The 83030-nt window shown below is 64.1% G+C and carries 70 protein-coding genes, 4 tRNA genes and 2 pseudogenes; 57 read left to right on the forward strand and 19 right to left on the reverse strand.

From position 1 onward, the window contains the following. A pseudogene (locus BMI01S_RS42015) lies at positions 1-189 on the forward strand (23S rRNA pseudouridylate synthase B); the annotation flags it as partial. Positions 190-254: 65 nt separating this feature from the next. On the opposite strand, the gene BMI01S_RS40970 reads toward BMI01S_RS42015, so the two are convergent. Next, positions 255-503 (reverse strand): hypothetical protein, encoded by a 249-nt coding sequence (locus BMI01S_RS40970; protein WP_154671221.1) that lies wholly within the window; start codon positions 501-503, stop codon positions 255-257. Between the two features lie 248 nt (positions 504-751). Here BMI01S_RS40970 and rimP point away from each other — a divergent pair, with 248 nt between their 5' ends. The 5 genes from rimP (at position 752) to truB (ending at position 7329) form a co-directional block, all read left to right on the forward strand. Then, complete coding sequence (gene rimP, locus BMI01S_RS22270; RefSeq protein ID WP_028212162.1) at positions 752-1210, forward strand: ribosome maturation factor RimP; 459 nt, start codon at positions 752-754, stop codon at positions 1208-1210. Beyond that, positions 1207-2682 (forward strand): transcription termination factor NusA, encoded by a 1476-nt coding sequence (gene nusA / locus BMI01S_RS22275; protein WP_028230752.1) that lies wholly within the window; start codon positions 1207-1209, stop codon positions 2680-2682. Before rimP ends, nusA begins: the two co-directional genes overlap by 4 nt. Positions 2683-2837: 155 nt before the next feature. Then, the gene (gene infB / locus BMI01S_RS22280; protein WP_028230751.1) at positions 2838-5795 is read left to right on the forward strand and encodes a translation initiation factor IF-2; all 2958 of its coding nucleotides are present in this window, start codon (positions 2838-2840) and stop codon (positions 5793-5795) included. A gap of 159 nt (positions 5796-5954) precedes the next feature. Then, positions 5955-6320 (forward strand): 30S ribosome-binding factor RbfA, encoded by a 366-nt coding sequence (rbfA, locus tag BMI01S_RS22285; RefSeq protein WP_028212165.1) that lies wholly within the window; start codon positions 5955-5957, stop codon positions 6318-6320. A gap of 10 nt (positions 6321-6330) precedes the next feature. Beyond that, positions 6331-7329 carry a tRNA pseudouridine(55) synthase TruB gene (truB, locus tag BMI01S_RS22290; protein WP_081723390.1) on the forward strand — a complete coding sequence of 333 codons (999 nt, stop codon included), beginning with the start codon at positions 6331-6333 and terminating at the stop codon, positions 7327-7329. Positions 7330-7460: 131 nt separating this feature from the next. Here truB and BMI01S_RS22295 read toward each other — a convergent pair whose 3' ends face one another. The 4 genes from BMI01S_RS22295 to BMI01S_RS22310 all read right to left on the reverse strand — a co-directional run bounded on the left by BMI01S_RS22295 (position 7461) and on the right by BMI01S_RS22310 (position 12684). Beyond that, on the reverse strand, positions 7461-9026 hold the full coding sequence (locus BMI01S_RS22295; protein ID WP_028230749.1) for a DHA2 family efflux MFS transporter permease subunit: 1566 nt from the start codon (positions 9024-9026) through the stop codon (positions 7461-7463). A 118-nt stretch (positions 9027-9144) separates the two neighbouring features. After that, positions 9145-10407 carry an EmrA/EmrK family multidrug efflux transporter periplasmic adaptor subunit gene (locus tag BMI01S_RS22300; RefSeq protein ID WP_042290612.1) on the reverse strand — a complete coding sequence of 421 codons (1263 nt, stop codon included), beginning with the start codon at positions 10405-10407 and terminating at the stop codon, positions 9145-9147. A 71-nt stretch (positions 10408-10478) separates the two neighbouring features. After that, positions 10479-12092: an efflux transporter outer membrane subunit gene (locus BMI01S_RS22305; RefSeq protein ID WP_081716013.1), complete on the reverse strand. Its 1614-nt coding sequence runs from the start codon at positions 12090-12092 to the stop codon at positions 10479-10481. Between the two features lie 88 nt (positions 12093-12180). After that, the gene (locus BMI01S_RS22310) at positions 12181-12684 is read right to left on the reverse strand and encodes a MarR family winged helix-turn-helix transcriptional regulator (protein WP_028230748.1); all 504 of its coding nucleotides are present in this window, start codon (positions 12682-12684) and stop codon (positions 12181-12183) included. 479 nt (positions 12685-13163) lie between these two features. Here BMI01S_RS22310 and typA point away from each other — a divergent pair, with 479 nt between their 5' ends. The 6 genes from typA (at position 13164) to BMI01S_RS22340 (ending at position 22995) form a co-directional block, all read left to right on the forward strand. Next, a complete protein-coding gene (gene typA, locus BMI01S_RS22315; RefSeq protein WP_028212170.1) occupies positions 13164-14990 on the forward strand; it encodes a translational GTPase TypA in 1827 nt (608 codons plus the stop codon). Positions 14991-15328: 338 nt separating this feature from the next. Further along, positions 15329-18193, forward strand: a complete 2865-nt coding sequence (locus BMI01S_RS22320) for a 2-oxoglutarate dehydrogenase E1 component (RefSeq protein ID WP_028212171.1) — start codon at positions 15329-15331, stop codon at positions 18191-18193. Positions 18194-18312: 119 nt separating this feature from the next. Next, positions 18313-19581 (forward strand): 2-oxoglutarate dehydrogenase complex dihydrolipoyllysine-residue succinyltransferase, encoded by a 1269-nt coding sequence (gene odhB, locus BMI01S_RS22325; protein ID WP_028230747.1) that lies wholly within the window; start codon positions 18313-18315, stop codon positions 19579-19581. 134 nt (positions 19582-19715) lie between these two features. Further along, complete coding sequence (gene lpdA / locus BMI01S_RS22330; protein ID WP_028230746.1) at positions 19716-21146, forward strand: dihydrolipoyl dehydrogenase; 1431 nt, start codon at positions 19716-19718, stop codon at positions 21144-21146. A gap of 122 nt (positions 21147-21268) precedes the next feature. After that, on the forward strand, positions 21269-22366 hold the full coding sequence (zapE, locus tag BMI01S_RS22335) for a cell division protein ZapE (RefSeq protein ID WP_028212174.1): 1098 nt from the start codon (positions 21269-21271) through the stop codon (positions 22364-22366). 164 nt (positions 22367-22530) lie between these two features. Continuing rightward, a complete protein-coding gene (locus tag BMI01S_RS22340) occupies positions 22531-22995 on the forward strand; it encodes a transposase (protein WP_028230745.1) in 465 nt (154 codons plus the stop codon). A 215-nt stretch (positions 22996-23210) separates the two neighbouring features. Here the strand turns inward: BMI01S_RS22340 and BMI01S_RS22345 are convergent, their stop codons facing one another. Beyond that, positions 23211-23675 (reverse strand): DUF2147 domain-containing protein, encoded by a 465-nt coding sequence (locus BMI01S_RS22345; protein ID WP_028230744.1) that lies wholly within the window; start codon positions 23673-23675, stop codon positions 23211-23213. 246 nt (positions 23676-23921) lie between these two features. Between BMI01S_RS22345 and BMI01S_RS40975 the strand changes: the two genes are divergently transcribed. Together BMI01S_RS40975 and BMI01S_RS22350 are read left to right on the forward strand one after the other, a co-directional pair. Then, positions 23922-24119, forward strand: a complete 198-nt coding sequence (locus BMI01S_RS40975) for a hypothetical protein (protein ID WP_154671219.1) — start codon at positions 23922-23924, stop codon at positions 24117-24119. A gap of 27 nt (positions 24120-24146) precedes the next feature. Then, positions 24147-24881, forward strand: coding sequence for a DUF2968 domain-containing protein (locus tag BMI01S_RS22350; protein ID WP_028230743.1), 735 nt, complete (start codon positions 24147-24149; stop codon positions 24879-24881). Between the two features lie 114 nt (positions 24882-24995). On the opposite strand, the gene BMI01S_RS39220 is transcribed toward BMI01S_RS22350, so the two are convergent. After that, complete coding sequence (locus tag BMI01S_RS39220) at positions 24996-25187, reverse strand: hypothetical protein (protein ID WP_081716014.1); 192 nt, start codon at positions 25185-25187, stop codon at positions 24996-24998. A gap of 200 nt (positions 25188-25387) precedes the next feature. Then, the gene (gene hfq / locus BMI01S_RS22355; protein WP_028230742.1) at positions 25388-25873 is read right to left on the reverse strand and encodes an RNA chaperone Hfq; all 486 of its coding nucleotides are present in this window, start codon (positions 25871-25873) and stop codon (positions 25388-25390) included. 700 nt (positions 25874-26573) lie between these two features. Here hfq and BMI01S_RS40980 point away from each other — a divergent pair. The 5 genes from BMI01S_RS40980 (at position 26574) to BMI01S_RS22375 (ending at position 30314) form a co-directional block, all read left to right on the forward strand. Then, positions 26574-26726, forward strand: a complete 153-nt coding sequence (locus tag BMI01S_RS40980; RefSeq protein WP_154671218.1) for a hypothetical protein — start codon at positions 26574-26576, stop codon at positions 26724-26726. A gap of 12 nt (positions 26727-26738) precedes the next feature. Next, positions 26739-27290, forward strand: coding sequence for a sigma-70 family RNA polymerase sigma factor (locus tag BMI01S_RS22360; protein WP_028230741.1), 552 nt, complete (start codon positions 26739-26741; stop codon positions 27288-27290). Next, positions 27287-28174 (forward strand): anti-sigma factor family protein, encoded by an 888-nt coding sequence (locus BMI01S_RS22365; RefSeq protein WP_028230740.1) that lies wholly within the window; start codon positions 27287-27289, stop codon positions 28172-28174. The genes BMI01S_RS22360 and BMI01S_RS22365 overlap by 4 nt, the downstream gene beginning before the upstream one ends. 55 nt (positions 28175-28229) lie before the next feature. After that, positions 28230-29831 carry an FAD-binding oxidoreductase gene (locus BMI01S_RS22370; RefSeq protein ID WP_028230739.1) on the forward strand — a complete coding sequence of 534 codons (1602 nt, stop codon included), beginning with the start codon at positions 28230-28232 and terminating at the stop codon, positions 29829-29831. A gap of 75 nt (positions 29832-29906) precedes the next feature. Next, complete coding sequence (locus tag BMI01S_RS22375) at positions 29907-30314, forward strand: hypothetical protein (protein ID WP_028212182.1); 408 nt, start codon at positions 29907-29909, stop codon at positions 30312-30314. Here BMI01S_RS22375 and BMI01S_RS22380 read toward each other — a convergent pair. The 4 genes from BMI01S_RS22380 to BMI01S_RS22395 form a co-directional block, all read right to left on the reverse strand. Next, entirely contained in the window at positions 30311-31282 is a 972-nt protein-coding gene (locus BMI01S_RS22380; protein WP_161635523.1) for a DUF1571 domain-containing protein, read from the reverse strand. The two genes, BMI01S_RS22375 and BMI01S_RS22380, sit on opposite strands and share 4 nt — an antisense overlap. A gap of 40 nt (positions 31283-31322) precedes the next feature. Then, the gene (locus BMI01S_RS22385) at positions 31323-33158 is read right to left on the reverse strand and encodes an AMP-binding protein (protein ID WP_028230738.1); all 1836 of its coding nucleotides are present in this window, start codon (positions 33156-33158) and stop codon (positions 31323-31325) included. A gap of 196 nt (positions 33159-33354) precedes the next feature. Continuing rightward, entirely contained in the window at positions 33355-34578 is a 1224-nt protein-coding gene (locus BMI01S_RS22390; RefSeq protein ID WP_028230737.1) for an MFS transporter, read from the reverse strand. Between the two features lie 394 nt (positions 34579-34972). After that, positions 34973-36079 (reverse strand): porin, encoded by a 1107-nt coding sequence (locus tag BMI01S_RS22395; RefSeq protein ID WP_028230736.1) that lies wholly within the window; start codon positions 36077-36079, stop codon positions 34973-34975. Between the two features lie 357 nt (positions 36080-36436). On the opposite strand from BMI01S_RS22395, the gene BMI01S_RS22400 reads away from it, so the two are divergent. Both BMI01S_RS22400 and BMI01S_RS22405 read left to right on the forward strand, forming a co-directional pair. Then, positions 36437-37210: an SDR family oxidoreductase gene (locus tag BMI01S_RS22400; protein WP_028230735.1), complete on the forward strand. Its 774-nt coding sequence runs from the start codon at positions 36437-36439 to the stop codon at positions 37208-37210. Between the two features lie 160 nt (positions 37211-37370). Continuing rightward, positions 37371-39089 carry a long-chain fatty acid--CoA ligase gene (locus tag BMI01S_RS22405; RefSeq protein WP_042290618.1) on the forward strand — a complete coding sequence of 573 codons (1719 nt, stop codon included), beginning with the start codon at positions 37371-37373 and terminating at the stop codon, positions 39087-39089. Between the two features lie 102 nt (positions 39090-39191). Here the strand turns inward: BMI01S_RS22405 and BMI01S_RS22410 are convergent, their stop codons facing one another. Beyond that, positions 39192-39557 carry a hypothetical protein gene (locus BMI01S_RS22410; protein WP_036044791.1) on the reverse strand — a complete coding sequence of 122 codons (366 nt, stop codon included), beginning with the start codon at positions 39555-39557 and terminating at the stop codon, positions 39192-39194. Between the two features lie 237 nt (positions 39558-39794). Between BMI01S_RS22410 and BMI01S_RS22415 the strand changes: the two genes are divergently transcribed. The 19 genes from BMI01S_RS22415 to BMI01S_RS22505 all read left to right on the forward strand — a co-directional run bounded on the left by BMI01S_RS22415 (position 39795) and on the right by BMI01S_RS22505 (position 61277). Continuing rightward, positions 39795-40514, forward strand: a complete 720-nt coding sequence (locus BMI01S_RS22415; protein ID WP_028212188.1) for a GntR family transcriptional regulator — start codon at positions 39795-39797, stop codon at positions 40512-40514. Between the two features lie 308 nt (positions 40515-40822). Beyond that, on the forward strand, positions 40823-42571 hold the full coding sequence (gene oxc / locus BMI01S_RS22420; RefSeq protein WP_028230733.1) for an oxalyl-CoA decarboxylase: 1749 nt from the start codon (positions 40823-40825) through the stop codon (positions 42569-42571). Between the two features lie 35 nt (positions 42572-42606). Beyond that, positions 42607-43857 carry a formyl-CoA transferase gene (gene frc / locus BMI01S_RS22425; protein WP_028212190.1) on the forward strand — a complete coding sequence of 417 codons (1251 nt, stop codon included), beginning with the start codon at positions 42607-42609 and terminating at the stop codon, positions 43855-43857. 164 nt (positions 43858-44021) lie between these two features. Next, positions 44022-44456 (forward strand): PAS domain-containing protein, encoded by a 435-nt coding sequence (locus tag BMI01S_RS22430; RefSeq protein ID WP_028212191.1) that lies wholly within the window; start codon positions 44022-44024, stop codon positions 44454-44456. 17 nt (positions 44457-44473) lie between these two features. Beyond that, on the forward strand, positions 44474-44728 hold the full coding sequence (locus BMI01S_RS22435; protein ID WP_028212192.1) for a hypothetical protein: 255 nt from the start codon (positions 44474-44476) through the stop codon (positions 44726-44728). Between the two features lie 201 nt (positions 44729-44929). Next, positions 44930-46501: a Re/Si-specific NAD(P)(+) transhydrogenase subunit alpha gene (locus tag BMI01S_RS22440; RefSeq protein ID WP_028230732.1), complete on the forward strand. Its 1572-nt coding sequence runs from the start codon at positions 44930-44932 to the stop codon at positions 46499-46501. Positions 46502-46510: 9 nt separating this feature from the next. Beyond that, a complete protein-coding gene (locus tag BMI01S_RS22445; RefSeq protein WP_028230731.1) occupies positions 46511-47905 on the forward strand; it encodes an NAD(P)(+) transhydrogenase (Re/Si-specific) subunit beta in 1395 nt (464 codons plus the stop codon). A 130-nt stretch (positions 47906-48035) separates the two neighbouring features. Next, positions 48036-49361: an oxalate/formate MFS antiporter gene (gene oxlT, locus BMI01S_RS22450; RefSeq protein WP_036044790.1), complete on the forward strand. Its 1326-nt coding sequence runs from the start codon at positions 48036-48038 to the stop codon at positions 49359-49361. Positions 49362-49559: 198 nt separating this feature from the next. Next, positions 49560-50930 carry an MFS transporter gene (locus BMI01S_RS22455; RefSeq protein ID WP_028212196.1) on the forward strand — a complete coding sequence of 457 codons (1371 nt, stop codon included), beginning with the start codon at positions 49560-49562 and terminating at the stop codon, positions 50928-50930. Between the two features lie 49 nt (positions 50931-50979). Then, positions 50980-51903 (forward strand): LysR family transcriptional regulator, encoded by a 924-nt coding sequence (locus BMI01S_RS22460; protein ID WP_028230729.1) that lies wholly within the window; start codon positions 50980-50982, stop codon positions 51901-51903. Positions 51904-52065: 162 nt separating this feature from the next. Further along, positions 52066-52920 carry an HTD2 family dehydratase gene (locus tag BMI01S_RS22465; protein WP_028230728.1) on the forward strand — a complete coding sequence of 285 codons (855 nt, stop codon included), beginning with the start codon at positions 52066-52068 and terminating at the stop codon, positions 52918-52920. Between the two features lie 55 nt (positions 52921-52975). After that, on the forward strand, positions 52976-54130 hold the full coding sequence (locus tag BMI01S_RS22470) for an acyl-CoA dehydrogenase family protein (RefSeq protein ID WP_036019096.1): 1155 nt from the start codon (positions 52976-52978) through the stop codon (positions 54128-54130). A 19-nt stretch (positions 54131-54149) separates the two neighbouring features. Then, positions 54150-55325: a CaiB/BaiF CoA transferase family protein gene (locus BMI01S_RS22475; RefSeq protein ID WP_028230727.1), complete on the forward strand. Its 1176-nt coding sequence runs from the start codon at positions 54150-54152 to the stop codon at positions 55323-55325. 29 nt (positions 55326-55354) lie between these two features. Further along, the gene (locus BMI01S_RS22480) at positions 55355-56719 is read left to right on the forward strand and encodes an MmgE/PrpD family protein (RefSeq protein WP_028230726.1); all 1365 of its coding nucleotides are present in this window, start codon (positions 55355-55357) and stop codon (positions 56717-56719) included. Continuing rightward, entirely contained in the window at positions 56712-57533 is an 822-nt protein-coding gene (locus BMI01S_RS22485) for an HpcH/HpaI aldolase/citrate lyase family protein (RefSeq protein WP_036019099.1), read from the forward strand. Before BMI01S_RS22480 ends, BMI01S_RS22485 begins: the two co-directional genes overlap by 8 nt. A gap of 24 nt (positions 57534-57557) precedes the next feature. Then, complete coding sequence (locus tag BMI01S_RS22490; protein WP_028230725.1) at positions 57558-58565, forward strand: TRAP transporter substrate-binding protein; 1008 nt, start codon at positions 57558-57560, stop codon at positions 58563-58565. Between the two features lie 109 nt (positions 58566-58674). After that, positions 58675-59259, forward strand: coding sequence for a TRAP transporter small permease (locus BMI01S_RS22495; protein WP_028212203.1), 585 nt, complete (start codon positions 58675-58677; stop codon positions 59257-59259). Next, positions 59256-60539 (forward strand): TRAP transporter large permease, encoded by a 1284-nt coding sequence (locus tag BMI01S_RS22500; RefSeq protein ID WP_028230723.1) that lies wholly within the window; start codon positions 59256-59258, stop codon positions 60537-60539. The genes BMI01S_RS22495 and BMI01S_RS22500 overlap by 4 nt, the downstream gene beginning before the upstream one ends. 48 nt (positions 60540-60587) lie before the next feature. Next, the gene (locus tag BMI01S_RS22505) at positions 60588-61277 is read left to right on the forward strand and encodes a class I SAM-dependent methyltransferase (RefSeq protein ID WP_051381391.1); all 690 of its coding nucleotides are present in this window, start codon (positions 60588-60590) and stop codon (positions 61275-61277) included. A gap of 190 nt (positions 61278-61467) precedes the next feature. Here the strand turns inward: BMI01S_RS22505 and BMI01S_RS22510 are convergent, their stop codons facing one another. Then, positions 61468-62376 (reverse strand): LysR family transcriptional regulator, encoded by a 909-nt coding sequence (locus tag BMI01S_RS22510; protein WP_028230722.1) that lies wholly within the window; start codon positions 62374-62376, stop codon positions 61468-61470. Between the two features lie 289 nt (positions 62377-62665). Here BMI01S_RS22510 and BMI01S_RS22515 point away from each other — a divergent pair, with 289 nt between their 5' ends. From BMI01S_RS22515 to BMI01S_RS22525, 4 genes and pseudogenes are all read left to right on the forward strand, one after another. Continuing rightward, positions 62666-63967, forward strand: a complete 1302-nt coding sequence (locus tag BMI01S_RS22515) for an MFS transporter (RefSeq protein WP_042290649.1) — start codon at positions 62666-62668, stop codon at positions 63965-63967. Positions 63968-63990: 23 nt separating this feature from the next. Then, positions 63991-64137, forward strand: a pseudogene (locus BMI01S_RS43120) (C4-dicarboxylate ABC transporter permease); the annotation flags it as partial. Positions 64138-64666: 529 nt separating this feature from the next. Next, entirely contained in the window at positions 64667-65314 is a 648-nt protein-coding gene (locus BMI01S_RS22520; protein WP_028230720.1) for a YqiJ family protein, read from the forward strand. 80 nt (positions 65315-65394) lie between these two features. Then, positions 65395-67083 (forward strand): flotillin family protein, encoded by a 1689-nt coding sequence (locus BMI01S_RS22525; protein ID WP_042290632.1) that lies wholly within the window; start codon positions 65395-65397, stop codon positions 67081-67083. A 111-nt stretch (positions 67084-67194) separates the two neighbouring features. Here the strand turns inward: BMI01S_RS22525 and BMI01S_RS22530 are convergent, their stop codons facing one another. From BMI01S_RS22530 to BMI01S_RS22540, 3 genes are all read right to left on the reverse strand, one after another. Then, positions 67195-67452 carry a hypothetical protein gene (locus BMI01S_RS22530; RefSeq protein WP_154671216.1) on the reverse strand — a complete coding sequence of 86 codons (258 nt, stop codon included), beginning with the start codon at positions 67450-67452 and terminating at the stop codon, positions 67195-67197. 82 nt (positions 67453-67534) lie between these two features. Continuing rightward, positions 67535-68725: an aromatic ring-hydroxylating oxygenase subunit alpha gene (locus tag BMI01S_RS22535; RefSeq protein WP_042290636.1), complete on the reverse strand. Its 1191-nt coding sequence runs from the start codon at positions 68723-68725 to the stop codon at positions 67535-67537. Between the two features lie 26 nt (positions 68726-68751). Then, a complete protein-coding gene (locus BMI01S_RS22540) occupies positions 68752-69177 on the reverse strand; it encodes a PaaI family thioesterase (protein ID WP_154671215.1) in 426 nt (141 codons plus the stop codon). A gap of 119 nt (positions 69178-69296) precedes the next feature. Between BMI01S_RS22540 and BMI01S_RS22545 the strand changes: the two genes are divergently transcribed. The 3 genes from BMI01S_RS22545 (at position 69297) to BMI01S_RS22555 (ending at position 71669) form a co-directional block, all read left to right on the forward strand. Beyond that, the gene (locus BMI01S_RS22545) at positions 69297-69971 is read left to right on the forward strand and encodes a TetR/AcrR family transcriptional regulator (protein ID WP_042290639.1); all 675 of its coding nucleotides are present in this window, start codon (positions 69297-69299) and stop codon (positions 69969-69971) included. Between the two features lie 441 nt (positions 69972-70412). Continuing rightward, on the forward strand, positions 70413-70910 hold the full coding sequence (locus BMI01S_RS22550; protein WP_154671214.1) for a hypothetical protein: 498 nt from the start codon (positions 70413-70415) through the stop codon (positions 70908-70910). A gap of 396 nt (positions 70911-71306) precedes the next feature. Beyond that, positions 71307-71669 carry a hypothetical protein gene (locus tag BMI01S_RS22555; RefSeq protein ID WP_028230717.1) on the forward strand — a complete coding sequence of 121 codons (363 nt, stop codon included), beginning with the start codon at positions 71307-71309 and terminating at the stop codon, positions 71667-71669. A gap of 157 nt (positions 71670-71826) precedes the next feature. Here the strand turns inward: BMI01S_RS22555 and fabI are convergent, their stop codons facing one another. Beyond that, positions 71827-72615: an enoyl-ACP reductase FabI gene (fabI, locus tag BMI01S_RS22560; RefSeq protein WP_028211371.1), complete on the reverse strand. Its 789-nt coding sequence runs from the start codon at positions 72613-72615 to the stop codon at positions 71827-71829. A gap of 108 nt (positions 72616-72723) precedes the next feature. On the opposite strand from fabI, the gene BMI01S_RS22565 reads away from it, so the two are divergent. From BMI01S_RS22565 to BMI01S_RS22585, 5 genes are all read left to right on the forward strand, one after another. Continuing rightward, on the forward strand, positions 72724-74646 hold the full coding sequence (locus BMI01S_RS22565; RefSeq protein WP_081723388.1) for an extracellular solute-binding protein: 1923 nt from the start codon (positions 72724-72726) through the stop codon (positions 74644-74646). A gap of 26 nt (positions 74647-74672) precedes the next feature. Further along, positions 74673-75710 carry a microcin C ABC transporter permease YejB gene (locus BMI01S_RS22570; protein ID WP_028211373.1) on the forward strand — a complete coding sequence of 346 codons (1038 nt, stop codon included), beginning with the start codon at positions 74673-74675 and terminating at the stop codon, positions 75708-75710. Position 75711: 1 nt separating this feature from the next. Further along, positions 75712-76818: an ABC transporter permease gene (locus BMI01S_RS22575; protein ID WP_028211374.1), complete on the forward strand. Its 1107-nt coding sequence runs from the start codon at positions 75712-75714 to the stop codon at positions 76816-76818. After that, positions 76815-78434 (forward strand): ABC transporter ATP-binding protein, encoded by a 1620-nt coding sequence (locus tag BMI01S_RS22580; RefSeq protein WP_028211375.1) that lies wholly within the window; start codon positions 76815-76817, stop codon positions 78432-78434. Before BMI01S_RS22575 ends, BMI01S_RS22580 begins: the two co-directional genes overlap by 4 nt. A gap of 160 nt (positions 78435-78594) precedes the next feature. Further along, the gene (locus tag BMI01S_RS22585; RefSeq protein WP_028211376.1) at positions 78595-79305 is read left to right on the forward strand and encodes a C40 family peptidase; all 711 of its coding nucleotides are present in this window, start codon (positions 78595-78597) and stop codon (positions 79303-79305) included. A 123-nt stretch (positions 79306-79428) separates the two neighbouring features. Here BMI01S_RS22585 and BMI01S_RS22590 read toward each other — a convergent pair whose 3' ends face one another. Next, positions 79429-80373, reverse strand: a complete 945-nt coding sequence (locus BMI01S_RS22590) for a patatin-like phospholipase family protein (RefSeq protein WP_028230715.1) — start codon at positions 80371-80373, stop codon at positions 79429-79431. A 482-nt stretch (positions 80374-80855) separates the two neighbouring features. Between BMI01S_RS22590 and gltX the strand changes: the two genes are divergently transcribed. The 5 genes from gltX (at position 80856) to BMI01S_RS22615 (ending at position 83009) form a co-directional block, all read left to right on the forward strand. Continuing rightward, complete coding sequence (gene gltX / locus BMI01S_RS22595) at positions 80856-82277, forward strand: glutamate--tRNA ligase (RefSeq protein ID WP_028211378.1); 1422 nt, start codon at positions 80856-80858, stop codon at positions 82275-82277. A gap of 234 nt (positions 82278-82511) precedes the next feature. Then, positions 82512-82587: transfer RNA gene (locus tag BMI01S_RS22600), tRNA-Ala, on the forward strand. 47 nt (positions 82588-82634) lie between these two features. Next, positions 82635-82710: transfer RNA gene (locus tag BMI01S_RS22605), tRNA-Glu, on the forward strand. A gap of 75 nt (positions 82711-82785) precedes the next feature. Beyond that, positions 82786-82862, forward strand: a tRNA-Asp gene (locus tag BMI01S_RS22610). 71 nt (positions 82863-82933) lie between these two features. Then, a tRNA-Glu gene (locus BMI01S_RS22615) sits at positions 82934-83009 on the forward strand. Positions 83010-83030: the final 21 nt, after the last annotated feature.

The following is an 83030-nucleotide window of genomic DNA, read 5'->3' on the forward strand; positions in this document are numbered from 1 at the left end:
GGGCGCGAGGTCGACGGCAACCGCGCCCCGAGCGCGGGCGCCGGCAAGCGCGCAGGCGGCAATGCCAATGGCAATCGCCGCAGCGGTCCCGGCACTGGCGGCAACGCCAACACCACCGGCAACCGCGCCGGCGGCAATAGCCGTGGCGGCCAGCGCGGGGCACCGCGCAACCGCACGCGTGGTCACTGACGAGGCGAGGCACGACGCCAGGCCGCACCATGCGGCGGGCGTCCGCTTGCGCGTCAGCGCGTGGGCTAGCGGCGCTGGATTCCACTCTCGGTCCTTCCACCGGCGCCGAAAAAACGGCTGATATGCGTGAAAATCGCGCTGCCAGGCCCGGAAATAACGGCAGAATGGCGCTCGGGCTTGACCGGCGGTTTGCGTAAATGGCGAAAAAAGGCTAGAATCACGAAGTCGCTGGGCGTGCGGCTGTTTGACTGCGCTGTAATACGCGTCCCAGGTGCGACCACCTGGCTAAGTGAGAAGATGGGCGTTTCGCCCATTTTTTTTTGGTTCGCCCCGAATCAATCCTTGCGCAATCCTGGCAGGGATGCCGACAAATGCCGACGTTTCACGTTCGGCATTGTCAATTTGGGGGCGGAGAATCAACGAGCCAGGTCGTTCGCCATCGTGGGGGCAGGTCGGTGAGCAGCGCGCGCTCACCTGGCGCGCGGCCCGCGAATCCCGAGCGAAGCAAGAACGAGAGCGAAGGAAGTTGCCGGCCCCCGCGCGAACATCTGGAGTGGGCATTGTGCAACTGACGGAACTGATTGAAACCACGGTCACCGGGCTCGGTTACGAGCTGGTCGACCTCGAGCGCACCGGGCGCGGCATGCTGACCATCTACATCGATCAGCCCGCGGGGATCGCGATCGAGGACTGCGAGAAGGTCACGCGTCAGCTGCAGCACGTTTTGACGGTCGAGAACATCGACTACGAGCGGCTCGAGGTTTCGTCGCCCGGGCTCGACCGTCCGCTGAAAAAGCTGGCGGACTTCGAACGCTTCGCAGGCTGCGAAGCGGTAATCACGTTGAAAAAGCCATTGGACGGACGGAAATCGTACCGGGGTATCGTGCATGCTCCCGAAGGCGAAACCATCGGTCTGGAATTCGAAGGGAAGGCGGGTCCTGCGATGCTCGATTTCACGCTCGCGGACATCGATAAAGCACGCCTTGTCCCAAAAGTTGACTTTAGGAGCCGCAAACAATGAGTCGCGAAGTGTTGATGCTGGTGGATGCGCTGGCACGCGAGAAGAATGTCGACAAGGACGTGGTGTTTGCCGCCCTTGAAGCGGCGCTTGCGTCGGCCTCCAAGAAACTCTTCGACGAGGATGCGGATATCCGCGTGCATATCGACCGCGAAAGCGGCGAGCACGAAACGTTTCGCCGCTGGCGTGTCGTGCCGGACGAGGCGGGCCTGCAGGAGCCGGACCAGGAAATCCTGCTGTTCGAAGCGCGCGAGCAAGACCCCGAAGCGCAGATCGACGGCTTCATCGAGCAGCCCGTGCCTTCGGTCGAGTTCGGCCGCATCGGCGCGCAGGCCGCCAAGCAGGTCATCCTGCAGAAAGTGCGCGATGCCGAGCGCGAGCAGATCCTGAACGACTTCCTCGAGCGCGGCGAAAGCATCATGACCGGCACGGTCAAGCGCATGGACAAGGGTAACTTCATCGTCGAGTCGGGCCGTGTCGAAGCGCTGCTGCGCCGCGATCAGCTGATTCCGAAGGAAAACCTGCGCGTGGGCGACCGCGTGCGCGCCTGGATCGGCAAGGTCGACCGCACCGCGCGCGGCCCGCAGATCGAGCTCTCGCGCACGGCGCCCGAGTTCCTGATGAAGCTGTTCGAAATGGAAGTGCCGGAAATCGAACAAGGCCTGCTCGAGATCAAGGCGGCGGCGCGGGATCCTGGCGTGCGCGCCAAGATCGGCGTGGTGGCTTACGACAAGCGCATCGACCCGATCGGCACCTGCGTCGGCATTCGCGGTTCGCGCGTGCAGGCGGTGCGCAATGAGCTCGGTGGCGAAAACGTCGACATCGTGCTATGGTCGGAAGATCCCGCCCAGTTCGTGATCGGCGCGCTCGCGCCGGCAGCCGTGCAGTCGATCGTCGTCGATGAAGAGAAGCATTCGATGGACGTGGTGGTCGACGAGAGCGAACTCGCGGTCGCGATCGGCCGTAGCGGCCAGAACGTGCGTCTTGCCAGCGAACTGACCGGCTGGCAAATCAATATCATGACGCCGGACGAATCCGCGCAGAAGCAGAACCAGGAGCGCACGGTATTGCGCGACCTGTTCATGGCGCGTCTCGATGTGGACGAGGAAGTCGCCGACATCCTGATCGACGAGGGCTTTACGAGCCTCGAAGAAATCGCCTACGTGCCGCTCAACGAAATGCTCGAAATCGAGGCGTTCGACGAGGACACCGTGCACGAGCTGCGCAACCGCGCGCGCGACGCGCTGCTCACGCAAGCGATCGCGAACGAGGAAAAGGTGGAAAGCGCCGCCCTGGATCTGAAGAGCCTGGACGGCATGGACCCGGATCTGCTCGCGAAACTCGCGGAGCACGAAGTTCACACCCGCGACGAGCTCGCCGAGCTGGCCGTGGACGAGCTTACCGAAATGACGGGAATGGAAGAGGACGCCGCCAAGGCGTTGATCATGAAGGCGCGTGAGCACTGGTTCGAGTGACCCGGCAACGGGAAACGACACCAGGGCGCGACGAGCAGGAAGCGACCATGACCCACTAATCTGATCGCGGCGGGGCCTTGCTGGATGCAGGGCACCCACGGCCGCATGAACCGATGTCAACCGCAAGGAATCGGTCCTTGCATTAAGAGGAATGAATGGCGAGTAACAACGTAGCCCAATTTGCCGCGGAACTGAAAATGCCTGCAGGCGTGCTGCTGGAGCAGCTGCAGGCGGCGGGCGTCACGAAAGCGAGCGAAGCTGACTCCTTGTCCGAAACGGACAAGGCGCGTCTGCTCGACCACTTGCGCAAGTCTCACGGCTCGACTGATGCGGACAAGCGCAAGATCACGCTGACGAAACGGCATACGTCGGAAATCAAGCAGTCCGATTCGACGGGTAAGGCTCGCACCATTCAGGTCGAGGTGCGCAAGAAGCGCACGTTCGTCCGCCGCGACGAGTCCGCCGGTGAGGCGGAGGCATCGAATCATGCAGCCGACGCAGCCGCAGCCGCCGAAGAGGCGGAACTGCAGCGCCGCGAGGAAGAAGCGCGCCGCGAGGCCGAACTGCTCGAGCGTCAGGCTCAGGAGCTCAAGGAGCGCCAGGAACTGCTCGCGCGTGAAGAGTCCGAGCGCCGTGCGCGCGAAGAGGCCGCCGAAGCCGAGCGTCGCCGCGCCGAGGAAGAGGTCGCAAAGAAGAAGGCCTCGGCCGATGCCGCCGCCCGCGAGCTCGCTGCCCAGGCCGTAGCCGCGCAGCGCAACGCCGAAGCGGAAGCGAAGGAAGTGAAGCAGGCGCAGGACCAGCAGGAAGAACAGCGCGCCGCCGCCGAGCGCGCGGCGCAGCGCGAAGCGGCCCAGAAGGCCGAGGCCGCCGCACGCGAAGCCGCCGAAAAGGCGCAGAAGGAACAGGACGAGATCGCCCGCCGCCGCGCGGCTGCCGAAGCCGAAGCGCGCGCGATTCGCGAAATGATGAACACGCCGCGCAAGGCGCAGGTGAAGGCGCCCGAGGCGCCCAAGCCCGCCGAGCTGCCGAAGCCCGCCGAAGCCAAGGGCACGCTGCACAAGCCGGCCCGTCCGGAAGGCGCAGCGGCACGGCCGGCCGCCGGTGCAGGCGCCGCGGCGAAGAAGCCTGCCACGACGGCAGCGCCCTCGACGAGCGCGCCGGGCGCGGGCGCTGGCGACCGCAACAAGAAGCCGGGCGCAGGCAAGGGCGGTTGGCAGGACGACGCAGCGAAGCGCCGTGGCATCAAGACGCGCGGCGACTCGTCGGGCGGCGTGGACCGCGGCTGGCGCGGCGGCCCGAAGGGCCGTGGCCGTCACCAGGACGCATCGACGTTCCAGGCACCGACCGAGCCGATCGTGCGTGAAGTGCACGTGCCGGAAACCATCACCGTGGCCGATCTCGCGCACAAGATGTCCGTGAAGGCGTCGGAAGTCATCAAGGTGATGATGAAGATGGGCCAGATGGTCACCATCAACCAGATGCTCGACCAGGAAACGGCGATGATCATCGTCGAGGAACTCGGCCACCGTGCGGTTGCCGCGAAGCTCGACGATCCGGAAGCGCTGCTGGTCGAAGGCCAGGCCACGGGCACGGACGCCGAGCAGTTGCCGCGTCCGCCGGTCGTGACCGTCATGGGTCACGTCGACCACGGCAAGACCTCGCTGCTCGACTACATCCGCCGCGCCAAGGTCGCAGCGGGCGAAGCGGGCGGCATCACGCAGCACATCGGCGCCTACCACGTCGAAACGCCGCGTGGCGTCATCACGTTCCTCGACACGCCGGGTCACGAGGCCTTCACGGCCATGCGTGCCCGCGGTGCGAAGGCAACGGACATCGTGATTCTCGTGGTCGCGGCCGACGACGGCGTGATGCCGCAGACGAAGGAAGCGATCTCGCACGCGAAGGCCGCGGGCGTGCCGCTCGTCGTGGCGATCAACAAGATCGACAAGCCCGATGCGAACCCCGAGCGGGTGAAGCAGGAACTCGTCGCGGAAGGCGTCGTGCCGGAAGAGTACGGCGGCGACTCGCCGTTCGTGCCGGTGTCGGCGAAGACCGGCGCGGGCATCGACGACCTGCTCGAAAACGTGCTGCTGCAGGCCGAAGTACTGGAACTCACGGCACCGGTCGAAGCGCCGGCCAAGGGTCTCGTGATCGAAGCGAAGCTCGACAAGGGTAAGGGTCCGGTTGCCACCGTGCTCGTGCAGTCGGGTACGCTGAACCGCGGCGACGTGGTGCTCGCAGGTACGGCTTATGGCCGCGTGCGCGCCATGCTCGACGAAACCGGCAAGCCCACGAAGGAAGCGGGCCCGTCGATTCCGGTCGAAATTCAGGGTCTGTCGGAAGTGCCGGGCGCAGGCGAAGAAGTCATCGTTCTGCCGGACGAGCGCAAGGCGCGCGAAATCGCCATGTTCCGTCAGGGCAAGTTCCGCGACGTCAAGCTCGCGAAGCAGCAGGCCGCGAAGCTCGAGAACATGCTCGAGCAAATGGGCGAAGGCGAAGTGCAAAACCTCCCGCTCATCGTCAAGGCCGACGTGCAGGGCTCGCAGGAAGCGCTGGTTCATGCGCTCCTCAAGCTCTCGACGAGCGAAGTGCGCGTGCAGATCGTGCACGCCGCAGTGGGTGGCATCAGCGAAAGCGACGTCAACCTCGCCACGGCTTCGAAGGCGGTCATCATCGGCTTCAACACGCGTGCCGACGCTCTGGCGCGCAAGCTGGCCGAGACCAACGGCGTGGACATCCGCTACTACAACATCATCTACGACGCTGTGGATGAGGTGAAGGCGGCGATGTCGGGCATGCTGGCGCCGGAGAAGCGCGAAGTCATTACCGGCATGGTCGAAGTGCGCCAGGTCTTCAAGGTGCCGAAGGTCGGCACGGTGGCGGGCTGTATGGTCACGGACGGTATCGTCAAGCGTTCGTCGTCGGTGCGTGTGCTGCGCAACAACGTGGTCATCCACACCGGCGAGCTCGATTCGCTCAAGCGCTTCAAGGACGACGTCAAGGAAGTCAAGCAAGGCTTCGAGTGCGGTATGTCGGTGAAGAACTTCAACGACATCGTCGAAGGCGACCAGTTCGAAGTGTTCGAGATCACCGAAGTCGCGCGTACGCTGTAACACGGCGGCGCCCGCGGGCAGACCTGGGGGTCGCCCGCTTGCCGATAACGGGCGGGGCAGGCGCTGGCCAGCCCCGCCCGTTTTGTTTTTGCGCGGCCGTGTGCGCCTCGACGACGCAACGCCGCCTGAATGCCTCGCAGATCAAGAGGTGGAATCATCATGCCGAAAAAACGTTCTACTCCGAATCGCAACGTCCAGATCGCCGATCAGATCCAGCGCGATCTGTCGGAGCTGATGCGCGAAGTGAAAGATCCGCGCGTGGGTCTCGTGACCATCCAGAGCGTGGAACTCACGCCCGACTACGCGCACGCGAAGGTCTACTTCACGACCCTCACGGGCGACCCGAAGACCACGCAGGAAGCGCTCAATCACGCCGCGGGCCACCTGCACAACCAGCTCTTCAAACGTCTGCACATTCACACGGTGCCGACGCTGCATTTCCACTACGACGAGTCGGTCGAAAAGGGTGTCGCGATGTCGCGCCTGATCGACGAGGCCAACGCCACGCGGGCGAAGGACGACTGACGCGGCCAGCATGACTGCATCATCGAAACAGAACCAGGACGCGGCCCGACCTGACGCGGCCCGACCTGACGCGGCCCGACCGAAGGTGCCCCGACGCCTGCTCGACGGCGTGCTGCTGCTCGACAAGCCCGTCGGCCTGTCCAGCAACGACGCGCTGATTCGCGCAAAGCGTCTCTATCGTGTGAAGAAGGCGGGCCATACCGGCACGCTCGATCCGCTCGCGTCGGGCTTGCTGCCGCTGTGCTTCGGCGAGGCGACCAAGTTTTCGCAGGATCTGCTCGAAGCCGACAAGACCTATGAGGCGACGATGCGTCTCGGCATTCGCACGGCCACCGGCGACGCCGAAGGCGAGGCGATCGAGACGCGCGAGGTCGCGTGCGACGAAGCCCGGGTGCGGGAAGCGATGACGCGTTTTCTCGGTGACATCGTGCAGGTGCCGCCGATGTATTCGGCGCTCAAGCGCGACGGCAAGCCGCTCTACGAATATGCGCGTGCGGGTCAGACGGTCGAGCGCGAAGGGCGCCAGGTGAAGATCCTTGCGCTGGAGATGATCGCGTGCGCGCTGCCTGAAGTGCCCGAGGTGACGTTTCGCGTGACCTGCAGCAAGGGCACGTACGTCCGTACGCTCGCCGAGGATATCGGCGAGGCGCTGGGCTGCGGCGCGCATCTGGCGATGCTGCGTCGTACCGGCGTGGGCGCGCTCACCCTCGAGCATGCGGTCACGCTCGACGCGCTCACCGCCGCCGACGAGCCCGCGCGCGATAGCTGGCTGAGGCCCGTGGACGCGTTGCTCTCGACGTTTCCCGCGGTGACGCTCGGTGCGGACGCTGCGCGCCGCTTCACCCACGGCCAGCGCTTGCCGCTCAACGAGCTGGTGCTCGACCGTGCGGTCTGCGAGGCGGCGGAGCGGGTCCGCGTGTATGCGGAAGACGGGCGTTTGCTCGGCGTCGCAAAGGCCGCGAACGGGGTGCTCGCGCCGGAGCGGCTGGTCGTGAGCGGCGCGGGCTGAGCACCGGCCACAACGCGCCCGAAGCGCCCCCCAAGCGCGCGGGGCCCACAAACAGTAACGGCACGCCGGAGAACAACCGGACGTGCCGTTTTGCTATCGGCGCCTTCTCCCGCTTGAGCAGCGCCGGAGCCTCAATGCGCCGCCGATGCCGCCGCGCCCGCATCGGCGCCGCCTGCGCGCTCGGGTCGCGTGATCCAGATGAGCGCGATCAGCACGATGAAGATCATCGAGGAGATCCAGAAGAGGTCGTTCACCCCGAGCTGCGCGGCCTGCTGCGAAAGCATACGCTCGAACAGCCCATGCGCCTGCGAGGGATCGAGACCCGCGCTCTGGAACTGCTGCATCGACTGATTGAAGACCGGGTTGGTCGGCGTCGCCACTTCGGTGAGGCGTGCGTGGTGAAACGTCGTGCGGTGATCCCACGCGGTTTCGAAGATCGAGGTGCCGATGCCGCCGCACATGATCCGCACGAAGTTCGAAAGGCCCGATGCCGCGGGAATGCGATGACCCGGCAGTCCCGAGAGCGTGATCGACACGAGCGGAATGAAGAGGCCCGCCATGCCGATGCCCTGAATGAGCGTCGGCAGCGTGAGCGCCCAGGTGTCCACGCCCGTGGTGTAGCGCGAGCGCATCCAGAAGCACAGCGCGAACACGAGGAACGCCGTTGTCGCGATATAGCGCGGATCGGTGCGCGGCAGGATCTTGCCGGTGACCGGCGAGAGCAGGATCGCGAAGAAGCCCACGGGCGCCATCACGAGGCCCGCATCGGTGGCCGTGTAGCCGATATCGGTCTGCAGCCACAGCGGCAGCAGCACGAGGTTGCCGAAGTAAAGGCCATAGCCCACCGAGAGCGCGACCGTGCCCCCCGTGAAATTGCGCCGTGCGAACAGCGACAGGTCGACCACGGGGTGATCGGCGGTCAGCTCCCACACCACGAAGAACGCGAACGCGATTACCGCGGTGAGCGCGAGCACAATGATCGTGGTGGACGAGAACCAGTCCAGATCCTTGCCCTTGTCGAGCATCACTTGCAGCGAACCGACCCAGATGATGAGGAGCGCGAGCCCCACGCCGTCGATCGGCGCCTTCTTCACGACCGAATCGCGGTTGCGGAAAATCGCCCAAGTGGCGAGCGCCGCGACGATGCCGACCGGAATGTTCACGTAGAAGATCCACGGCCACGAGATGTTGTCGGAGATCCAGCCGCCGAGAATCGGGCCGGCCACCGGCGCGATGAGCGTGGTCATCGACCACATCGAGAGCGCCATGGGCGCCTTCGCCCGCGGATAGCTGGCGAGCAGCAGCGTTTGCGAGAGCGGGATCATCGGACCGGCCACGGCGCCCTGCAGAACGCGCGAAGCGAGGAGGAAGGGCAGCGTGGGGGCGAGGCCGCACAGCCACGACGAGATCACGAACAGGATGATCGACGCCATGAACAGGCGCACCTGACCGATGCGGTCGGTGAGCCAGCCGGTCAGCGGCACCGAGATCGCGTTGGCAACCGCGAACGAAGTGATGACCCATGTGCCCTGGTCCGACGACACGCCGAGGTCGCCCGAAATCGACGGGATCGACACGTTCGCGATCGAGGTGTCGAGCACGTTCATGAACACCGCGAGCGACACCGCGATGGTGCCGATCACGAGTTGCGCGCCCTGCAGCGGCGCATGGGCGACGGGTGCTTGTGGTGCTGCCATGGAGTCCTTTCTGGTTGACCGGTTCGAGGCAACGCGAAGCGACGCTGGCGCGGGCTGAGGATCAGCCCGCGCCAGCGTTTGCGAGTGCTTTTGTCAGCGCTTCATTCAGCGGCTTCAATTAGCCCTTGGCGCCGGACTTCGCGGCGTGCGCGGACGAAACCTGCGCCTTGCTACCCGCGTTGCCGGCGGCATTGCTAACCGCCTTGTGCGCATTCGGGCCGGCGTTTTCAGCGATGATGCGAGCGATCTCCGCATCGGCCTCCGCGCCGTACTTTGCGAACACGTCGGTCTCGTACACCGTGTTCTGGGCGTTGCCGAGCTGGGTGCCGGAATCGTTGCGGATGCTCACGTCCACCTGCATCGACAGGCCGATGCGCAGTGGGTGCTTCTGCAGGTCTTCCGGATCGAGCGAGATACGCACCGGCAGACGCTGAACCACCTTGATCCAGTTACCCGTGGCGTTCTGCGCGGGCAGCAGCGAGAAGGCCGAGCCCGTGCCGGCCGAGAAACCCACCACCTTGCCGTGATAGACCACCGACGAGCCATACACGTCGGCCGTCATCTCGACCGGCTGGCCGATGCGCATGTGCTTCAGTTGCACTTCCTTGAAGTTGGCGTCGACCCACAGCGAGTTCAGCGGCACCACCGACATGAGCGGATTGCCCGGCGACACGCGCTGACCCACCTGCACCGAACGCTTCGCCACGTAGCCCGTGACCGGCGCGGGCAGCGTGTTGCGCGCATTCGCGAGATAGGCGTCGCGCACCTTCGCGGCGGCGGCCTCCACGTTCGGGTGATTGGCGATGGTCGTGTTCGCGGTCAGCGCGCGGTTCGCGGCGAGCTGCTGCTGAGCGGCTTCGAGCGCCGCTTCGGCGCTGCGCACGGCGTCGCGGGCATGCGAGATTTCTTCCTGCGAGACGGCGCCTGTTTGCGCGACCTGCATGCGGCGGCGCAGGTCGTCCTGCGCGCGAGAGAGATCGGACTGACGCTGCGCGACCTGCGCTTCGTATTGGCTGTCGTCGGCGAAGAGGCCGCGCACCTGGCGCACCGTCTGCGCGAGCTGTGCTTCCGTTTGCTCGAGCGTGACGCGCGCATCGGCCGGGTCGAGCAGCACGAGCGGGTCACCGACGTTGACGGTTTGCGTGTCGTCCGCTTTCAGTGCGATCACCGTGCCGGTGACTTGCGGCGTGATCTGGACGACGTTGCCGTTCACATAGGCGTCGTCCGTGCTCTCGGTGAAGCGCGCGACGAGGAAGTAATAGAGGCCGTAGGCAACGGCTGCAATCACGATCACGAGGACAAGCAGCGTCATCATGCGCTTGCGCTTGCCGCTGTTCGCGTTCGGCTGCGGGTTGGCGGCCGGCTGCTGGGGGGTGCTCATGGAAGGATCTCCGGGTTCTTGCGTGCTGTTCGTTCAGTTGTTTGTGTCCGGCTTGCTGCCAGGCCTCGCGCTCAGTTCGTTGCCGGCGCGGCGCCTGCCGATGCCGTCGCGCTCTGCGCCGGCGTTGCCGCCCGCGTGCCGCGCCAGGGCGCGCCGTTCACGTCGCTCTGGCCGCGAGTGTCGCTGGCCGCTTCGCTGCCGACCTCCGTCGGCGGCGCGATTTGCGCGTCGTGCGCATCGAAGCCGCCGCCGAGCGACTTGATGAGCGCCATCTGCTGGTCGCGGCGCTGCGCCTTCAGGTTCGCCACCGTCTGCTCCGCGGCGAGGCGGTTCTGGTCGGCGTTGAGCACCTGGAGCTGCTCGGAGAGCCCTGCCTTGTAGCGGATCACGGCGAGCTGCCAGGCGCTCGTCGAGGCATCGAGCGCGCGCTGGGCGTCCACGAGCTGCTTGTCCGCCGAGCGAATCGCCGACACGCCGGTGGCCACGTCCTGGAACGCGCCGATCAGCGTCTGGTTGTAATTCGCCACATCGAGCTCGAAGTCGGCGTAGCGCCCCTTGAGTTGCGCGCGCAGTGCGCCCGCGTCGAAGAGCGGCAGATGCACGGCCGGCCCGAAGTTCGCCTGGCGGCTCGTGAAGTTCAGGAATTTGCCCCAGCCGAACGCATCGAAGCCGAAGCCCGCCGCGAGGTTCACGTCGGGATAGAACTCGGCTTTCGCTTCCTTCACGTCGTGCATCGCGGCTTCCACCTGCCAGCGCGCCGCGACGATGTCGGGTCGGCGCGCGAGCAGGTCGGCGGGCAGGTTGTCGGGCAGGGCGACGTTCGCCGCCGGGTTGAGCACGGGCTTCGCGATCTGCAGCCCGCGATCGGGGCCCTTGCCGAGCAGCGCGCCCAACTGGTAGCGCACGGATTCGATCTGGCCGTCGATCTGCGAGAGGTTCGCCTGGCTCGACGCGATGTTGCCGTTCGCGGTCTGTTTCTCGACGTTGGTGTCGAGGCCCGCGACCACGCGGCCGTTCGTGATCGTGCCGATGGTCTTGCGGTTGTCGATCTCGTGCACGGCGATGTCGCGCAGCTCGTAGAGCTGGGCGAGCTGGTTATACGTGCGGGCTACCGATGAGGCGAGCGTGATGCGCGCCTGTTGCATGTCGGCTTCGGCCGCACGCTGGGAGGAGACGGCCTGCGCGAGGCGCTGGCGGTTCTTGCCCCAGAGGTCCAGATCCCACGAGGCGCTCGCGAGCACGTTGTTCTCGCTGTACCAGGTGCCGCCGTACGGCGGCGGGAACAGGGCGTTGGCCGAATACAGCTGGCGCGTCCAGGAGTAGCTGAGGTTAGCCTTCGGGAAAAGCGCCGAGCGGGAGGTTTCGATGTACGACGAAGCCTTCGCAAGGCGCGCCTGCGCCTGCGCGATGGTCGGGTTGCCATCGAGGGCCTCGTCGATCAGCCGCGGCAACTGCGGGTCGCCGAACTGGTTCGCCCAATCGAGCGTGGGCCACTGGCCGCCCTGTGCCGGAATGCTTTGGGAGGTTTCGAACTGCTGCGGCGCGTCGATGGTCTTGTCGCTCTTGATGCCGATGTAGTTCGCGCAACCCGAAAGGGCGAGCGCCGCCACCGCGGCGGCGACCGCCGCCCGGCAGGACAGTGCCCGCACGGCCGGGCCCGGCGCAAACTCGGTTTGGGATTTCATTGCTCGTCTCGATGCGTGAGGGGTGTAGTGATACTGGACGATGCAGCTATTTTCTCTTGCGGCGAGTTCAAATTTGCTTGCCTTGTCATCAATTCGCCGGCGGGTTCGGGTTCGAGCTCTGGCCAGCTTCGCAGCTATTCGCGAGGATCCGCCGCAACATGCTTTTCAGAAAGCCGACTTCCTCCGGCGTGAAGCCGGCGGAGAGATGCTGCGTCACGCTGCGGAAGATCGCCGGCATGCGCGCGGCGATCGCGAGGCCCTCCGGCGTGAGCGCGAGGTGCACCGCGCGGCGGTCCTCGGAGCTGCGCACGCGCTGCAGGAGCCCGCGCTTCTCGAGCCGGTCGACAAGCCGCGTGACCGCGCTCGCGTCGATGCCGTACTCGCGTGCCAGCTCGGCTGCGAGCGTACATTTGCCGGTCGCCACCATGAAGAGAATGCTGGCCTGCTGACTCGTCACGCCGAGTTCAGCAACGGCGCGCTGGGTGACCATGTTCGACATGGTCGATTTCACCCGCGAGATCAGGTAGCCGACGCTCTCTCCGAGGTCGTAGTCGCGGACTTCGGGCGGGGGCGGGGGAGTCGAAACTGTCATGATTCTGCTGCGACTGCAATGGTTGACCAGGCAGGAATTATAGGGGCGGTTAGTTGACGCGGCAAGGTTTATTCTGCCTTTGCCGAGAAACCTTTGCAGCGTAGGGGCTTAATCCGCCCCGCGGGACGTGAGAAAATTCGCAGAGAACCGCGCGCCGGTTAGGATATTTCTCGAGTTGCGCCGGTCTGCCCATCCTGGCGGAATCGCATTGCCCACGTTGCGCCGCAGCCACGCCGGCACCAGCCGATCCAGGGTGCTCCCTTATTTGCGCAGGATCATTTCATCCGCGCATGCTATAATTTCAGGTTCCCAAAAGTGCGCCATTGCAGCGCTGCTGAACCGAGCCGCCAGCACTAGGCAAAACCAGGCAAATGTAAAGTTGCCTGTAATGTGCCGGTGGGCTCGAGGCGGTGGCCGCGCGCCCGAGCCGGGCCTGCCAGCAGGGCATGCGCGGCGCACTCAACTGTACCCAGGTTCCTATGTCCCGCGCTCTTCGCAACATCGCCATCATTGCCCACGTCGACCACGGCAAGACCACGCTCGTCGACCAACTGCTGCGCCAGTCCGGCACCTTCCGCGACAACCAGCAGATCGCCGAACGCGTCATGGATTCGAACGACATCGAAAAAGAGCGCGGCATCACGATTCTCGCGAAGAATTGCGCGGTCGAGTACGAAGGCACCCACATCAACATCGTCGACACCCCGGGCCACGCCGACTTCGGCGGCGAAGTGGAGCGCGTGCTCTCGATGGTCGACTCGGTGCTGCTGCTCGTCGACGCCGTGGAAGGCCCGATGCCGCAAACGCGCTTCGTCACGAAGAAGGCGCTCGCGCTCGGCCTGAAGCCGATCGTCGTCGTCAACAAGATCGACCGCCCGGGTGCCCGCATCGACTGGGTGATCAACCAGACGTTCGATCTGTTCGACAAGCTCGGCGCGACCGAAGAGCAGCTCGACTTCCCGGTGGTGTACGCCTCGGGCCTGAACGGCTACGCCTCGCTCTCCCCGGATGCGCGCGAAGGCGATATGCGCCCGCTGTTCGAAGCGATCCTCGAGCACGTGCCCGTGCGCGACGCCGATCCGGAAGGCCCGCTGCAGCTCCAGATCACGTCACTCGACTATTCGACCTACGTCGGCCGCATCGGCGTGGGCCGGATCAAGCGCGGCCGCATCAAGCCCGGTCAACCCGTGGCGCTGCGCTTCGGCCCGGATGGCGAGGTGATGAACCGCAAGATCAACCAGGTGCTGTCGTTCAGCGGCTTAGAGCGCGTGCAGGTCGAATCGGCCGAAGCGGGCGACATCGTGCTGATCAACGGCATCGAAGACATCGGCATCGGCGCGACGATCTGCGCGATCGACAACCCCGAAGCCCTGCCGATGATCACGGTCGACGAGCCGACGCTCACGATGAACTTCCTCGTGAACTCGTCGCCGCTCGCGGGCAAGGAAGGCAAGTTCGTGACGAGCCGCCAGATCCGCGACCGTCTCACGAAGGAGCTGAACCACAACGTCGCGCTGCGCGTGAAGGACACCGGCGATGAAACCACGTTCGAAGTGTCGGGCCGTGGCGAACTGCACCTCACGATCCTGATCGAAAACATGCGCCGCGAAGGTTACGAGCTGGCCGTGTCGCGTCCGCGCGTGGTGCTGCACGAAGTCGACGGCGTGAAGCAGGAGCCGTACGAATTGCTGACCGTGGACGTCGAAGACAGCCACCAGGGCGGCGTGATGGAAGAACTCGGCCGCCGCAAGGGCGAAATGCTCGACATGGCGTCGGACAGCCGTGGCCGCACGCGTCTGGAGTACCGTATTCCGGCACGTGGCCTGATCGGCTTCCAGGGCGAGTTCATGACGCTCACGCGCGGCACGGGCCTGATGAGCCACGTGTTCGATGCATACGGCCCGATCAAGGAAGGGACGCTCGGCGAACGCCGCAACGGCGTGCTGATCTCGCAGGACGACGGCGCCGCCGTTGCCTACGCGCTGTGGAAGCTGCAGGATCGCGGCCGCATGTTCGTGAAGCCGGGCGACGCGCTGTACGAAGGCATGATCATCGGCATTCACAGCCGTGACAACGACCTCGTCGTGAACCCGATCAAGGGCAAGCAGCTCACGAACGTGCGCGCCTCGGGCACCGACGAAGCCGTGCGCCTCGTGCCGCCGATCCAGATGTCGCTCGAATACGCGGTGGAATTCATCGACGACGACGAACTCGTGGAAGTCACGCCGCAGTCGATCCGCCTGCGCAAGCGCCATCTCAAAGAGCACGAGCGTCGCCGCGCGAGCCGCGAAGCCGCTGCCGAGTAATTTGCAGTCACCGCTTTTTTCCGCACTGCAATGCAAACAGAAACACAGAAGAGCCGCCGCTTTACGGGCGGCTTTTTTGCGTCTGGCGGAGATTGTGTTGCGCTGCAGGAAAGGAGTATTGCGAACGGCGCAAAAGCCCGTATGCAAAGGCTTCCCGCGCGTTGTTCGGTCGCATTGCATCATGTGGAAAGATGCGCTTATGCGCTATACTTCCGCCGATGCATGATTTAGGTCCTTCCAAGCAGACTTGATTCGCAATCCGCTAAACGGTCAGGCCGTGGCGCGGAAGGTTGAGTAACCCGCTATTTCTCGAGAAACTCGAAGAAAGGTGAGCGTAAATGTCGGAAACGATGAAGCAATTCCAGCTGAACTCCTATTTGTTCGGCGGCAATGCTCCGTATGTCGAAGAGCTATACGAAGCATATCTTGACAACCCTGCGTCCGTTCCGGACACCTGGCGCGAATACTTCGACGCACTGCAAAACGTGCCGTCGTCGAGTGGCACTGCCGACAACGACATCGCCCACGGGCCGATCGTCGAGTCCTTCGCTCAACGCGCGAAGGCCAACGCATTCGTTGCACGCGGCGGCGGCGAAGATCTCGCCACGGCGCGCAAGCAGGTCTACGTTCAGTCCTTGATCGGCGCGTATCGATTCCTCGGCTCGCAATGGGCCAACCTCGATCCGCTCAAGCGTCGCGAACGTCCGAATATTCCCGAGCTCGAGCCCGCGTTCTACGACTTCACCGAAGCCGACATGGACGAGACGTTCAGCGCCACGAACCTGTATTTCGGGTTCGAGCGCGCGTCGTTGCGCGAGATCGTCAAGGCGCTGCGCGACACGTACTGCGGTACGATCGGCGCGGAATACATGTACATCAGCGATCCTGAACAGAAGCGCTGGTGGAAGGAGCGCCTCGAGTCGATCCGCTCGACGCCGAACTTCTCGAACGAGAAGAAGAAGCACATCCTGCAGCGCCTGACGGCCGCCGAAGGCCTCGAGCGCTTCCTGCACACCAAGTACGTCGGCCAGAAGCGCTTCTCGCTCGAAGGCGGCGAGTCCTTCATCGCCGCGATGGACGAAACCGTCCGTCACGCAGGCGCGAAGGGCGTGCAGGAAATCGTCATCGGCATGGCTCACCGTGGCCGCCTGAACGTGCTGGTCAACACGCTCGGCAAGATGCCGGCCGACCTCTTCGCCGAATTCGAAGGCAAGCACGTCGACGACCTGCCGGCAGGCGACGTGAAGTACCACAAGGGCTTCTCGTCGGACGTCACGACCGAAGGCGGCCCGGTCCACCTGTCGCTCGCGTTCAACCCGTCGCACCTCGAAATCGTCAACCCGGTGGTCGAGGGTTCGGCGAAGGCCCGTATGGATCGCCGCGGCGACGAAAACGGCCTGCAGGTGCTGCCGGTGCAGATCCACGGCGACGCGGCCTTCGCGGGCCAGGGCGTCGTGATGGAAACGCTGAACCTCGCGCAAACGCGCGGTTACGGCACGCACGGCACGCTGCACATCGTCATCAACAACCAGATCGGCTTCACGACCTCGGACCCGCGCGACGCGCGTTCGACGCTCTACTGCACCGACGTGGTCAAGATGATCGAGGCGCCGGTGCTGCACGTGAACGGCGACGATCCGGAAGCGGTCGTGCTGGCGATCCAGCTCGCGGTCGAATTCCGCATGCAGTTCCACAAGGACGTGGTCGTCGACATCGTCTGCTTCCGCAAGCTCGGCCACAACGAGCAGGACACGCCGGCTGTCACGCAGCCGCTCATGTACAAGAAGATCGCGCAGCACCCGGGCACCCGTGCGCTGTACGCCGAGAAGCTCGTGCAGCAGGGCGTCATCACGGCCGAAGACGGCGACAACTACGTCAAGGCCTACCGCGCCGCGATGGACGAAGGTCACCACACGGTCGACCCCGTGCTCTCGAACTACAAGAGCAAGTACGCGGTGGACTGGGTGCCGTTCCTGAACCGCAAGTGGACCGACGCCGCCGATACCGCAGTGCCGCTCGCCGAGCTCAAGCGCCTCGCTGAACGCATCACCACGATTCCCGAGAACTTCAAGGTTCACCCGCTGGTCGAGCGCGTCATCAACGACCGCCGCGCGATGGGCAAGGGCGAAGCGAAGCTCGACTGGGGCATGGGCGAACACCTCGCGTTCGCGTCGCTGGTCGCTTCGGGCTACGCAGTGCGCCTCACGGGCCAGGACTCGGGCCGCGGCACGTTCACGCACCGCCACGCCGTTCTGCACGACCAGAACCGCGAACGCTGGAACGACGGCACCTACATCCCGCTGCAGAACATCGGCGAGAACCAGGCGCAGTTCACGGTGATCGACTCGGTGCTCTCGGAAGAGGCGGTGCTGGGCTTCGAATACGGCTACTCGACCGCCGAGCCGAACACGCTCGTCGCGTGGGAAGGCCAGTTCGGCGACTTCGTCAACGGTGCGCAGGTCGTGATCGACCAGTTCATCTCGTCGGGCGAAGTGAAGTGGGGCCGCGTGTCGGGTCTCACGATGCTGCTGCCGCACGGCTACGAAGGCCAGGGTCCGGAGCACTCGTCGGCGCGTATCGAGCGTTTCCTGCAACTGTGCGCCGAGCACAACATGCAGGTCGTTCAGCCGACCACGCCGGCCCAGATCTTCCACGTGCTGCGCCGCCAGATGATCCGCCTGTTCCGCAAGCCGCTCATCATCTTCACGCCGAAGTCGCTGCTGCGTCACAAGGAAGCCGTGTCGGATCTGTCCGAACTCGCGAAGGGCACATTCCAGCCGGTCATCGGTGAAGTGGACGAAGCCATCGACGCGAAGAAGGTCAAGCGCGTGGTGGCCTGCTCGGGCCGCGTGTACTTCGACCTCGTCGCGCATCGCCGCGAAGCGAAGGCGAACGACGTCGCGATCATCCGTATCGAACAGCTCTATCCGTTCGCGCACAAGCAGTTCGAAGCGGAACTGAAGAAGTACGACAACGCGACGGAAGTGGTCTGGGTGCAGGACGAGCCGCAGAATCAGGGCCCGTGGTTCTACATCGAGCACCATCTGCGCGAAGGCATGAAGGAAGGCCAGAAGCTCGCGTACAGCGGCCGTCCGGCTTCCGCCTCGCCGGCCGTCGGCTACTACGCGAAGCACTACGAGCAGCAGAAGGCGCTGATCGAAGGTGCGTTCGGCCGCCTGAAGGGCGCGCAGGTCGCGAAGTAAGCACAAAGAGCAAACCGAACCGGGAAAGTGTGTGAACAAACGCGCACTTTCCCGCGCTCACGTGCGCGACCCGGTTCGTCATACGGGGATGTCCCCGATAAAGTATTCAGGAAAATCACATGGCTATCGTAGAAGTCAAGGTCCCTCAGTTTTCGGAGTCGGTGTCGGAAGGCACGATGCTGCAGTGGAAGAAGAAGCCGGGCGAAGCTGTCGCCCAGGACGAAGTCGTCATCGAGATCGAAACCGATAAGGTCGTGCTCGAAGTGCCCGCGCCCGCAGCCGGCGTGCTGAGCGAGATCGTGGTCGGCGACGGCTCGACCGTCACGAGCGAGCAAGTGATCGCGAAGATCGACACGGAAGCCAAGGCTGGCGCTGCTGCTGCTCCCGCAGTTGCTGCCGCTCCGGCTGCCGCCGCGCCTGCAGCCGCTCCGGCCGCTGCAGCCGCCGCTACGGATTCGAGCAGCACCATTGCCTCGCCCGCAGCGAACAAGCTGATGGCCGAGAAGGGCCTGTCGGGTGCCGACGTCGCCGGCACGGGCCGTGACGGCCGCATCACGAAGCAGGACGTCCTCGGCGCTGGCGCACCGAAGGCCGCTCCGGCAGCAGCACCGGCATCGAAGCCGGCTGCCGCCAAGCCGTCGCTGCCGCAAGTCAGCGCACCGGCATCGGCTGCGAACTGGCTCAACGACCGTCCGGAACAGCGCGTGCCGATGTCGCGTCTGCGTGCGCGTATCGCCGAGCGTCTGCTCGAGTCGCAGCAAACCAACGCCATCCTCACGACGTTCAACGAAGTGAACATGGCGCCGGTCATGGACCTGCGCAACAAGTACAAGGACAAGTTCGAGAAGGAACATGGCGTGAAGCTCGGCTTCATGTCGTTCTTCGTGAAGGCGGCCGTGCATGCGCTGAAGAAGTTCCCGCTCGTGAACGCGTCGATCGACGGCAACGACATCGTCTACCACGGCTACTTCGACATCGGTATCGCGGTCGGTTCGCCGCGCGGTCTGGTGGTGCCCATCCTGCGCAATGCAGACCAGATGAGCCTCGCCGACATCGAGAAGAAGATCGCCGAATTCGGCCAGAAGGCCAAGGACGGCAAACTCTCGATCGAGGAAATGACGGGCGGTACGTTCTCGATCTCGAACGGCGGCGTGTTCGGCTCGATGCTCTCGACCCCGATCATCAACCCGCCGCAGTCGGCGATCCTCGGCGTGCACGCCACGAAGGAGCGTGCGGTTGTGGAGAACGGCCAGATCGTGATCCGTCCGATGAACTACCTCGCGATGTCGTACGACCACCGCATCATCGACGGCCGCGAAGCCGTGCTGTCGCTCGTCGCGATGAAGGACGCGCTGGAAGATCCGGCTCGCCTGCTGCTCGACCTGTAAGCGCTGTTCGTCTCGCAGTTAGTCTCGCAGTTAGTCTCGCAGTTAGTCCAGTACCAGTCCCACACTGAGCGCTGCGCGCGCGGATTCCGGAAACCGGGGTCCGCGCGCCGCGCTCACGTATCGAAAGGATGACCATGTCCAAAGAATTTGACGTCGTCGTGATCGGCGCCGGCCCCGGCGGCTATATCGCGGCGATCCGCGCCGCGCAGCTCGGCAAGTCGGTTGCCTGTATCGAAAAATGGAAGAACCCGGCCGGCGCGCTGAAGCTCGGCGGCACCTGCCTGAACGTCGGCTGCATTCCGTCGAAGGCGCTGCTCGCCTCGTCGGAAGAGTTCGAGAACGCCCAGCACCACCTCGCCGACCACGGCATCAGCGTGGGTGACGTCAAGATCGACGTCGCGAAGATGATCGCCCGCAAGGAAGGCATCGTCGAGAAGATGACGAAGGGCATCGAGTTCCTGTTCCGCAAGAACAAGATCACCTGGCTCAAGGGCCATGGCAAGTTCACGGGCAAGACCGACGCCGGCGTGCAGATCGAAGTGAGCGGCGAAGGTGAAACTGAAGTCGTCACGGCGAAGAACGTCATCATCGCGACGGGCTCGAAGGCGCGTCACCTGCCTGGCATTCCGGTCGACAACAAGATCATCTCCGACAACGAAGGCGCGCTCACGTTCGACTCGGTGCCGAAGAAGCTGGCCGTGATCGGCGCAGGCGTGATCGGTCTGGAGCTCGGCTCGGTATGGCGCCGCCTCGGCGCCGACGTCACGATCCTCGAAGCGCTGCCGGAATTCCTCGGCGCGACTGACCAGGCGCTCGCGAAGGAAGCAGCCAAGCTCTTCAAGAAGCAGGGTCTCGACATTCACGTCGGCGTGAAGGTCGGTGAAGTGAAGGCGACGGAGAAGAACGTCACGATCAACTACACCGACAAGGACGGCAACGCGCAAGTGCTCGAAGCCGACCGCCTGATCGTGTCGGTCGGCCGCGTGCCGAACACCGACAACCTCGGTCTCGAAGCGATCGGCCTGAAGGCCAACGAGCGCGGCTTCATCGACGTCGACGATCACTGCGCGACGAGCGTGCCGAACGTCTACGCGATCGGCGACGTGGTGCGCGGCCCGATGCTCGCGCACAAGGCCGAGGACGAAGGCGTGCTGGTGGCCGAGATCATCGACGGCCAGAAGCCGCACATCGACTACAACTGCATTCCGTGGGTGATCTACACCGAGCCGGAAATCGCATGGGTCGGCAAGACGGAGCAGCAGCTCAAGGCCGAAGGCCGCGACATCAAGACGGGCCAGTTCCCGTTCATGGCGAACGGCCGCGCGCTCGGCATCAACAAGGCCGACGGCTTCGTGAAGATGATCGCCGACGCGAAGACCGACGAGCTGCTCGGCGTGCACATCATCTCGGCGAACGCATCGGACCTGGTCGCGGAAGCCGTGGTGGCGATGGAGTTCAAGGCGGCCGCCGAAGACATCGGCCGCATCTGCCATCCGCACCCGTCGCTGTCCGAAGTCATGCGCGAAGCGGCGCTCGCCACCGACAAGCGCGCGCTCAACATGTAATGCGCAAGGGCGGGGCGGCCGGCCTTTCGAAGAGATGGCGCCCCGCTTCGCAGTACCTCGCATCACGTACAGAGGCGGGTGGGCATTTGCCCTCCCGCCTTTCCTCGTTTGTGGTCCACAAAATGAACGTCACCGAATACTACGAAAACGAACTGCAGAAACGGGGATACAAGCCCGATACGGCGCAGCGCGCCGCGATCGACCGGCTGCAGCGGTGCTACGACGAGTGGGCCGAATACAAGTCGCGACGCTCCAACGCGTTCAAGAAGTTTTTGATCCACCCGGACCTGCCGCGCGGCGTCTACATGTGGGGCGGGGTGGGGCGCGGCAAGAGCTTCCTGATGGACAGCTTCTATGCGGTCGTGCCGCTGCAGCGCAAGACGCGCCTGCACTTTCACGAATTCATGCGCGAAGTGCATCGCGAGCTCGAAGAACTCAAGGGCACGGCCGATCCGCTCGACGAACTCGCGCGCCGCATTGCGAAGCGCTATCGCCTGATCTGCTTCGACGAATTCCACGTCTCGGACATTGCCGACGCGATGATCCTCTATCGCCTGCTCGACGGGCTCTTCAAAAACGGCGTGCAGTTCGTGATGACGTCCAACTACGATCCCGACCTGCTCTATCCGGACGGCCTGCATCGCGACCGCATGCTGCCCGCCATCGAGCTCATCAAGAGCAAGCTCGACGTGCTGAACGTGGATGCGGGCATCGACTACCGGCAGCGCACGCTTGCGCAGGTCGAGGTCTATCACACGCCGCTGGGCGCCGCCGCCGACAAGGCATTGCGCCACTCGTTCGCGCAGCTCGCCGCAGTGCCCGACGAGAGCCCGATCCTGCACATCGAAAAGCGTGAGCTGAAGGCCTTGCGCAAGGCGGACGGCGTCGTGTGGTTCGACTTCGCGACGCTGTGCGGCGGCCCGCGCTCGCAGAACGACTATCTGGAACTCGCGAGCCGCTTCCACGCCGTCATCCTCTCCAGCGTGCCGCAGATGACGCCGCGCATGCAGTCCGAGGCGCGCCGTTTCACCTGGCTCATCGACGTGTTCTATGACCACAAGGTGAAGCTTTTGATGTCGGCTGCCGTGCCGCCGGAGGAGCTCTACGTGGAAGGCCCGATGGCCAACGAGTTCACGCGCACGGTTTCGCGCATCGTCGAAATGCAGTCGAAGGAATATCTCGAAACGCCGCGCCGCGTTGTCGATACGGCACTGACCTGACGATGCGGCGCTGAACGCCTTGTGAGGGCAGGGCGCATCCAGCACGGAGCGTCTCTCGCCAAATCGCGTCGCGGCGGCTTTTTCAAGATTCGGAGTCGTCTGATATGGGCGGCCGGAGCGAGTGGATATCGTTTGTCAGCACGGTTTCTGACAAAGGACTCTCCATGACTCCGCACCGCGATATCACCGACGAAGAATGGCAGCGCGTGATGCTGCTCCTGCCCGAACTGCGCCCCCGTTCCGAACTACGCGGCCGGCCGCTCACCAATACGCGGTCGGTGCTCAATGGCGTGCTGTGGGTCATGTATAGCGGCGCAAACTGGTCGGCCATGCCGCGCCGCTACCCCTCGTATCAAACCTGCCACCGGCGCTTCAAGACCTGGCACGACGAAGGCGTGCTCGAGCGCGTGATGGCCGAGCTGTTCGGCGAGAAAGGGGTGAGGTTGTGCGACACCATCGAAACGCGCATGCGCAGGCACGCGAGCCGCGCCGACAAGGCTGCGCGCAGGCAGGAAGCCACGCGCAACACGCCGCGCAATTCTCCGTTCGTACCGGCGGCACCTGCAGCACCTGCAGCCGCACCGTCGCACTCGTTCAACTATCGCTCTGCGTATCGCCACACGGCGTAACGCAAGTGGTGCACGGCGCAAACGCGCCCGGAGGGACGCGTGGTCTTCCCGCGTAGGCGTTCGCGTGCTTGTCTGCGTGGTCCTCTGCGTCCTTGTCCACTAGTTCATTCGCATACCTCCGAAGCCCCGGCCGAAGCGGCTCACATGCCCGCTCCGGCCGGTTCGTCTCCCTCGTGGCACAGCGCAGCCTGCGCACGGGGTGCGTAGCCTCTATCTCACTGCTGGCGTACCCAGGTTTGCGAACGGCCCAGTAGTGCAATGCCCAGATAGCCGCGCACGACGAGCTTCTGGCCGCCGTCTTCGGTGTGCATCTTGCAGCGGTACACCTTGCCGTTTTCCGGATCGAGGATGTGGCCGCCATCCCAGCCGTCGTTGGTTTTCTTCATGCTGTCGATGATCGTCATGCCGAGGATCGGCTGATCCTTGCGCGAATCGGTGCAAGCCGTGCAGCGCCGGTCGGGTTGATCCTTGCCGCTGAGCCCCTTGATGACCTTGCCGCTCAGGTCACCGTTCGCGTCCGCGCTGATCTGCACGAGCGCCTTCGGCTGGCCAGTCTGGTCGTCGATGGTTTGCCATACGCCAACGGGCGTATCGGTCTGCGCATGCGCGGCGAGGGCCCCGCACAGCAGGACGCTCGCGAGCGCGACAGGGCGTGCGACGCGCCTCATGAATCGGTTCATGTCTTCCTCCACTGATGTTGTTTGTGACGCCGATGCTATCCGCGCGGCGCTGGGCCCCGCACGGTCAGGCGAGGATACTGGAAAGCCCCCTGCGCGTTTGAGAGAAGGCACTCTAGTTTCACCGCGCAGGGTGCGAACATCGACACCTGCACCGCGAATGCGGAATCCGGATGCAATAGGGAGCGAGACGGTCGAAAGTCAGCGTCCTGGCTCGCTTTGGCGGGTCGCATGCCCGCGCATGGGATCATGGCCGCCCACAAAGGCCATATCGCCGAGGGCGGCCGCACCCGTGCGCACTGGATCAAAACGGCTGGCGATGCAAGGGCACCGGGCAAATCCTGGGAATTTTTCACGACGTTTTGTGGGAAAACATACGTAATCGGCAAATTTTTTGTGAGCGGCCCGGAAATCGTGAAAGTGAGTAATAATTGTGCCGATTTGTAAAAATTAGAACTGTTCAGCAGGTACTACATGGACTACAAGTGGAGAGTTCGTCGCACCGCCCTGGCGGTGCTGGTCTTGATCGGGGGAATCGGTACGGGCTGCGCACAGACGCCGCCCGACAATTCGGCAGCAGCGGCGCCCGCGGCACAAACCACCGCCGTAACCGCCGTGCCGAACGACCAGGCGGTGACGCCCGCACAGGCGCTTGCGGCGAGCCAGTCGGCTGCGCTCACGCCTGAAGAGGCGACCCAGAACGCAGCGGGCAACGTGGCCGAGTTGCAGCAAATGCTGCGCGGCACCGAGCTCAGCGAACTGCGCACGACCTATAACGGGTCATACGGCGCGAGCCTGCTGTTCTACGGCAAGGAAATGACGTACTACGTCTCGCTGTTCCAGAACAAGACATTCTGGCGCGTGATCAAGACGAGCGACGAGACGCGCGCCGAAGCGATTTATCGTGACTTCGCGCAAAAATCGGCGCAGCTCGCGGAAGTGGAAATCCGCCGTACGCGCCTCGAGGCCCAGAAAGCGTTCACGAACCGCATGATCGCGCTCACGCAAGAGCACGCAAACCGGCTACAGGCAGATCTGGCCATCGCACGCGAGCAGCAGGCGCTCGTCGCTGACCAGCAGAAGCAGGGCCGCGATCAGGCGAACGCGTTGCAGGCGCAGAAGACGGCGGCACAGGCGCAACTGCGCACGGTGCAGCGCCAGGTGCGCGAGCTGCAACAGCAGGTGGAAGGCGGCCTGCCGATCCGCTGATCGGACGTTGCCGGCGCGCGTGGCATGTCTGTGGCAAAAAAGGCGGAGCGTCCTGGACTCTCCGCTTTTTTCATGGCGTAAAGCTGCAAGGGCGGGAACGCGGACGGCACGCGTTCAGTGCTTGACGGATCGATGTGCGCCCCGGTGCTTGTGGCTTTCGCCTGCGGGATGGGTCTTTCTGGATCGCGGGGCGGCAGGCGATGGATCGACGGCAATAGGATCGCTCGCCGGAAAAGTTTCCTTGAGCGCTTCGTCGAGTAGATCGTCCTGCGAGGATGGCGGCGTTTGCGGCCTGGATGCGCTCATGGGGGGCTCCTTGGCGATTGCGTCATTCAGCATAACGCAAACGGAAGACCACGCCCGCGACGCAGTCTTGGGCGCAGCGCAAGTCCCCTGTGCGCGTAAGAGACCCTGCGGATCCGGCGCGCCTTGGCGCGCCCGGTCAGACTGGAGAGCAAGGAGGCCGGTTTGCCGCGTGGCCGGCAGGCAGCGCCCTGCGCGGCGGCTCAGTTGTTGCCGTTGCCTTCGCCGCTGTTGCCGCCGTTACCGCCGTTGTTCACGGCACCGTACAGACGGCGGCGGCGCGTGACGACTACCGGGCCGTCCTGCGACGGGCGCTCGGTGCCGGAAGGCGCGCCGGAGGAAGGCGCAGACCAGTTTTCGCGAGGCTCGCGCGGTTCTCTCGGCTCGCGCTGGCCATGACCGCCGTGGCTACCGTGCGGGCCGCGGCTCGTGTGTTCGCCATGCGAACTGCGGGCGCCGCCCGGGCGCGGTCCCGGGCGGGTGCCCGTGTCGAGCTGAATGGTCGAGATGGCACGCTTGTAGATGCCTTGCAAGCCAACGGGCGTGCGCAGCATCACCAGGTACTGATCGAACGACTCGATGCACCCGGTCAGGCGAATGCCGTTGACCAGGTAAATTTCGACGCGCTTTCTTTCCTTACGCGCGGCGTTCATGAAGTCGTTTTGCGGGTGCGATTCTGCGGAAGGCATGGACTAGGTTTGGCCAGGCGGCGCAATGCCGCAATCAGTTGGAACGTTTGCTCGCCGCGATTCTACCTTGTGTCGGCGAAGCGCGCGCGCGGGGAAGTAAGGTTACTGCAGAACTATACCGGCTCGCGGCCGCGGCCGCAGGTCGACGAAAATCCATCGCCGCGCCCCTCGTCGTCGGGCACCGAAAGCGGGCAGGTCCGGAAGACGGGTTTCGACGCGTGGCAACAGCGGCTTTCAGGGCGACGCGCGCGGGCAATCCATCCACTGACCCTCAAATGCGGCCTGGCGCCGCGCACCGCTCACCCAGACAGCGTAGACCATGACGGCGCGCCATGCTCGTCGGATTCGAGCCCGGCGGAAGCCAGGTCAAATGTCCTTGGGTCGCGATGGCGATGATCTCAGATGATTCTCGGGGCGCACGCGGGCTTCGTTCCGTGCGGCGGCGCACGCCGGCGCTCGGTATTGGCACCCTGTTCGGCACTTCCCCCGCGTCGGTTTTCTACCGCTCCCGCGCCGGGTCGTTGCCGCGATTCTCGCGAAACGAGCGAATTCGCCGCTCGGGCGGAATAAGCGCAACCGCCGTAACGTTTAATCCTGTATCGACAGTGCAGGGCGCGCTCATGCGGTGCGTGCAGCGTTTCGCAGGTTCTCGCTGGCGAAACCGTTCGAGCACCCAGGTGCGATCTCAGCGGAGGTGACCATGAAGCCGTTTCGCGTATTGCTTGCGTATCTCGTTTGTGCGGCGTTGGCCGGTCTTGCGGGCGTCGCTCTTGGCGGGTGCAGCGACATGAATCAGGGCGGCGCGTCGTCGACCAGTTCGGGCGGCTCGTCGGGCGGCGGCGGCGGCTACTGAACGGCGTGCGGCGTGTTGCGCCATCCATCGTCGGAGTTCGAAGCGCAGGTCGTGGCGCAGCTCGGGCCCATGCGCCGCTATGCGCGTGCGCTGACGGGCGACGCTGCCTGGGCTGACGACCTCGTTCAGGACGCGGCCGAGCGCGCGCTCTCGCGCTGGACCTCGTTTCGTCCGCAAAGCAATCTGCGGGCGTGGCTCCTCACGATCCTGCGCCACCTTTACATCGATCAGCTACGCGGGCGGCGCGAGATCGCCGTCGACGACGAAGCCGCGCCATGGCGCACGCTCGAAGCGCCGCACGGCGAGGTGGACGGGCTCGTGCTGCGCGATCTTCAGCGCGCGCTGTATGCGTTGCCGGCGGCGCAGCGCGAGGTGCTGCTGCTCGTGTGCGTCGAGGAGCTGAGCTATAGCGAAGCGTCGGCGGTGCTCGGGGTGCCGTGCGGCACGGTGATGTCGCGCCTGTCGCGCGCGCGCGAGCACTTGCGCTCGCTGCTCGAGACGGGGCCGGCAGAGGACGCCGGAAGGCATACAGTGCCGCTCAGGGTGGTGGGGACGATGAGATGAAACACGAAGATCTCGGCCAGGAACGGGAAGGCTCGCCGCCCGATGAGGATCTTTCGATGCTCGGCGCGTTCGTCGACGGCGAATTGCCGCCAGGCCGGCGCGACGCGCTCCAGGCGCGTCTCGCTGCCGACCCGCAGGCGGCGGCGCGCGTCGCGGCGTATCGTGCACAAAAGGCCGCGCTGCAGGCGTTGTGCGAAAGCGCGCAAGTGGCCGGAGAGCGGGCAGCGCCCGACAATGCCGCGGCGGCGCTCGACGCCGCACCCGCCGTGCTGGTCCTGCGTCCGCGTGAGCCGTGGTGGTGGCGCGCGGGCATGGCGGCGGCGTGGGTCGCCGTGGGTGCGGGGTTCGCCGTGGCGGTCACGGCGCTCGTGCCGCGGCTTGCACCCGGCCATGCGCCGGAATTCGTCGCGGACGCTACGCCGCCGGCCGCGCGCATCGAAACGCCGGAAGCGTTCGCGCGCCGCGCCGATGTCGCCTACGCGGTGTATTCGCCGGAGCAGCGACATCCCGTGGAAGTGGGCGCGGCCGACGAGGCACATCTCGTTGCGTGGCTCTCGAAGCGGCTTGGCAAGCCGCTCTCGGTGCCGTCGCTCGCCGAGTACGGCTATGCGCTGGTGGGCGGCCGCCTTCTGCCGGGCAACACAGGGCCGGCTGCGCAATTCATGTACGAGAACGACGCGGGCGAGCGGCTCACGCTCTACGTGGGTAGCTCGGGCGCGGACCGCGACGCAGTGCGCCTCTTGCGCGACGGCAACCGCCGCACGTTCTACTGGAGCAACGACGGGACGGGCTACGCGCTCTCGGGGCCTCAGACCGAGCCGAAGCTGCGTGAAATCGCCTTCGATGTGTGCGGCGTGCTGGGTGGCAAACCCGGGCAGTGGTGAGCGCGAAGCGCGGGCGGTCCGGAACCGGTCGTCGGGCGGGTAGCGGAGTGAATGGATGAGCGACGCAGTGCCTCCTGTCGTGCGCACCTTGCCGCCTGGCATCGATGAGGCGCGTTTTGCACGTGCGCTCGCGGCATTCGAGGGCATCGTCGGCGCACCGAACGTGTGCCGTGGCGGCGCATCGCTCGAACCGTATTTCGATCCGTTCGTGCCGCTCGCCGATCCGCATGCCTTCGCACCTTCTGCGGCGATCCTCCCCGCCAACGTCGAAGAGATCCGCGCGATTCTGCGCGTCGCAAACGAGACGCGCGTGCCGATCTGGACCGTTTCCACGGGCCGCAACTTCGCCTACGGCGGTGCCGCGCCGCGTCTGGCGGGCTCGATCGTGCTCGATCTCCAGCGCATGAACCGTATCCTCGAAGTGGACGAGCGCCTCGCGTGGGCGCGCGTCGAGCCTGGCGTGAGCTACTTCGACCTGCACGCGCACCTGCGTGAGCAGCGTCTGCGCCTGTGGGTCGATCCGCCCGCGGCGGGCTGGGGCAGCATCGTCGGCAACACGCTGGAGCGCGGCTTCGGCACGACGGCGTACGGCGACCACGCGGCGGCGCAATGCGGCATGGAAGTCGTGCTCGCCAATGGCGACGTCGTGCGCACCGGCATGGGCGCGATCGAGAACGGCACGGCCTGGCAGCTCTACAAGCCCGGCTATGGTCCTTCGTTCGATGCGCTCTTCGCGCAATCGAACTACGGCATCGTGACGAAGATGGGGCTCTGGCTCATGCCGGCGCCGCAGGCGTTCGTGATCGGCGAGATTCACTTCGCGCGCGAGGACGATCTCGCCGTGATCGTCGATACGCTGCGCGCGCTGCAGCTCGACGGCACGATACGCCAGCACGCGGTGATCGAAGGCGCGATCCGGCGCGCCGCGAGTCTCGCGCCGCGCTCGCGCTGGTACGAAGGCGAGGGCGCGATGCCCGAGGCCGCCGTCGCGGCGATGCAGCGCGACCTTGGGGTGGGCCGCTGGAATCTGCACTACGCGCTCTATGGCGCGCCCGAGGTGATCGATGCGCAGCGGCGCATCGTCGAGCGGGCATTCGCCGGCGTGCCCGATGCACGCTTCGCGGCCCGGCGTTACGCCGAAGGCGAAGAACCGCAGGGCGGCGCCGACCGCAATCTCGCGGGTATTCCCGCGATGACCGCGTTTCGCATGCTCGACTGGCGCGGCGGCAACGGCGCGCACGTGGACTTCTCGCCGCTTTGTCCCGCCGACGGCCGCGATGCGCTGCGCCAGTACGCACTCGTGAAGGCGCGGGCGGCCGAATACGGCTTCGACTACTACGGCGGGTTCACTGCGGCGGGGCGCCATCTGCATCACGTGTTCGCGGCGATCTTCGCGCGCGAGCGCCGCGCCGACGCCGAACGTGCGGGCGACCTCCTGCGAGCGCTGATGAGCGATGCGGGCGCGGCTGGCTATGGCGTGTACCGCTCGCATCTGATCTACATGGACTACGCCGCGGCGCAGTATGGCTACAACGACGGCGCGCTCCTGCGCCTCGCGCAGACGGTGAAGGATGCGCTCGATCCGCAAGGCGTGCTCGCGCCCGGCAAGCAGGGCATCTGGCCTTCGGCGTGGCGTGCCGAGCGCGGCTATACGTAGTGAAAGCGCGTAGTGAAAGCGCGCGCGGGCCGCATGACTTGTCGCATGGCGACAGGAGAGCACAAGGAGGACGCGATGGACCGGCGGACTTTTCTGCGCGATGCAGGTGTCGTTGCGCTCGGCTCGGCCTGTCAGGCGCAGTCGCTCGGGTTGGCGTTCGCCGGACGTGTGCCTCATGCGAGCGCGCCATGGAGCGCGGTGACTGGCGCCGTGTTCGATCCGTCATTGGCGCACGGCCTCGAACTCGCCCGCGAGGCGGCGCGCGCAGGATGCGTTGTCTGGGCCACCGGCGATCTTGCAGCCGATCTGGCCATTGGCGACATCGGCGAGCTTTGGCACGCCCGGATGGTGCGACACATCGAGCGGGGCGCAACGCTGATCGGCGCGTTGCGACCTTCGGACCGCTTCGTGCTCGCGCGTCTCGCAATGACTCGCGGCGTGACGCTGCTCGACTTCGTCGCCTTGCCGTCCCGCGCCGGCTAAAAGCGATAGTCGGGATTGCGCGCGTCGAACGTCAAGGCGTCGAAGGTTTGGGGTTCGATGCGTTCGATCACGATGTCTTCGACGAGCCGCCCTTCGCCGTCGTACGACTGCACCGTGCGGAACCACGGGTGCCGCAAATCGAGGCCCAGCGTCTCGCGGCTTGCCGGCAAGCCTTGCGCGCCGGGCGGCGCCTGCCAGGTGAACGTGACGACGCGCACACCGTCGCGCGTCTCGACTGCAATGCGCGAAGGTCGTCCCGCGCCCGCAGCGGACAGCCGCGCATAATTGTCGAGGAAGTGCTGGGCGATGGGCTCGGTGCCGAGCTCGGTGAGCCGATGGTGCGACTGCGAGCGCGCGAATGCGCCGTCGAGCTGCGTCCACATCGACACGGCGCCGAGGAGGCCGCCCGCGTGGCCGTACATTTCGTCTGAGCGATGCGCGGCATCGTAAAGCACTTCCTGGCCCGCGTGCGCGCCGTCGGGCAGCCAGCGCGCGTAAAGCCGCAGCGGATCGTGCGCGACGCGCACGAGCAGATGATCGGCCGTCGCAGGCCAGCGACCGTCGATGCGCTCGCGATGGCGCATCACGAACTGGCACGATGCGTAGCCATTGGGCCCCGCCGCGATATAGCGCGCGAGCGTGTCCGGATTCAGGGCGGTGAAGAGTGCGACGAGCTGTGTGTCGTCGAGCCGCGCCAGCGTGCCGTCACGGGCGGCGCGCTGGAGCCAGCGCACCTGCGCGTTGGGCGCGAGTGAGCCTGCGCGGGATGGCGGTGCCTCGACCCCTGCTTCGTTCGCGCCTGCTACGGTCAGGGTCAGGAGTCCGAACAGTGTGACGAGGCAGATGACCAGGCGCACAACGAAGCCGTCAACTGAGCGGTGGACACCGCGATCCACGATGCCCGCGCGCGTTTGCATACGCGGCGAGAAACGTGATCGAGTGAGAAAACGCATTAGGCAGAACGTCATCGACGGGCTCTCCACGATGCGCCGACATCGCATCAACGTTTTACGTCTGCGATTGCTTCCCGGTCTTGGCGATTTCTTCGTCGCGCAACTGGCGGCGCAGGATCTTGCCGATGGTCGATTGCGGCAGCGCCTCGCGAAACTCCACGACACGCGGCACCTTGTAGCCCGTGAGCTGCTGGCGGCAGAACTGGATCACTGCCGCTTCGGTGAGGCCGGGGTCGCGCTTCACGACGAACACTTTCACGCGCTCTCCCTGCACCGGATCGGGCACGCCGATCGCCGCGACCTCGCGCACGCCCGGGTGCATCGCCAAGACGTCTTCGATCTCGTTGGGATACACGTTGAATCCGGACACGAGGATCATGTCCTTCTTGCGATCGACGAGGCGGATATAGCCGCGTGCGTCCATCACGCCGATGTCGCCCGTCATGAGCCAGCCGTCTGCGAACACCTTTGCCGTTTCGTCCGGGCGATTCCAGTAGCCTTTCATAACCTGCGGCCCCTTCACGCAGAGTTCACCCGCTTCGCCGATATTGGCCCACGTGCCGTCGTCCTTGCGAAAGCGCACCTGCGTGGACGGCGCGGGCAGGCCGATCGAACCTTCGGGATGCGCCGCGCCTGCATCCCTGTGCTCGACGTCCACGGGATTCATCGAGACGATCGGCGAGCATTCCGTGAGTCCGTAGCCCTCCACGACCGGCTTGCCGGTCACTGCCCTGAAACGGTCGGCGACGGCTTTCTGCATGGCCATGCCGCCTGCCATTGCGAGCTTCAGGCCGGAGAAGTCGCGCTGGCGGAATTCCTCGTTGTCGAGCAGCGCGCTGTAGAGCGTGTTGACGGCGCTGATGCAGCTGAACGTCTCGTGACGAAGAATCGACATGACGCGCTTCATGTCGCGCGGATTGGCGATGAGGATGTTGCGCCCGCCGAGCGCCATGAAGATCAGTGCGTTGATGGTGAGCGAATAGATGTGATAGAGCGGCAGCGGCGTGAGCACGGTCTCGGCCTTCGCGTCGAGCTGATTGCCGATCCAGGCCTTGGCTTGCTGCACGTTCGCGAGCACGGTGCCGTGCGTGAGCATCGCGCCTTTCGCGACACCCGTGGTGCCGCCGGTGTACTGGAGAAACGCGAGATCATCGGCGCTGGTCGCGATGGGCGCGCGCGGCGCGCGTGCACCTTGCGCGAGCGCGTCGAGAAGACTCACCGCCTGAGGCAGGCGGTAAGGCGGCACCATCTTCTTCACGTGGCGCAACATGAAGTTGATGAAGCGGCCCTTGAGGTTGAGACCTTCGCCCAGCAGATCGCCGAGCGCCGTCACGACCACGCGTTGCACCTGCGTGCCGGGCAGTGCCGCCTCGAGCGTGGCCGCGAAATTCTCGAACACGACGATGGTTTGCGCGCCGCTGTCCTGCAACTGATGCGCGAGCTCGCGCACGGTATAGAGCGGATTGACGTTGACGACCACGGCACCGGCCTTGAGCGTGCCGAAGAGGGCGACCGGATACTGGAGGGTGTTCGGCAGCATGATCGCGACGCGCTCGCCCGGCCGCACGCCCGCGCCTTGCAGCCAGGACGCAAACGCCGTGGCCTTGCGCGAGAGCGCGGCGTAGGTCATGGGTGAGCCGGCGCTTACGTACGCGACGCGCTCGCCAAAGCGCGCCGTGCAGTCGTCGAAGAAGTGACTGAGCGAGGCGTACTGGCTCGCAGCGATCTCTTGCGGCACGCCGGGCGGGTACGAGGCGTACCAGATGCCATCGGTGTCGGGTGGCGACGCTAATGGGACGGTTGCTGCCGGCTGGGTTGCCTCGGGCGAGGCAACCCCATGGACGGCGGCGACTGCGGCGCTTGCCGGATCGTGCGGGGGCGTTTCGCTCATGCTGGATCTCCGGACGACGATGCGTGACCGCTTTCATGATGCAACGCGGGGCCCCGGGTGGCGAGGGGGTCTTACCCGGTGCGCGTACGCCTTGCCTGGCAAGAATAAACATAGCAAAAAGGCCGCGCGGGCGAACCCGGCACGGCCTTTCGTGGGTTGCTGCGGTGCGGCGCCATGGCGCCGCCGCATGCCTCGCTCAGACGTTGGACACTTCTCTCGCGGTTTGCGTCATGTCGATGCCGCGCCGTTCGCGGCTGAACGGGATCAGCACCGCGATCACGACTGCCACCGTGCCGGCGACGATCGCCATGGCCATCGAGTAGTTCTGGTTATGCGTCTCGGCGAGCGATGCCTGCAGCGTGGCGTTCACCGAAGCGAACAGGTTCCCGAGCTGGTAAACGAGACCCGGGAAGGTGGCACGTACTTCGTCGGGCGAGATCTCGTTGAGATGCACGGGGATCACGCCCCATGCGCCTTGCACCGAAATCTGCATGAGGAAGGCACCGAGCGCGAGCAGCACCGGCCCTTGCGAAAATGCCCACAGCGGCAGCACGGGCAGCGCGATCAGTGCGGCAATGAAGATCGCCTTGCGGCGGCCGATCCTCTCCGAAAGCTGGCCGAAGGAGAGACCGCCCACGATCGCGCCGATATTGAGCACGATGGTGATGATCGAGACGGTGTGCGGATCGAAGTGATGCTGTTCGCGCAGGAAGGTCGGATAGAGATCCTGCGTGCCGTGAGAGAAGAAGTTGAACGCCGTCATCAGCACGATGGCGTACAGGGAAAGTTTCCAGTTGTGCCTGAGCGTGCTGAGCAGGCTCGGACGCGGGCGCTTTTCCATCTCCTTGAACGCGGGCGACTCGGGCACGTTTGCGCGCACGTAGAGCACGAGCAGCGCGGGCAGCACGCCGACGAAGAACATGCCGCGCCACCCGATGTACGGATACAGCACGCCGAACACGACCGAGGCGAGCAGGAAGCCGCTCGGGTAGCCCGCTTGCAGCAGGCCGGAAACGATACCGCGCGCCTTGGGCGGAATGGTTTCCATGGTGAGCGCGGAACCGACGCCCCATTCGCCGCCCATCGCGACGCCGAACAGCGCACGCAGGACGATGAAGGTCGTGAGGTTGGGCGAGAAGCCGGTGAGCAGCTCGAACAGCGAATAGCACGCGATGTTGATCATCAGCGTAGGGCGGCGGCCGTATTTGTCGGCCATCCGGCCGAAGATCAGCGCGCCGATCGGACGCATGGCCAGCGTGAGCGTGATGGCGAAAGCCACGGCCGGGATTTTTGTATTGAATTCGTTGGCGATGTCTTTCAGAACGAAAACCATCAGAAAGAAATCGAACGCATCGAGCGTCCATCCCAGGTACGCCGCGATCGTGACGTTCTTTTGTTCCCGCGTCCAGTTCATGTTGATTTTTCTCCTGTGAACCTGGGCAATGCCTGGTCTCCTGCGCCGCGTCCAGGCATCCTTTGTGTGCCTGAAATCGGCACTCCGCATTGGGTCGCTTTCCAGTGTACGCCCGGGATTAAACATTCGCATGCATCCGCACTGCAACCGGTAGTAATCCCTGGTGAACTCGCGATCGGGGAAAGCTTTTTGTTTTTATCGTAATTAAAATGTAAACAAATATCCGGTATTTAAAAGAAGGACTACCAGGTAATGAATAAAAACGACCGCGCCGTCAGATGGCTTCGCCGGTATCCGCGGCGCGCGGGGAGTCGGCGCCCCAACGAAAAACGGCGGCGCAGCGCTCGAGGCGCCGCGCCGCCGTCCAGCCGGTCGTCAGATCCGGCAATGCAACCCGCTATTAGAAGATGTTGCGCAGGCCGACAGCAACGCCGGTCTGGTTGTTGCGGCCCGGGAAGTCGGCCGTTGTCGAGCCGGTGCCGCGCATGAAGTCGACCGTGCCGTACACTTCGGTGCGCTTGGACAGCGAGTACTCGGCCAGCAGCACGGCCGAGTAGCGCACGCCGGTGCTGAGCGTGACGCCGTCTGCGTTCAGGCCGTTTTTGGCGTGGTCGTAATAGTACGCTGCCGTCAGCTGCAGCGGCGAAGTGACCTGCCACGTCGCGCCGGCATAGAGGCCGTTGTCGATGCGGTTGGTCTTCGTCACGGGCGTCACGAAATTGATCGCAGCGGGCGAGTTCGCGGCTGCCATGTACTGGTCCACCACGCCCGTGTTGTCCTGGCCCCACAGCCAGCCGCCGTACAGATGGACCGGACCGATAGCGTAGACCGCGCCGAGGTTGGCCACGCGGTACTTGTTGTTGTGCGCGTCGCTGTTCTGCTGGTAGCCGGCGAGCAGCGAGACCGGACCGGCCGCGTAGGTGGCCGTGAAGCCGTACATGTTGCTCGCGCCGAGGCTGCCCGGCACGCCGCCGAAGCTGTACATGCCTTCGATCTGGAGGCCCCCGAACTTGCCGTCGTACTTGACCGAGTTGTTCTGACGCAGACCATAGCCGAGTGCGCCCGGCAGCCAGCCGTCCTGGTCGAAGTTGCCGACGGTCAGCGGGTCGAACGTGTTACCCAGCTGGTCGAACAGCGGCGTGTTCTGACGGCCCATGGTGACCGTGCCGTACTTGTCGCTCGATACGCCGACGTACGCCATCCGATTGAACAGCGTGTTCGAGCTGGCCAGTTGGCCGTTCCAGAGATTGAACCCGTTCTCGAGACGGAACACGGCCTTCAGGCCGCCGCCCAGGTCCTCGCTGCCCTTCATGCCCCATCGGCTACCGGTGATCGGGCCGACGCCCATCTGGACCTGGCTATCGTTGTTGGCGTTGGCGTTCGTGAGGTAGCGGATGCTGGTATCGACGATGCCGTAGAGCGTGACCGAGCTTTGTGCGAAGCTGGACTGGCAAGCCAGTGCGAGCGCGATGCCGCCAACGGCCGTTGCGATCTGGGTGTGTCTCACTTGTGTAATCCTTTTTGTAAGTTGGTCGGACCGCCGGGGTGCCGGGGCCGGTATTTTTCATCTGCCGCGCCAATGGGTGATGGCCGCGGGGGCCGATGATAGTCGCTCCCCGGATTGATGAAAACGCACGCTGTCGCGCGTTTGCAACGATTGAGCGCGCAGTGGACCGTGCGCGAGCGCGGCGCGCCGGGCGAGCCGCCCGCGCGATGAAGGTGCCACGGCCCCTCCCATATTCGTTATGAACGGTCGTGCTTTTCCCTATTCTCGCGACCCGTGAGTCTCGCTAACATCGTTCCAGGCTCGTACCGTTGCGCAGCCCGGAACTGCGGCAGTTGCAGACATCAAGGAGACGAAGGCATGCGGGTCAGGGAAATGTTCGAACTGGGCGGGCAGGTGGCGCTCGTCACGGGCGGTTCGCGCGGGCTGGGTCTGCAGATGGCGCAGGCGCTCGGCGAGATGGGCTGCCACGTCGTCATCGCGGCGCGCAAGGCCGATGAGCTCGCGCAGGCGGCAAGCACGCTGGAGCAGTCTGGCATCACGGCGACGACGCTCGTGAGCGACCTGCAGCGACCCGAGGCCGTGGCGCCGCTCGTGGGCGAGGCGCTTGCGGCCTGCGGCCGGATCGACATTCTCGTCAACAACGCGGGCGCCACGTGGGGCGCGCCCGCAGAAGACTATCCCGACGAGGCGTGGCACAAGGTCATGAACCTCAATGTGAATGCCCCGTTTTTTCTCGCGCGTGAAGTGGGCAAGCGCAGCATGATCCCGCGCCAGCGCGGCAAGATCATCAACGTGGCGTCCATCGCCGGCCTGAAGGGCTCGCTCGGTGCCATGCAGGCGATCGCGTATAACACGTCGAAGGCCGCGGCCATCAATTTCACGCGCGCGCTGGCCGCCGAGTGGGGCAAGTACAACATCAATGTGAATGCGATCTGCCCTGGCTTCTTTCCCTCGAAGATGTCGGCCGGGCTGCTCGACAAGCTCGGGCAGAGCGTGATCGACCATACGCCGCTTCACCGGCTCGGCGACGAAGACGACCTCAAGGGTGCCGTCGTGTTTCTCGCGAGTCAGGCGGCGCGCCATGTGACGGGCCAGTATCTGGCTGTCGATGGCGGCTCGAGCATCGTCTGATTGCGTCGCCGCGGACGACTGTCCGCCCATGCGACAGGCGCGTTGCTCAGATCGCCCGCCTGAGCGCACGGTATACAAGCCAGCCAGCTGCAGCAACTGCAAAGGACTACAGACGGCTGGCTGCCGCGTTCAACATGAGAACCGCTCGACGGAGCTTGCCATGTCCACTTCTGCCCCGGCGCTTTGCGCAACTTCACCGGTCGCGTCATTGCCTTCACCGCATTGGCCTGCGCATCTTTCGCCGCATCTGAGCATTCCGCATACGAACCTCTTCTATAACGCGGAGGTTTCGGCGGCGCGCTATCCCGACAAGCCGTTCATCATCTTCTACGACACACCCGTCACGTTCGCGCAGTTCAAGGACGAGGCCGAGCGCGTGGCCGGCTATCTGCAGGAGGAATGCGGCGTGAAGGCCGGCGACCGAGTGCTGCTGTATATGCAGAACAGTCCGCAATGGATCATCGCCTATTACGGCATCCTTCGTGCCAATGCGGTGGTTGTTCCTGTCAATCCGATGAATCTCACCGAAGAGCTTGCGCACTACGTGGAAGACAGCGGCGCGACGACGGCTTTCGTCGCGCAGGATCTCTACCCGCGCATCGCGCCGCTCGTGCGGGAAGCCGGGAGCGAGGGCCTGAGGCACCTGCTCGTTGCAACATATAGCGACTATCTCGAGCGCGAGCCGTTTTCGCCGCCGCCCGAATTCGTGAGCGCGCCGCGTTGCGTGGTCGGCCCGGGCGTCGCTCATTGGGCCGACGTGCTCGAGGCGCACCGTGTGCCCGGCGCGCTGAGCGCCGGTCCCGACGACCTCTGTGTGATGCCGTACACCTCGGGTACGACGGGCAAGCCGAAGGGCTGCATGCACACGCACCGCAGCGTGATGGCGACGGCCGTAGGCGGTTGCAACTGGTTCGCAAGTCATCAGGATGCCGTACAACTCTCGGTGCTGCCGCTCTTTCACGTGACCGGCATGCAGGGCGGCATGAACAGCCCGCTCTACAATGGCTCGACCGTGGTGTTGCTGCCGCGCTGGGACCGCGACGCAGCGGCCCGCGCGATCGAGCATTACCGCATCAATGGCTGGCAGGCCATCTCGACGATGGTCGTAGACTTCATCTCGAACCCGCGCATTCGCGAGTACGACCTGTCGAGCCTCGCCTGGATGCGTGGCGGCGGCGCGACGATGCCCGACGCCGTCGTGAAGAAACTCAAGGACCTGACCGGACTCGACTTCGTGGAAGGCTATGGCATGTCGGAAACCATGGCGGCCACCCATATCAATCCGCCGCAGCGCCCAAAGCCCCAGTGCCTCGGCATTCCGGTATTCGACGTCGATTCGCGCGTCGTGGATCCGATCACGCTGGAGGAGGTGGCGCCAGGGGAATCAGGCGAGTTGATCATGCGTGCGCCGCAGGTCATGCAAGGCTACTGGAACCAGCCAGAGGCCACGAGCGAAGCGTTCATCGAGCGCGACGGCAAGCGCTTTTTGCGCACAGGCGACCTCGTGCGGCGCGACGAGGAAGGCTATTACTTCATGACCGACCGGCTCAAACGCATGATCAATGCGTCCGGCTACAAGGTTTGGCCCGCCGAGGTGGAGGCGCTGATGTACCGGCATCCGGCGATCAACGAAGTGTGCATCATCGGTGCACGGGATCCGCGGCGTGGCGAGACGGTGAAGGCCGTGGTCGTACTCGATCCGAAGCAGGCGGGCAGCGTGAGCGAAGACGACATCATCGCCTGGGCGCACGAGAACATGGCCGCGTACAAGGCGCCGCGCATCGTGCAGTTCGTGGACGCGTTGCCGAAGTCGGGCAGCGGCAAGATTCTCTGGCGCAAACTGCAGGAAGAAGAGGCTGAGGCGCGCAGTAGCGCATGAGCGCATCGCGCTCCCCCTATCGGGCCCGTCTGGATCGCACCCTGGCGGGTGACCTGGCCAGACGGGCCTTGTCTTTATGACGTTTTTCCGCGCTCGTGTACTTCAGGCACCCGCGAGCGCCGGCAACCCGCCTCCGTGCCAATCCTGCTCCATGGCGGCCGTCACGGCCGGCCATTCTTGCGCTTCGCGCGGCGCGGGTGTTGCCAGCGGCCATTCGCCCGGCGCCTGGGCGTTCTTGCGCGCGAGGATCGCCTCGCACAGGAACTCCATCGTGTAGGCCTTGAGCAAATGCGGATGGTGCGTTTCGATGTAGGCCGCGACACGTGCGGACTCTCCCGCGATCGTGGCGAGCGAGAAGAGGGTGCTCGCGTCCCAGCGAAACCGCAGGCCCAGTTCGGCAAAGGCTGTATTGAACGCGCACAGCTGCGCTTCGAGCTGACGATCGCGATGGCTGGTCGGGTGGTTCATGGCCGTCTCCTCATGTCGGGTTGCATGAACCAAGCGTAGAGGCCGCAATGAATAAGTGATAGTTAAAGTTTTTTTCGAAAACAATAATAAATAATGTATGCATCGCCGTGACCGCGCGAACGCCGGGAGGGTACGCGTAAACCCCCCTTAGTCTCGCCCGAGTTGCTGATATATTGTATTGGAAATATGAAATTCCCTGCAGTGCCGGCTAAACAGAACGTTGGAGACAAACGACCGATGTCCGCCGAAAGAGAACACGACGCCGGGGCGTCCCCGGTCACCCTGACGCTGGAGCCGATCAACGCGACCGCTTCGCTGCGCGATCAGGCTTACGCGAAGCTCAAGCAGGCCATTGCGGAGACCGACATTTACCGGTCGCGAGACGAAATCCGGCTCGACGAGAAGGACTTGACCGAGAAGCTCGGCGTGAGCCGAACGCCCGTGCGTGAGGCTATGACGCTGCTGGAGCAGGAGGGCTTTCTGCGCACGGTGCCGCGGCGCGGCGTTTACATCCTGCGCAAGACGCGCAAGGAGATCGTTGAGATGATCTATATGTGGGCCGCGCTCGAAAGCATCGCCGCGCGCCTCGCCACGCAGCGCGCCTCGGACGACGACATTGCCGGATTAAGACGCATGTTTGCGACCTTCGGCGACTCGACACCCTCGGAACATATCGAGGAGTACTCCGAAGCGAACATCATGTTCCACCAGTCGCTGGTGGAACTGTCGAAATCGCCCCTCATCGTCGACACCATCAAGAACATCTTCATGCATGTGCGGGCGATCCGGCGCATGACGATCGCGCAGAGCGATCGCGCGTCGCGCTCGATCGTGGACCACATGCGCATCATCGAGGCGCTCGAGGCGCGCGACACCGAGCGCGTCGAGCAACTCGTGCGGCAGCACTCGATAGAACTCGCGCTGTTCGTGGAAGCCAACTGCGACTTTCTCGACTGAGGCGAAGGATGCGGCGTCGCGCTGCGGATTCATATCGCCCGGCGCATCAGCAAGCCGTATCGATGCCTTGTTGGCCTGAATGATCCGCGCGACGCTGAAATGAAAGTATGGAGTCCGTAACAAGATTGTCGGGAAGTTTGGGCGAATCGCGAATCGAAAGCGCCCGCCCGTGGAGAGCTGACAGAGCAACGGTGCACGACGCGATGCACTGCAGCATGCGAGCCACGGACAAAAAACGCTTGACTAATATTGTGTGTGGAATATTGTATATCACGTATCACACAACGCCCCGCCAAAGAGGAGACGTCATGGCAGAAGCAGGCATCAACGAGGCGCAGCAGATCCCTGTGCCCGAAGCGCAGCAAACGACCGATGGTTTTCACCTCGTCATCGACGCGCTGAAACTCAACGATATCGACACGATCTTCGGTCTCGTCGGTATTCCCATTACCGATCTCGCGCGCCTCGCCCAGGCCCAGGGCATGCGGTTCATCGGCTTCCGGCATGAGCAGAACGCAGGCAACGCCGCCGCCGTCGCGGGCTACATGACGAAGAAACCGGGCATTTGCCTGACCGTTTCGGCACCGGGCTTCCTGAACGGCCTCACGGCGCTGGCCAACGCGACCACGAACTGCTTCCCGATGATTCTCATCAGCGGTTCGAGCGAGCGCGAAATCGTCGACCTGCAGCAGGGCGACTATGAAGAAATGGACCAGCTCAACGCCGCGAAACCCTATGCGAAGGCGGCTTACCGCGTGCTGCACGCCGAGGACATCGGCATCGGCGTGGCGCGGGCGATTCGCGCGGCGGTCTCGGGCCGTCCCGGCGGCGTCTATCTCGACCTGCCGGCAAAACTGCTCGCGCAGACCATCGACGCGGTGAAGGGGCAGCAGTCGCTCGTCAAGGTAGTCGACGCGGCGCCGCGCCAGATTCCCGCACCGGAGGCGGTGCAACGCGCTCTCGATGTGATCAGGAATGCGAAGCGTCCGCTGATCCTGCTCGGCAAGGGTGCGGCTTACGCTCAAGCCGACGCGCAGATCCGCGAACTGATCGAGAAGAGCGGCATTCCGTATCTGCCGATGTCGATGGCCAAGGGTCTCTTGCCGGACACGCACGAACAGTCGGCGTCGGCTGCGCGCTCGTTCGTCCTGGCCGAGTCGGATGCCGTGATTCTGATCGGCGCGCGCCTGAACTGGCTGCTCTCGCATGGCAAGGGCAAGACGTGGGGCGCGGACGCCGGACCGAAGAAGTTCGTGCAGATCGACATCGCGCCGACGGAGATCGACAGCAACGTCGCCATCGAAGCGCCTGTGATCGGCGACATCGGCTCGTGCGTGGAAGCGCTCGTGGCGGGCCTTGGCAATGACTTCCCGAAGCCGCCGTCGGAATGGCTCGCCGCCGTGGCCGAACGCAAGAACAAGAACCTGGAAAAGATGGCCGCGACGCTCGCAAAGAACCCGTCGCCGATGAACTTCCATAGCGCGCTGCGCGCGATTCGCGATGTGCTGAAAACGCGTCCCGACATCAACGTGGTCAACGAAGGCGCGAACACGCTCGACTACGCGCGCAGCATCATCGACATGTACCAGCCGCGCAAGCGCTTCGACTCGGGCACCTGGGGAATCATGGGCATCGGCATGGGCTTCGCGATCGGTGCGGCCGTGACGAGTGGCACGCAGGTCGTGGCGATCGAGGGTGACAGCGCGTTCGGTTTCTCAGGCATGGAGCTGGAGACGATCTGCCGCTACGACCTGCCGGTCTGCACCATTGTCTTCAACAACAACGGCGTGTATCGCGGCACGGACGTCAACCCGAGCGGCGGCAGCGACGTCGCGCCCACCGTGTTCGTGAAGAACGCGCGCTACGACAAGATGATCGAGGCGTTCGGCGGCATCGGCCATCAGGCGACCACGCCCGAAGAACTGACGAGTGCGCTGCTCGAAGCGATCGCCTCGGGCAAGCCCACGTTGATCAACGCAGTCATCGACGAATCGGCCGGGACCGAAAGCGGCCGTCTCACGAATCTGAATCCGCAAAGCGCGGCCATGAAGAAATAAATCCAATCGATCAGGTAGATCAGGAGAAGCGAGAAATGAGCAAACCCCTCGAAGGTATCAAGATCATCGACTTCACGCACGTGCAGGCCGGGCCCGCCTGCACGCAGATGCTCGCGTGGTTCGGCGCGGACGTGATCAAGGTGGAGCGCCCAGGCGCCGGCGACGTGACGCGCTCGCAATTGCGCGACATCCCCGAAGCCGATGCGCTTTACTTCACCATGCTCAACAGCAACAAGCGCTCGCTCACGCTCGACACGAAAAAGCCCGAAGGCAAGGAAGTGCTGGAGAAGCTCATTCGCGAGTCGGACGTGATGGTGGAGAACTTCGGCCCGGGCGCGCTGGACCGCATGGGCTTCACGTGGGAGCGCATCAAGGAACTCAATCCGAAGATGATCGTCGCTTCGGTGAAGGGCTTCAGCGAAGGTCACCACTACGACGACCTGAAGGTCTATGAAAACGTCGCGCAGTGCGCGGGCGGCGCGGCTTCGACCACGGGCTTCTGGGACGGTCCGCCCACGGTGAGCGCGGCGGCGCTCGGCGACAGCAATACGGGCATGCATCTCGCCATCGGCATTCTCACGGCGCTGATCGGACGCGAGAAAACGGGCAAGGGTCAGAAGGTCGCCGTGTCGATGCAGGACAGCGTGATCAACCTGTGCCGCGTGAAGCTGCGCGATCAGCAGCGTCTCGAGCGTGTGGGTTACCTCGAGGAATACCCGCAGTACCCGCACGGCACGTTCAGCGACGTCGTGCCGCGCGGTGGTAATGCCGGCGGCGGCGGCCAGCCGGGCTGGGTGCTCAAGTGCAAGGGCTGGGAGACGGATCCGAACGCGTACATCTACTTCACGGTTCAGGGGCACGCGTGGGAGCCGATCTGCCGCGCTCTGGGCAAACCCGAATGGATCGACGACCCGAACTACAACACGGCGCAAGCGCGTCAGCCGCACATCTTCGACATCTTCGCGACGATCGAGGCGTGGCTCGCCGATAAAACGAAGTTCGAAGCGGTCGATATCCTGCGCAAATTCGACATTCCGTGTGCGCCGGTGCTGAGCATGAAGGAAATCGCCAATGACCCGTCGCTGCGTGCGAGCGGTACGATCGTAGAGGTGCCGCACAAGGAGCGCGGCTCGTACCTCACGGTGGGCAGCCCGATCAAGTTCTCCGATCTGAAGCCCGAGATCACGGGTTCGCCGCTGCTCGGCGAGCACACCGACGAAGTGCTGGCGGACCTCGGCTACACGCCGCAGCAGATCGCGGCGCTGCACGAGGTGCGCGCGGTCTGAGGCCGTACGCCCAGGAAGCAGACGCAAAGCAGGTAGACAAGCAGGCAGAGAGAGCGGGCGCGGCACATGCTGCGCCCGCCTGGCACCCGCGAAACTGCAAGACACGCAGGACGCCGCGCAACCCCGCGGCGACGATCAACGACTCACCCCATCCAATCATCGCCATGCAATCCGCCATCGATTTCGAGCAACTCGCAAATGCCATTGGGGACGCCATCGTCATCTCGGACGCAGCCGGCGACATTACATTCTGGAATCCCGCCGCCACGCGCATGTTCGGCTACACGCAGGAAGAAGCGCTCGGCAAGACACTCGACCTGATCATTCCCGAGCGGCTGCGCGGCCGCCACTGGGAGGGCTATCACAAGACGATGGCGACCGGTCAGACGCGCTATGGCAATGACGTTCTGCGCGTGCCTGCCGTGGACAAGGCGGGCAAGGCGCTTTCCATCGCCTTCACCGTGGCGCTGCTGCACTCGCCGCAAGGCGAACTCAACGGTATCGTTGCCGTGATCCGCGACGAAACGGCACGTTTCCAGGAAGAGCGCTCGCTCAAGAAGCGCATCACGGAACTCGAAGCACAAGCTCAGCAATCCTGAGCGTCGGGAGCACGTCGATGCACACGGAAAAACTTGGACGTTTCGAGGTCGAACTCTCGGCCCGTCAGCTGATCCACAACGGCGGCTGGGCCGCATTTGCCGCGATCCGCACGCTCGCGGCCGCCGCGGACGACCCAGCGGCGGTTCTTTCCCGTCAGCTGGTGGTCGACGAAACCGTATTCGCAAGCGAAGCCGCCGCCATTGCTGGCGCGCGGGAGGCCGCGCTCGCGTTTCTCAGAAGCGGCAATTCGCCCAGCGTGGGCGCTTCATAGGGCAGAGCCCTTTTCGAGCCGCGGCACGCAAAGAATTCAAACATGGACCCGGAATGAGGCGCTCGATCGCCAACCCGGCCGACACAGGAGACGTTTCATGAAGTCGTGGCTACGCTTTGGGCGCGCCAGGTGTATTGGCGCGCCGCCGATTCCCTATGTTCCCGCCGTTTCGCCTCTTTCCATGAAGGACGGAGGCGGATCATGGCGCTGACCATTGCGGTTCCCCGTGAGGTGCACGAGGGCGAACGCCGCGTAGCTGCGACGCCGGAAAGCGTGGCACAACTGATCAAGCTCGGGTATGCGGTGGAGGTCGAGGCAGGGGCGGGCGCGAGCGCGTCCTACCCGGACGACGCTTATCGCACGGCAGGCGCGCGCATTGTCGACGACGCGCGCGCGCTATGGAGCGGCGCGGACATCGTCATTAAGGTCCGGCCGCCGTTGAGCGAAGAGGTAGAGCGACTCAAGCGGGGCGCAACGCTGATCGGCTTCGTCTGGCCTGCGCAGAACGCGGCGTTGCTGGAGCAGCTCGCGGCGCGCGAGGCCACGGTGCTCGCGATGGACTGCGTGCCGCGCATCTCCCGCGCGCAGAAGCTCGACGCGTTGAGCTCGATGGCGAACATGGCCGGCTATCGTGCCGTCGTCGAGGCTGCCCAGCATTTCGGCCGCGTATTCACCGGGCAGATCACGGCGGCCGGCAAGATGCCGCCCGCCAAGTTGCTCGTGATCGGCGCCGGGGTCGCCGGGCTGGCTGCGATCGGCGCGGCTCGCGGGCTCGGCGCGATCGTCCGCGCGTTCGATACGCGGCCCGAGGTCGGCCAGCAGGTTCAGAGCATGGGCGCGGAGTTCCTGAGCGTCGACATCGAGGAGGAGGGCGGCGGCGCGGGCGGCTACGCGAGGCAAATGAGCGCGAAGTTCATCGAAGCGGAGATGGCGCTGTTCGAAGCCCAGGCACGCGAAGTCGACATCATCATCACCACGGCGCTCATTCCAGGCAAACCGGCACCGCGCCTCATCGACGCGAAGACGGTGGCGTGCATGCGCGCGGGCAGCGTGATCGTCGACATGGCGGCGGAGCAGGGCGGCAACTGCGAGGTGACGCGCCCGGGCGAGGTCGTGAACGTCGACGGCGTGACCGTGATCGGCTATACGGATCTTGCGAGCCGCATGGCCAACCAGTCGAGCCAGCTTTACGCGACCAACGTGCGTCATCTGCTGACCGATCTCACGCCCGCGAAGGACGGCGAACTCGAGCTCGACATGGACGACGTCGTGCAGCGCGGCACCACGGTCATGCAGCGCGGCCAGGTGTGCTGGCCGCCGCCGCCGGTGCAGGTCTCGGCCGCGCCGCAAGCGGCTCTGCAGGCGAAGCCCGTGGCAGCGGAGCCGAACGCACACGCGAAAGTCGAAGGTGCACAGCCCGCGCGCCGTAACGGCGCCGCCTCGCTTGCCGCGCTCATCGTGGCGGCGTTGCTGCTGCTCGCGCTCGGTGCGGTTGCGCCGCCGGCGTTCGTCGCGCACTTCACCGTGTTCGTGCTGGCGGTGTTCGTCGGCTATCAGGTGGTCTGGAACGTCACACCCGCGCTGCACACGCCCCTCATGAGCGTGACGAATGCGATCAGCGGGATCATCGTGATCGGTGCGTTGCTGCATCCGGGCAACGCCAGCCCGATCGTGACCGTGCTGGCGGGCATTGCGCTCGTTGTCGCAACCGTCAACATCGCGGGCGGCTTTCTCGTCACCCAGCGCATGCTGAAGATGTTCCAACGGACCTGAGGAGACGTCATGCTCAACGGAATCGGCAACATGGCGTGGCTCGGCGCGGCGACGCTCTTCATCCTCAGCCTGCGAGGGCTGAGTCATCCCGCGAGTGCGCGGCGCGGCAATCTTTACGGCGTGACCGGCATGGTGATCGCGGTGCTCGCGACCTTGCTCGTCACCGGCGGCGCGGGTTTGCAGATCGCGTTGATCGCCGCGGTGGTGGGGGGTGGGCTCGGCGCGGTACTCGCGCGCCGCGTGGAGATGACGCAGATGCCGCAGCTCGTCGCGGTGCTGCACAGCTTCGTCGGTCTCGCGGCGACCTTGATCGCCTTCGCGAACTTTCTTTCGCCGGCGGCGGCGATGAGCGGCGTCGAGCGCGCGATCCACGACACCGAAATCTACGTCGGTGCCTTCATCGGCACGGTCACGTTCAGCGGCTCGATCGTCGCGTTCCTGAAGCTGCAGGGCACGGTGGGCGGCAAGCCGCTCGTACTGCCCGCGCGGCATTTGCTCAACGCGGTCGTGCTCGGCGCGTGCATCGTGCTCGGCTATCGCTTCGTCAGTGCGTCCGGCGGCGGCGGCGCGCTCCATGCGCTCATCGTCATGTGCGTGCTGGCGGCGGCGCTCGGCGTGCATCTCGTCATGGCGATCGGCGGCGCGGACATGCCCGTGGTGGTCTCGATGCTCAACAGCTATTCCGGCTGGGCCGCCGCGGCAACGGGCTTCATGCTCGACAACGATCTGCTCGTCACCACGGGCGCGCTCGTCGGCTCGAGCGGTGCGATTCTCAGCTACATCATGTGCCGCGCGATGAATCGCAGCTTCGCCTCCGTGATCCTCGGCGGCTTCGGAACCGCGAGCGCCGCGGCAAGCGCGGCGCCGCAGGGCGACGTGGTGGCGACCACCGTCGACGAAGTCGGGTCGCTCCTGCGCGATGCGCAGGAAGTCGTGATCGTGCCGGGCTACGGCATGGCCGTCGCGCAGGCACAGGGCACCATCAGCGAGATCACGCGGCGGCTGCGCGCGCTCGGCATACGGGTGCGCTTCGGTATCCATCCTGTTGCGGGGCGCTTGCCCGGTCACATGAACGTGCTGCTCGCCGACGCGAAGGTGCCGTACGACATCGTGCTCGAAATGGACGAGATCAACGAAGACTTCACCAGCACCGACGTCGTGCTCGTGATCGGCGCGAACGATATCGTCAATCCCGGCGCCCAGGAAGATGCGGGCAGTCCGATCGCCGGCATGCCCGTGCTCGAGGTGTGGAAGGCCCGCACCGTGGTCGTCTCCAAGCGCAGTATGGCGACGGGCTACGCTGGCGTGGACAACCCGCTCTTCTATAAGGACAACACACGAATGCTGTTCGGCGATGCCAAGGGCAGCGTGGATGCGTTGCTGCGGCAACTGGAAACGGCTTGACTTTTGAGGAAGGTGCGACGGGCGAAGGCCTGCCGCGCCGGCTGTGCCGCGTGGATGCGCTAGTCCCGCCAGGGATGCGATGCGCGGAAGATCCCGCGGGCTGCAATCACAACGGACGGAGAAAGACAACGTGGCACATACCAAACGTATCGAAGGCGGCTACACCGCCCGGTGGCACAACCGGTGGGTGCAACTCGCGGCGGGCATACTCTGCATGGGGCTCGTCGCCAACCTGCAATACGCATGGACGCTCTTCGTCGTGCCGATGGACTCGCGGCATCACTGGGGGCAGGCTGCGATCCAGCTCGCCTTTTCCATTTTCATCGTGACGGAAACCTGGCTCGTGCCCGTGGAGGGGTGGCTGGTCGACCGCTTTGGTCCGCGTCCCGTGGTGATGGGCGGCGCTTGCTGCGTGGCGCTGGGCTGGGTGCTCGACGCGTGGGCGCCCGCGCTGCCGGTGCTCTACGTCGCGGCTGTGATTTCGGGCATCGGCGCGGGCTGCGTGTACGGCACGTGCGTGGGCACGGCGCTCAAGTGGTTTCCCGACCGGCGCGGGCTCGCAGCGGGGATGACGGCAGCCGGCTTCGGCGCGGGTGCGGCGCTCACGGTCATCCCGATCTCGAACATGATCCAGCACGCCGGCTATGAGCGTGCGTTCGTATTCTTCGGACTCCTTCAAGGTGCCTGCATCATGGCGCTCGCGCTTCTCATGGTGCGACCGAAGCCTCCCGCGCATGCGGCCGGGACGAAGCGAATCGTGGCGACGAAGACGGACTACACGACGAAACAGATGGTCCGCGCGCCCGTCTTCTGGGTGATGTACGCGATGTTCGTATGCGTGGCGGCGGGCGGCATCATCGCGACGGCGCAAATCGGCCCGATCGCGAAGAGTTACGGTTTCGCCTCGATGCCGGTCACGCTCGCCGCGGCGACGTTGCCGCTGCTCACCATGACGCTCTCGATCAACAACCTCTGCAACGGCTTTACGCGGCCGCTGTGCGGGTTCATTTCGGACCGCATCGGCCGCGAGAACACGATGTTCATCACGTTCCTCGGCGAGGGGCTCGCGCTGCTGGGCCTGAGAGCGTTCGGCCACGACCCGTATCTCTTCATGCTGTTTTCCGGGCTCGTCTTCCTGTTTTACGGCGACATCTTCTCGAACTTTCCGGCGACCTGCGCCGATACGTTCGGGGCGAAATACGCAGCCGGCAACGCGGGCACGCTGTACACCGCAAAAGGAACGGCGGCGATGCTCGTGCCGGTCGCCACGCTGCTCGCGATCCACGGAGGCTGGAACATGGTGTTCGACCTGGTCGCCTGCGTGGCGATGATGGCGGGCGTGAGCGCCAAAGTGCTCCTGCAGCCGATGCGCCGGCGCTGGATCTTTCAGTCGGGCGTGGAGGCGAGGATCGCCGACGCGGCGTTCGCGCCCTCGCCGCTGGGATCGCACGAATAGCAGATGCTTCGCAGGGGCGAAAAGAGGGGGATTACCCATCATAAGAGGGACTTATCGAACGTAAAATATTCTGTATTAGTCATTTATCGATCTCCTTACTAGTATTGTGCGCACCAGCCGGGCCGCATACGGGCAGCGCTGCGGGCGACGGCGTCAGGCGTCGCCCGAATACATGAAAAGCAGAACATGGAGACGGACATGACAGGTCAGAAAAACGGTCAGCCTTTGCGTGCCGCGATAGCCGCCTTTGTCGGCACGACGATCGAGTGGTATGACTTCTACATCTATGGCCTTGCTGCCGCGCTCGTGTTCGGCAAGGTGTTTTTTCCCAGCTCGCTCGACCCGGGTGTCGCCACGCTGCTGTCGTTCCTCACACTATGGGCCGGCTTCGTTGCGCGGCCGATTGGTGGCCTGATCTTCGGGCACCTGGGCGACCGTATCGGCCGCAAGACCACGCTTGTCATCACGCTCATGATGATGGGCGTGGCTACCACGGGTATCGGCCTGATGCCCGGCTACGCGCAGATCGGCGCGTGGGCGCCGGTCGGTCTCGTGATGCTGCGGGTGATCCAGGGCATCGCCGTGGGCGGGGAGTGGGGAGGCGCGGTGCTGATCGCGAGCGAAAGCGCACCGAAGCACAAGAGCATTCTCTATTCGGCGTTCGCGCAGCAGGGCTCGCCGACCGGCAACCTGCTCGCGACGCTGATCTTTTTTGCGCTAAGCGCATTGCCCACACCGGAATTCGTCGTGTGGGGTTGGCGCATTCCTTTCCTGCTCTCGGCCACGCTCGTGATCGTTGGCATGATGGTTCGGCTGAAGCTCGAAGAGCCGGAGGACATGAAGCGCGTTCTCAGGCAGAACAAGACGGTGAAACTGCCCGTCGCGGAAGTGCTGCGCAAGCACTGGGTAATCGTGATGCTGGCCGCAGGCGTGTTGCCTGTGATCCATGTCACCTACTTCAAGACCACCTTCGCGCTTTCCTGGGCCACCAGGGAGCTTGGCTATACTCAGGGGACGTTTCTCAGCATCATCGTGGTCGCGCTGATCGTCCAGTTCCTCACCCAACCGCTCGGCGCGCTGCTCGTGCAGCGAATGGACATGCGCAAGGCCGTCTGCCTGATGGTGCTGCCGGAATTCGTCCTGATGCCGGCCATGTTCTTCGCGATCGAGACCAAGGCTTACTGGATCGCCATGATCGGCATGTGTCTCGCTACCGTTCCGCATTCGATGTTCTACGGCGCGGTGGGCGGCATCCTCGCACGGGTCTTTCCTGCCAGGGTGCGCTACACAGGGTTGTCGCTCTCGTATCAACTCTGTTCGCTCGTGGTGGGCGGGGGCACGCCGGTTCTGGCTCAATGGCTGCTCAATTCCACGAAAAGCATCACGGGCGTGGCCATCGCATCGGCGATATATGCGCTGGTCTCGCTCGTCTGCATGATCGGGCTCTTGAACCGCACGGGCTTTCTGGCCGGCGAACTGTCGACAGCCGAGCAGGAGGACGTCAACGATCTTGAGCGTGACACGCGCTTTTCGCCGCTGGACGAGCGCAAGACGGTGCCGGTTGCCTGAGTGAGGCCGACCCGGGATTCTGAGCCGGTCCGAACTCGAAAAATTCCGCATGCTCCCTGATTTGACATCTCTCGCACTGTTCTGCCGCTCGATCGAAACACGCAGTTTGTCGAAGGCGGCAGAGCAGTCGCACATCGCGCTGGCGGCAGCGAGCCGTCGGATCGCGCTGCTGGAGCACCGCTATGGCGTGCAATTGCTGCATCGGTCGCCGCAGGGCGTCGAGCCGACGGCGGCAGGGAAGGCACTGGCGTTCCACGCGCGGCAACTGCTCGATCAGGCCGAGCGTCTGCAGGCCGACATGTCCGATTACGCCAAGGGGGCCAAGGGGCATATCCGCATCCAGGCCAATACCTCCGCCATGACCCAGTTTCTGGCGAAGGATCTCTCCGTCTTTGCTACCCGGTATCCCGAGGTCAAGCTCGACCTGAAGGAGCGGCGCAGCGGCGACATCGCGCAGGCGGTGCGGGAAGGCAAGACCGACATCGGCGTGGTGGTTGACGGGCCTTCGCGCGACGGACTGGTCTGCTACGAATACCAACGCGACCGGCTGATCGCCATCGTCCCGCGAGGCCATGCCTTGCGCGGGCGCCGGGTAGCGTTTTCCGCGCTGGCCGAATACGACTTCGTTGGCCTCGATAGTTCCACTGCCATGTGGCGGCTGGTAGCGGACGCTGCGGCCACGCAAGGGCTGTCTCTGCGCTTGCGCATGCAGGTCAACAGTTTCGAGGTCGTGTGCAAGCTCGTGCAGGCCGGCATGGGGGTGGCGGTGCTGCCGGAAATTGCGGCGTCCAACTTTGCCAGGGACATGGGGCTGCGTGTGATATCGCTAACGGATGCCTGGGCCGAGCGCCGCATGTTCGTTTGTGTGCGGGATGCTGCCGCGCTGTCGGCCATCGGGCGCCGGCTGGTCGAGCATCTGATCGGCCCACGCCCCCATGCTCAGGCGCCTCCCGTAACGCCAGGCGGGACGTGACCGCCGGCACGCGTCGACCCGGGTTGGTCCGGTCTTCGCATTTGGCGAAGGCAGCGTTGACCACTGCGCAATTCCCTCGGCTGTGCCGTCTCGCTACGCTGCGGTTCTGTGCCGGATGCGTTGTCCAGTGTCCGGCCGTCTCAACAGGACAGCGAGGCAGCGATGACCCCCGAAGCAAAGGCGCTAGAGGCGTGGATCGGCCGCACCGAGACCCGCAGCGACACGATCGTACCCGTGCCGGTCGCTGCCCTGTCAGCCACGCTGGACCGCAATGATCCCGACCCACGCGCCGGCGACGCACTCGCGCCGCTGTGGCACTGGCTGTACTTTTTGCCACTGCACAGGCAATCGGAAACCGGCCCCGATGGACACGCAAGCCGCGGAGGCTTTCTGCCGCCGGTCGCATTGCCGCGTCGCATGTGGGCGGGTGGACGCCTCCGCTTCCATCATCCCCTGCGTGTGGGCGAGGCGATCGAGCGCACCTCGCGTATCGTCGATATCAGCCACAAGAGCGGCGGCACCGGTACGCTCGTCTTCGTGCTGGTACGGCACCAGATCAGCAACGAGCACGGCGTGGCCGTGACCGAGGAACACGACATCGTCTATCGGGACTACCCCAAACCGGACGACCCTGTTTCAGCCCCCAGGGCGGCTGCGACCGATGCCGCGTGGGAGCGCGTCGTTCGTCCGGACGCTGTCCTGCTGTTCCGCTATTCGGCGCTCACCTTCAACGGCCATCGCATTCACTACGACCGCCGCTACGTCACCGAGGTCGAGGGCTATCCGGGCCTGGTCGTGCACGGACCGCTGATCGCCACCTTGCTGGTCGACCTGCTGCGGTCCCAGATGCCGAACGCGCAACTGGCCCGCTTTGCGTTCCGCGCCGTTCGGCCGCTCTTCGATATCGCGCCGTTCACCGTATGCGGCAGGCCCGAGGCAGACGGCAAGACTGTCAAGCTGTGGGCCAGGGACGCCAGCGGCTGGCTCGCCATGGATGCGACCGCCACGCTGGCCTGACATCGCCCACCCGACTCGATTCTTCCAGATCAATCAAAGGACGCTCCCCGTGTTGATGGCAGCCGACAAATACCAGGACATCCGTGACGCCATACGTGACCTGTGTGCGCAATTTCCCAGTGAGTACTTTCGCCAGATCGACGAGGCACGGGGTTATCCCGAGGCGTTTGTCGATGCGCTCACGCAGGCGGGCTGGCTCGCGGCGCTGATCCCCCAGGAATACGGCGGCTCCGGCCTTGGTCTGACCGAGGCCTCGGTCATCATGGAAGAGATCAACCGGGCCGGCGGCAACTCGGGCGCCTGTCACGGCCAGATGTACAACATGGGCACGCTGTTGCGCCACGGCTCGGAGCAGCAGAAGCGCGCCTGGTTGCCGAAAATCGCCAGCGGCGAGCTGCGCCTGCAATCGATGGCGGTGACCGAACCGACCACGGGCACCGACACCACGCAGCTCAAGACCACCGCCGTGCGGCGCGCCGACCGTTATGTGGTCAACGGCCAGAAGGTGTGGATTTCACGTGTGCAGCATTCCGACCTGATGATCCTGCTGGCCCGAACGACGCCGCTGTCCGAAGTCACGAAGAAGTCCGAAGGCATGTCGATCTTCCTCGTCGATCTGCATCAGGCAATCGGCCAGGGGATGACGGTGAGGCCGATTGCGAACATGGTCAACCACGAGACCAACGAGCTCTTTTTCGACAACCTCGAGATTCCCGCCGAGAACCTGATCGGTGAAGAGGGTAAGGGCTTCCGGTATATCCTGGATGGTCTGAATGCCGAGCGAACCCTGATTGCCGCGGAATGCATCGGCGATGGCTATTGGTTCATCGACAAGGTCTCGAAGTACGTCAACGAACGCATGGTGTTCGGGCGCCCGATCGGGCAGAACCAGGGCGTACAGTTCCCCATTACGCGCGCGTGGATCAATCTCTCAGCCGCCAACCTGATGCGCTTCGAGGCGTGCGAACTGTTCGATGCGAGCAAGCCGTGCGGTGCGCAGGCCAACATGGCCAAGTTGCTGGCGGCCGATGCCTCGTGGGAGGCGGCCAACGCGTGCCTGCAGTTCCACGGCGGTTTCGGCTTCGCCAACGAATACGACGTCGAGCGCAAGTTCCGGGAGACCCGCCTGTACCAGGTCGCCCCGATCTCGACCAACCTCATCCTGTCGTACGTGGCAGAGCACGTTCTCGGTCTGCCGCGTTCGTTTTGAAGTCCTGAAGGAGCAAGCGATGCGTCCTCTTGACGGCATCACGGTGGTCACGCTCGAGCATGCGATTGCCGCGCCGTTGTGCACACGCCATCTGGCCGATCTCGGCGCGCGCGTGATCAAGATCGAGCGGCCCGGCGTCGGCGATTTCGCGCGCGCCTATGACGAGCGCGTGCGCGGCCTCGCATCCCATTTCGTATGGACCAACCGTTCGAAGGAAAGCCTGACGCTCGACGTCAAGCACGCGCAAGCGCAGGGCGTGCTCATGCAGCTGCTTGCGCGGGCGGACGTGCTGGTGCAAAACCTTGCACCGGGGGCAGCCGACCGCCTTGGGTTGTCGTTCGATGCCTTGCGTGAACGATTTCCTCGCCTGATCGTCTGCGACATATCGGGCTACGGTGCGGACGGCCCCTATCGCGACAAGAAGGCCTACGACCTGCTGATCCAGGCCGAGTCCGGCTTCCTGTCCGTCACCGGCACGCAGCAGGAACCGGCCAAGGCGGGCTGCTCGATCGCCGACATCTCAGCCGGCATGTACGCGTACAGCAATATCCTGGCCGCGCTGATTGCGCGCGGAAGGACAGGCGTGGGCTGCCGCATTGATGTCTCGATGCTCGAGTGCATGGCCGAGTGGATGAGCTTTCCGCTGTATTACACGTTTGGCGGTGCTCAGCCGCCGCAGCGCGCCGGGGCGGCGCACGCCACGATTTACCCGTACGGCCCGTTCGCCGCGGGCGACGGCAAGACCGTCATCCTGGGGTTGCAGAACGAGCGCGAGTGGGAAGCGTTTTGCGCGAAGGTGCTGGAGCAGCCGGCGCTGGCGACGGACCCGCGCTTCTCGTCCAATTCCCGGCGAACGGCCGCGCGAGACGAACTGCGCGCGATCATCGATACCGTCTTTGCCGGACTCACCGCAGAGCAGGTCATCGAGCGGCTCGACCATGCACAGATCGCCAATGCGCACCTGAACACGATGCACGACGTCTGGCAGCACCCCCAACTCGAGGCGCGTCACCGCTGGGCCAATGTGAAGACTCCGGCTGGGGACATTCCCGTGTTGCGGCCGCCGGTTCCGGACGCGATCGCACCGCGCCTCGACCCGGTTCCTGCGCTTGGGGAGCACACCGAGGCCATCATGGCAGAGCTCGGGTACGGCCAGGAAGCGATCGACCGCCTGCGTGTGGAACGGGCCATCTGAATACGACGGGAAGCAAGGACAACCACCCCATGAGCGACCACCCGAGCCAGGTTCTCGCGACGTTTGCCGCGTCGCTGGCTTTCGATGACATCCCCGCGCCGGTCGTGGTGCGCGCCGAAGAACTGTTGCTGGACTGGCTGGGCTCCTGCCTCGCGGGTCACGGTGCACGGCCGGTCGAGACGCTGGAGCGCTTCGCTCGTGCGATGGGACCCGACGGCGGATCCTCGGAAGTGCTGATCTCTCGCCGGTTGACCTCGCCGTTCTTTGCCGCGCTCGTGAATGCCGCCGCTTCGCACTTTGCCGAGCAGGATGACGTTCACAACGGCTCCGTGTTCCATCCCGCGACGGTGGTGTTTCCTGCCGCGCTGGCCGTGGCGCAGGCGCTGGGGTCCTCCGGCCGTGATCTGCTGACGGCGGCCGTTGCCGGCTATGAGGTGGGCATCCGTGTCGGCGAGTTTCTTGGCCGCCCGCATTACAAGGTGTTTCATACGACGGGCACAGCAGGCACGCTCGCGGCCGCCGCGGCAGCCGGACGTCTGCTGGGGCTTTCGCCCGCGCAGATGCTCGATGCGTTTGGATCGGCCGGCACGCAGTCGGCGGGGTTGTGGGAATTCCTGCGTGATGCGGCTGATTCAAAACAATTGCACACGGCGCATGCTGCCGCATGCGGCCTGTCGGCCGCCTGGCTGGCACGCGATGGCTTCACCGGTGCGCGACGCATTCTCGAAGGAGAGCAGGGGATGGCTGCCGGCATGTCTCGGAGCGCGAATCCGGCGCGGCTGACGGACCGTCTCGGCCAACGCTGGGCGCTTGCCGAAACCTCGTTCAAATACCACGCCTCGTGCCGCCACACGCATCCCGCCGCCGATGCGCTGCTGCAGGTGGTAAAGACGCATCGGCTAGCGCCCGCGCAGATTGCGCGCGTCACGGCGCATGTTCATCAAGGTGCAATCGACGTGCTGGGGCCGGTGGTGGACCCGCAGACCGTCCATCAGGCGAAGTTCTCGATGGGCACGGTGCTCGGGCTGATCGCGCGCTATGGTCGTGCCGGTGTCGAGGAGTTTGCGTCCAGCTTCGACGATGCAGAGGTCGCGGCGTTGCGCGACAAGGTCGCCATGGAGCTCGATGCCGAGGTCGATCAGGCTTACCCCGCGCGGTGGATCGGCAAGGTGACGGTGCTCACCACGGACGGACGCGAGTTGCACGGCCGCGTCGACGAGCCGAAGGGCGATCCCGGCAACACGTTGTCGCGCAGCGAACTGGAAGACAAGGCGCTGCGTCTCGCAGCGTTCAGCCGGGCCGCCGATGCGGCGCAAATGCAGACCGTGCTCGCATCGATCCGGAGTCTCGCCCGGGCCGAACGAATCGGTCGCCTGATGCCGTCCCATGCTTGAGCGCGCCGTGGCCCTGCAGACTGCGCGCTCCTACCTGTTCGTTCCCGGACATCGGCCCGATCGATTCGACAAGGCGGTTGGCGCCGGAGCGGACGCGGTCATCATCGATCTCGAAGACGCGGTGCCGCCCGAGTACAAGGCCGCCGCGCGCTACGCGCTCGCAGCCTGGCTGTCACCCGAGCGGCCGGTGCTGGTTCGCATCAACGGTGCCGGCAGCGAGGCGTTCGAAGAGGATCTGCGCCTGTGCAGCATGCCGGGCGTGGCCGGCATCGTGCTACCGAAAGCCGGGACGCAGGACGGACCCATCCTGAACCGATGCGTTTCTGCGGGCATGGCGATCTTCCCGCTCATCGAGACCGCGCAAGGCGTCTGGCATGCGCGCGCGCTGGCCGAGACACCCGGCGTGCAGCGGCTCATGTTCGGCTCGATTGACCTGCAGGTGGACCTCGACATGGATGCCGATGAAGACGATCTGCTGTATTTCCGTTCGCATCTCGTGCTGGTGTCCCGCCTGGCAGGGCTGCCGTCGCCCGTCGATGGCGTGAGCACTGTCATCGACGATGTCGAGCAACTGCGCGCCGATACGCTGCGGGCACGCCGCCTGGGTTTCGGGGCAAAGCTGTGCATCCATCCTCGGCAGGTCGGCTGCGTGCACGCGGCACTCAGCCCTTCCGGGCAGGACCTTGCCTGGGCCACGCGCATCGTTGCGGCGGCTGACGCCGCGCGCCAGGGGGCAGTGGCCGTGGACGGGAAGATGGTGGACCTGCCCGTGATACGCAAGGCGCAGCGGATTTTATCAAGCAGTCGGTCATAACGATTGCGCAACGTGGAGGAGACAATGAAGAAAACCCTGGCAACACTATTCGGCGCAATGGCGCTGCTGGTCAGCAGTGCGGTACCCGCCGGTGAGCCGATCGTCATCAAGTTCAGCCACGTGGTGGCGCATGACACGCCCAAGGGGCTGAGCGCCGAGTATTTCAGGAAGCTCGCGGAAGAACGCACCCAGGGCCGCGTCAAGGTCGAGGTCTATCCGAACAGCACCCTGTATAAGGACGGGGAGGAGATGCAGGCGCTGCAGCTCGGTTCCGTGCAGATGCTGGCACCGTCGCTGGCGAAGTTCGGCCCGCTTGGCGTGCGCGAATTCGAGGTGTTCGATCTGCCGTACCTGTTCTCCGATTACACCGGGCTGCACAAGGTGACGCAGGGCCCGGTGGGCAAACAACTGCTCGACAAGCTGCAAAGCAAGGGCATCACGGGGCTGGCCTACTGGGACAACGGCTTCAAGGTCGTGACTGCGAACAAGCCGATGCATGTGCCAGCCGACTTCAAGGGCCTGAAGTTCCGCATCCAGTCGTCGAAGGTGCTGGACGCGCAGTTCCGGGCGCTGGGCGCGATTCCGCAGGTGATGGCGTTCTCCGAGGTCTATCAGGGCCTGCAGACCGGTGTGGTCGACGGCACCGAGAACACCACGTCTAACGTGCTCACGCAGCGTATGAACGAGGTGCAGAAGTACCTGACGGTGTCCAACCACGGCTATATAGGCTACGCCGTGATCGTCAACAAGAAGTTCTGGGATGGATTGCCGCCCGATATCCGCACCGCGCTCGAAGGGGCGATGCGCGATGCCACCACCTATGCGGATGACATCGCCAGAAAGGAAAACGACGACGCGCTGGAAAAAATCAAATCCACGGGTAAGACGCAGATCATCGCGCTAACGCCGGCTGAGCGCGTCCAATGGAAGCAGGCGCTCATCAAGGTGCATCGCCAGCAGGAGAGCCGCGTCGGCAAAGACACCATCGAGGCCATCTACAAGGCCACGGGCTTCGATCCTGCCAGGCTGTAACCAGTCGGTAGCCGCGGCAGCCATGCCATGGCGGCCGCCTTACGGGAACGCGCCTGCGATGCGCAGCGGCGCGTTGTGACTGCGCATCCACCTAGATCTGGCACGTCCCATGATTCTCAAATTCTTTGACCGCCTCGAGGAATGGCTGATCGTCTTCCTCATGGGAGCGGCAACGCTGCTGATTTTCGCTGCCGTGGCACACCGCTATGCCTCCGGCGTTCCGGTGCTGCAGGAATACCTGCTCCAGCTCGACATGAGCTGGGCTCAGGAGCTCTGCATCTACATGTTCGTCTGGATGGCGAAGTTTGGCGCCGCCTATGGCGTGCGCACGGGCATCCATGTGGGCGTCGACGTGCTGATCAACCGGTTTGACGATCGCCTGCGCGGTGGCTTCGTCGTGTTCGGGCTGCTGGCTGGCGCGCTGTTCACCGGCATCGTCGGCACCATGGGCGCGCGCTTCGTCTGGCAGATCGCGCATACCGACCAGGTGTCACCGGACCTCGAAGCGCCGATGTGGCTCGTCTATCTGGCCATTCCGTGCGGCTCGTACCTCATGTGCTTCCGCTTTCTGCAGGTGGCGTGGAATTTCATGCGTACCGGCAAGCTGCCGCATCACGACATCGCGCATGTCGAGGGCGTGGACGAAGGTGCCGCGCATGACCTTCATCCCCTGAGTCACGAGGCACGGCAATGAACGCTTACATCATCTTTGGGCTGCTGATCCTGCTGATGATCACGGGCATGCCGATCTCGATCTCCCTCGGTCTCACGGTGCTGACGTATCTGTTCACCATGACCCACGTGCCGATCGAATCGGTGGCGCTCAAGCTGTTCACCGGGATCGAGAAGTTCGAGATCATGGCAATCCCGTTTTTCATCCTTGCGGGCAATTTTCTGACACACGGCGGGGTGGCGCGGCGCATGATTGCCTTTGCCACCTCCTTGATCGGTCACTGGCATGGCGGCCTCGGGCTCGCGGGCGTGGTTGCCTGCGCGCTGTTTGCCGCCATCTGCGGCTCCAGCCCGGCGACGGTTGTGGCCATCGGCTCGGTCGTGCTGCCGGCAATGGAGCAGCAGGGCTTTCCCCGCAAGTTCGGCGCCGGCGTGATCGCTACATCGGGGGCGCTCGGTATCCTGATGTTGCCCTCGATCGTCAAGGTCATCTATGCGGTTTCTACCAACACATCGATCGGAGCGTTATTCGTTGCGGGCGTGATACCGGGCCTGATCCTGACGGCCATGCTGGCCGTGACCACGTCGCACATTGCCAGGAAGAACGACTATCCGCGCATGCCCAGGGCAAACTGGGGCCAGCGCTTCGGGGCGTTCCGCGAGAGCATCTGGGGTTTGTTCCTCGTGGTCGTCGTGATCGGCGGCATCTATTCGGGCATCTTCACGGCGACCGAGGCGGCTGCCATGAGTGCGGTCTATGCCTTCTTCGTCGCGGTGTTCGTCTACAAGGACATGAAACTCAAGGAGGTGCCGAAGGTTCTGCTCGCATCTGCGAACCTGAGTGCGATGATCCTGTACATCATCACCAACGCGGTATTGTTCTCGTTTTTGATGACCTCGGAGAACATTCCGCAGCAGATGGCGGAATGGCTCCTGCATATGGGGCTGGGACCGATCACCTTCCTGCTGATGGTCAACGTGCTGCTGCTGATTGCCGGCAACGTGATGGAACCGTCCTCGATCGTGCTGATCATGGCGCCGATCCTGTTTCCGGTGGCGATGCAGCTCGGCATCGACCCGATCCACTTTGGCATCGTGATCATCATCAATATGGAAGTGGGCCTGTGCCATCCGCCGGTGGGGCTCAATCTCTATGTCACTAGCGGCATCACGCGCATGGGCATTACCGAGCTGACGGTGGCCGTCTGGCCGTGGCTGCTGACGATGATCGCGTTCCTTGTGATGGCGACGTATATGCCGATCCTTTCGCTCTGGTTGCCCAAGGCGCTCGGCATGATGTGAGGATGACTCCACGACCCCGGTTGCGACACCGTTCGCGAGGAACTGGATGTGCTGCGCGAGGTCCTGCAGCCTCCGGGCATGATGATTCCGCTGCGAGACATCCTTGAACTCGGCTGCGGCACGGGCGACTTGACGCGCAAAATTGCAGATGCATGGCCGAGAGCGCGGATTCGCGCACTGGAGGTCGATCGTATCCAGCTTGGGCACAACCAGACCCGCAACCGTCACGCCAATATCCGCTACGAATTCGGGCCGGCGCAGGCCATTCCGTGTGAGCCGGAATCGTGCGACGTCGTGCTCATGTTCAAGTCGTTGCACCATGTTCCCCTCGATCTGCTCGACACGGCCCTCGACGAGATTCACCGGGTGCTGCGCCCAGGCGGTGTCGCCTGGTTCGCCGAGCCTGTGTTCGCGGGCGATCTGAATGAGATCATCAGGCTATTCCACGATGAGCAGGTGGTGCGACAAGCGGCATTCGATGCGCTCGTGCGCGCCGGCAACAGCGGTCAGTGGAAACAGACACGCGAGATCCACTATCTCGTGCCGGTGCGTTTCAGCGACTTTGCCGATTTCGAGCGCAAGGTGATGCGGGTCACACACAGCGATTTCGGGTTGACCGATGCGGTGGTCGATCGCGTACGGGAGGCATTCGAGCGCCATATGCGGGCGGACGGCGCGCATTTCGTGCGGCCGATGCGGGCTAATGTTTTCAGCAAGAGGGTGCACGGCGACCGATAGACTGCTGCTTCAGTCATGCTGAACCGGTATAGGTGGCATGGAGGATGCCGGGCACAGTGGATGGATGGCGGGTGAGCGCATGGGCAGGGCCGCGAACCGTGCATGCCCAGGCATGCATGGGGATGGCCATGCGAGGCCCCGGAAGCCGCTGACGTTGGGTCCGGTGAAGGGGCAGAGGTAGAAACGCGGGCTACGTTGCGTCGCTCAGTTGTTCGATCACCAGTGTCCTGATCCAGCGGTTCGCGTCATGCATGTCAAAATTCGCGTGCCAATGCACGGTGACGGTCACGCCGGGAATATCGACCGGCAGATCGTAGACCGCGAGTTTGCCGCCTGGGTTGAGCAACGGGACGGTGCTCCGCGGCAACGTCACGATCAGGTCCGTATGCGCGAGGATGTGGGGCACCACGGTGAAGTGCGGTACCTGAAGCGCAATCTGCCTGTGAATGTTTCGTTTCCGGAAACTGCCCTCGATCTGATGATGTCCGCTTTCGAGCGAGCTCACGAGCACGTGCGGTAACGTCAGGTATTGCTCGAGCGTGAGCGCACGCCGCGGCAGACCCCGACGGCGGCGCGTCATGCACACGTAGTCTTCGTGGAAAAGCGGCTGATGACGAGTCCGGCCAACCAGCGCCGGCAGATTGCCGAGCGCGAGATCGAGGCGTCCCACGCGCAACACGTCCTCGATCTGATCGAGCGGGATCGACTGAACATCTAGTCGCACATGAGGCGCGCATTCCGCCAGCGCCGCGTAGAGCGGCGGCAGGAACGCAAGCTCGCCGATATCCGACATGGCAATCCGGAACGCACGCGTGCTGGTCTTCGGGTTGAACGGGACCATCAATTGCAGCGCATGTTCGGCCGCGGTTATAGCGGCGCGCAGCGGCTCGCGCATCTCCAGCGCGGCCGATGTGGGTTGCATCTCGTTGCCGTTACGCACGAACAGCGGGTCTTCGAGGATCGCGCGCAATCGGCCGAGCGCGTAGCTCACCGCGGGCTGGGACACCCCCAGCCGGATCGCCGCCAGCGTCAGGCTATGTTCTTCCAGAATGGCGTGAAAGACACGCAGCAGGTTCAAATCGATGCGGGTGGTGTCCACGCGTGAGTGCTCGTTAGCCGCCGATGCCAGCAGCCATCGTTCGGGGGCGATGGCTCCGGGCGCGCAGCGTGCGGGTTAATAAATAAACTTATTCAGCCACCGGATATTGATCGATTCGGCGAAATCGTACTTTATTCCTATACTCGCCTGACCTCAAACGATCACGCACGTGATGGTCGGGCGATCATTCGATCCCTTGACCGGCTGGCTGCAGTGCAGCGACGCCATGCATCGCGCGAAGTACCGGTTTGAATCGGACCCGCTGAATAAAGCTGAGGAGTCTTGCGCCATGTCCGCCGTTCCAGATCAATGCGTCTCGTTGCGCCTGCCGTCGCGTGTCACCGCTCGCGTGCTGCTCGTGTGCTGGCTCGCGATTCTGTTCGAGGGTTACGACGTTGGCGTGATGGGCGCGGTGCTGCCGGCGCTCGCCGAGTACAAAGCCTGGCATCTGAGCCCGGTCCAGTTGGGCGCGTTGGGCAGCTATGCATTGCTTGGGATGTTCTTCGGCGCTTTTCTGATCGGCACGCTGAGCGATCTGCTCGGCCGGCGTCGCATGCTGCTCATGTGCGCGACACTGTTCTCGCTGACGATGCTGGGCGCAGCCTGGGCACCGACGCCGGGCTGGTTCGCGGTGTTCCCCTTCATCGGTGGGCTCGGGCTCGGCGGTGTGATTCCGGTGGCTGCCGCGTTGACGATCGAATACTCGGCGCCGCATCGCCGCAACTTCAACTATGGGCTGATGTATTCGGGCTATTCGCTCGGTATTCTGTGCGCGGCCGCGGCGGCGATCCAGTTGCTGCCCGGGTTCGGCTGGCGCGGTGTGGTCGCGTGCGGGGCCGTGCCGCTCGTGCTGCTGTGGCCGATGGCGCGCGCGCTGCCTGAATCGATCGAGTATCTGGTAAGCCAGGGGCGTCATGGGCAGGCGGCCGAACTAGCGGCACGCCTGGGCGTCGACGTGCCGGTCTTGCCGGCGCGTACTTCCGGCGCGGACTACGGCAACTGGCGCGGGGTACTGGGCGAAGTGTTCGCGCGACGCCATCTGCGTGCGACGCTGTGCTTCTGGACGGCGTTGTTCTGCGGCCTATTGCTGATCTACGGGCTCAATACGTGGCTGCCGACCATCATGCGCCGGAGCGGCTACGACCTTGGCTCAAGCCTGACGTTTCTGATCGTGTTCAGCTTCGCGTCGGCGCTCGGAGGGCTCCTGCTCGGCAAGGTCGCCGACCGCGCCGGTGTGCGCGCGACCGTTGGCGTGTTCTACCTGCTCGGCGCGCTCGCGGTGCTCGCGCTGATGTTCAGGCACGGTGTCGCGCTGAACTATCTGTTCGTCGCGCTGGCCGGAGTCGGCAGCATTTCGGCGTCGCTGATCCTGACGGGTCATCTGGCCGACTACTATCCTGGATCGGTGCGCGCCGCGGCCACCGGCTGGGCGCTGAGCTTTTCCCGGATCGGCGCGATGAGTGGACCGCTGCTCGGCGGCTACGTGGCGGCGAGCGGGCTCGGTGTCGGCTTCAATTTCGTCGTTTTTGCGCTGATCGGCCTGCTTGCAGCTGGCGCGGTCCTTCTTCTGCCAACGGCACACGCGGAATAAGCAGGTATTTCGGCATCCATATCATCACGAGCGGCATCACGCGCATGGGCATTACCGACCTGACGGTGGCCGTCTGGCCGTGGCTGCTGACGATGATCGCACTCCTTGTGATGGCTACGTATATGCCGCTCCTTTCGCTCTGGTTGCCCAGGGCGCTCGGCATGATGTGAGGATGGCCATGAAACTCCACGACCCCGGTTGCGACACCGTTCGCGAGGAACTGGATGTGCTGCGCGAGGTTCCGTTTGTTTTCCGCAAGAGGGCGGACGGCGACCGATAGACTGCTTCTTGAGATTGGCGGTTCGCCCGATAACTAGTATTCCGAATCAAATTCTCATCTTTAAAATTCTATCGGAATATTTTTAGAGTGCTCTATTTGTCTCGAAATAAACGTATGGAAGGTTTCGGGATGGATCGGTTTCATGACGTCGACGAAATCTTGCGTACTGGCCCAACTCCGTTTTTTTGAGATGAAGGAGGGGCGATTGCCTGTAACATCGGATCCGGTTCAGCGTGGCCGAATGGTTCAGGAACTTCATCTGGTAGTGCGCGCTATCTCAAGGCGAGCCTCTTTCAAAACCTTGTCGACTCGATCATCGAACACGATCGAACGGCGACCCTTCGCAGGAGACACCAGTTGATACGACAACACTGTAGCGTTGTGGCTTTTGAAGATGTACTCGCTCATCTGCGCAACTCATGACCGCGCAGCTGCTGGCAGGATACGCGCCGTTCATCGCTGCGATCGGCGTGATGATCGCGATAGGTTTGCTGGAAGTCTTGACGTTATTGCTCGGCTTTAGCGCAAGTGAGCACGCAGGCAACATGCTGGTTCATCACTTCGATATCGATCATGGCGGCTGCGTGCAAACGGGCATTGCCGGACAGTTTCTCGGCTGGCTTCACGTGGGCCGCGTGCCATTTCTGGTTTTTATGGTGTTGCTGCTCACGGGCTTCTCGATTTCCGGCTTGATGCTGCAATCGGTCCTGCACTTGCTCTTTCATTTCATGCTGCCGCCATTCGTTGCGGCTATTTTCGCCTTTTCAATCGCGCTGTGTTTCGTCCGCAAAGTCGGCAAGCCGCTCGGCCGGTTTATGCCTCGGGAAGAAACAAGCGCGTTATCGGAAATCGATTTCATCGGCAGGCCGGTGCGTATCGTGACCGGCGAGGCTACGCAAGGCAATCCGGCCGAAGCGCGTTTCGTCGATGAATTCGGCCAGGCGCACTACCTGCGAGTCGAGCCGGACGATGGTAGTCATTTTTTTGTACGTGGCCAAACGGTGTTGATCGTTGCGCGCGTTTCCGCGTCGCTGTATCGCGCGATCAAAAGTCCGCGTCATGAGTGACGTGGACTGCGCTGCGGCAAGCGTCATGACGTTGTACGTCTGCCATCGCAGGTTCTTTACTTTGGGAGTTTAAAAAGGCAATGAATACGATTATGTTATGGGGAGCCGTCGGTTTTGCGGTGGTGCTGGCGCTGTGTCTGATCGGTCTGATTTTTTCGCGGCTCTATGTGCGCGCATCGGCCGAGCGGGGGTTCGTGCGAACTGGCCTCGGCGGTCAGCGTGTCATCATGAGCGGCGGCGCGATAGTGTTACCGGTATTCCATGAAGTCATTCCCATCAACATGAACACGCTGAAGCTCGAAGTGAGCCGCGCGTCGCGTGACAGCCTGATCACCAAAGACCGCATGCGTGTGGACGTCGTGGTGGCGTTCTTTGTGCGCGTCAAGCCCACGTCGGAAGGCGTTTCGACGGCCGCGCAAACGCTCGGCCAGCGCACGCTCGCGCCGGAGAATCTGCGTGCGCTGGTGGACGACAAGTTCGTCGATGCCCTGCGCTCGACGGCGGCGCAAATGACGATGCAGGATCTCCAGGATGCGCGAGAAAAGTTCGTGCAAGGTGTGCAGAACACCGTGGCGGAAGACTTGACGAAGAATGGCCTGGAACTCGAAAGCGTGTCCCTCACTAACTTCAACCAGACATTGAAGGAGTTTTTCGATCCGAACAACGCATTCGATGCCGAAGGTCTCACGAAGCTCACGCAGGAAACGGAGCGTCGCCGCAAGGAGCGCAACGAAGTCGAGCAGGATACGGAAGTATCGGTGCGCGAGAAGAATCGTGACGCACTGGCGAAGCGGCTCGAAATCGAACAGCAGGAAGCCTTCATGAAGCTCGAGCAGGAGCAGCAGGTGAAGACGCGCACGGCGGAGCAAACCGCGCGCATCACCGCATTCGAGGCGCAACGTCATCAGGAGGCGGAGCAAAGCCGCATCGTCGCCGAGCGCCAGGTGCAGGAGTCGGAAATTGAGCGCGAGCAGGCGGTGCGATCGCGCAAGGTCGAAGCCGAGCGCGAAGTACGCGTGAAGGAGATCGATCAGTCGCGCGTGACGCAGATCGCAGAGCAGGAAAAGGCGATCATTATCGCGCAGAAATCGGAGGCGCAATCGCAGGCGCAGGCGCGTGCTAACGAGTCGCTGGCCGAGGCCGTGAAGGCCGAACAACTCGTCGAAACGACTCGCCGCACGGCCGAGGCGGATCGGGCCAAGCAGGTCGCGCTGATCGAAGCCGCGCAGGAAGCGGAAACCAACGCGGTACACATCACAACGAAGGCGCGCGCCGAACGAGAGGCCGCGCAGATGCAGGCCACTGCGATCGTCGAACTCGCGGAAGCGGAGCGCAAGAAGGGATTGGCGAACGCCGAGGCACAGCGCGCGCTGAACGACGCGATCAACACGCTGTCTTCGGATCAGACGAGCCTCAAGTTCAAGCTGGCCTTGCTCCAGGCACTGCCGGCGGTGATCCAGCAGACGGTCGAGCCAATGAAGGCGATTGAAGGCATCAAGATCATCCAGGTCGACGGCCTGAATCGTGGTGCCGTATCGATCGACGGTGTGTCAGGCACGGCAGGCAACAGCAATCTCGCCGAACAGGCCATGTCGGCGGCGCTCGCTTATCGCGCACATGCACCGCTCGTCGATTCGCTGCTCAAGGAAATCGGTTTGAACGGCACGTCGTTGCAGTCGATGGTGGCGGGTGTCGTGCCGGCCGAGATGGCACAGGCTGTTCCAGCCGCGCATGAACCGCTTCCCGCGGGCGACGGCGTGGCACGTTGAACCGCGCTTGCGCCAGATGCGCCGCATCATGCTGTAGCGCATCGGCGCAAGCGTGGCGAATCCGCGAGAGTCGAGGGGCCTGTCCTGGAACGTGGCCATCTGATTGCACGGTCATTCCGTAACATAAACGTACGGACCAGGCGCCTTCGGCATAACGGTGAGCGCCTGCGGAACCAGATAGGCACCGTCGCGATAGCTGATTGAGACATCGCTTACCTCCCTCACGGTTTTCGTCTGCGGTCTGGATGTTTGTCCGCGCCAACAGCTATCGGCGGCCTTACCGTAATCCACGTGCACTGACTTCCCGGTGAGCTTTAGCGTCGCAAATCCCGCGGGAGCAATAGAGCCAACCGCGATGGTGCGTTTCATCTCATACTGCTGGCCTGCCGTACATTCTCCGTCGATCGGCGCCCGATCCCAATTCGCTTCGGATACATCTGTCACGAGGTGCTCAAGAACCGGACGCACGCGCTGCCCCTCCACCAGATAGATCGTGTGTACGAATGGCCGTTTCGATATTTTGCTGAAACATGGCAAGTAGTCCCTCTTCGAGACCGAGCGTATGGACTGTGTTGCCCCCATAGACCAGGCCCGCCTGCACGCCCTCGGCCACCGCGAAATCCTCCTCATCAAACACGGTGTCGTTGGTGTACCGGAAGCGTTTCTCCAAGGCCTTCTGTCCCGCCCCGCCCTCGAACCGTTCAGGCCGGTAGAGCATCTCGTGGGTCCAGAGCGTTCGATCCGGGGCCTCGGGATAGAACAGGTTGATCGACACGTAGTCCGGGTGCATGATGAAGAAGGCGTGGGGAAAGAACGCGTAGTAGACCGAAGCGACCTCCAGGATGTCCCGCTTGGCACGCTCGCACTTCATCCGCTCGGAAAACTGGGTGCGTGCCGCCACCAGACGAATATGGGGTCCCACTTCATCATGGACGATAACGCCTTGCCGGAATGCCTGGGAGAGGGTGTCGCGATGCAGGTAGGGGACGTGATACCCCTCCAGATAGGTCTTGATGAGCAGCTTCCAGTTGGCCTGCTTGATGACACGGGTTTTGCGGTACCGGGCGAGATCGTCGAGTTTAAAATGATCCAGATCGTCGCCCAGGGAACCCAGATAGCGATCCAGATCGATGTCCGCACCCGGCGTGGGGTGAATCCAGACGAGACCGGCACGTTCCACGACCGGGAGTTCGATCAGGGAGAACGCTCCCCGATCGAGGTCCGGGAAGTTGTAGGGCTTCGTGATCCCTTTGAGCCGTCCATCCAGCCCGTAGGACCAGCCATGAAACGGGCAGATGAAGGCCTTGAGGCAGGGTTCTCGACCGGAGACAAGGCGGGCGCCGCGATGACGGCATAGGTTGAGGAAGGCACGCAATGGCCCCTCCTGGTCCCGGACGATCACATAGGGAAGCTTTGCCCAATCGCTCAGCAGGTAGCTTCCTGGCTCCTGGAGGCGCGATGCATGGCCCACCAGCATCGGGTAACACCGGAATACGCTGGTCATTTCCTGTCGCAGCACGTCCGGGTGGGTGTAGAGGTTGACGGGTATGTGCTCAATCCGATCGAGCATGACCTGATCGCGTCCCTGCCGATGCTGGGCAAGCAGGGCATCGAGTGTCTGCCGCTGAATGTGGTGACGCATCGTCGTTCCCCTTCGGCCGAAACCCCTTAAGCTCGTTGCATGTCCTGGGCGGCCGGAACGACCGTTCCCTGGGCCAGGGCGCAGAGCTTTCGGGCTTGACCATCGATGGCATAAATGTCGCACTGGCAGACCACCATGCGTTTTCCGGTGCTACGTGCTTGCGCTATCGCGACGAGGCGAGCACCTATCGCCGGTCGCATGTAGTTGATTTTGAATTCCGCCGTCAGAGCGTTTCCGCCCATAGCCAGACCTCCGGCAAAGGTGATGGCGTTGTCGGCGAGATAACTGATCACGCCGCCGTGGACAAAACCATGCTGCTGTTTGTGGTGATCCCGTACCGTCAGCGCCAGTTCAGCGCTATCGCTGGAGGACGCCACCAATTCAGCACCGAGGAAGTGGCTGAAGGGCTGGGATTCGAAAATCCGGCGGGCAAATGCCTGCATATCGTCCATTGGCGATCTCCTCATCATCGGCGCCCTGTCACCCGCACGGCGTAGCAGGTTAGGTATGCAAAATGTCACATGCTATGGTAGTAGCTCCTGCTCGCTTTCATGTTCGGATTATTTGGCGAATGAAGACCGGTCCCGCGATTCGCCCCAGCATGCGGAGGCGAAAGCCGCGACAGTCGCGTGCACATCAGACCTCCTGGGCGCTTCAGGAGGCGTTTGTTCGGCTTTTGATGGAAAACGACTATGAAGCCATCACCATTCGTAACATTGTCGATCTGGCGGGCACCGGTCTGGGTAGCTTTTACGACTATTTTGCCAACAAGGACGATCTGGCGAGAGTCTGCGTCCATCTACGTACCGAGGTGCTTTTGAAGACGCTGAAAGACGCGCCGGCCCTGGTGATCGACGCCGACGTGTCGCTCGAACGTGCCATCCAGGCGACGATCGATCGTCTGCTGACGGCGCACGCCGATCATCCAGCGCATTGGGGAGTGCATTATCTTTTGGAACGCCGATTCTCTGGCCTGTCGGCCTATGCACCGATGTACGAGCGCTTCGTGCTGGCATGGGAACGGATCCTTGAAGAGGCTCGGGCTGATCTGGCGGTGACGTCCAATGACGTCGCACGGACCTGTCAGACCATCGCCTATGGCCTGATCGCGCATGCTCATATCCGTCATCTTTCCGACACTCGTCATCCTTTGGATCAAGAGAGCCTGCGTCGCTCATTGAATTTGGCGCTCCTTGGCTATCTGAACAGCGTGAGCTGCGGGGCAAATAATTCCCATCGAAGGTGAGCGCGCGCACACCTGGGGTCACTGAGGTGACCACGTCGACGCTATATCCAGGGGGATAGGGCGTTTGACAAGGCGGGCGATGACGCGAGCCGGACGGCGCGCGGTGTCGGTTCGTCTCTTTCCTCGGGCCGGAGCACGGATGTTAGTGACCCAACGGTGGCATCGGCTTGACCCGAGGGCGAGCCATCAAGTGGGCAGCGCTTCGCTGCAAGGTTGACACCGTTGGTCTCGCTTGCCGTGGGCCACATTATTTAAATAGGATTGCGAATATTAAGATATGACAGATTATTCTGTCAGAATCTGCTGAAAGTGTTGCTTCCTCATCGCTCCGTACGACGACGCACAAAAGTTGATTGACGTCAGTCAATATTTTCGATGACATGCCGTCAATAAGAGTACCGCAGTCAAGCGGTCCCGGGAACTTATCGATCGGAGGGTTCGATGAAAACAAGGCATGGAAAGCAGGCATCGATGCGATACGCGCTGATGGGCGTTGCCGCGACGGCGACGTTGTGCATCAATGTAGCGGCATGGGCATGGTCCGATGGCGGGACGATTCGCTTTGTCGGCGCGGTCCTCGCGCCGACATTCGACATCGCGATGGGCAAGCGTCCTTCCGCTGCGCTGGCGACGATGGAGGGGCGTCAAGGCTACGACGCCGCCAATGGTGTCACCACGGTCGCCTATAGCAGTGCCCCGAACGCCGCGCCGCGTGCGGAAGTATCGGTTGTGGCTTCGAATGGTCCGGTTTCGGAGGCGGGCTCGGCCACGCGTCGCCGCATTCGGGTTGGCTTCACTGACGGATCCGGACGACGGGTTTCGCCAGATGCGGCGGGACGTTACCTCATTGGCGCCTCAGGCGGTGTACTCACGCTCGCGCAGAAGCTGTCGAAGGCCGAGCGCAACTCGTACGCCACCTTGGTAATGGACTATCGCTAAGCCAAACCGCGACTCGTTGTCCGGCGCCGATTCGGGGGGGGCACGGCGAAGACAAGCGGTGCGGAAAATCCATTCGGGGTGCGAATGAAGTTGCGCCCCGATCGTCCGTGCCGCTTGCACGCGCATCAGCGCAAGACCCGTCGGGGCCGGCACGTTCCGGCACAGGCGGTACTATCCTTCGCAGCGCCGCGGCTCGCGCTGCCGGCGAGGCTGGCGCGCGGTGCACCGATACGGCCTGGCCCGTCCGCCGCGAGCGTTCGTGTCCATGTAACGAGACGTAACCGCACAGAAGCCGGGGCATTCTTGTGCATCAGTTCTTACAACTTTGAAATACGAAGCCTGCGAGCGCTGCGTTATATTGGCTTCAACAAAACATCAAACCCGAAAGGTGAGTCAATGAAGTTCCCACGTGTTGTTGCGATGCTGCTCGGGGGCATGGCTGTCGGCGCATCAAGTGCTGCCATGGCGGGCGTGAGCGTTGGAGTCAACATCGGTATTCCGGCCCCCGTTTATGTCGCACCGCAGCCGGTTTATGTGCCGCCGCCTCCGCCGCCCGTCGTCTATCAGCCCGCGCCGGTGTATGCCGCCCCGCCGGCTATCGTGATCGGCTGGCATGGGGACCGCTACTGGGACGGCCGCCGCTACTGGGACCGTGACGACTGGTATCGCCACCACGGCGGGTACGGCCACGGTTATTACGATCATGGCCGTGGCCACTACGATCGCGACCACGGTGGCCCTCCGGGGCATTGGCACTGAGTTGCCAGGGAGCAGGGCTGTCGGCTAGCCGCTCGCCAGCAAGCGCCAGCAAGCGCGACGCACATCGAGGCACCGCCTCAAAAACAAAGCCGCCCAATCGGGCGGCTTTCGTTTGCCGATCGTTGCTCGGGCAACGAGGCGCGAGCAAGTGGCTGGCTTAGTCGAGGCCGGCCATGCCACCGACCACGGCGTTAAAGCCCGAGTCGACATGAACGATCTCCGCGGTCACGCCGCCGGCGAGGTCGGAGAGCAGGAACGCGGCGGTGTTGCCGACCTGCTCGATGGTCACGTTACGGTGCAGCGGGGCGTTCTGCTCGACGAAGTCGAGAATTTTGCCGAAGCTCTTGATGCCGCTTGCCGCAAGCGTCTTGATCGGGCCGGCCGAGATGCCGTTGACGCGCACACCCTTGCCGCCGAGAGAAACCGCGAGGTAACGCACGCTGGCCTCCAGCGAGGCCTTCGCGAGACCCATCGTGTTGTAGTTCGGGATGGCGCGTTCCGCACCGAGATAGGTGAGGGTGAGCAGCGACGCGTTGTCGGCGAGCATCGACTGCGCGGCCTTGGCGAGCGCCGGGAAACTGTATGCCGAAATGTCGTGCGCGATGCGGAAGTTCTCGCGCGTCATACCGTCGAGGAAGTCGCCGGCGATCGCCTCGCGGGGTGCGAAGCCGATCGAGTGGACGAGGCCGTCGAGCGTGCCCCAGTGCTGCTTGAGGTCGGCGAACAGCGCTTCGATCTGGGCGTCGTCGGCTACATCGCAGGGGAACACGAGGTCGCTGCCGAACTCCTGCGCGAACTCGGTGATGCGGTCCTTGAAGCGGTCGCCGACGTACGTGAATGCCAGTTCCGCGCCTTCGCGCTTGCACGCTTGTGCGATTCCGTATGCGATCGAACGGTTCGAAAGCAGGCCGGTCAACAGGATGCGTTTGCCAGCGAGGAAGCCCATGAATTCTCCTAAATCAGATCATTGCCCAGGCGCCTCCTGGAGTGGCGCCGCGTGGTTTGGGTAGAATTCTCTCACAACTGACAAGGCACCCCGGACAAATACCGATCTATGAGGACAGGAACGCGAGGCAGGGCGGCGCTCGACGCGCTTGGGGCAACGGTTCCTGCGGGGCGGCTCGCGCCTGGCAAGAGGCTGGCGGCGGCGTGCGTGGCGCTCGTGTTCGGGCTGTCGGCGATGCCGTCCGCGCACGCGGTCCACGCCATAGCGCAGTATGGCGAGCCCAAGTATGCGCAAGGATTCGCGCATTTCGACTACGTCAATCCGGATGCGCCCAAGGGCGGCACGCTCGTGCTCGCCAATCCCGATCGCCTCACGAGCTTCGACAAGTTCAACCCGTTCACGCTGCGCGGCAATGCGGCGCCGGGGCTCGGCATGCTGTTCGAAAGCCTCACGACGGGCAGCCTCGACGAAGTGGCGTCCGCCTACGGCCTGCTCGCCGACGATATCCGGATCGCGCCCGACGCGCTTTCGGTGACGTTCCACATCAATCCGAAGGCGCGCTTCTCGAACGGCGACCCCGTGACGGCCGAAGACGTGAAGTTTTCGCTGGAGACGCTCAAGAGCCGTCAGGCCGCGCCCTCCATGCAGGCGTATTTCAGCGAGATCACGCGTGCGGTGGTCGTCGATCCCTCGACCATCCGCTTCGAGTTCCGTACCAACAACCGCGAGCTGCCGCTCATCGCGGGCGGCATGCCGGTGTTCTCGCACAAGTGGGGCCTGCGCCCGGACGGCAGCCGCATTGCCTTCGATCAGCTCGCGTTCGAGCAGCCGATCGGCAGCGGCCCGTATGTGATCGACCACTATTCGAACGGGCGCACGATCACCTACAAGCTCGATCCTAACTACTGGGGCAAGGATTTGCCCGTGCGCGTGGGCACCCACAACTTCGAGCGCGTGACGTTCAAGCTCTATTCGGACGACGTGGCGCGCCTCGAGGCCTTCAAGGCGGGCGAGTACGATGCGCTCGTCGAATATGTCGCGCGTAACTGGGTGCGGCGCGATGTCGGCAAGCGTTTCGACAGCGGCGAGCTCATCAAGCGCGAGTTCCCGCACCACAACGGCACCGGCATGCAGGGCTTCGTCCTGAACCTGCGCAAGCCCGCGTTTCAGGACGTGCGCGTGCGCCGCGCGCTCGATCTCGCGCTCGATTTCCAGTGGCTCAACCGGATGCTGTTTTATAGCCAGTACCGTCGCATCGACAGCTGGTTCGCGAACACGCAGTTGCAGGCGAAGGGCCTGCCGTCGCCGGGCGAGCTCGCGTTGCTCGAGCCGTGGCGCCATGTGCTCGATCCCGCCGTGTTCGGGCCGCCGCCCGTCCAGCCCGACACGAGCCCGCCCGGTTCGCTGCGCGCGAACCTGCTCAAGGCGCGCGCGCTGCTTGCCGAGGCCGGCTGGACCTATCGCGACGGGGCGCTGCGCAACGAGAAGGGCGAGCCGTTCACGTTCGAAGTGCTCGACGACACGAGCGCGTCGGCCCAGTGGGCGCCGATCATGGCGCAGTACACCCAGGCCCTCGCGCGCCTCGGCATTCGCGTGAACTATCGCTCGGTCGATTTCGCGCTCTACCAGAAGCGGCTCGATGCCTTCGAGTTCGACATGACGACCATCAAGTTCCCCGACGTGCAGGTGCCCGGCGCGGAGCAGGTCGACCGTTTCGGCAGCAAGGCCGCCGACGAGCCGGGCTCGGGCAATCTGCTCGGCCTGAAGTCGCCGGCAGTCGATGCGATCCTCAAGGCGCTCACGCAGGCGCAGACGCTCCAGCAGCTGCTCGACGCCACCCATGCCCTCGACCGGGTGCTGATGCACGGCTACTATGTGGTGCCGCAGTGGTACAGCGCGACGCACCGCGTGGCCTACAAGAACACGCTGGCGTATCCGGCGAAGCTGCCGCTGTACTATGGCGCGAACGACTGGATCATCTCGACGTGGTGGTTCAAGCCGCAGCCCGGGCCGCAAGCGGCCGGTCATTGACAACGGACACGACGGAAGCAACGAATATGTGGAGCTACATCGTCAAACGCCTGCTGCTGATGATCCCGACGCTGCTCGGCGTGCTCACGCTGACCTTCGGCGTGATCCAGTTCGTGCCGGGCGGCCCCGTCGAGCAGGCGGTGCGCGAGTTGCGGCGGGGCGCGGAGCAGGGCATGCCGTTCGGCATGCGCGCGCATTCCGGTGTCGACGCGCAGCAGGTCGCACAACTCAAGCAGCTCTATGGTTTCGACAAGCCGCCGCTCGAACGCTACTTCCTGATGCTCGGGCGCTTCGCGCGCCTCGACCTCGGGCAGAGCTATTTCCACCACCAGAGCGTGTGGTCGCTCATCATCTCGAAGCTGCCGGTGTCGATCAGCATCGGCTTGTGGACCTTCTTTCTCACCTACCTGATATCGGTGCCGTTGGGCATCGCCAAGGCGGTGCGCAACGGCTCGCGCTTCGATCTCGTGACGAGCCTCGTCGTGCTCGTCGGTTATGCGATTCCAGGCTTCGTGCTGGGCGTTCTGCTGCTCGTGCTGTTCGGCGGCGGCTCGTTCCTGCAGCTCTTCCCGCTGCGCAATCTCACGTCCGACAACTGGGACACGCTTTCGCTCGGCGGCAAGATCCTCGACTATCTCTGGCACATCACGTTGCCGGTAACCGCCTCGGTGGTGGGGAGTTTCGCCGTCACGACCATGCTGACCAAGAATGCCTTTCTCGAAGAGATCCGCCGCCAGTACGTGCTGACCGCGCGCGCGAAGGGTCTCTCGGAGCGCACCGTGCTCTGGAAGCACGTGTTTCGCAACGCCTTGCTGCCGCTCGTGGTCGGCTTTCCGTCGGCGTTCATCGGCGCATTTTTCACAGGTAGCCTGCTGATCGAGACGCTCTTTTCGCTGGACGGCCTCGGGCTGCTCTCGTACGAATCCGTCGTACGGCGCGACTATCCGGTCGTGCTCGGCACGCTGTATCTCTTCACGTTGATCGGACTCCTGACCAATCTGATCTCCGATCTCTGTTACGTGTGGGTCGATCCCCGCATCCAATTCGAACACCTGGAGCGCTGAGTTGAACCGAGTCCGTGCCGGCGCAGAGCCCGAGTTGCGCACCGAGTCTGTGCGCGCCTTCAAATCGCCCACGCCCGCACGGCGGGTGTGGCTGCGCTTCAGGCAGCAGCGGCTCGGCTACTGGAGCCTCATCGTCTTCGTCGTGGCGTTCGCGGCCAGCCTCGCGGCGCCGCTCTGGAGCAACGACAAGCCGCTCGTCGTGCGCTACGACGGTCATCTGTACTTCCCCCTCTTCAAGGAGTATCCGGAGACGACGTTCGGCGGCGACTTTCCTGCGCCTGCCGACTATCTCGATCCCTACATCCGCCACCGTTTCGACGCACCCGGCAACTTCGCGATCTATCCGCCCAATCCGTACTACTACGACACGCTCAATTACTTTTCGAAGGTGCCGAATCCCGCGCCACCGTCGCGGCAGAACTGGCTCGGCACCGACGCGAGCGGACGCGACCTGTTCGCGCGGCTGTTGTACGGCTTTCGCGTATCCGTGGAATTCGGGCTGGTGCTGACGGCGATCGGCACGATCATCGGCATTCTGGCGGGGGCGGTGCAGGGTTACTTCGGCGGCAAGGTCGATATTCTCGGGCAGCGCCTGATCGAGATCTGGAGCTCGATGCCGGAGCTTTATCTGCTCATCATCTTCGCCGCGATATTCGAGCCGGGCTTCATCCTGCTCATCGTCCTGTTGTCGCTCTTTGGCTGGATCGGGCTCGCGAGCTACGTGCGCGCCGAATTCCTGCGCAACCGCAACCAGGACTACGTGCTCGCCGCGCGCGCGATGGGGCTTTCGAACTGGCAGATCATCTGGCGTCACGTGCTGCCCAACAGTCTCACGCCGGTCATCACGTTCCTGCCGTTTCGCATGAGCGGCGCGATTCTCGCGCTCACGAGCCTCGATTTCCTCGGTCTTGGCGTGCCTCCGCCCACGCCGAGCCTCGGCGAGTTGCTCGCGCAGGGCAAGGGCAATCTCGACGCATGGTGGATCTCGATGTCGACGTTTGGCGTGCTCGTCGTCACGTTGCTGTTGCTCACGTTCATGGGCGACGCGCTGCGCAACGCCCTCGACACGCGCATCTCCGACGCCATGAAAGCCGGAGGCAATCAGTGAGCGCCCAGCCGGAAAACATTGCCGCGCCGCTCTTGTCGATCGACCATCTGAGCGTGCGCTTTGGCGAGACCCTCGCCGTCGACGACGTCACGCTCGCGATCGGGCGAGGCGAGCGCGTGGCGCTCGTCGGCGAATCGGGTTCGGGCAAGACCGTGACCGCGCTCGCCGTTCTGCGCCTGTTGCAGGATGCGCAGGTCAGCGGAACGATCCGTCTCGACGGTAACGATCTGCTCGCGAAGAGCGAGCGCGCAATGCGCGGCCTGCGCGGCAGCGATATTGCGATGATCTTCCAGGAGCCGATGACGGCGCTCAATCCGCTCTATACGATTGGCGAGCAGATCGCGGAAACCATCATGCTGCACGATGGCGTCCCGAAAAAGGAGGCCTACGAGCAGGCGGTGGGGCTGCTCGAGCGTACCGGCATTGCCGAAGCGCGGCGGCGCGTCTCGAACTATCCGCACCAGCTTTCGGGTGGCCAGCGCCAGCGCGTGATGATCGCGATGGCGCTCGCGTGCCGCCCGCGCCTGTTGCTCGCCGACGAGCCGACCACGGCGCTCGACGTGACGATCCGCGGCCAGATCGTCGATCTCCTGCTCGAACTGCAACGCGAGGAGGCACAGCGGCGCGGCATGTCGGTGCTGCTCATCACCCACGACCTCAATCTCGTGCGCCGCTTCGCGCAGCGCGTGGCCGTGATGGAGAAGGGCAGGCTCGTCGAGTCGGGCAGCGTCGAGCAGATTTTCGAGGCGCCGCAGCACTCGTACACGCAGCGGCTCATCGCGAGCCGGCCAGAGCGCAACGTGCTGCCCGTGCTGCCGATCGCGCCGGTACTGCTGCAGGCGAAGGACGTGATCGTCGACTTTTCAACCAGACTGCCCGGTTTTCGCGGATGGTGGCGCAAGGGGCGCTATCGCGCGGTGAACGACGCGAGCATCTCGGTGCGCCAGGGCGAGACGCTCGGGATCGTCGGAGAATCGGGCTCGGGCAAAACGACGCTCGCCATGGCCCTCTTGGGGTTGCAGCGCACGGCGGGCGGTGTGGTCGAGTTCCAGGGACGCCCGATCGCGAGTTATCAGGGGCGCGACAAGCTGTCGTTGCGCTCGCATCTGCAGGTTGTCTTTCAGGATCCGTTCAGTTCGCTTTCGCCGCGACAGACCATCGAGCGCATCGTGGGAGAAGGGCTCGCGCTGCATCGGCCCGATCTTTCCGGCGACGAGCGGCGCAAGCGCATCGTGGGCGTACTGCGTGAAGTCGGCCTCGATCGCACGGCTTTGCAACGCTACCCGCATGAGTTCTCGGGCGGCCAGCGCCAGCGCATTGCCATCGCGCGCACGCTGGTGCTCGAGCCGCGCGTGATCGTACTGGACGAGCCGACCAGCGCCCTCGACGTCTCGATCCAGCAGCAGGTACTGCGATTGCTCACAGATCTGCAGCGCAAGTACAACCTCGGCTACGTCTTCATCAGCCACGACCTGGCGGTGATCGGCGCGATGGCGCACCGGGTCGTGGTGATGCAGAGCGGGGCCATTGTCGAGGCGGGTGAGATCTCGAGCATCTTTGACAAGCCGTCCCATCCTTACACGCAAAAGTTGTTGAAAGCCGCCTTCATGCGGTGACCTTCGACGAAACTTTAGGGTTCCACGTTGTGAAATTCGTCAATGAAGTGAATATCGCGATTGAATTTTTCTATTTGTTTTGACACACAAATACTTACTGGCTAGTATCGTCCAAACTTTTCCACTAACTCCCTGATTTACGGGCAATTTCTACCGACCAATGCAGCACCGATACCTGACCCAGGCTTGCACGCGCGCCGTCGCCGGGATGTTCATCGGCGTACTGATGGCCGCAGCTACCGGCGCGTTCGCCGACGAAGTAAGCAGCTTCAACCAGAATGCCTCCTTTTCGCCGAGCAATTCGGCGAATCCGCAGTCCATCCCTGCTGTTCAGAACGCACTCCAGAATGCCAACCAGGCGACCCCGGCGGCGGCTCCTGCCCCGACCGAAGGCGGCGCCAAGGCGTTCCTTTCCGGCATGGCCGGCAAGGCCGGCGACGTCGTTGTGGGCGCGCTCAACATGATCGGCGTGCGTTACCGCTGGGGCGGCAGCACGCCCGACTCCGGCCTCGACTGCAGCGGCTTCGTGCGCTACGTGTTCCAGGACACGCTCGGCATGTCGCTGCCGCGGCGCGCCGAGGAAATGAGCCGCGTGGGCGAGAAGGTCAGCATGAGCAACCTGAAGCCGGGCGACCTCGTGTTCTTCAATACGATGCGTCGCACGTTCTCGCACGTCGGCATTTACATCGGCGACAACAAGTTCGTGCATTCGCCGTCTACGGGCAGCACGATCCGTGTCGACGACCTCGACGACGGTTACTGGGAAAAGCGTTTCACGGGCGCCCGCCGAGTCGAAACGTCGTTCACGCCGGACCAGCAGCGAAGCCTCAAGCGCGTGAGCGCGCAGTTCGACGGCAACGGCGGCAACTGAGCGGCGACTGAGCGCGCGGTTATCGCAAAGTCGTAGCGCACTCGCAGCGAACCCAAAGCCTGCTTCGAAAGAAGCAGGCTTTTGGTGTTTGTACGCCTGCCAAAGGCCGCTGCGGCCTGACGCTCAGGCCGCCACGCGCGCCGCGGCGAGCTTGCGCTCGAGTTCCGGCATGACGCGTGCCGCGGCTTCCTCGCCCGCGAGGATCGCCGCGTTGCGCTGAGTGAAGTCGCTGCTCGACATCGCATTGAGATTCGGGCGGATCACGACATCGGCGTACTTGTCGAGCTCGTAGGTCTTGATCGTCTGCCCCATGATCGTGAAGGTCTGCATCAGCACATCGAACTGGCTCAGTGTCGAGGCCGATTCCGGGCGCGCCGAGATGTCGACGGCGATCACGAAATCGGCACCCATCCTGCGCGCGAAGGAGGCAGGCACCGGGCTCACGAGGCCGCCGTCCACGTATTCACGGCCTGCGATCTTCACCGGCTCGAAGAGCGACGGGATGCTGCACGACGCGCGCACCGCGATACCCGTGTTGCCGCGCTGGAAGAAGATGGGCTGCCCCGTGCGCAGGTCGGTGGCGACGACGCCAAGCGGCTTCGCCATCTTTTCGATGGGGCGATCGCGCAGGGTCGTGTTCAGGTAGTTCTGCAGCGCGACGCCCTGCAAGAGGCCGCGCGTGCGAAACGGCATGGCCCAGTCGCTGATCGAGGCTTCGTCCATCGTCAGGGCGAGCTTGTTGAGCGCGAAACCATTCATGCCCGACGCGTACAGGGCTGCCACGACCGAGCCCGCGCTCGTGCCGACCACGAAGTCGATCTGCACGTTACGCGCTTCCAGCGCCTTGATCACGCCGATGTGCGCGAAGCCGCGTGCCGCGCCGCCGCCAAGCGCGAGTCCCACGCGCACCGGGCGCGCAGGCCTGGCCGCGGACGGCGTGGGCGTGGTGGCGGCAGGCGGCGCGACGCTGGCGGTCTGCGTGCCCGCGGTCGAGCACGCGGCGAGGACGGTGGAGGCGGCCGCTAGCGAAAAGTGGCGGCGGCTCCGCGAGGGGGATGACGACTTCAAGAAAGTTCTCCATGCGGCCCGCGTTCGTGTTCCACGAAGGAACGGCGCGATGCCCGGGTCTGCTCGCGTGCGCTCGAGTGTCTGTTGTTTGCGCGCGCGACGCCGCATCGTGGTGGTGGCGCGACGACATCATAAGGCAAAGCGCGGCGGGTTTAGCGAGCGTGCATGTAACGCGATGTGTCGGCATATGACAACGCGCACCCCGGTGGGCGCGGTCCGCGAGCGCGACGACCCGCGCATGGGCAAACACGGCACGCAGGGCACGCGCGGGGCGGGCCGAAGCAGTCTGCGGCGGGTATAATCCGGACTCGAATTTTCCCGGATTCCCGTTCGCGCGCGTGCCTGCGTGTCCCGGCGCTCCGCGCTGCTGGCGCGAGTCGAACGCGCTGTGCTCCCCGCCGCGAACCCCAGTCGTCCGCCGCCGTTGCTGCTTTTACCGCCAGCGCCGGGTGCCGGACGGCATCGCTTTCGAGTAATCGCCCATGACCACCTCTGTCGTCCGTACCCGCTTCGCGCCGAGCCCGACCGGCTTCATTCACCTCGGCAACATCCGCTCCGCGCTTTATCCGTGGGCGTTCGCGCGCCACAACAAGGGCGTCTTCGTGCTGCGGATCGAAGACACCGATCTCGAGCGCTCGACGTCGGAATCGGTCGACGCGATTCTCGAAGGCATGGAATGGCTCGGCCTGAACTTCGACGAAGGCCCGTTCTATCAAATGCAGCGCATGGACCGTTATCGCGAAGTGCTCAAAGAGATGCAGGAGCAGGGCCTCGTCTACCCGTGCTACATGTCGACCGAAGAGCTCGACGCGCTGCGCGAGCGCCAGCGCGCCGCCGGCGAGAAGCCGCGCTACGATGGCACGTGGCGCCCCGAGCCGGGCAAGGTGCTGCCCACGCCGCCCGAGGGCGTGCAGCCGGTGCTGCGTTTCCGTAACCCGCTCACGGGCGTGGTGGCGTGGGACGACGCCGTGAAGGGCCGCGTCGAGATCTCGAACGAGGAGCTCGATGACCTCGTGATCGCTCGCCCGGACGGCACGCCGACCTACAACTTCTGCGTGGTCGTGGACGACCTCGACATGAAGATCACACACGTGATTCGCGGCGACGACCACGTGAACAACACGCCGCGCCAGATCAACATCCTGCGTGCGCTAGGCGCCGAGCCGCCTGTCTACGCGCACCTGCCGACCGTGCTCAACGAGCAGGGCGAGAAGATGAGCAAGCGTCACGGCGCGATGAGCGTGATGGGCTATCGGGATGCCGGCTATCTGCCGGAAGCGGTGCTCAACTATCTCGCGCGTCTGGGTTGGTCGCACGGCGATGCCGAAGTGTTCACACGCGAGCAGTTCGTCGAATGGTTCGACCTCGAGCATCTCGGCAAGTCGCCCGCGCAGTACGATCACAACAAGCTCAACTGGCTCAACAACCACTACTTGAAGGAAGTGGACAACGCGCGCCTCGCCGAGCTGTCGAAGCCGTTCTTCGCCGCGCTGGGCGTGGACGAAGCCGCGCTCGCGAAGGGGCCGTCGCTCGAAGGCGTGGTCGCGCTCTTCAAGGACCGTGCGAACACGATCAAGGAGATTGCCGAAAGCGCGATGATGTTCTACCGCGAGCCGCAGCCGGAAGCCGAAGCGCTCGCGCAGCACCTGACCGATGCAGCGCGCACGGCGCTCGCCGATCTGGCCGCTGCGCTCAAGAGTGCGGAATGGACGAAGGAGGGCGTCTCGGCCGCACTGAAGGCGACGCTCGCCACGCACAAGCTCAAAATGCCGCAGCTCGCGATGCCGGCCCGTCTGCTCGTGGCGGGCACGACGCATACGCCGTCTGTCGATGCGGTGCTCGTGCTGTTCGGACGCGAAGCGGTGGTGAGCCGCATCGAGAAGGGCATTTCGGCGGCGGTGTAAATTTTTGAAGAATTTTTTGCCCGGACCCTAGCGCCCGGGCAACAGTTCTTGTAGTATTCGGGCTCCGTTGAATACGGAGCGCGAGATCGCTGCAAACAAGCGGCAAATCTCACGCAAAGAGCCGCAGAATCGGGCAAGGATGTTTCGTGGAAACATCGGCGCGCTGCAAAAAACGATCCAAAAGCTCTTGACTAAAGCGAAATTGATGTTTAAAATCTCGCTTCTGTTCTGCAAGGGGGTATAGCTCAGCTGGGAGAGCGCTTGCATGGCATGCAAGAGGTCAGCGGTTCGATCCCGCTTACCTCCACCAAAAGAACAGGCAGTAACTGTAGCAAAGGCATAGTCTGCAAAGATCATGTCCCCTTCGTCTAGAGGCCTAGGACATCACCCTTTCACGGTGAGTACAGGGGTTCGAATCCCCTAGGGGACGCCAGACATGAGCGTCGTCGATGAGATCGGCGAAGCATCAGGTGGAAATCAGCCGACATCCATCTGTTTGTGTCGAACTGGAGCGGTAGTTCAGTCGGTTAGAATACCGGCCTGTCACGCCGGGGGTCGCGGGTTCGAGTCCCGTCCGCTCCGCCAGATCGAGCCCGTTCAGAAATTGTGAGCGGGCTTTTTAGTTAAAGTGACGATTACAGGCGCAAGCCCGTGTTGTCCCCTTCGTCTAGAGGCCTAGGACATCACCCTTTCACGGTGAGTACAGGGGTTCGAATCCCCTAGGGGACGCCAAATCAAAATGCGGCGCCAAGG

Origin of the sequence: Paraburkholderia mimosarum LMG 23256 = NBRC 106338, from assembly GCF_000739815.1 — a bacterium.
GTDB lineage: Bacteria > Pseudomonadota > Gammaproteobacteria > Burkholderiales > Burkholderiaceae > Paraburkholderia > Paraburkholderia mimosarum.

Bases quoted from the DNA above. Each gene is read 5' to 3' on its own strand.
- BMI01S_RS22500 (WP_028230723.1), top strand. From the start codon at position 59,256: ATGAACGCTTACATCATCTTTGGGCTGCTGATCCTGCTGATGATCACG.
- BMI01S_RS22445 (WP_028230731.1), top strand. From the start codon at position 46,511: ATGCTCAACGGAATCGGCAACATGGCGTGGCTCGGCGCGGCGACGCTC.
- BMI01S_RS22350 (WP_028230743.1), top strand. From the start codon at position 24,147: ATGGACTACAAGTGGAGAGTTCGTCGCACCGCCCTGGCGGTGCTGGTC.
- BMI01S_RS22295 (WP_028230749.1), bottom strand. From the start codon at position 9,026: ATGGCAGCACCACAAGCACCCGTCGCCCATGCGCCGCTGCAGGGCGCG.
- BMI01S_RS22485 (WP_036019099.1), top strand. From the start codon at position 56,712: ATGCTTGAGCGCGCCGTGGCCCTGCAGACTGCGCGCTCCTACCTGTTC.
- BMI01S_RS22555 (WP_028230717.1), top strand. From the start codon at position 71,307: ATGAAGTTCCCACGTGTTGTTGCGATGCTGCTCGGGGGCATGGCTGTC.
- BMI01S_RS22385 (WP_028230738.1), bottom strand. From the start codon at position 33,158: ATGAGCGAAACGCCCCCGCACGATCCGGCAAGCGCCGCAGTCGCCGCC.
- BMI01S_RS22340 (WP_028230745.1), top strand. From the start codon at position 22,531: ATGACTCCGCACCGCGATATCACCGACGAAGAATGGCAGCGCGTGATG.
- BMI01S_RS22310 (WP_028230748.1), bottom strand. From the start codon at position 12,684: ATGACAGTTTCGACTCCCCCGCCCCCGCCCGAAGTCCGCGACTACGAC.
- BMI01S_RS22550 (WP_154671214.1), top strand. From the start codon at position 70,413: ATGAAAACAAGGCATGGAAAGCAGGCATCGATGCGATACGCGCTGATG.
- BMI01S_RS22535 (WP_042290636.1), bottom strand. From the start codon at position 68,725: ATGCGTCACCACATTCAGCGGCAGACACTCGATGCCCTGCTTGCCCAG.
- BMI01S_RS39220 (WP_081716014.1), bottom strand. From the start codon at position 25,187: ATGAGCGCATCCAGGCCGCAAACGCCGCCATCCTCGCAGGACGATCTA.
- fabI (WP_028211371.1), bottom strand. From the start codon at position 72,615: ATGGGCTTCCTCGCTGGCAAACGCATCCTGTTGACCGGCCTGCTTTCG.
- BMI01S_RS22545 (WP_042290639.1), top strand. From the start codon at position 69,297: ATGAAGACCGGTCCCGCGATTCGCCCCAGCATGCGGAGGCGAAAGCCG.
- oxc (WP_028230733.1), top strand. From the start codon at position 40,823: ATGGCAGAAGCAGGCATCAACGAGGCGCAGCAGATCCCTGTGCCCGAA.
- BMI01S_RS22370 (WP_028230739.1), top strand. From the start codon at position 28,230: ATGAGCGACGCAGTGCCTCCTGTCGTGCGCACCTTGCCGCCTGGCATC.
- BMI01S_RS22495 (WP_028212203.1), top strand. From the start codon at position 58,675: ATGATTCTCAAATTCTTTGACCGCCTCGAGGAATGGCTGATCGTCTTC.
- BMI01S_RS22415 (WP_028212188.1), top strand. From the start codon at position 39,795: ATGTCCGCCGAAAGAGAACACGACGCCGGGGCGTCCCCGGTCACCCTG.
- truB (WP_081723390.1), top strand. From the start codon at position 6,331: ATGACTGCATCATCGAAACAGAACCAGGACGCGGCCCGACCTGACGCG.
- BMI01S_RS22540 (WP_154671215.1), bottom strand. From the start codon at position 69,177: ATGGACGATATGCAGGCATTTGCCCGCCGGATTTTCGAATCCCAGCCC.
- BMI01S_RS22520 (WP_028230720.1), top strand. From the start codon at position 64,667: ATGACCGCGCAGCTGCTGGCAGGATACGCGCCGTTCATCGCTGCGATC.
- BMI01S_RS22515 (WP_042290649.1), top strand. From the start codon at position 62,666: ATGTCCGCCGTTCCAGATCAATGCGTCTCGTTGCGCCTGCCGTCGCGT.
- gltX (WP_028211378.1), top strand. From the start codon at position 80,856: ATGACCACCTCTGTCGTCCGTACCCGCTTCGCGCCGAGCCCGACCGGC.
- BMI01S_RS22565 (WP_081723388.1), top strand. From the start codon at position 72,724: ATGAGGACAGGAACGCGAGGCAGGGCGGCGCTCGACGCGCTTGGGGCA.
- BMI01S_RS22365 (WP_028230740.1), top strand. From the start codon at position 27,287: ATGAAACACGAAGATCTCGGCCAGGAACGGGAAGGCTCGCCGCCCGAT.
- BMI01S_RS22320 (WP_028212171.1), top strand. From the start codon at position 15,329: ATGTCGGAAACGATGAAGCAATTCCAGCTGAACTCCTATTTGTTCGGC.
- lpdA (WP_028230746.1), top strand. From the start codon at position 19,716: ATGTCCAAAGAATTTGACGTCGTCGTGATCGGCGCCGGCCCCGGCGGC.
- BMI01S_RS22480 (WP_028230726.1), top strand. From the start codon at position 55,355: ATGAGCGACCACCCGAGCCAGGTTCTCGCGACGTTTGCCGCGTCGCTG.
- BMI01S_RS22435 (WP_028212192.1), top strand. From the start codon at position 44,474: ATGCACACGGAAAAACTTGGACGTTTCGAGGTCGAACTCTCGGCCCGT.
- BMI01S_RS22525 (WP_042290632.1), top strand. From the start codon at position 65,395: ATGAATACGATTATGTTATGGGGAGCCGTCGGTTTTGCGGTGGTGCTG.
- BMI01S_RS22305 (WP_081716013.1), bottom strand. From the start codon at position 12,092: ATGAAATCCCAAACCGAGTTTGCGCCGGGCCCGGCCGTGCGGGCACTG.
- BMI01S_RS22470 (WP_036019096.1), top strand. From the start codon at position 52,976: ATGGCAGCCGACAAATACCAGGACATCCGTGACGCCATACGTGACCTG.
- BMI01S_RS22530 (WP_154671216.1), bottom strand. From the start codon at position 67,452: ATGAAACGCACCATCGCGGTTGGCTCTATTGCTCCCGCGGGATTTGCG.
- BMI01S_RS22585 (WP_028211376.1), top strand. From the start codon at position 78,595: ATGCAGCACCGATACCTGACCCAGGCTTGCACGCGCGCCGTCGCCGGG.
- BMI01S_RS22400 (WP_028230735.1), top strand. From the start codon at position 36,437: ATGCGGGTCAGGGAAATGTTCGAACTGGGCGGGCAGGTGGCGCTCGTC.
- BMI01S_RS22300 (WP_042290612.1), bottom strand. From the start codon at position 10,407: ATGAGCACCCCCCAGCAGCCGGCCGCCAACCCGCAGCCGAACGCGAAC.
- BMI01S_RS22465 (WP_028230728.1), top strand. From the start codon at position 52,066: ATGACCCCCGAAGCAAAGGCGCTAGAGGCGTGGATCGGCCGCACCGAG.
- typA (WP_028212170.1), top strand. From the start codon at position 13,164: ATGTCCCGCGCTCTTCGCAACATCGCCATCATTGCCCACGTCGACCAC.
- BMI01S_RS22475 (WP_028230727.1), top strand. From the start codon at position 54,150: ATGCGTCCTCTTGACGGCATCACGGTGGTCACGCTCGAGCATGCGATT.
- BMI01S_RS22570 (WP_028211373.1), top strand. From the start codon at position 74,673: ATGTGGAGCTACATCGTCAAACGCCTGCTGCTGATGATCCCGACGCTG.
- BMI01S_RS40980 (WP_154671218.1), top strand. From the start codon at position 26,574: ATGAAGCCGTTTCGCGTATTGCTTGCGTATCTCGTTTGTGCGGCGTTG.
- rbfA (WP_028212165.1), top strand. From the start codon at position 5,955: ATGCCGAAAAAACGTTCTACTCCGAATCGCAACGTCCAGATCGCCGAT.
- hfq (WP_028230742.1), bottom strand. From the start codon at position 25,873: ATGCCTTCCGCAGAATCGCACCCGCAAAACGACTTCATGAACGCCGCG.
- BMI01S_RS22410 (WP_036044791.1), bottom strand. From the start codon at position 39,557: ATGAACCACCCGACCAGCCATCGCGATCGTCAGCTCGAAGCGCAGCTG.
- BMI01S_RS22460 (WP_028230729.1), top strand. From the start codon at position 50,980: ATGCTCCCTGATTTGACATCTCTCGCACTGTTCTGCCGCTCGATCGAA.
- BMI01S_RS40970 (WP_154671221.1), bottom strand. From the start codon at position 503: ATGGGCGAAACGCCCATCTTCTCACTTAGCCAGGTGGTCGCACCTGGG.
- BMI01S_RS22455 (WP_028212196.1), top strand. From the start codon at position 49,560: ATGACAGGTCAGAAAAACGGTCAGCCTTTGCGTGCCGCGATAGCCGCC.
- BMI01S_RS22440 (WP_028230732.1), top strand. From the start codon at position 44,930: ATGGCGCTGACCATTGCGGTTCCCCGTGAGGTGCACGAGGGCGAACGC.
- BMI01S_RS22375 (WP_028212182.1), top strand. From the start codon at position 29,907: ATGGACCGGCGGACTTTTCTGCGCGATGCAGGTGTCGTTGCGCTCGGC.
- BMI01S_RS22345 (WP_028230744.1), bottom strand. From the start codon at position 23,675: ATGAACCGATTCATGAGGCGCGTCGCACGCCCTGTCGCGCTCGCGAGC.
- BMI01S_RS22430 (WP_028212191.1), top strand. From the start codon at position 44,022: ATGCAATCCGCCATCGATTTCGAGCAACTCGCAAATGCCATTGGGGAC.
- BMI01S_RS22380 (WP_161635523.1), bottom strand. From the start codon at position 31,282: ATGACGTTCTGCCTAATGCGTTTTCTCACTCGATCACGTTTCTCGCCG.
- frc (WP_028212190.1), top strand. From the start codon at position 42,607: ATGAGCAAACCCCTCGAAGGTATCAAGATCATCGACTTCACGCACGTG.
- infB (WP_028230751.1), top strand. From the start codon at position 2,838: ATGGCGAGTAACAACGTAGCCCAATTTGCCGCGGAACTGAAAATGCCT.
- nusA (WP_028230752.1), top strand. From the start codon at position 1,207: ATGAGTCGCGAAGTGTTGATGCTGGTGGATGCGCTGGCACGCGAGAAG.
- BMI01S_RS40975 (WP_154671219.1), top strand. From the start codon at position 23,922: ATGGCCGCCCACAAAGGCCATATCGCCGAGGGCGGCCGCACCCGTGCG.
- BMI01S_RS22405 (WP_042290618.1), top strand. From the start codon at position 37,371: ATGTCCACTTCTGCCCCGGCGCTTTGCGCAACTTCACCGGTCGCGTCA.
- zapE (WP_028212174.1), top strand. From the start codon at position 21,269: ATGAACGTCACCGAATACTACGAAAACGAACTGCAGAAACGGGGATAC.
- odhB (WP_028230747.1), top strand. From the start codon at position 18,313: ATGGCTATCGTAGAAGTCAAGGTCCCTCAGTTTTCGGAGTCGGTGTCG.
- BMI01S_RS22490 (WP_028230725.1), top strand. From the start codon at position 57,558: ATGAAGAAAACCCTGGCAACACTATTCGGCGCAATGGCGCTGCTGGTC.